At 60.0% G+C, this 84,269-nt stretch carries 75 protein-coding genes and 3 pseudogenes (1 of these 78 only partly in view); 39 read left to right on the forward strand and 39 right to left on the reverse strand.

Annotated elements, in window-relative coordinates; all coding sequences use genetic code 11:
* Positions 1 to 4,112: the 3' portion of a dermonecrotic toxin domain-containing protein gene (locus tag A7K61_RS02130; protein ID WP_069556861.1), read on the forward strand. 499 nt of this gene lie to the left of the window's left edge; only the last 4,112 of its 4,611 coding nucleotides appear in the window; the start codon falls outside the window, past its left edge; it ends in the stop codon at positions 4,110 to 4,112.
* 6 nt (positions 4,113 to 4,118) lie between these two features.
* On the opposite strand, the gene A7K61_RS02135 is transcribed toward A7K61_RS02130, so the two are convergent.
* Entirely contained in the window at positions 4,119 to 5,657 is a 1,539-nt protein-coding gene (locus A7K61_RS02135; RefSeq protein ID WP_069556862.1) for a PLP-dependent aminotransferase family protein, read from the reverse strand.
* Between the two features lie 87 nt (positions 5,658 to 5,744).
* Between A7K61_RS02135 and A7K61_RS02140 the strand changes: the two genes are divergently transcribed.
* The 3 genes from A7K61_RS02140 to A7K61_RS02150 are packed head-to-tail and all read left to right on the forward strand — an operon-like array spanning position 5,745 to position 7,508.
* Positions 5,745 to 6,383, forward strand: coding sequence for an FMN-binding negative transcriptional regulator (locus A7K61_RS02140; protein ID WP_044269972.1), 639 nt, complete (start codon positions 5,745 to 5,747; stop codon positions 6,381 to 6,383).
* Complete coding sequence (locus A7K61_RS02145; protein ID WP_047712112.1) at positions 6,380 to 6,826, forward strand: GNAT family N-acetyltransferase; 447 nt, start codon at positions 6,380 to 6,382, stop codon at positions 6,824 to 6,826. Before A7K61_RS02140 ends, A7K61_RS02145 begins: the two co-directional genes overlap by 4 nt.
* A gap of 10 nt (positions 6,827 to 6,836) precedes the next feature.
* Positions 6,837 to 7,508, forward strand: a complete 672-nt coding sequence (locus A7K61_RS02150; protein WP_047712113.1) for a GNAT family N-acetyltransferase — start codon at positions 6,837 to 6,839, stop codon at positions 7,506 to 7,508.
* A 124-nt stretch (positions 7,509 to 7,632) separates the two neighbouring features.
* Here the strand turns inward: A7K61_RS02150 and A7K61_RS02155 are convergent, their stop codons facing one another.
* The gene (locus tag A7K61_RS02155; RefSeq protein WP_069556863.1) at positions 7,633 to 8,535 is read right to left on the reverse strand and encodes a homocysteine S-methyltransferase family protein; all 903 of its coding nucleotides are present in this window, start codon (positions 8,533 to 8,535) and stop codon (positions 7,633 to 7,635) included.
* A gap of 114 nt (positions 8,536 to 8,649) precedes the next feature.
* Here A7K61_RS02155 and A7K61_RS02160 point away from each other — a divergent pair, with 114 nt between their 5' ends.
* The gene (locus A7K61_RS02160; RefSeq protein ID WP_069556864.1) at positions 8,650 to 9,471 is read left to right on the forward strand and encodes an ABC transporter substrate-binding protein; all 822 of its coding nucleotides are present in this window, start codon (positions 8,650 to 8,652) and stop codon (positions 9,469 to 9,471) included.
* Complete coding sequence (locus tag A7K61_RS02165) at positions 9,468 to 10,238, forward strand: amino acid ABC transporter permease (protein WP_014720547.1); 771 nt, start codon at positions 9,468 to 9,470, stop codon at positions 10,236 to 10,238. Before A7K61_RS02160 ends, A7K61_RS02165 begins: the two co-directional genes overlap by 4 nt.
* 3 nt (positions 10,239 to 10,241) lie before the next feature.
* On the opposite strand, the gene A7K61_RS02170 is transcribed toward A7K61_RS02165, so the two are convergent.
* Positions 10,242 to 10,520, reverse strand: a complete 279-nt coding sequence (locus tag A7K61_RS02170) for a helix-turn-helix domain-containing protein (protein ID WP_044269982.1) — start codon at positions 10,518 to 10,520, stop codon at positions 10,242 to 10,244.
* On the reverse strand, positions 10,517 to 11,857 hold the full coding sequence (locus A7K61_RS02175; RefSeq protein ID WP_069556865.1) for a type II toxin-antitoxin system HipA family toxin: 1,341 nt from the start codon (positions 11,855 to 11,857) through the stop codon (positions 10,517 to 10,519). Before A7K61_RS02175 ends, A7K61_RS02170 begins: the two co-directional genes overlap by 4 nt.
* Positions 11,858 to 12,080: 223 nt before the next feature.
* Between A7K61_RS02175 and A7K61_RS02180 the strand changes: the two genes are divergently transcribed.
* Positions 12,081 to 15,047 carry an autotransporter domain-containing protein gene (locus A7K61_RS02180; protein WP_069556866.1) on the forward strand — a complete coding sequence of 989 codons (2,967 nt, stop codon included), beginning with the start codon at positions 12,081 to 12,083 and terminating at the stop codon, positions 15,045 to 15,047.
* 109 nt (positions 15,048 to 15,156) lie between these two features.
* The gene (locus A7K61_RS02185; RefSeq protein WP_069556867.1) at positions 15,157 to 16,458 is read left to right on the forward strand and encodes an autotransporter domain-containing protein; all 1,302 of its coding nucleotides are present in this window, start codon (positions 15,157 to 15,159) and stop codon (positions 16,456 to 16,458) included.
* A gap of 84 nt (positions 16,459 to 16,542) precedes the next feature.
* Here A7K61_RS02185 and oadA read toward each other — a convergent pair whose 3' ends face one another.
* Positions 16,543 to 18,351, reverse strand: coding sequence for a sodium-extruding oxaloacetate decarboxylase subunit alpha (gene oadA, locus A7K61_RS02190; protein ID WP_003195730.1), 1,809 nt, complete (start codon positions 18,349 to 18,351; stop codon positions 16,543 to 16,545).
* A gap of 11 nt (positions 18,352 to 18,362) precedes the next feature.
* Positions 18,363 to 19,778, reverse strand: a complete 1,416-nt coding sequence (locus tag A7K61_RS02195; RefSeq protein WP_003195732.1) for an acetyl-CoA carboxylase biotin carboxylase subunit — start codon at positions 19,776 to 19,778, stop codon at positions 18,363 to 18,365.
* Between the two features lie 194 nt (positions 19,779 to 19,972).
* On the opposite strand from A7K61_RS02195, the gene A7K61_RS02200 reads away from it, so the two are divergent.
* Positions 19,973 to 20,947, forward strand: a complete 975-nt coding sequence (locus A7K61_RS02200) for a LysR family transcriptional regulator (RefSeq protein ID WP_069556868.1) — start codon at positions 19,973 to 19,975, stop codon at positions 20,945 to 20,947.
* On the opposite strand, the gene A7K61_RS30740 is transcribed toward A7K61_RS02200, so the two are convergent.
* The 3 genes from A7K61_RS30740 to A7K61_RS02215 form a co-directional block, all read right to left on the reverse strand.
* Entirely contained in the window at positions 20,877 to 21,074 is a 198-nt protein-coding gene (locus tag A7K61_RS30740) for a PA3496 family putative envelope integrity protein (protein ID WP_073526287.1), read from the reverse strand. The two genes, A7K61_RS02200 and A7K61_RS30740, sit on opposite strands and share 71 nt — an antisense overlap.
* A gap of 759 nt (positions 21,075 to 21,833) precedes the next feature.
* Entirely contained in the window at positions 21,834 to 22,700 is an 867-nt protein-coding gene (hexR, locus tag A7K61_RS02210; protein ID WP_003177007.1) for a transcriptional regulator HexR, read from the reverse strand.
* Positions 22,701 to 22,862: 162 nt separating this feature from the next.
* Positions 22,863 to 25,736 (reverse strand): EAL domain-containing protein, encoded by a 2,874-nt coding sequence (locus A7K61_RS02215; protein ID WP_069556869.1) that lies wholly within the window; start codon positions 25,734 to 25,736, stop codon positions 22,863 to 22,865.
* 279 nt (positions 25,737 to 26,015) lie between these two features.
* Between A7K61_RS02215 and uvrD the strand changes: the two genes are divergently transcribed.
* From uvrD to A7K61_RS02230, 3 genes are all read left to right on the forward strand, one after another.
* Complete coding sequence (gene uvrD, locus A7K61_RS02220) at positions 26,016 to 28,199, forward strand: DNA helicase II (protein WP_069556870.1); 2,184 nt, start codon at positions 26,016 to 26,018, stop codon at positions 28,197 to 28,199.
* Between the two features lie 284 nt (positions 28,200 to 28,483).
* On the forward strand, positions 28,484 to 29,350 hold the full coding sequence (locus A7K61_RS02225; RefSeq protein WP_069556871.1) for a Tim44 domain-containing protein: 867 nt from the start codon (positions 28,484 to 28,486) through the stop codon (positions 29,348 to 29,350).
* Between the two features lie 135 nt (positions 29,351 to 29,485).
* Positions 29,486 to 29,893: an SMI1/KNR4 family protein gene (locus A7K61_RS02230; RefSeq protein WP_044270070.1), complete on the forward strand. Its 408-nt coding sequence runs from the start codon at positions 29,486 to 29,488 to the stop codon at positions 29,891 to 29,893.
* 102 nt (positions 29,894 to 29,995) lie between these two features.
* Here the strand turns inward: A7K61_RS02230 and A7K61_RS02235 are convergent, their stop codons facing one another.
* Complete coding sequence (locus A7K61_RS02235; RefSeq protein WP_069556872.1) at positions 29,996 to 31,753, reverse strand: cation:proton antiporter; 1,758 nt, start codon at positions 31,751 to 31,753, stop codon at positions 29,996 to 29,998.
* A gap of 283 nt (positions 31,754 to 32,036) precedes the next feature.
* On the opposite strand from A7K61_RS02235, the gene A7K61_RS02240 reads away from it, so the two are divergent.
* Positions 32,037 to 32,522, forward strand: a complete 486-nt coding sequence (locus A7K61_RS02240; protein WP_003195747.1) for an acyl-CoA thioesterase — start codon at positions 32,037 to 32,039, stop codon at positions 32,520 to 32,522.
* A 133-nt stretch (positions 32,523 to 32,655) separates the two neighbouring features.
* Here A7K61_RS02240 and pdxY read toward each other — a convergent pair whose 3' ends face one another.
* Positions 32,656 to 33,528 carry a pyridoxal kinase PdxY gene (gene pdxY / locus A7K61_RS02245; protein ID WP_003195749.1) on the reverse strand — a complete coding sequence of 291 codons (873 nt, stop codon included), beginning with the start codon at positions 33,526 to 33,528 and terminating at the stop codon, positions 32,656 to 32,658.
* 117 nt (positions 33,529 to 33,645) lie between these two features.
* Here pdxY and A7K61_RS02250 point away from each other — a divergent pair, with 117 nt between their 5' ends.
* Positions 33,646 to 34,041: a DUF3301 domain-containing protein gene (locus A7K61_RS02250; RefSeq protein WP_044270074.1), complete on the forward strand. Its 396-nt coding sequence runs from the start codon at positions 33,646 to 33,648 to the stop codon at positions 34,039 to 34,041.
* On the opposite strand, the gene A7K61_RS02255 is transcribed toward A7K61_RS02250, so the two are convergent.
* Genes A7K61_RS02255 through dksA form a run of 4 tightly spaced genes read right to left on the reverse strand, consistent with a single transcriptional unit; the run spans position 34,035 to position 37,323 of the window.
* Positions 34,035 to 34,997, reverse strand: a complete 963-nt coding sequence (locus A7K61_RS02255; RefSeq protein WP_069556873.1) for a GTP-binding protein — start codon at positions 34,995 to 34,997, stop codon at positions 34,035 to 34,037. The genes A7K61_RS02250 and A7K61_RS02255 overlap by 7 nt on opposite strands.
* A 44-nt stretch (positions 34,998 to 35,041) precedes the next feature.
* Entirely contained in the window at positions 35,042 to 35,686 is a 645-nt protein-coding gene (locus A7K61_RS02260; protein WP_044270078.1) for a DUF1826 domain-containing protein, read from the reverse strand.
* Positions 35,686 to 36,891: a zinc metallochaperone GTPase ZigA gene (gene zigA / locus A7K61_RS02265; RefSeq protein WP_044270079.1), complete on the reverse strand. Its 1,206-nt coding sequence runs from the start codon at positions 36,889 to 36,891 to the stop codon at positions 35,686 to 35,688. The genes A7K61_RS02260 and zigA overlap by 1 nt, the downstream gene beginning before the upstream one ends.
* A gap of 27 nt (positions 36,892 to 36,918) precedes the next feature.
* Positions 36,919 to 37,323 carry an RNA polymerase-binding protein DksA gene (dksA, locus tag A7K61_RS02270; protein WP_047712763.1) on the reverse strand — a complete coding sequence of 135 codons (405 nt, stop codon included), beginning with the start codon at positions 37,321 to 37,323 and terminating at the stop codon, positions 36,919 to 36,921.
* A 126-nt stretch (positions 37,324 to 37,449) separates the two neighbouring features.
* On the opposite strand from dksA, the gene A7K61_RS02275 reads away from it, so the two are divergent.
* On the forward strand, positions 37,450 to 37,818 hold the full coding sequence (locus A7K61_RS02275) for a glutamine synthetase (protein ID WP_069556874.1): 369 nt from the start codon (positions 37,450 to 37,452) through the stop codon (positions 37,816 to 37,818).
* Here the strand turns inward: A7K61_RS02275 and A7K61_RS02280 are convergent.
* The gene (locus tag A7K61_RS02280) at positions 37,815 to 39,026 is read right to left on the reverse strand and encodes an N-acetylmuramoyl-L-alanine amidase (protein ID WP_069556875.1); all 1,212 of its coding nucleotides are present in this window, start codon (positions 39,024 to 39,026) and stop codon (positions 37,815 to 37,817) included. The two genes, A7K61_RS02275 and A7K61_RS02280, sit on opposite strands and share 4 nt — an antisense overlap.
* A gap of 128 nt (positions 39,027 to 39,154) precedes the next feature.
* Here A7K61_RS02280 and folE2 point away from each other — a divergent pair, with 128 nt between their 5' ends.
* Genes folE2 through A7K61_RS02310 form a run of 6 tightly spaced genes read left to right on the forward strand, consistent with a single transcriptional unit; the run spans position 39,155 to position 44,365 of the window.
* Entirely contained in the window at positions 39,155 to 40,045 is an 891-nt protein-coding gene (folE2, locus tag A7K61_RS02285) for a GTP cyclohydrolase FolE2 (protein WP_044270085.1), read from the forward strand.
* Positions 40,042 to 40,710, forward strand: coding sequence for a metal ABC transporter ATP-binding protein (locus A7K61_RS02290; RefSeq protein ID WP_069556876.1), 669 nt, complete (start codon positions 40,042 to 40,044; stop codon positions 40,708 to 40,710). Before folE2 ends, A7K61_RS02290 begins: the two co-directional genes overlap by 4 nt.
* Positions 40,711 to 41,577 (forward strand): metal ABC transporter permease, encoded by an 867-nt coding sequence (locus tag A7K61_RS02295; RefSeq protein ID WP_003195772.1) that lies wholly within the window; start codon positions 40,711 to 40,713, stop codon positions 41,575 to 41,577.
* 11 nt (positions 41,578 to 41,588) lie between these two features.
* Positions 41,589 to 42,467 (forward strand): metal ABC transporter substrate-binding protein, encoded by an 879-nt coding sequence (locus tag A7K61_RS02300; protein WP_034134111.1) that lies wholly within the window; start codon positions 41,589 to 41,591, stop codon positions 42,465 to 42,467.
* Positions 42,464 to 43,024 (forward strand): DapH/DapD/GlmU-related protein, encoded by a 561-nt coding sequence (locus A7K61_RS02305; RefSeq protein ID WP_005792581.1) that lies wholly within the window; start codon positions 42,464 to 42,466, stop codon positions 43,022 to 43,024. The genes A7K61_RS02300 and A7K61_RS02305 overlap by 4 nt, the downstream gene beginning before the upstream one ends.
* 3 nt (positions 43,025 to 43,027) lie before the next feature.
* The gene (locus tag A7K61_RS02310; RefSeq protein WP_069556877.1) at positions 43,028 to 44,365 is read left to right on the forward strand and encodes a dihydroorotase; all 1,338 of its coding nucleotides are present in this window, start codon (positions 43,028 to 43,030) and stop codon (positions 44,363 to 44,365) included.
* Here A7K61_RS02310 and A7K61_RS02315 read toward each other — a convergent pair.
* Positions 44,362 to 44,883, reverse strand: coding sequence for a DUF3617 domain-containing protein (locus A7K61_RS02315; RefSeq protein WP_003195781.1), 522 nt, complete (start codon positions 44,881 to 44,883; stop codon positions 44,362 to 44,364). The two genes, A7K61_RS02310 and A7K61_RS02315, sit on opposite strands and share 4 nt — an antisense overlap.
* 130 nt (positions 44,884 to 45,013) lie before the next feature.
* Here A7K61_RS02315 and cls point away from each other — a divergent pair, with 130 nt between their 5' ends.
* Complete coding sequence (cls, locus tag A7K61_RS02320; protein WP_047712769.1) at positions 45,014 to 46,453, forward strand: cardiolipin synthase; 1,440 nt, start codon at positions 45,014 to 45,016, stop codon at positions 46,451 to 46,453.
* 134 nt (positions 46,454 to 46,587) lie between these two features.
* On the opposite strand, the gene cfaB is transcribed toward cls, so the two are convergent.
* From cfaB to hflK (A7K61_RS02360), 8 genes are all read right to left on the reverse strand, one after another.
* A complete protein-coding gene (gene cfaB, locus A7K61_RS02325; protein WP_044270096.1) occupies positions 46,588 to 47,772 on the reverse strand; it encodes a C17 cyclopropane fatty acid synthase CfaB in 1,185 nt (394 codons plus the stop codon).
* Positions 47,773 to 47,859: 87 nt separating this feature from the next.
* On the reverse strand, positions 47,860 to 48,648 hold the full coding sequence (locus A7K61_RS02330) for a DNA-binding domain-containing protein (protein ID WP_069556878.1): 789 nt from the start codon (positions 48,646 to 48,648) through the stop codon (positions 47,860 to 47,862).
* Positions 48,639 to 49,484 (reverse strand): DUF692 domain-containing protein, encoded by an 846-nt coding sequence (locus A7K61_RS02335; RefSeq protein ID WP_034134115.1) that lies wholly within the window; start codon positions 49,482 to 49,484, stop codon positions 48,639 to 48,641. Before A7K61_RS02335 ends, A7K61_RS02330 begins: the two co-directional genes overlap by 10 nt.
* 67 nt (positions 49,485 to 49,551) lie before the next feature.
* Positions 49,552 to 49,803: a membrane protein gene (locus tag A7K61_RS02340; protein ID WP_003195792.1), complete on the reverse strand. Its 252-nt coding sequence runs from the start codon at positions 49,801 to 49,803 to the stop codon at positions 49,552 to 49,554.
* Positions 49,804 to 49,919: 116 nt separating this feature from the next.
* The gene (locus A7K61_RS02345; protein ID WP_069556879.1) at positions 49,920 to 51,806 is read right to left on the reverse strand and encodes a cation-translocating P-type ATPase; all 1,887 of its coding nucleotides are present in this window, start codon (positions 51,804 to 51,806) and stop codon (positions 49,920 to 49,922) included.
* Positions 51,803 to 52,837: a protease modulator HflK gene (gene hflK / locus A7K61_RS02350; protein WP_014720575.1), complete on the reverse strand. Its 1,035-nt coding sequence runs from the start codon at positions 52,835 to 52,837 to the stop codon at positions 51,803 to 51,805. Before hflK (A7K61_RS02350) ends, A7K61_RS02345 begins: the two co-directional genes overlap by 4 nt.
* Positions 52,834 to 53,835 (reverse strand): protease modulator HflC, encoded by a 1,002-nt coding sequence (hflC, locus tag A7K61_RS02355; RefSeq protein WP_161794309.1) that lies wholly within the window; start codon positions 53,833 to 53,835, stop codon positions 52,834 to 52,836. The genes hflK (A7K61_RS02350) and hflC overlap by 4 nt, the downstream gene beginning before the upstream one ends.
* A 9-nt stretch (positions 53,836 to 53,844) precedes the next feature.
* The gene (hflK, locus tag A7K61_RS02360) at positions 53,845 to 55,770 is read right to left on the reverse strand and encodes a protease modulator HflK (protein WP_069556888.1); all 1,926 of its coding nucleotides are present in this window, start codon (positions 55,768 to 55,770) and stop codon (positions 53,845 to 53,847) included.
* Between the two features lie 318 nt (positions 55,771 to 56,088).
* Here hflK (A7K61_RS02360) and A7K61_RS02365 point away from each other — a divergent pair, with 318 nt between their 5' ends.
* From A7K61_RS02365 to A7K61_RS02390, 6 genes are read left to right on the forward strand one after another with little or no spacing between them, the layout of a single operon-like run.
* Positions 56,089 to 56,709, forward strand: a complete 621-nt coding sequence (locus A7K61_RS02365; protein WP_069556880.1) for a CDP-alcohol phosphatidyltransferase family protein — start codon at positions 56,089 to 56,091, stop codon at positions 56,707 to 56,709.
* A 10-nt stretch (positions 56,710 to 56,719) separates the two neighbouring features.
* Positions 56,720 to 58,468, forward strand: coding sequence for a bifunctional alpha/beta hydrolase/class I SAM-dependent methyltransferase (locus A7K61_RS02370; RefSeq protein ID WP_069556881.1), 1,749 nt, complete (start codon positions 56,720 to 56,722; stop codon positions 58,466 to 58,468).
* A 2-nt stretch (positions 58,469 to 58,470) separates the two neighbouring features.
* Positions 58,471 to 59,769, forward strand: coding sequence for a phosphatase PAP2/dual specificity phosphatase family protein (locus A7K61_RS02375; RefSeq protein WP_069556882.1), 1,299 nt, complete (start codon positions 58,471 to 58,473; stop codon positions 59,767 to 59,769).
* Positions 59,759 to 60,202, forward strand: coding sequence for a hypothetical protein (locus tag A7K61_RS02380; RefSeq protein WP_044270111.1), 444 nt, complete (start codon positions 59,759 to 59,761; stop codon positions 60,200 to 60,202). Before A7K61_RS02375 ends, A7K61_RS02380 begins: the two co-directional genes overlap by 11 nt.
* Before the next feature lie 9 nt (positions 60,203 to 60,211).
* A complete protein-coding gene (locus A7K61_RS02385; RefSeq protein ID WP_003195812.1) occupies positions 60,212 to 60,832 on the forward strand; it encodes a 1-acyl-sn-glycerol-3-phosphate acyltransferase in 621 nt (206 codons plus the stop codon).
* 1 nt (position 60,833) lies between these two features.
* Entirely contained in the window at positions 60,834 to 61,766 is a 933-nt protein-coding gene (locus tag A7K61_RS02390) for a phosphatidate cytidylyltransferase (RefSeq protein WP_014720583.1), read from the forward strand.
* 136 nt (positions 61,767 to 61,902) lie between these two features.
* Here A7K61_RS02390 and A7K61_RS02395 read toward each other — a convergent pair whose 3' ends face one another.
* From A7K61_RS02395 to A7K61_RS02400, 3 genes are all read right to left on the reverse strand, one after another.
* The gene (locus A7K61_RS02395; protein WP_069556883.1) at positions 61,903 to 62,277 is read right to left on the reverse strand and encodes a hypothetical protein; all 375 of its coding nucleotides are present in this window, start codon (positions 62,275 to 62,277) and stop codon (positions 61,903 to 61,905) included.
* A gap of 288 nt (positions 62,278 to 62,565) precedes the next feature.
* A complete protein-coding gene (locus A7K61_RS32090) occupies positions 62,566 to 62,958 on the reverse strand; it encodes a hypothetical protein (RefSeq protein ID WP_074059250.1) in 393 nt (130 codons plus the stop codon).
* A gap of 362 nt (positions 62,959 to 63,320) precedes the next feature.
* Complete coding sequence (locus tag A7K61_RS02400) at positions 63,321 to 63,959, reverse strand: antitoxin Xre/MbcA/ParS toxin-binding domain-containing protein (protein ID WP_228758830.1); 639 nt, start codon at positions 63,957 to 63,959, stop codon at positions 63,321 to 63,323.
* A gap of 227 nt (positions 63,960 to 64,186) precedes the next feature.
* On the opposite strand from A7K61_RS02400, the gene A7K61_RS02405 reads away from it, so the two are divergent.
* A complete protein-coding gene (locus A7K61_RS02405) occupies positions 64,187 to 64,735 on the forward strand; it encodes a 3'-5' exonuclease (RefSeq protein WP_017341626.1) in 549 nt (182 codons plus the stop codon).
* A 28-nt stretch (positions 64,736 to 64,763) separates the two neighbouring features.
* Here the strand turns inward: A7K61_RS02405 and A7K61_RS02410 are convergent, their stop codons facing one another.
* The 8 genes and pseudogenes from A7K61_RS02410 to A7K61_RS02445 all read right to left on the reverse strand — a co-directional run bounded on the left by A7K61_RS02410 (position 64,764) and on the right by A7K61_RS02445 (position 72,155).
* Positions 64,764 to 65,246 (reverse strand): Mov34/MPN/PAD-1 family protein, encoded by a 483-nt coding sequence (locus A7K61_RS02410; protein ID WP_017341627.1) that lies wholly within the window; start codon positions 65,244 to 65,246, stop codon positions 64,764 to 64,766.
* Positions 65,243 to 65,989, reverse strand: a pseudogene (locus tag A7K61_RS02415) (ThiF family adenylyltransferase); the annotation flags it as partial. The gene A7K61_RS02410 and the pseudogene A7K61_RS02415, both read right to left, overlap by 4 nt.
* A gap of 168 nt (positions 65,990 to 66,157) precedes the next feature.
* Complete coding sequence (gene istB, locus A7K61_RS02420) at positions 66,158 to 66,961, reverse strand: IS21-like element helper ATPase IstB (RefSeq protein WP_069556884.1); 804 nt, start codon at positions 66,959 to 66,961, stop codon at positions 66,158 to 66,160.
* Complete coding sequence (gene istA, locus A7K61_RS02425; protein ID WP_126589213.1) at positions 66,954 to 68,453, reverse strand: IS21 family transposase; 1,500 nt, start codon at positions 68,451 to 68,453, stop codon at positions 66,954 to 66,956. Before istA ends, istB begins: the two co-directional genes overlap by 8 nt.
* A gap of 92 nt (positions 68,454 to 68,545) precedes the next feature.
* The gene (locus A7K61_RS33050; RefSeq protein WP_069556886.1) at positions 68,546 to 69,187 is read right to left on the reverse strand and encodes a hypothetical protein; all 642 of its coding nucleotides are present in this window, start codon (positions 69,185 to 69,187) and stop codon (positions 68,546 to 68,548) included.
* A gap of 64 nt (positions 69,188 to 69,251) precedes the next feature.
* Positions 69,252 to 69,617, reverse strand: coding sequence for a histone-like nucleoid-structuring protein, MvaT/MvaU family (locus A7K61_RS30760; protein WP_024078231.1), 366 nt, complete (start codon positions 69,615 to 69,617; stop codon positions 69,252 to 69,254).
* Between the two features lie 1,134 nt (positions 69,618 to 70,751).
* Positions 70,752 to 71,405: a hypothetical protein gene (locus A7K61_RS02440; RefSeq protein WP_024078232.1), complete on the reverse strand. Its 654-nt coding sequence runs from the start codon at positions 71,403 to 71,405 to the stop codon at positions 70,752 to 70,754.
* A gap of 12 nt (positions 71,406 to 71,417) precedes the next feature.
* Positions 71,418 to 72,155: a HupE/UreJ family protein gene (locus tag A7K61_RS02445; RefSeq protein ID WP_024078233.1), complete on the reverse strand. Its 738-nt coding sequence runs from the start codon at positions 72,153 to 72,155 to the stop codon at positions 71,418 to 71,420.
* Positions 72,156 to 72,668: 513 nt separating this feature from the next.
* Here A7K61_RS02445 and A7K61_RS02450 point away from each other — a divergent pair.
* From A7K61_RS02450 to A7K61_RS02470, 5 genes are read left to right on the forward strand one after another with little or no spacing between them, the layout of a single operon-like run.
* Positions 72,669 to 72,962, forward strand: a complete 294-nt coding sequence (locus A7K61_RS02450) for a metal-sensing transcriptional repressor (RefSeq protein WP_024078235.1) — start codon at positions 72,669 to 72,671, stop codon at positions 72,960 to 72,962.
* Positions 72,963 to 72,969: 7 nt separating this feature from the next.
* Positions 72,970 to 74,118: a nickel/cobalt efflux protein RcnA gene (locus A7K61_RS02455; RefSeq protein WP_024078236.1), complete on the forward strand. Its 1,149-nt coding sequence runs from the start codon at positions 72,970 to 72,972 to the stop codon at positions 74,116 to 74,118.
* A complete protein-coding gene (locus A7K61_RS02460) occupies positions 74,119 to 74,556 on the forward strand; it encodes a YqaA family protein (protein WP_024078237.1) in 438 nt (145 codons plus the stop codon).
* Complete coding sequence (locus A7K61_RS02465) at positions 74,553 to 75,296, forward strand: TraX family protein (protein ID WP_024078238.1); 744 nt, start codon at positions 74,553 to 74,555, stop codon at positions 75,294 to 75,296. Before A7K61_RS02460 ends, A7K61_RS02465 begins: the two co-directional genes overlap by 4 nt.
* Positions 75,297 to 75,335: 39 nt before the next feature.
* A complete protein-coding gene (locus A7K61_RS02470; protein WP_041161326.1) occupies positions 75,336 to 76,400 on the forward strand; it encodes an N-acetylmuramoyl-L-alanine amidase in 1,065 nt (354 codons plus the stop codon).
* 130 nt (positions 76,401 to 76,530) lie between these two features.
* Here the strand turns inward: A7K61_RS02470 and A7K61_RS02475 are convergent.
* The 3 genes and pseudogenes from A7K61_RS02475 to A7K61_RS02485 form a co-directional block, all read right to left on the reverse strand.
* Positions 76,531 to 77,001 (reverse strand): annotated as a pseudogene (locus A7K61_RS02475) (IS5 family transposase); the annotation flags it as partial.
* A gap of 59 nt (positions 77,002 to 77,060) precedes the next feature.
* On the reverse strand, positions 77,061 to 78,329 hold the full coding sequence (gene ltrA, locus A7K61_RS02480; RefSeq protein ID WP_010466266.1) for a group II intron reverse transcriptase/maturase: 1,269 nt from the start codon (positions 78,327 to 78,329) through the stop codon (positions 77,061 to 77,063).
* A 519-nt stretch (positions 78,330 to 78,848) separates the two neighbouring features.
* Positions 78,849 to 79,361: pseudogene (locus A7K61_RS02485) on the reverse strand (IS5-like element ISPre1 family transposase); the annotation flags it as partial.
* Between the two features lie 461 nt (positions 79,362 to 79,822).
* Between A7K61_RS02485 and phnC the strand changes: the two are divergent.
* The 5 genes from phnC to A7K61_RS02510 are packed head-to-tail and all read left to right on the forward strand — an operon-like array spanning position 79,823 to position 84,228.
* Complete coding sequence (gene phnC, locus A7K61_RS02490) at positions 79,823 to 80,650, forward strand: phosphonate ABC transporter ATP-binding protein (RefSeq protein WP_003118432.1); 828 nt, start codon at positions 79,823 to 79,825, stop codon at positions 80,648 to 80,650.
* The gene (gene phnD, locus A7K61_RS02495; protein ID WP_010466255.1) at positions 80,647 to 81,510 is read left to right on the forward strand and encodes a phosphate/phosphite/phosphonate ABC transporter substrate-binding protein; all 864 of its coding nucleotides are present in this window, start codon (positions 80,647 to 80,649) and stop codon (positions 81,508 to 81,510) included. The genes phnC and phnD overlap by 4 nt, the downstream gene beginning before the upstream one ends.
* An 8-nt stretch (positions 81,511 to 81,518) precedes the next feature.
* Positions 81,519 to 82,346, forward strand: coding sequence for a phosphonate ABC transporter, permease protein PhnE (phnE, locus tag A7K61_RS02500; RefSeq protein WP_010466252.1), 828 nt, complete (start codon positions 81,519 to 81,521; stop codon positions 82,344 to 82,346).
* An 8-nt stretch (positions 82,347 to 82,354) separates the two neighbouring features.
* Positions 82,355 to 83,365, forward strand: a complete 1,011-nt coding sequence (gene ptxD / locus A7K61_RS02505; RefSeq protein ID WP_003118429.1) for a phosphonate dehydrogenase PtxD — start codon at positions 82,355 to 82,357, stop codon at positions 83,363 to 83,365.
* Positions 83,359 to 84,228 carry a LysR family transcriptional regulator gene (locus tag A7K61_RS02510; RefSeq protein ID WP_010466239.1) on the forward strand — a complete coding sequence of 290 codons (870 nt, stop codon included), beginning with the start codon at positions 83,359 to 83,361 and terminating at the stop codon, positions 84,226 to 84,228. Before ptxD ends, A7K61_RS02510 begins: the two co-directional genes overlap by 7 nt.
* Positions 84,229 to 84,269 lie beyond the last annotated feature (41 nt).

An 84,269-nucleotide genomic window follows, 5' to 3' on the forward strand; every position in this document is an offset into this window, starting at 1 on the left:
CCCAAGAGCAAGGCTTGGATGAACACGAGTGCGCCATGGCGCGCACGGTGTTTCAGGAACCCGACCGGGCCAAGCGTTCACGCAAAGACCCTTACAACAGTCATGCCTACCTGGTTGATGTGGATATCCTGGCAGAGGGTCAATCCACCCACGTGAACTTTATGGACATCACCGTGTTAGTGGGCCAGTACCAGAAGCGCCAGATGGTCCTCACTTACTCATTGGTCAGTGGGTATGAAACGTTCGAATCATTGGCCGCGTTCGGTGCCTCGTTGCCCGCCCGGCTGAGAGCTCCAGAACGAGACACCACCTTGCAATGGCGCCTGTATGAACCCGACGGCAACTTCTTCGATGCCCTGGCCTGCATCCTGATTTCGCTGCAAATACAGGTGATTGCCAGTTTCGGCGAGACGGATGTGCGGGAACAACCCCGTGCCCCCGGCGTGGTGAGCATCGTGCCCAGCATTGAAGAGATGAGCGATCATCAACTGTCGAGTATCCGCGACATTCACCAACAACTTCCCAACTGGCTGGCGTCGGCATCAGACTCCGATACCGCCGCCTACAGCCGCTACCTGATCGACCTGGCCCACCTGCACACCCACTACCAAGGCGAGACGTTCCAGGACGGCATTCCAGCCATTCGTGACTATGCGCGAACCCAGTTGCAAAGCCGCATCCGTGCTCCGAAAGAGAACGCGCACCTGAACCTGGACAAGATCGAGATCGTCATCGAGAGCCCGGTCCTGTGGGGCACCTTTATCATCCCCGATACCGTGGACATTACCCATCGCAGCCTGATCGACCTGGCCCTGGAGAACCTCACCGGCCTGCCCACCGGCAATACCACGGTGCACTACAACGGCAAGGACAACGGCGTACCCGACTGGCTGACCTACAGCTACCTGAAAGACGTAATCGAAGACATCGATATTGGCCAGTACTACCCTGCCCTGGTCAAACAGAAACTCCTCGAGGACCCGCAGCAATCCAGCCGACGACAGCAGCTCTACACCAGCCACTTGCAGGTGCAATTGCCGCTGCTGGCCCTGCAGATGAAGATTCGCCAACAGGGCGGTATCGATGAACGCGGTTACCGGTATGTCGCCGCGGTGATGCGTACCCAGGAACATGAGCGCCAGGTGGACGGGCAGCCTATCGTCATCCGCTGCCTGGCGTTCGTGCCCACCCTGCGCCCTGGGCATGAACAAGACGGGGTCGCCAATATGTTCGTGATCGGCCCACGACAGTCCGACGCTGGCCCCTGCGTGCTCTATCGGCCCCTGCTTGAACCGGCGCTGCTGCAATTTGCGTCGCGGCAAAACCTGCTGTACGCCATCAAACATGAACGATCGTTGCGCGAATCGGTTTTGGCCTGGCTGCCCGAGGCACAACGGTTCAATTACGCCCAATACGTGTTTCCCGACACCGTGCCGTCGCCTTGGACGGTGGTGCGTGCGCTGGTCGAGCCTCTGACCGTGCTGTACATGAGCGGCCCGATCACGCTGACCGATGAAGAAGTGGGCAATGACACACTGGCCACGCTGTTCAAGGCCAATGCCAATGCCCTGGTCGAATTGGCAACCCGCCAATCGGTGTCCAACGTGCAAAAGCGCTGGGCGACCTTTCGGCATGCCGGCTGGCAGATATTCAATGCCGCATTGCCGTTCATGGGCCGCACCCTTGGCGTCGCCGCCTGGATCTGGCAAATCATGGACGACCTGCAAGCCGCCGAGGAAGCGGTGAACAAGGACGACTCGCCCGCGTCCTGGACAGCGCTGGTGGACGTATTCCTCAACCTGGGCATGGCGCTGACCCTGCACATCGCTCTGCGCCACCCTAGCGCACTGGAGCATTTCGAGGCGCCCAAGGTCGAGACCGAATCCGAATCAACCGCCCTCCAAACGATAGATAAGCCTGCGGTGCCCGAGGCAACATTCAGCGCAGATCAACAAGCCAATATTCCCGACAGCCAAGTACCCGCCAAGCATCAAGGCCCGGTGCACATCAGCGGGGCCCTGAGTCATAGTCACCTGGGCCTGGCCAGCACACTCGACAGCTTCAGCGTGACCAAACCTGAGGCACTGGGCGAACAGAACAAAACCCCCGGTCGCCACCTGAATCTCTATGCGCTTGCAGACAAGTGGTATGCCCCGGTGGGCAAGCGTTGGTTCGAGGTGATGGTCGACGACAATGACAGCGTCATCGTCATCGACCCGAACACCCCATCGCGCACCGGCCCACCGCTGATCGGCAACCTGGCGGGCCAGTGGTTTGTGGATGTTCGGCTGCGACTGCGCGGCGGGGGCCTTCGAAACCGTCGACGGGCAGTCAAGGTCGATCAGCCTGCGCGCATTTCGGCGCTCAAGACTTCGCTCAACGCTTTCGATGCGGTCGCCGCCAGCAAACAACTGGACGTGCTTGAATCCAAGCCCGCGCTGGACGCCGCTGCCGGCCCTTCCACCGACCAGCAGCGCAGTGCGTTCCTCGGTAAAGTCGATGGCCGGCTGGTCGAATACGACGAAGCGATCAACCAGTTGAAGTCCTTGAGCATCATCGACACGGTGCCCACCTACCAGAGCAACATGAGCGGCTACCTGAAGCAACAAGTGCAATTGACTCAGATTGCCTTGGAACAGCAACTGGTGAGCTACAAGGAGGCGCTGCTGTCGTCGTCGCCCGTCCTTGAAGCCGAGGCAGATATTAACTATCAGGACCAGGCACAAAGCGCACAAAACCTGTCCACTCTGAACAGGGGGATCATCGAGCGCCTGGCGTTCATCAACGAGCGTTTCGGCGATCTCAAAGCCCTGGGAGATGAAGGCGCAGCCGTCATTCGTAAAACCATGGAATCATTGCCCTCGTTCACGCTTATCGAACTCAAGGCGCTGGATATCAGCTTGGGCCGCTACCTGTGTATCGACGAAGCGCAAAGCCAGATCCCAGCCACACTGCGCGAGCGAATGGGCCAGGTCGTCGATACCGCCGAATTCAACGTCGAAAGTTTCGTTGAGATCGTGGAACGCGGTAACGGTACGTCGCTGGATGAACGCATTGACGTCTTGGACAGCCTGGTTGAGCAATTTTCCAGCGCCGATCAGCGCCTGCTGGACCTGCACGCCGATTACCCGCGGTACCTGCTCAAGCCTCGCTTGGAAAGCCTACGCCAGCAGATTGGCGAATTCAGCCAGCGGGCCGTGCGCGACCTGGCTTACCTCCTACGCCAGAAAAAAGCTCTGGAACCCAAGCCCGGCAGCTCAAAGGCAGAGCCCCCGCCACGGCGCAAAGTCATCAAGACACGCCATCACGGCCTGGTGATGGGCGAACCGCGTGAAACCGACAGCAGCCTGGTGGACATCAAGGCCGGCGTCACCGGCAAAGTGATCGCCACGTTCCACGAAAAAGCGCCCGGCGTGTGGGTCAAACGGCAGAAAACCTCGTCACAGCCATCTGCGCCTGCGTCCGTTGATCTGGACACCAGCATCAACGCCGGGCAAACGCTACTGGATGGAGAACAGACTGAAATCCGCAAAAACCAGGGGTTCTCCAGGAAGCCCTGGCACGCACCGCAGGACATTCAAGACATGTTCAATGCCTATGCCAGGAGGCTTGAAAGCGCATCCAACAACATTGAAGAGGCCCTGACTCGCCGCAACCTTACCGAGAGCGATCACACTTCCGCCGCCTCGACCAACCGTAAGCTCAACGAGGCGGCACAACGGTTTTATCGGCTCGGCAAAAAAACCTATCTGGAGATGGTCAAACATCAAGCACCCACTGCCGAGCGCGTGGAGTGGCTGCATAGCCAAGGCTTGATCCGCATCGTCAAGGTCGTGAGCCGCCGCGCACTCAAAGGGCCCAACAAGGGCTATTTGGACGAGTACGAGATTCGCGATAAAGAGAGCGGCAGGGTGTTGTGGTACGCGCACTTTCACTATGGGACGAAGGATGCCGCCCTTGAGGATTTCACCGCAGACCACCTCAAGACTCGCGAACAACAAGGGCTCGGGGGGTCTCATCAACGCACTGGCCCCAATGACTGGGACATCATCGAGATTCACCGCCGCAAGATCGGCAAGCCACTGGCCAAGTCGCTGTTCTTCAACACCTGAACGTCTTTACGGCAACCACGCCTGATGCAAACGTGCCAGCGCTTGTGCGATGTCGGCTTCGGGCACGGCGGCAAACCCCATCACCAGGCCGGCACGCTGGTCCGCAGGTGGGCTGGCGCCTGCCAACCAATAGCTGCTCAGGCCGTTGATTTCGACACCTGCAGCATGGGCCTGGGCGAGCAGTACCTGTTCACGTGCCAGGCTTTCCACCCGCACCGTCATGTGCAGCCCGGCCGCAACGCTGGGCAAGGGCCCGACGCCGGGCAAGCCATCGGGCCAACCGGCCAGCAAAGCATTGCGTCGGCTCAATGCGGCGCGGCGCATGCGGCGAATGTGGCGCTGGAAATGCCCCGCCGCCATAAACTCGGCCATCACCGCCTGGGTGCTGACTTCGGAGTGGCGCACGTCCACGGCACGGCGCCGGGTGAAGGCTTGCACCAGGCCCGGGGGCAACACCAGGTAACCCAGGCGCAACGCCGGGAACGCTACCTTGCCGAAGGTGCCGACGTACAGCACGCGGCCATTGCGATCCAGCGCAGCCAACGGTGACAGCGGCGCGCCGCTGTAGCGGTACTCACCGTCGTAATCGTCCTCCACGATCCAACCGCCTGAACGTTCGGCCCAGGCCAGCAATTCCAGGCGCCGTGCCAGGCTCATCACCACCCCCAGCGGGTACTGATGGGAAGGCGTGACATACGCCACACGGCAGTCATTGAGAGTACCGAGCACTTGGCAATCCATGCCCTCGCCGTCGACCGGCACGCCATGCAGTCGCCCGCCGGCCAACGCGAATGCATGGCCGGCCGCGCGGTAACCGGGGTTTTCCACCGCCACGCCGTCCCCAGGCTCTACCAGCAACTGTGCACAAAGGCTGATGGCCTGCTGTGCGCCACTGGTGATCACAATTTGTTCAGCCGTGCACTGCATGCCGCGCGAGCTGCGCAGGTACGCGGCGATCAAACCGCGCAGACGGCCGTCACCTGCGGGGTCGCCATAGCACAGCTGTTCCAGGTCGGGTTTGCGCCAGAACGCCCCATTAAGCTTGGCCCAAACCTCAAACGGGAACAGATCAAAGGCCGGTACACCCACGCGAAAGGCCCGAGGCGGCCCCAAAGGCGGCTGGGGCAAGTGATGGTCTTTTATCCGCGCCAACCCGGCACTGTGGATAACTTCATCGTCCAAATCTTCGGGTAAATTCGCCCATTTTGTGGATAACCCTGGGGATAAGCCTGTTGACAACCCTGTGGATACTTTTGTGGATAGTTTTTTGGCCATCGGCAATTGGGCAACGTAGGTGCCATCACCTACCCGGCTCTCGATAAACCCTTCGGCATACAGCTGATCGTAGGCGCGCACCACGCTGTTGCGGGAAATCGACAAGGCCGCCGCCAGATCTCGGGTTGCGGGCAACCGCGTGCCACTGACCAGTCGCCCATCGAGCACCCGCTGGCGCAGGGCCTCATAGAGTTGGCGCGTAAGGCCCTGACGGCGGTCCAACTCGATACCGGCGGGGTTGAAGGACAACGGCGGCGAAATGGGCGGCATATTGGACCTATGAAAATAGCGCTAGATGGCTCTTACAACGAACCAATAGCCTGCCTAGGATGCAGGCATTCGCCAAGGAAAATCTCCATGTACACACCCCGCGCCTTTGCTCTCGATGACTTGCCCGAAATCCAGCAACTGATCCAGCACACCCGTCTGGCGCAGTTGGTAACCGTGGGTGAAAACGGCCTGCAAGCCAGCCACTTGCCCTTGCTGCTCAACCCCGATGAAGGGCCCAACGGCACGCTGTACGGTCACTTGGCCAGGGCCAACCCACAATGGCGCGAGCTGCAAAATGGCAGTGAGGCGCTGGTGATCTTCGCCGGTGCCGACGCCTATATCAGCCCGGCGTTTTACCCCGCCAAGGCCGAGCACGGCAAAGTGGTGCCTACCTGGAACTACATCGCCGTGCACGCCTATGGCACGCCTGAGGTGTTCAGTGACGCCGAGCGCTTGCTCAAGGTGGTCACCGCCCTCACCGACCGCCATGAAAGCGGCCGCGCCCAACCCTGGCGTGTCAGCGACGCACCGGCGGACTACATTGACGGCATGCTCAAAGCCATCGTCGGCTTCGCCCTGCCGATCGAGCGCCTGGTGGGCAAACGCAAACTCAGCCAGAACCGCAGCGCGGCCGACATGGCCGGTGTGCGTGACGGCCTGGCCGCCAGTGCCGATGTACGCGACCAGACCCTGGCCCGCTTTATTCCCCAAGGAGTTTCAGAATGAGCTTGATCGACATTCGCCAGGTTACAGCGGCTGACCACGCCGCCTGGTTACCGCTGTGGCAGGCGTACTTGAAGTTCTATAACACCGAACTGCCGGACGCCGTCAGCCAGAGCACCTGGCAACGCCTGATCGACCCCAGCGAGCCGACCCATTCGGCACTGGCCTGGCAGGACGGCAAGGCGGTGGGCATGGTCAACTTCATCTACCATCGCTCCAACTGGAGCATCGAGAACTCCTGCTACCTGCAGGACTTGCTGGTAGACCCGGCTCAACGTGGCACCGGCGTGGGTCGTCAGTTGATTGAATTCGTCTACGCCACCGCCAAGGCCGATGGCTGCTGCAAGGTGCACTGGTTGACCCATGAGACCAACGCCACCGCGATCCAGCTCTACGAGCGCATCGCCGAACGCCCAGGCTTCATTCAATTTCGCAAAGGTCTCTAAGGAGCGCAGCATGACTACTTCCCTCACCGACTGGAAAGGCGCCCCTGCGCCCACCGCGCACCTGCTTGAAGGGCGTTTTATCCACCTGGAAAAGCTCGACCCGGCGCGCCATGCCGACCAACTGTGGCAAGCCCTTGAAGGCCCAGGGGCCGACCCGAAGCTGTGGGATTATTTGCCCTACGGCCCGTTCACCGAGCGCAGTGCCTTCGATGCCTGGCTGAACAACCACGCCGCCCACAACGACCCGTACTTTTTCAGCGTGATCGACCGTGCGACGGGCCAGGTCCAGGGCATCCTCAGCCTGATGTCCATCGTCCCGGCGCAAGGGCGTATCGAAATCGGCCACGTCACCTTCGGCGCACCGATGCAGCGCTCGCCGAAAAGCACCGAAGCGGTGTACCTGCTGGCCAAGTATGCGTTCGAGCAGGGCTACCGTCGGCTGGAGTGGAAGTGCAACAACGGCAACGCACGTTCCAAGTACGCAGCCGAGCGCTTGGGGTTCAGTTTTGAAGGGGTGTTCCGCCAGCACATGGTGGTTAAGGGACAGAACCGCGATACGGCGTGGTATTCGATCCTGGATTCGGAATGGCCGAAGGTCGGTGCCGGGTTTGAGGCGTGGTTGTCGGAGGCGAACCAGAGTGGTTCGGGCCAACTGAAGACACTCACAGAGTGCCGAGGCTGAACCTCACCATAAAACAATGTGGGAGCGGGCTTGCTCGCGAATACGGAGTGCCAGGCAACACTGCTGTGACTGAACCATCGTTTTCGCGAGCAAGCCCGCTCCCACAGTTTTGACCAGCGGTGAATCAGTGGGTCAGGCGCTGGGCCAGCACCGCAATATGCTCCGGTCCGATGCCGCAGCATCCACCCAGATGGCTAGCGCCGCGCGCTTGCCAATCTGCCGCCCAGTGCAGGTAACCCGGCGGGTCGAGGTCGTCGCGCAACGGGTCCAGGCCATCGTTGGCCGTGGCTTCCTTGGGTTGCGGTGGGAAGGCGTTGGCGTAGGCGCCGATCTGAATCGCTACACCCAATCGTTCGAAGGTTGCCCGCGCCGCATCAATGGCCGCGCCGATCACTTCCGGCTGGCTGCAGTTGAACAGCAATACCTGCACGCCCAGTTGCGCCGCCGCCTCGGCTGCGTCCACCACCGGTTCGCCGGAGCGCAGGCGCGGGACCTCGTCGGTGTCTTCATCTTTCAAGGTAAACGACAGCCAGAACGGCTTGCCATCCTTAGGCAGCCCGGCATGGATCGCCCGTGCTTCCGCGATCGAGCTCTGGGTTTCCGCCAGCCACAGGTCTACATGCGGGGCCAGGCCGTTCACCAAGGGGGTGAGCAACTCACTGACGCGCTCGGCCTGGAACAGATCAGGGCGATAAGAGCCAAACAGCGGCGGCAGTGAGCCGGCGACCTGCACGGTTTTACCGGAGGCTTGCACCGCCCGTCGCGCCAACTCACCGGCCAGGGCGGCCAGCGCCTGGCCTTCTTCGGCAAACCGCGCTTCGCCAATGTGGAACGGCACCACCGCGTAACTGTTGCTGGTGATCACATTGGCACCACTGTCGATGTAGGCCGCGTGCACCGCCTCCACCGCTTGCGGCGCTTCGCTCAAGGCCAGTGCCGACCATTCCGGCTGGCGGAACGGCGCGCCACGGCGTTGCAGTTCACGGCCCATGCCGCCATCGAGAATTACTGTGCTTACTGCGCCCATATGCTTTTTACTCATATGCTTATGAAAATAACTCACTATGAGAGTCGTTCTTATAACTATTTAATGCGTACCGTTCGGTTAATAACAACCTCTTTTTTATTCGGGTGTTCGATTTTGAAATTCAGACCGCTGTTGGCCCTGGGCCTGACGATGTTGGCTGCTTCAACCCAAGCCTTTGGCGGTGCCACGCTGGATCGTGTCGAGCAAAAGAAAGAACTGGTCGGCGTGCTGATGGAAAGCTATCCGCCGTTTTCATTTCTCAATGACCAGAACCAGCTCGACGGTTTCGACGTGGACGTGGCCAAGGCCGTGGCACAAAAACTGGGCGTAAAGTTGCGCCTGGAAACCCCGTCCTGGGACGTGATCGCCGCCGGCCGCTGGAGCGGGCGCTACGACATTTGCATCTGCTCCATGACCCCTAGCAAAGCACGCGCCGAGGTGTTCGACTTCCCGGTGGAGTACTACGCTTCGCAGGCCGTGATCGTGGTCAATGCCAAGGACGATCGCATCCACGAAGCCCGGGACCTGAGCGGCAAGAAAGTCGGCCTCACCAGCGCCTCCAGCTACGAAAGCTACTTGAACAAGAACCTGGTGATCGAAGGCGCTGAAGACACGCAATTGCAGTACCCATTCGAGGAGGTGCAGATCGCCCCGTACGACACCGACAACGTGGCGTTCCAGGATCTGGGCTTGGGCGCTGGCGTGCGCCTGGACGCGATCCTCACCAACCTGGTCACCGCGCAGCCGCGCCTGAGCCAGGACAAGCGCTTCAAGCTCGCCGGTGCGCCGCTGTACTCGGAGCCCAACTCGGTGGCCATCGAGAAAGGCGACCCGCAGTGGGACAGCAAAGTGCGTGAGGTCTTCGCCCAGCTCAAGCAGGACGGCACCTTGAGCGCGCTGTCGCAAAAATGGATCGGCGCCGATATCAGCCGATGAGTTTTCGCCTACGGCTTTACCTGACCTGGGCGGCACTGTTCGCCCTGTTTGCGAGTTTCTTCCTGAGCTTTGACCTGAAGTTCTCGATCATCCTCGACAAGCTGCCCAACCTGGTCGGCCTGCACCTTGCGCCCAACGGCTTCCTGCAAGGCGCGGCGCTAACGCTGTTCTTGTGCCTGTGCGCCATCGTCGCCTCATCGGTGCTGGGCTTTATCACCGCATTGGGGCGCCTGTCGAAAAGTGCGGTGGCGTTCGGCATCGCCAGTTTCTACGCCTCGTTCTTTCGCGGCACACCGCTGCTGATCCAGATCCTGTTGATCTACCTGGGCCTGCCGCAACTGGGGCTGGTGCCAGGCGCCATCGTCGCCGGGATCATCGCGCTGTCGCTGAACTACGGCGCCTACCTGAGCGAGATTTTCCGCGCCGGCATCCTCGGCGTGCCCCATGGCCAACGCGAGGCCGCGCTGGCCCTGGGCATGCGCGACAGGGCGATCTTCTGGCACGTGACCCTGCCCCAGGCCATGCGCACCATCATCCCGCCGGCCACCAACCAGTTCATCTCGATGCTCAAGGACTCCTCCCTGATTTCGGTGATGGGCGTGTGGGAAGTGATGTTCCTGGCGCAGTCCTATGGCCGTTCAAGCTACCGCTATATCGAGATGCTCACGACGGCGGCGATCATTTATTGGGTGATGTCCCTGGGGCTGGAATTGATCCAGGCGCGCATGGAGCGGCATTTCGGCAAGGGCTACGTGCGGCGCGGTTGAAGGTCAGGGCCCGTTGCGCCGCACCTTGACCACGCCCATCTGCAAACCGAAGGGCCGAAACACGGCATTCAGCGATTTCAGGGTTGGGTTGCCCTCGCCATGTTCGATATGCACCAGGGTGCGCACCGAGATCTTGCACATTCTGGCGAACTGGCTTTGGTGCAGGCCGGTCACTTCGGTGCGCAGGCGGCGCACGGCGGCGCCCAGCTCGAGCGAGCCATCGGCCAAGCCTTGTTCGACGCTGTCGATCAACAACGCACGGGCGTCCATGCTGGTAGTCATCTCAACCCCCACTGCTTGAGGCGCAGGTCCAGTTTGCCCAATGGGATGCTGGGGTGATTCAAGGTCACAGCGGGCACGCCACTGGTCACCAGAAGATCCGGTAATGCACGCAGGTGCTCGGCTGTTTGTCGCAGGCGTTCAAAGCTTTGCTCGGGGTCGACGAGGTCGGCCAGAGCCTCGCATACCGCTCGCCAATTGATATCCCCGGCGATTTCCAAGGGTTTGGGCCATTTGGTGGTTCGAGTGACGGCTTCAGCGTCCATTACCATGGGTGCCAAATCATAAATGGGGGCCAGGCGCAGCGCCTTGGGCTCGCGGATGATCGATGTATTGCGGCCGTGGTTATCCGAATTACCCAGCACTTTATTCAGCAAATCCCGGCGCAGGTACTCTGCGACCAGATCTGCGATTTGGGCCTCTTGGCCCACTGCTCGCCATTGATCGACCAACAGCCTCACCACCTCCAGATGATCCATGTAGCTGCCAGGGGTGGTTACACCGGCCAAGGAATAGATCGACTCGACGGCCAGCCGTTCAACACCGCCCTCACCCAGCCTGCGATCAAAACGATGCATCCACAGGCTGGGTTTTGTCGCCTCTTCCAGCGCCAGCCCTTGGGTGGCGACCGTTTCGATGCCAAGAGACTCAAGCGCCCGGTAATAGTGGTACTCACTTCGCAGGATATCTTGATCAGTCTGCGTAGCCTGGTTGCGCGCGAACTTGATGAACCAGTGCTGAGCGACGTCAGCGTCATTCAGGATCGCGTCTGGATACAGCAAGCCATCTACGCCTTGGGTCATCAACAATTTCGGTGCCTCGCCCCCTGCTCCGGTAGCACCGCCGATGGCAGCACCTTGTTCATAGGCATATTCCAGGAAGCGGCTATCGCGACTGACGACCTCATGTCGTGCAAATCCCATCGGTGTTTCACCGCTCAGGGCTTGGATGGACTCCTTGATCCGCATGTTGCCAATCGGCGCCGGCGTACTGCGCCCCAGCAAGAACAAGTCGTCATCGATGGCCTGGGGTTTCTCACGACCAAGACGCTGCATCAAAAAGCGCTTGGCTGCGCCGGCTGGCGCAATATCGTGCAAAAAAGCGGGGGCTGACTTGAGCACCGTAACGTCCCAATCCAGCGGGAACCGGGCACTGGCCGCGTAGCAAAAAGGCTGCTGGATCTCTTCGAGGTGATCGGCCAGATAATCCTGGCGGTAATGAAACCTGCAGGGCCCGACAAAACCCCGTTGCGGTTCAGGAAATTCAAGCCGCATAGCATCATGCCAGTGCCCGGCGGTGAAAATCTGCAGCGTCAAAGAGTAAGCGGTGTCTTTCTGCAATTTAGTGCACCTGCTAAGCAGTGATGAGAGCGACACATGCAATATAGTGCATTTCTCACTCATAGAGCGTCTTTATATATGCATTAAAATGCAGATATGGAGGAGAAAGACCGGAAGATATGCAATTTAATGCATACGACTTGACCGTCATCTCTGCGACACATTCCTGCAACGACCTTGCGCTATACCAGTCGACTCGCTTGCCATAACAAGGTCGCCCAGCATGCCCCCGTCTCCACAACGCCTCGCGCTCGCCATCACCCTGTTGGCCGGCGGTGGTTTCATCGAAGCAGCCGCAGCCAAGACCCTGCAGATCGACGCGCCTACCACCCAGGGGCAAACCCTGGGTGGCAGTGATACGTTGACCACGTCGGCGCCTGGCAGCATTACAACCTCCGGGGTAGCAGTGACGCTCAAGGACGGCACCCGCAGTGCGGGGGTGGTGGTGACTAACGCGGGTAAGCTGGTCTCCAGTGGCGGCCGGGGTATCGACAGTTCGGGCAGTGTCAGCGGGGAGCGCAGGTACAGCATTTACAACCTTGCCGGTGGGGTGATCCAAGGCGCCAATGATGCGTTGCGCATCAACAGTAACTTTACCAGCGGCAGCGTGCTGATCGACAACAGCGGCACCCTTCGCTCGGCCACCGGCCAAGGGCTGGACCTGGATGCGCTGCGCAGCAGTAACGTCACCACCACGATCATCAACCGTGCCGGTGGCTTGATTCGCGGGGAGGCCAGCGACGGCATGAAGACCGGCGCCAACGCCTCTATCACTAACTACGGCGAGATTTCCACCGGCGACACCTTCTCCCGCGATGACAAGTTCGATGGCGTGGACATCGACTCCGCCAGCGGCGTGACGGTCACCAATTACGGCCTGATTTCCGGTGGCCGCCATGGCATCACCACGGACGAGGGCGCCACGCTGACCAACTACGGCACGGTGATCGGCCGCAACGGCTCGGGCTTTGGTTCCGATGGCGACGGCACTGTGGTCAACCACGGCACCATCATCGGCGCGTTCTCCGGGCTGCAACCGGATGGCGACGGTGACGGTGTGGACATCGACAAGGTCGCCCATATCGAAAATTACGGTGTTATCCAGGGTGTAGGCGCCGGGGGTGTCGACAAGAACGGCTTCGCCAACGGCAGCGAAGGGATCGCCCTGGGCGGTGGCTCTCTCTACAACGCCAAAGGCGCGCTGATCAGTGGTGCCAACAATGCCATCCTGGTGGACGACGGCAGCGACGGGCCGGGGCTCGCGGCCACCACCCTGGAGAACCACGGCACGATTGAAGGCCTGGATGGCTTTGGCGTGAAGTTCGTCGGCAACTTTGCCGACACGGTCATCAACAGCGGCACCATAAGCGGCAGTAATGGCCTGGCCCTGGATTTGGGCGGCGGCGATGACCAGCTGATCTTGCGCAACGGCAGCCGCTTTATCGGCAGGGTGGACGGCGGCAGCGGTTACGACCGACTGACCCTGGACGACGTCGCCGGTGGCAGTTTTGGCGACAGCCGCAACCTCGAACGGTTGGAGGTCAAGCAAGGCACCTGGACGTTGACCGGCCAGGGTGACTTCAGCGACGGCGGCGAGATTTCCAGCGGTGCCACGCTGGTCAACCAAGGCGGCATTGCCGGTAACGTGACGGTCGACGCAGGCGGTGTGTATGCCGGCGGCGGCTCGGTGGGCAGCCTGCTGGTCAACGGCACGCTGCAGACCAACACCGTATTGGGCACCGCCAGCATCAGCCGTGACTTGCGCATGGGCAGCGGCTCGACCCTCGCCTATGGCGTCAACGCCGACGGCAGTAGCGCACCGATCAAGGTCGGCGGCACCGCTTACCTTAATGGGGCGACCCTGGCGGTCAACCCCGGCGAAGGCACCTACCCGTGGCAAAGCCATTACAGCGTGCTGCAAGCCGGTAGCATCAACGGCACGTTTGGCAAGGTCACCAGCGACTACGCCTTCCTGACCCCAACCCTGGATTACAGCGCCACTCAGGTCGGCCTTACGTACACCCGTAACGACATCGCCTTCAACCAGTTCGCCAACACCGGCAACGGCGCCAGCGCCGCCAACAGCCTGGCGGGCCTGGGCACGACTAATCCGCTGTACAACGCCCTGCTCAATACCACCACCGGCACAGCCGGTGCCGCTATCGAGCAACTGGCGGGCAGCAGCACCGCCAACCTCACCAGCGCCACCCTCAATGCCAGTGCGCAAGTGGGCAACAGCATGCTCGCCGCCATGCACCAGGTGGGCGGCGGTGCGGGACTGCTGGTAGGGCTCAATGACAAAGATACACCGGTACTGGCCGCCACCGGCGTGCCCGCCGAGGTGCGCAACCTCAATGACCCGAATGCCCGCGGCCGACTGTGGCTGCAAGGCATCGGCAGCTACGGCAAGCTTGATGGCGAGCACGGCAGCAACGGCTTGACCCAACGCACCAAAGGCACAGTGCTCGGCGCCGATTGGGCGCTGGACAGCGACTGGCGCCTGGGTGTGCTGGGCGGTTACTCCAAGACCGACCTGGACACCACCGGTGTGGACGGCAGCGTCGACAGCTGGCACGCCGGCGTCTATGCCCTGCGCCAGAGCGGCCCATTGGCGTTGCGCCTGGGTGCGGCCTACAGCGGGCACCAGGGCGACAGTAAACGCACGGTGGCCTTCAACGGTTTTAACGACCGCCCCAAAGGCGACTATGACGCCAACAGCCAGCAGGCTTTTGCGGAACTGGGCTACGCCCTGGGCAGCGGTCGCTTGAGCGCAGAACCGTTCGCCAACCTCGGCTACCAGCGCTACCAGCGCGACGGCTATAACGAAAAAGGCGGCGCCGCTGCGCTGCACGTCGAGGGCCAGACCCAGGACAACTTCAGCAGCACCTTCGGCCTGCGCCTGGCGCACCTGAGCCAGCTGGACAACGGCGTCAGCCTCACACCTCGTGCCAGCGTTGGCTGGAAGCACACCTATGGCGATGTCGACAGCACCACACGCCAGGCTTTCCTGGCCGGTGGCACCGCCTTCAATGTGCAAGGCAGCGCCCTGGACCGCGACAGCCTGTTGCTCGAAGCAGGCCTGGACGTAGGCTTATCCGCCCGTCATCGCCTGGGCCTGGGCTATACCGGCGAAGTGGGCAGCAACAGCCGCAACCATGCGCTGACCGGCCAATGGCAGATGAGTTTTTAATCGCACCGTACTAGAGACAACTCCCGCACATCAGCGGTCGATAGGCTGACAGTTATCCCCCCGCGCCTCGCCTAAATTCCCGGCCTCATTCATCAGAGGTTGGGAATTCATGCCCTTTACACTTCAAAGAATCGCAATCGTCATCAGCTTGGCAGTGGCCGCAAGTTTTCAGCCAGCCCATGCGCGAGGCGATATTGAATACAAGCCCTACGGCAGCTATCCCTATGACGCCGCCGACTATAGCGGAGTATTTATACCCCCGTTCGAAGCGCCGCCCATTCCACCGCCCTTCGACGGGTTCCTCACTCAGCAGGCCACTTCGCACAACGGCCTGCAAGTCGCCAAGGTGCTGGAGCCGGCAGTGATTCAACTGGTGGCCTCCGGCGAGTTGGACGCGGAAGACCTCAAGGACCTGCAAAAATCGCTCGAACAATTGAGCAAACAACCCGGAGGGATCGGTGCAGCCCTTGAGCAACTGGCCGCCAGCCAAAACGCCAACCTGGCCACCGCAACCCAGGCCACCACCCAGCACCTGAGCCGCCAATTGCTGGCCACTCTGCGCACACTGCCTACTGACGACGACGGCCACTTCTGGGTGCAAGGCCTGGGCAACGGCGGCAGCCTAGACGCACAACACGGCAGCGCCGGCTTGAAACACGATACCCAAGGCCTGTTGCTGGGCGCCGACTGGGCGGTCGACCATGCCTGGCGGGTGGGTGTCATGGGCGCCAAGACCTCTAGCCGCTTCGATGCCCCGCGTTATGCCGCCGACCTGGACAGCTGGCACCTGGGCGGCTACGCCGTGCGCCAGGACGGCCCCTTCGCCCTGCGCCTGGGGGCGATCTACAGCAACCATGCCGGGCAGAACAAACGCAGCGTCAGCCTGCTCAATTACCACGACTCGCTCAAAAGCAAATACAACGCCAGCAGCCAGACCCTGTTCTCCGAACTGGGCTATCAATTGGGCAGCGGTGATTCCACTGTCGAACCCTTCGTCGGCCTCGGCTACCAACGCTATCAGCGCGACCGTTTCAAAGAGAGCGGCGGCGTGACCGCATTGAACGTCGGCCCACAAACCCAGCGAAACCTGAACAGCACCTTTGGCCTGCGCCTGGCAACGCTGTATCGCTTCGACAACAACATGAGCCTCACGCCCCACCTCAGCACGAGCTGGAAACACCTCTACGGCGACGTCAACAGCCAGGTCCGCCAAACCTCGCGCTATGCGCCGGGCCTGATCGACGGTTACACCATCACCGGCACCGCCCTGGACCGCGATAGCTTTGACTTGCAAGCGGGCCTGGACCTTGCCTTGTCCACCCAACACAGCGTCGGCCTGACCTATACCAGCCAAGCCGGCAACCATGGCCACGACCAAGGCCTGATGGGCCAGTGGAAAATGAGCTTCTAATCCCGTGAACGCCTGAATTGCACGCGAAAAAAAAGGGGAGCACCTGCCCCCCCGAGGATTAAACGTTAGTTTCGAAGGCTGTGATCAGCCTTCGATCTCAATCAGGATTTCGCCAGGGTTCACCCGGTCGCCCTTGGCCACATGTACAGCGCTCACCTTGCCGGCAATCGCTGCCTGCACTTCGGTTTCCATCTTCATGGCTTCGGTAATCAGCACGGCCTGGCCGGCCTTGACCACGTCGCCGACCTTGACCAGCACATCAACGATATTGCCCGGCATCGCCGTGCTGACATGGCCCGGTTCAGTCGCGTGCTTGCGCTTGCTGCCGCCGCTGCTGACAAACTCGTTGAGCGGTTCGAACACCACTTCTTCCGGCATGCCGTCGATGGACAGGTAGAAGTGGCGCTTGCCTTCGGCCTTCACGCCGACACCGGTGATATCCACGCGGTAGCTTTCGCCGTGCACGTCGATAACGAATTCGGTCGGTACGCCTTCGCCGCCAGCACGGGCCACGCCGCCCGCTTCGGGGATCGGCAACAGCACTTCAGGAGCCAAGGTGCCTGCGTCGCGCTCTTCGAGGAACTTGCGCCCGATGTCCGGGAACATGGCGTAGGTCAGCACGTCTTCTTCGGACTTGGCCAGTGCGCCGATTTCGCCGCGCAGCTTGGTCATTTCCGGCTTGAGCAAATCCGCCGGGCGCACGTCGATCACGTCTTCGCTGCCGATGGCCTGGCGGCGCAGTTTTTCGTTCACCGTTCCCGGCGCCTTGCCGTAACCGCCTTGCAGATAGAGCTTCACTTCGTTGGTGATGGTCTTGTAGCGCTCACCGGCCAGCACGTTGAAGAACGCCTGGGTGCCAACGATCTGCGAGGTCGGCGTTACCAGTGGCGGGAAGCCGAGGTCTTCACGAACCCGCGGGATCTCGGCCAGCACTTCACTCATGCGGTTCAGAGCGCCTTGCTCTTTGAGCTGGTTGGCCAGGTTGGAGATCATCCCGCCCGGCACCTGGTTGACTTGCACACGGGTGTCGACGGCGGTGAATTCACTTTCGAACTGGTGGTACTTCTTGCGCACGGCGTAGAAGTACAGGCCGATCTCTTGCAGCAGTTCCAGGTCGAGGCCGGTGTCGAACTCGCTGCCTTTAAGGGCAGCGACCATCGACTCGGTGCCCGGATGGCTGGTGCCCCAGGCAAAGCTGGAGATGGCCGTGTCGATATGGTCGGCACCGTTTTCGATGGCCTTGAGTTGGCACATCGCGGCCAGGCCGGCGGTGTCGTGGGAGTGGATAAAGATCGGCAGGTTCTGCTCGGCTTTGAGTGCCTTGACCAGCTCGCCAGTGGCGTAGGGCGTGAGCAGGCCAGCCATGTCCTTGATCGCGATGGAGTCGCAGCCCATGGCTTCCAATTGCTTGGCCTGGGCCACGAACGCTTCCACGGTATGCACCGGGCTGGTGGTGTAGGCGATGGTGCCCTGGGCATGCTTGCCAGCGGCCTTGACCGCTTCAATGGCCACGCGCAGGTTACGCACGTCGTTCATTGCATCGAAAATGCGGAACACGTCGATACCGTTGACCGCCGCCTTGGCCACGAAGGCTTTGACCACGTCGTCGCTGTAATGGCGGTAGCCCAGCAGGTTCTGGCCGCGCAGCAGCATTTGCAGGCGTGTGTTAGGCAGCGCGGCGCGCAGTTGGCGCAGGCGCTCCCACGGGTCTTCCTTGAGAAAGCGCACACAGGCGTCGAAGGTTGCGCCGCCCCAGACTTCCAGGGACCAGTAGCCGACTTTGTCGAGCTTGTCGCAGATCGGCAGCATGTCGTCGGTGCGCATGCGGGTGGCCAGCAACGATTGGTGGGCGTCGCGCAGGATGGTGTCGGTTACGAAGATCTTCTTGCTCATTGTTATATTCCTCACAGGCCTGCGTGGGCGGCGATGGCGGCGGCGATGGCCAGGGCCAGCTCTTCGGGTTTGCGCTTGATCGAGTAGTTGGTCAGCTCAGGGTGGCTTTCCACAAAGCTTGTATTGAACTGGCCGCTACGGAATTCCGGGTTGCGCAGGATTTCCTGGTAGTAGGCGGCGGTGGTCTTCACGCCTTGCAGGCGCATGTCGTCCAGGGCACGCAGGCCGCGGTCCATGGCTTCTTCCCAGGTCAACGCCCACACCACCAGTTTCAGGCACATGGAGTCGTAGAACGGCGGGATGGTGTAACCGGTGTAGATCGCCGTGTCGGTACGCACGCCGGGGCCGCCGGGGGCGTAGTAACGGGTGATCTTGCCGAAGCTTGGCAGGAAGTTGTTCTTCGGGTCTTCGGCGTTGATACGAAACTGCAACGCGAAACCCCGGTGCTGGATGTCTTCCTGCTTGACCGACAACGGCAGGCCGGAGGCGATGCGGATTTGCTCACGAACGATATCGATGCCGGTGATTTCTTCGGTGATGGTGTGTTCCACCTGCACCCGCGTGTTCATCTCCATGAAGTACACCTCGCCCTCGGCGAGCAGGAACTCCACGGTGCCGGCGTTCTCGTAGCCCACAGCCTTGGCCGCGCGCACCGACAGGTCGCCGATGTAGGCGCGCTGTTCCGGGGTGAGTTGCGGGCTAGGGGCGATTTCGATCAGCTTCTGGTTGCGACGCTGGATCGAGCAATCACGCTCGAACAGGTGCACCACGTTGCCAAAGCTGTCACCAAGGATCTGCGCCTCGATGTGCTTGGGATTGACGATGCATTTTTCCAGGAACACTTCCGCCGAACCGAAGGCCTTGGTGGCTTCGGAAATCACGCGGGGGAAGGCTTGTTCGAGTTCTTCGCGGCTGTTGCAACGACGAATGCCACGCCCGCCGCCACCGGAGGTGGCCTTGAGCATCACCGGGTAACCGATGCGGTCGCCTTCGGTGAGGGCTTCATGGATGTCGGCGACGTTGCCTTCGGTGCCCGGCGTAACCGGCACACCGGCCTTGATCATGCTGCGGCGCGCTTCGGTCTTGTCGCCCATGCGGCGAATCACTTCTGCCGAGGGGCCGATAAACTTGATGCCGCGCTCGGCACAGATGTCTGCCAACTCGGCGTTTTCCGACAGGAAGCCGTAGCCGGGGTGCAGCGCATCGCAACCGGTTTCCACCGCCAGGTTCACCAGCTTGCGCGGGTTCAGGTAACCGGCCAGTGGCTCGGCACCGATGCTGTGGGCTTCGTCGGCACGCTTGACGTGCAACGCGTGGCGGTCGGCGTCCGAATAAACCGCGACCGAGCGAATGCCCATCTCGGCGCAGGCACGCACGATTCGTACGGCAATTTCACCACGGTTGGCGATCAGGATCTTTTTTATCACTTGGAAATTCCCTTGAGCCGATTTGCGTGCTTCGACCCGTTGCAGCCGGGCCGGTGCGTGACCAAATGTTTCATGACAGTCGCGAGACACACACTATGCGCACAGGAGAATTAACAAAAATCAATAATTATTGGGTTGTGTATAAGTAAAGACTTATAGTTGGCCGGACGACCGGGGAGCTAAGGGCTTATAAAATGCGTAAGTCATTGATGCGTATGACATTGCGTCAATTGCAGATCTTCAATGAAGTGTGTGATTTGCGTTCCTACAGCCGTGCCGCCGAGGAAATGTCCCTCACCCAACCGGCGGTCAGCCTGCAAATTCGTCAGTTGGAAGAGCTGATCGGTCAGCCGCTGTTCGACTATGTTGGCAAAAAGCTCTACATGACCGAGGCTGCCGAAGCCCTGCAACGGGCCAGCCGCGATATTTTCGGGCGCTTGGAAAACCTCGATATGCAGCTGTCGGACATGCAGGGTTCACTGCAAGGCCAACTGAAACTGGCGGTGGAATCCAGCGCCAAGTATTTCGTGCCGCATCTGTTCGCCGCCTTCAAGCGCCAGCATCCGGAAGTGCAATTGCAGCTCACGGTGGTCAACCGTGCCCAGGTGATCCGTAGGCTCTCGGACAACCGCGACGACTTGGTGATCATGTCCATGGTGCCCCAGGACATGGGCCTGGAGTTCTTGCCGTTTCTCAACAACCCGATTGTGGCCGTGGCATTGCCGGATCATCCCTTGAGCCTGCAAGCGCCGCTGCGCCTGCAGGACCTGGAGCCTTACACCCTGCTCATCCGCGAACCGGGCTCTGGCACGCGGCTGGCCTGCGAAGAGTACTTCAAGGAAAAACGCGTGCACTTCACCCAGACGGTGGAAGTGGCCTCGGCGGAGGCACAGCGTGAGTGCGTGGCGGCAGGGTTGGGCGTGGCCCTGCTGACGCGCCACGCCTTGAACCTGGAGCTGGCCACCGGCGGGCTCAAGGAGCTGCCGGTGGAAGAACTGCCGCTGTACCGCAGTTGGTGCCTGGTGCAGGCCAAGGCTAAACGCCTGTCACCGGTGGCCCATGCGTTCCTGGGCTTTATTCGCAGCGAACGGGTGCAGATCAGCGCGCTGGCTGAGCGTTTCGCTGGGCAGCCACGGGTGCCTGCCAATGCAGTTCCGGGTAGTCGCTGATGCTCTGGAGCAACTGGCGCTCCTCGCAACGGTCTTCGATGGCGCGACGGAACGCCATGCGGCGCTGGTCTTCCTGCTGACGACGGGTCTTGACGGTGCTGTTGCTGTCTTCGTAGGGCCGGGTCATTTGGAGTCTCCCAATGCGAGTACGGGGAGTACAGGATGGGCGTGGGGGATGACGGTTTGGCGGCGCGGGGGTTACAGGATGATGAATCTTGCGAAGCTGGCGCAAAACCATGTGGGAGCTGGCTTGCCTGCGATAGCCATAGGTATCTACGCAACTTGTGGGTTGTAACAGCAGACGGTAACCACGATGCGAAGCGAGTCGCTCTTGATCTGCTCTTGATCTGCTTTTGATTTTGATCTCAGGCGCCCCGTTAAACCACGCTGGCCGAACGCAGGCTTGAATTCGTGGGTAACCCGGCAGGACGCCGGGTTAGCCGCCCCGCGCCATGGATGGCGCGTGGCGGCGGCCCACGGATTCAAGTCTGCGTTCGGGCACACCGAGCCCAAGCGAGGTGCCGAGTGGTGGGGCAAGAGCGTTTTGCTTACTTTGCCGCTTTTGCAAAGTGAGCCGCCGTCAGGGCGGAACCCTAAGTGGCCGTTACCGCAGAAATGGATATGTACTCGGTACACCAGCGTCGGCTGTCAGACCGTCTTCGCAGGCAAGCCAGCTCCCACATTTGGATCGTGGCGTGTCAGTTAGATCAGCGTCGGCTGTCAGTCCGTCACGGGAGCAAGCTCCCTCGCCACAGGTCCAGCGTCACACCAAAGATGTGTAGATACCTATGCTGCGATAGCAGCCTGCCAGTCGCCACCTTATCAACTGACCCACCGCTATCGCAGGCAAGCCAGCTCCCACATTTTGACCAAGTATGGCCTGGGCTTAGTCGTCGAGGGCTTTGACGGATTTTGGCGAGAGGCGAAGGCTACGCAAGCTGCGCTTCACGCTCTTGAGGTGGTTGACCAGGCTCGGGCCACGGGCCATGGCCACGCCCATCGCCAGCACGTCGATCACCACCAGGTGGGCAATGCGTGAGGTCAGCGGCGTGTAGATTTCGGTGTCTTCATGCACGTCGATCGCCAGGTTCACCGTGGACAACTCCGCCAATGGCGTCTGGCTCGGGCACAGGGTGATCAGCGAAGCGCCGCTCTCACGCACCAGGTTGGCGGTGATCAGCAGGTCTTTGGAGCGACCCGATTGGGAAATGCAGATGGCCACGTCAGTGGGCTTCAAGGTCACCGCCGACATGGCCTGCATGTGCGGGTCGCTGTAGGCCGCGGCGGTCAGCAGCAGGCGGAAGAACTTGTGCTGAGCATCAGCCGCTACCGCGCCGGACGCGCCAAAGCCGTAGAACTCCACGCGCTGGGCCTGGGACATCGCGGTCACGGCCTTTTGCAGCTCCACCGGGTCGAGCTTCTCACGCACTTCCATCAGGGTGTGCAAGGTAGTGTCGAAGATTTTCAGGCTGTAGTCGGCGACGGAGTCGTCTTCATGGATCGCAAACTGGCCGAAGCTGGCACCGGCAGCCAGGCTTTGCGCCAGCTTGAGTTTCAGATCCTGAAACCCGGAGCAACCAATGGCGCGGCAGAAGCGCACGATGGTCGGCTCACTGATGCCCACGCTGTGGGCCAGGTCGGCCATGGAACTGTGCATCACGGCCGCAGGGTCAAGCAGCACATGATCGGCAACCTTGAGTTCCGATTTGCGTAACAGGTGGCGCGACTGGGCGATATGTTGCAACAGGTTCAAAGGGCAGGACTCTTGTTATTGGCAGACGCCAGGGATGTAGCAAGCTTGTAGTTATACTACAAGAATTGTCGTTTTGCCCGTCCGATGCATCACTAAATCGCCCCGCTCCCCCCTGATTCAGCGGGCAGGCGCTATGTAGCCATAAAGGCGGCCTACGCTGCGTTAAGAAAAATCTGCATTTTTACGTAACAAATCCGCCAGCCCTTCAGCCCGCATGGGCGGGCTGATCAGGTAACCCTGTACCTCGTCACACTGCTCGCCGCGCAGGAAATCCAGCTGCTGCTGATCCTCCACACCTTCGGCCACTACCTTGAGCGCCAACCCGTGCGCCATGGCGATGATCGCACGGGTGATGGCCGCATCCTCGCGTCCCTGGCCAAGCCCGCGAATAAAGGCCTGGTCGATCTTTACGTAGTCCACCGGGATGCGCTTGAGGTAGCTGAGGGATGAGTAACCGGTACCAAAGTCGTCGATGGCCAGCTTCACCCCCAGGTCGCGCAATTGCTGGAAGGTGGCGATGATGTGTTCAACGCTGTCGAGCAACTGGCTTTCGGTCAGTTCCAACTCCAGGTACTGCGGGTCCAGTGCGGTTTCTTCCAGCACTTGGCGCACCAGGCTGACCAGCTTGCCCTGGCGCAACTGATGCACCGACAGGTTGACCGACACGCGAATCGGCGCCAGCCCCTGGCGCTGCCATTCGCAGGCCTGCCAGCAGGCCTGGCGCAGCACAAATTCGCCCAACGGCACAATCAAGCCGGTTTCTTCCGCCAAACCGATAAAGTCACCCGGCGGCACCATGCCCCATTGCGGATGCTCCCAGCGGACCAACGCCTCGGCAGCCTTCAGCTTGCCAGTGGCCAGGCACAGCTTGGGTTGGTAGAACACCGTGAGCTGACGCTCGTCGATGGCTTTGCGCAGGTGGTTTTCCAGCTGCAAACGCTCCAGGGTGCTGGCTTGCAGGCTGTCGGTGAAGAACTGGAAATTATTCCCGCCCAAGTGCTTGGCATGCTGCATCGCCATATTCGCTTGGCTGACCAGCGCAGAAATTTCCCGCGCGTTATCCGGCAATAGGCTGACGCCCATCGAGGCGCTGACCACCAGTTCATGCCCCTCCACATTCACCGGCACGCGCAATTTCGCCAGCAGCCGGGTCGCCACCCGCGCCAGGCTCGATAAGTTGCCATAGGCGTCGAACAGCACGGCGAATTCATCCCCGGACAGGCGCGCGATGGTGTCGGCCTCCGGCAGCGCGTTGATCAAGCGCCGTGCCATTTTCTGCAGCAGTTGGTCAGCCACTTCATGGCCCAGGCTGTCATTGAGCAATTTGAAGCGGTCGAGGTTGATATGCAGCAGCGCGAGGCTGCGACCGCCTTGGCGCACGCGCTGGTGAGCTTCGCGCAGCCGTTCGCGAAACAGCGAACGGTTGGCCAGGCCGGTTAACTCGTCGTAGTGAGTGAGGTAGCGCATACGCTCTTCAGACTCGCGCCGCGCCGACAGATCGGCGAAGAACCCTACGATATGACTGACGTTCCCCCGCACATCGCGCACCACGTTCAGCTGTAGCCACTGCGGGTACAGTTCGCCGTTCTTGCGCGTCTCCACCAATTCGCCCTGCCACGTGCCGTGGCTGAGCAATGCCTGGCGGATCAGCGGGAAGTGCCGCCGCGCATCGCGACTGCTGGGCAGTTCCACGACGTTGCGGCCAAGCATGTCGTCGATGTCAAAACCGGTGACGCGGCTGAACGCCTGGTTCACGGCGATCAACGCATAGTTCGGGTCGAGGATCACAATGCCTTCGCTGGCCGCCTCGAACACCGTCGAGGCCAGGCGCTGCTGCTCTTCCACCGCCTTGGCGGCACTGATGTCACGGCGCGTGCCGAGCATACGGATGACTCGGCCACTGGGCGTGCGCTCCACGGCGCGCCCGCGGTCTTGGATCCACACCCAATGCCCGTCGCCATGACGTATCCGGTATTCCACCTGATAGTCCTCGCTGCGGCCTTTGAGATGCTCGACCAGCGCGTGCTTGAGCAAGGGCAGATCGTCGGGGTGCAGGCGCGGTTTGAGGTGGCTGAGCATCGCCGTGACGTATTCGGGCTCCAGGCCAAACAACTCTTTGAGTTGTGTGTGGTGGACCTCGTCGGTTTGCAGGTTCCAGTCCCACAGGCCCAGTTCACTGGCTTGCAGGGCCATGGCCAGACGCGCTTCGCTTTTACTCAAGGCGAGGCTGGCAGCATCCAATTGCTGGCTGCGTTGCGCCACACGGTCTTGCAGGCCGACCTGGGCTTCACGCAAGTCCTGCTCCACCTCGCGGCGCTGCTCGACTTCGCGCACCAGCTCCAAATTCAACTGCTCACTGCGTTGCTGCGCCTGCTGTAGATGCTCGATCAGGGCCTGGTTCTGGAAACGGCGCAACAGCCCGCGCTGGATCAGGCGGTTGACCTGCCACGCGACCAGGCTCAGGGACGCCAGCAGGATCAGGCCGAGTACGCCCCAGCCTTGTTGCTGCGGGGTGCCATCCCAGAACAGGTAGACGATGGCCGGCACCAGGCACGGCAAGGCAAACGACAGGTAGGCCCACAGGCTCACGGCATAGGCCACGCTGGCCGACAAGGTGGCGGCGCCAATCAGGCCAAACACCCAGGCCTGATGCATGAAGCTGTCCGTGGGCACCCAGGCAATGGCCGCAACGGAGAGGGTCAGGCCACTGACCGCCGAGCCGAGCATGAACATACGCCGCCACACGGGCTGGGCCTGCCGGCTGGGCATGGCCGAGTCAAAGGCCGCCACTTGGATCACGCGCATAGCCACCAGGGCGAGCAGCCAGAGCAGCCAGACGCTGTCCAGCAGGTACTGATCGGGGTTCCACAGCAACCAGGCGCAGACCAGGCCATTGACCAGCATCAGCAGCGTGGGCAGCAACGACCCTTGATAGAGCATGCGCGTGCGCTCAACCGCGATTTCGGTTGCATAGTGTTTACGGATGACCTGTGCGGGGGCCGGCGAAGGGCCAAACAGGTCGGTGCTAAGGGTCATAGGCGGTGTTCTTATAATGGTGAGCCCGAAACGTCGACGGAGCATACACAAGCAAGCGCCCGGGCCAAACTGCTACAAGTCATAAAAAACCTGTTGCGATTGGCCGCAAACCTTTGGCCCAGACCGCTTGGGCAAGACACGGCACGGGCTGCAGCCGATGACCAACCGGTCATCACCCCCGCCAGAATGTTCGCCTCCGGCGCTAACGTGCAGGCGTTTTGCATCGACCATCCGGCATTGGGATTTGCCCAGGCCCCCCAAGGCCCATAGAATGCGTCGATGCGCGATGATCTCTCTCTTTTGCTGAACTCCCTCAACGATGCCCAACGCCAGGCCGTAGCGGCCCCCGTTGGCCGTCAGTTGGTCCTGGCCGGTGCTGGCTCCGGTAAAACCCGAGTGCTGGTGCACCGTATCGCCTGGTTGATCCAGGTCGAGAACGCGTCCCCGCATTCCATCCTGTCGGTGACCTTCACCAACAAGGCCGCTGCCGAGATGCGTCATCGCATCGAGCAGTTGATGGGCATCAGCCCGGCCGGCATGTGGGTGGGCACGTTCCACGGCCTGGCGCACCGCCTGTTGCGGGCGCATTGGCAGGAAGCGGGGCTGAGCCAGACCTTCCAGATTCTCGACAGCGACGACCAGCAACGCCTGGTCAAGCGCGTGATCCGCGAGCTGGGCCTGGACGAACAACGCTGGCCGGCGCGCCAGGCGCAGTGGTTTATCAACGGCCAGAAAGACGAAGGCCTGCGCCCGCAACATATCCAGGCCAGCGGTGACCTGTTCCTGGCCACCATGCGCAGCATTTATGAAGCCTATGAAGCGGCCTGCGTGCGCGCCGGCGTCATCGACTTCTCCGAACTGCTGCTGCGTGCCCTCGACCTGTGGCGCGACAACCCCGGTTTGCTGGCTCATTACCAGAAACGCTTCCGCCACATTCTGGTGGACGAGTTCCAGGACACCAACGCCGTGCAGTACGCCTGGTTGCGCCTGCTGGCCAAGGGCGGCGACAGCCTGATGGTGGTGGGCGATGACGACCAGTCGATCTACGGCTGGCGCGGTGCGAAAATCGAGAACATCTACCAGTATTCCGAAGACTTCCCGGACGCGGTGACCATCCGCCTGGAGCAAAATTACCGCTCCACCGCCGGGATCCTCAAGGCGGCCAACGCCTTGATCGCCAACAACACCGGGCGCCTGGGCAAAGAGCTGTGGACCGACGGCGGCGAAGGCGAAGCGATCAACCTGTACGCAGCGTTCAATGAGCACGATGAAGCGCGCTACGTGGTGGAAACCATCGAAAGCGCACTGAAAACCGGCCTGGCCCGTAGCGATATCGCGATCCTGTACCGTTCCAACGCCCAATCGCGGGTGCTGGAGGAAGCCTTGCTGCGCGAGCGCATTCCGTACCGCATCTACGGCGGCCAGCGCTTCTTTGAACGTGCCGAAATCAAGAACGCCATGGCCTACCTGCGCTTGCTTGAAGGCCGGGGTAACGATGCGGCGCTGGAGCGGGTGATCAATATCCCGGCGCGTGGCATTGGCGAGAAAACCGTCGAAGCGATCCGCGACCATGCGCGCCATGCCGATGTGTCGATGTGGGAAGCCATGCGCTTGCTGATCGCCAACAAAGGCCTGACTGGCCGTGCTGCCGGGGCGTTGGGGGTGTTTGTCGAGCTGATCGAGAACCTGGCGGCCAAGTGCGCAGAGATGCCGCTGCACCTGATGACTCAGACTGTTATCGAGCAGTCCGGGCTGATCGCCTATCACGAAGCGGAAAAAGGCGAGAAAGGCCAGGCTCGGGTAGAAAACCTTGAGGAGCTGGTCAGCGCCGCCCGTGCGTTCGAAAACACCGATGACGACGAAGAGCTGACGCCGCTCGCCGCCTTCCTGGGTCACGCCTCGCTGGAAGCCGGCGATACCCAGGCCGATGAGCATGAAGACAGCATCCAGCTGATGACCTTGCACAGCGCCAAGGGCCTGGAATTCCCTTACGTGTTCCTGGTGGGCATGGAAGAAGGCCTGTTCCCTCACAAGATGAGCCTGGAAGAACCTGGCCGTCTTGAAGAAGAACGCCGCCTGGCCTACGTGGGCATTACCCGGGCGATGCAGAACCTGGTGTTGACCTACGCCGAGACCCGACGCCTGTACGGCAGCGAAACCTACAACAAGGTGTCGCGCTTCGTACGTGAGGTGCCAAAGGGGCTGATCCAGGAAGTGCGCCTGTCCAACAGCGTCAGCCGCCCGTTCGGCGGTGGCCAGCAACAGAACTCCAGCAGCATGTTTGCCGGCTCCGAAATACCGGAAACCCCGTTCAGCCTGGGCCAGCAGGTCAAACATGCGATCTTCGGCGAAGGCGTGATCCTCAACTTCGAAGGCGCCGGCGCCCAGGCCCGGGTGCAGGTGAACTTCGCCGAGGGCAGCAAGTGGCTGATGATGGGTTACGCCAAGCTCGAAGCGGTCTGAACCCCATTCCTGTAGGAGCGAGCTTGCTCGCGAAGAACGCCCAGACAATGCGTGCATCCAGAATGCCCACGTAATCGTTGACGATTTTCGCGAGCAAGCTCGCTCCTACGGGAAGATACGGCCGCGCCCTTGTATTTCACGAGTGCGGGCCAATATCTGTAATTAGTCCTACAGACCCTTCGGATTTGGTCTTACGCAAAAGCCCGAAACATTATGCCGCTAGCCACTGCCACGACACCTGTGCAACATGGCGCGCGTGCAATCCACAAATGGGAATTCCCTATATGAAACGTTTTCTTAGCATCGCCATGGCGTTGTGCATCGGCCTGACGATGAGCCTCGACGCCAACGCCAAACGCTTCGGTGGCGGCAAAAGCTCGGGCGCGGCACCGACTCACCAGACCAGCCAAATGGCTCCATCCGCCGGTGCGGGCGGTGCCGCGGCTACTGCAGGCGCAGCCGGTGCCGCTGGCGCTGCTGCCAAGGCCGGCGGTGCTTCGCGCTGGCTGGGCCCACTGGCCGGCATCGCCGCCGGTGGCCTGCTGGCGTCCATGTTCATGGGCGACGGCTTCCAGGGCATGCAGATCTTCGACATCCTGATCATGGGCGTCATCGCCTTTTTGGTCTTCCGCTTTATCGCCGCCCGTCGCCGCAAGCAGCAGGAGCACCTGGCTCCAGCCGGCGCGCCGATGCAGCGTGAAGCGTTCGAGCAAAAGCCTGCCATGGGTTCGATCTTCGGTGGTTCGCCAGCCCCTGCCGCCCGTCCGGTGATCAACGCACCGGCCTGGTTCAACGAAGAGCGTTTCGTCGAAGCGGCCCGCAGCCACTTCCAGTCCCTGCAACAGCACTGGGACGCCAACGAAATGGACAAGATCTCCGAGTTCGTGACCCCGCAGCTGCTGGAGTTCCTCAAGCGCGAACGTGCCGAGATCGGTGACGCCTTCCAATCGACCTACATCGACGACCTGCGCGTACAGCTCGACGGCGTGGATGATCGCGCCGACAAGACCATCGCCACCCTGACCTTCAGCGGTGTGTCGAAGTCCTCGCGTTTCGACCAGGGCGAAGTGTTCAGCGAAAGCTGGAACATGGAACGCGCCCAGGGCGACGACCAGCCATGGCTGGTCGCCGGTATCCGCCAGAACGGCTAATACCTGCGCGGTTGAGCAAGCGGTAACAAAAACCCCGGACATGTCCGGGGTTTTCTATTTCACGGTTGCACTTATAGCGAGCTACTGTATAAAACGCCCCTATAAACCGCGCCATCTAGCAAGAGGATCCCGGCCGTGGAAGAAATCATCGAACAACTGCGTGAAGCCAACGAACCGGTCCCGGTTCCTTTGGAGCTACCTGACGAAGACCAACTGGTGGAAGTTGAAGAACAGCTGTTCATCAATATTCCGTTCGTCTTCAAGGAATTCCTGCTGACCGTCAGTGATGTGGTGTACGGCAGCTTGGAGCCAGTGACCATTACCGACCCAGGCTCCCATACCTACCTGCCTGAAGTGGCTGCAAACGCCTGGGACTTTGGTGTACCCCGTGAGCTGATCCCAATCTGCCAAGACGGTGACGACTACTACTGCGTCGAAGAAGACGGCACCGTGGTGCTGTGGTCTGGCGAAGAAGAAATCGTCACCGAAGAATCCTGGGAATCGGTGTGGCACTGGGCCCGGGACGTCTGGCTGGAAAGCTGAGTCCCTTGTAGGAGCCGAGCTTGCTCGCGAGAAACCTGAGGGCGCCGCTGGGTGTCAGGTTTGCCGCGTTATCGTTAACGCTCTTCGCGAGCAAGCTCGCTCCTACTGTGTATCTTTGTGGTTATCCAGCGTCTCCAGCAACGCAACCTGCATCCGCGTATGCACACGGATAAACCAGCGCCAGAGCACTGCCGCCACCGCCGCCGTGACCACGGCAATCAGCACCAGCAACTTGTTGGTCGGCAGAATACTGGCCGACAAGGCTGCCAATAGCAGGAAGATCACCAGCAGCGACAAGATGGGGATCAGCTCGGCAATCACCCGGCGCACACGCTGGGTATGCCGCCCGGCCATTTCCGGCTTCACGCTCATCTCCGCCAGCAGCATCGACAACGCCTTGAGCTTGCGATACGCCGCAATCAGAAACGGCAACGACACCAGCAGCGCCCCGCCCCAGATCAACGCTTTCTGCCAACTTTGATCGCTGATCCAGCCCTCCAGGTACCCACCGATGCGGCCCGCGAAAAAACTGCCGGCAAAGAAGATCGCGATTACCAACGCCAGGTTTACCCCGACCTGCAGCATGATCTTGCGGATCATCGCGGCCAACATCGCCCCCTCGCCCTGAGGCTGAATGCTGCGCAGCCATTCGCCATACATGCCGAACACTCGGCTCATACGCTTGGGCATCACCGCCGCGATCTTCAACGACAGTGGGTCCGCGCCACGAATCAGGTAGGGCGTCAGCAGCGTGGTGATCGCCGAAACGGCCACCGCCACGGGGTACAGAAAGTCGCTGGTGACCTGCAGGGTCATCCCCAGCGCTGCGATGATGAAAGAAAACTCGCCAATTTGTGACAGCCCCATACCCACCCGCAGCGAGGTGCGGCCATCGTTGCCGGCGATAAACGCGCCCAGCCCGCAAGACAGCATCTTGCCCAGCACCACGGCGACGGTGATCACCGCAATGGGCCAGGCGTATTGCAGCAGGATCTGAGGGTCGATCATCAAGCCAATCGCTACGAAGAAAATCGCGCTGAACATGTCGCGAACGGGTTCGATCAGGCGTTCAATCTTAATCAACTGGCGGGATTCAGCCATGATTGCGCCGATCAGAAAGGCCCCGAGCACCATGCTGTATTCCAACTTCACCACCAGCAGGCAGAAACCAAAGCACAGCCCCAATACCGTGATCAGCAGCATCTCGTTGCTTTCAAACTTGGCCACATAAGCCAGCAGGCGCGGCACCAGCAAAATACCAATCACCAGCGCGACGATCATGAACAGTGAGAGCTTGCCGACCGTGGAGAACACCTCGCCGGAGCTGACCGTGCCACTCACCGCGATGCTCGACAGCAAGGCAATGATGCCGATACCCAGGATGTCCTCGACAATCAGCACACCGAAAATCAGCTGGGCGAACCGCTGGTCTTTCATCTTCAGGTCGTTGAGGGCCTTGACGATAATGGTGGTCGAGGAGATCGCCAGGATCGCACCGAGGAACAGCGAGTCCATGGTGCTCCAGTCGAACCAGCGACCGATCTCGTAGCCGATCCAGATCATCAGCACGATTTCCAGGAACGCCGCGATAAACGCCGTGGCCCCGACTTTGAATAGCTTGCGCAGGCTGAATTCCAGGCCCAGGCAGAACATCAGGAAGATGACCCCCAGCTCCGCCAGGGTCTTGATCGTGTCTTCATCGTGGATCAGGCCAAAGGGCGGGGTGTGGGGGCCGATAATGAAGCCGGCGACGATGTAGCCCAACACCACCGGCTGCTTGAAGCGGTGAAACAGGATGGTGACCACCCCTGCCACCAGCATGATCACGGCCAAGTCCTGGATAAAGCTGATGGCGTGCATGGCGAGGGGCTCCTTGAGGGTGCCGGCGCTTTTCCCACTTCCGGCCGCGCCTTTGTAGGGTCGGAAAAGTCTGCCTTGATCGTAAGAAAAGCCCTGAGAAGGGCTTTTGAAGGGTAACACCGCGACTTCTGCTGGAAAGCCGGTGCAATATATGGAAACAGATCGCTGCGCGCGTGACGGCAAGCCGCCTGACGGCGTCCCGTTAGGGATGGCGCTGCAAAGACCTTGAGTACCCGCAGAGGTGCCTTCCCCCCAACCAATGCCTACAACCCGTGAGTGTGCTATGGAACCCGGAAACGCCCAGCTGTCGATGACGGTACTGATGACCCCTGACATGGCCAACTTCTCTGGCAATGTGCACGGCGGTACGCTGCTCAAGTACCTCGACGAAGTGGCCTATGCCTGCGCCAGCCGTTATGCCGGTCGTTATGTGGTCACGCTGTCAGTAGACCAGGTGATCTTTCGCGAGCCGATCCATGTCGGTGAACTGGTGACCTTCCTGGCGTCAGTCAACTACACCGGCAATACGTCGATGGAAGTGGGCATCAAGGTGGTGACCGAGAACATCCGTGAACGCTCGGTGCGCCATACCAACAGCTGCTTCTTCACCATGGTGGCCGTGGACGACCAGCGCAAACCTGCCGCTGTACCGCCGTTGCAGCCGCAGAACAGCGAAGACAAGCGCCGCTTTGTGCAGGCCCAGCAGCGTCGGCAGATTCGCCAGGAATTGGAAAAGCGCTACCGGGAAATCAAAGCCGACGCGCCGTAAACTCCAAGCGGTGAATCAACTCAAAAAAGTGTGGGAGCGGGCTTGCCCGCGATAGCAGTGGTTCAGTCGACATCGCTTTGACTGAGATACCGCCATCGCGGGCAAGCCCGCTCCCACATTGGGTTCGGTGTCATTACAGGCTGATCGGTGTGGCTTCGAAGCGCACACGCGGATGGGCAATACGGTCCTGGGCCCGCACCAGTTCCAGTTCATAACTGGCGCAGGCCTGGGTTTCCAGCAGCACTTCATGCACGGCCGCGGCGGTGAATTCAAAGGCAGCCACCAGGCTATCACCCAACAGTACCCGCGCCAGGAACAGCCCCGACGTCAGGTCGCCCACGCCCACTGGCTGACGCGGAAACGCCAGCAGTGGCCGACGTAAGTGCCAACTGCCATCAGCCGTCACCAACAGCATTTCAAAGCCTTCTGGCAGTTTGCCTGGGTAATCCAGGTGCTTGACCAACACCGCCTTGGGCCCGCGCGCCAGCAAGGCCTTGGCCATCGCCAGGCAATCGAACAGCGATTGCGGCTTGCGCCCGGCAAAACTGTCCAGCTCCAGTTGGTTGGGGCACAGGAAGTCCGCCATGGCGGCGGCTTCATCCAAGAGGAAATCGCTGACCTCCTGCGGCACGATGCAACCCTTTTCCGGGTGGCCCATCACCGGGTCGCACAGGTACAGCGCCTTGGGGTTGATCGCCTTGATGCGCGCCACACCGCTGAGGATGGCGCGGCCCTGGTCTGCACTGCCCAGGTATCCGGACAGCACCGCATCACAGTTGCCCAGCTCGCCGATCGCGGCAATGCCCTCCACCAATGCAGGAATTTGCTGCGGCGCCAACACTTCGCCCGCCCACTGTCCATACTGTGTGTGGTTGGAGAACTGCACCGTGTTGAGCGGCCAGACGTTCACCCCGACCCGCTGCATGGGGAACACGGCGGCGCTGTTTCCGGCGTGGCCGAAGACCACATGAGACTGGATCGCAAGCAGGTGAGGTGTACGTTTCATGCGGGAGATTTCCGTAAAACCGTTGAATTTCTGGCCGAGCAGTATGCGACTAAACGCAGCCTGTACGACAGACCGGCGACACAGTTAAGCTGCGCTCACTTTGTTGGAGTTCATGGAATGCTGACCCTGGGAAACATCTTCGTCTTGATGCTGCTGGCGACCGGCGCCGCCTGGGTTTGGCACAACCACGGCCTGCGTGAACGGGCGCTGGCGCGGGTCAAGCAGCATTGCGCCAAGCTCGATATCGAGCTGCTCGACGGTGCCGTGGCACTTAAACGCATCGGTTTCGTCAAGGATGCCAATGGCCGCCGACGCTTGGCGCGTATCTATAATTTCGAGTTCACCGTGACCGGCGAAACCCGGCATGCCGGGGTCATCACCCAATTTGGCGCCCACAGTGCGCAGATCGAACTGGCGCCCTACCCGTTCCAAACCAAGGAGCCGCTGCCCAGTGCCGAGATCATCGAGTTGAGCCAGTGGCGCCAGGATCACGCCAGCAAGAAACATCAGTAACGGCAGGCCGCCAGGGCGCTCTGCAAGGCGGCCACGTCCTGTGGTTCGCTGAAGATCAATTCAACACGCGAATCGCGCCGCCATGCGCTGGGTTGCCAGTCCAGTGGAGTGTTATCCACAGCGTTGGCGGACACCCAACCCTCGACACTGTGGATAACCAGTTTGGCACGGCGCCAGTGAAGACTTGAGAGCCACTGATGCAGACGGCTGACATCGAATCGCTGGCTTGGGTGCCAGCGCCAGCCGATGCTCCAGCCGCCCTCCTGGCTCTGGCTCAGACAAATCGGCAGCCCAGGGTCGCTCCAGATCGCCGGCATTTGCCCCACTGCTTCAGACACCGCGAAGTTATCCACAGCGCCTTGGGCCTGTGCTTTCAAACCGGGCAACCGGTCGAGTGGCAATTGCGCCTGGCGTGTCCAATGGAGCGGGCAATCGGGTAATTGCGCTTCAATCGCCCGACGTTGCACCGCGGTCAGCGTCTCATCCTTGTTCAGCACCAGCAGACCGGCACTGGCCAACGCCTCCTGCTGTGCCTTCGGCAACGGCCTGCCCGCCGCCAACGCTTGGGCATCGAGTACCAGCACACAAGGCTGCACCGCCAGCACGTCTTGCCATGGCGCCTGCCGCAGTTGCTTGAGCAGTTGCGCCGGATGGCCCAGGCCTGAGGGCTCGATAAACAACCGATCCGGCTGGGCCTTACGCAACAAACGGCCCAGCCCTACCTGGAACGGTGCGCCGTTCACACAGCACAAACAGCCGCCCGCCACCTCGCCCAAGGCGATACCGTCATCGTCTTGGGTAAGTAGGGCAGCATCCAGGCCGATCTGGCCGAACTCGTTGATCAGCACCGCCCAACGCTCGTTGGCCGGGCGTTGGGCAAGCAGGTGCTTGATCAGGCTAGTCTTGCCGGCGCCCAATGGCCCGGCAATCACATGGGTAGGAATGTTCTGCAGCATAAGAGGCATGGTTCAGGCCGTTTAGAGCGTTTGATCCTACGCGGTTATGCCAGCCAATCCAGCGTCAGAATCAACCGTCGTTCATCGGCCTTGAGCGCCGGCGAACGATGGATCAGGCCGTGCCCTTCATTGCCGTGCCATTTGGTGCCCTTGAGCAGCGCCACTTCACCGCAGTGGATCTGCTCGATACGCTCAGTGGGCTCGGCATCCGCCTGGCTCAATGTGCGCCGGTCCATGACACCTTCGCGCAACCATTGGCTACCGATACCGGCGTACGTGGTGATCAGCCGAACCGGCACGTGATCGACGTGAAAGCGCGGGCACATGGCCTTGTCCAACAGCCGCAAACGCACGCCGATGCGCTTGGCACCGAGCAGGCAGGCGAAGGCACTGACCAGCCACGACACATCGGCGATAAACCCGTCGTAACCTTCAAGATCACGACAACTGGACGCCAAACCCCGCAAGTTCGGCACCGCGTCTTCGTTGCTCAACTCGATCACCAAGGATTCGGCCAGTGGCTCATCGAGCGCCACCAGCAAAGCACCAAACTCGGCGATATGCAGGGGCAGTTGCCGCTGCCAGATCGCCAGGTTGACGCCATCATTGAGGATGTCGGACAGCGCCAGCGGCGTTTCTCCGAAGCTTTGGCGGATGACTGGGCGCAGGGGAATCACCGGGGCCAGCATCAGGCTACCTGCTCATACCAAGGACCAAAGGGGTCGGGCATCTGGCGCCAACCTTCGACACCCAGGGCCATTTCTTCATCGTTGAGCAAGCAGGCGTCCAGCTCGGCACGCATCTGGGCAAAGTCGATGTTTTGCCCGATAAACACCAGTTCCTGACGGCAGTCGCCGGTGCTCAACTGCCAGTTAGCCATGATTGCCGCCACGCTTTCTTCGTCCTGCGGCCACTGGCTTTTCGGCACAAAGCGCCACCAACGCCCGGCAAACCCATGACGCATCAAGCCACCCGCCTGGGACCAACTGCCCGCATCCTGATGTTTGCTCGCCAACCAGAAGAAACCCTTGGAGCGCAACAGCTTGCCGTTGACCCAGGGGCGGTCGATAAAGTCGAAAAAGCGCTGTGGATGGAAGGGCCGGCGCGCACGGTAAGCGGTAGACGCTATGCCGTATTCTTCGGTTTCCGGCACATGTTCACCGCGCAGCTCCTGCAACCAGCCCGGGGCCTGGGCGGCGCGTTCGAAGTCGAAACGGCCAGTGTTGAGGATCTTGTTCAGCGGCACTTCGCCCATGACCATCGGGATGATTTCCGCCTGGGCGTTGAGGCGCTCGAGGATGGCCATCAGTTCTTCGCGCTCGCGGCTGCTGATCAGGTCGATCTTGCTGATGAGGATGACGTCGGCGAATTCGATCTGTTCGATCAACAGGTCGGTGATGGAGCGCTCATCGTCTTCACCGAGGGTTTCGCCCCGTGAAGCCAGGCTTTCGGCAGCCTGGTAGTCGAGCAGGAAATTCATGCCGTCGACCACAGTGACCATGGTGTCCAGGCGTGCGATGTCGGCCAGGCTCTGCTCGTTTTCATCGCGAAAAGTGAAGGTTTCGGCCACGGGCAAAGGTTCGGAAATACCGGTGGATTCGATCAGCAGGTAATCGAAACGACCTTCCTTGGCGAGTTTTCCCACTTCTTCAAGCAAGTCTTCACGCAAGGTGCAGCAGATGCAGCCGTTGCTCATTTCCACCAGTTTTTCTTCCGAACGATTGAGCGTGACATCACGCTGCACTTCGCTGCCGTCGATGTTGATTTCGCTCATGTCGTTGACGATCACCGCCACCCGCAGGTTGTCGCGGTTGCGCAGGACATAGTTGAGCAGCGTACTTTTACCGGCGCCGAGAAAGCCGGACAACACGGTCACGGGGAGACGATTGGGCATCAGGTATTCCTCATCAAGGTTGGCCGGTCAAACTGCCCGTTTATGGCGTTCGCGCAGCTCTTCACGTTCTTTGGCTTCGATACACAAGGTGGCGGTTGGGCGCAGCAGCAAGCGTTGCAGGCCGATGGGTTCGCCGGTTTCACGGCACCAGCCGTATTCGCCACGGGCCAGCAGCTCCAGGGCGTCGTCAATCTTGTCCAGCAGCTTCTTTTCGCGCTCCAGCAGGCGCAATTGCCACTGGCGTTGTTCTTCGGCACTGCCGATATCCGCCAGGTCGCTGTTGGTTTCCTGCTCGCGCAGCGCCTGGAACTCAGCATCGATACGGGCTTGCAGGTCATCGCGCTGAGCCAGCAACAGTTCGCGGAAAAAGCGCTGCTGGGCCTCATTCATGTAGTCGGCCGCTGGTTGGGCCAACAAATCTTGTTCGGTCATGGGAAACGGTTCGCGGGTCGGGCTGTGCTTTTATGTTATAGTATAACAATACAAATAAGCCAATCCCTCTTGCTCGCCGCGACGAAGGGCGCAATGCTGAGTCACCTTCTTATGCTGAGAAACCCGATGAGATATCTTCTGTGCGCCCTGTTATTGGCAGCGGCCGGGCCTGCCTGCGCCCAGGCACCCAGCCCGTTGGCCAAGTGCACACGCAGCGCCACCCTGCTGGCCTGTGTAGACCCGCTGGGCAATGCCTATAGCGTGGCGACCGTCGGCAGCATCACCTACCTGCGCGGTTTCGAAGTGATCGGCAAACGCTATTGGGCGCAGACCAACAGCCGGTATGGGCAACTGACGTTCTTTACCGGGTTGGTATCGGATGGCGAGGCGTGGGTCGGCTACACACGGCGCGTGGGCTGGACCACTATCAACCGGTTTTCCAGTTCAGGAGGCGCCAGCGCCAAGTTCACCTGCAGCCGAATGACTGGCTGTTAGGCCTGGCTGTTTTTCTGCGCCTGCACCCAGGCCATGTAGCTGTTCATGGGTGGGTTCTTCTGGAAGTAACGTTTGAGGCCTTCGAAAAGGCCATCCGCCACCGCCTGTTGATGGCGCGCCGTCATCAGCCGCTGGGCGTCGCGAGCGTTGGAGATGAAGCCCGTCTCCACCAAAATCGAGGGTACGTCCGGTGACTTGAGCACGGCGAACCCGGCCTGCTCCACACGTTTCTGATGCAAGCTGGTGATGCTTTGCAGGCTGCCCAATACCGAGCTGCCCAGTTGCAAGCTGGAGGCGATGGTCGCGTTCATCGACATGTCGAGAATCACCCCGGCCAACATCGGGTCCTTGTCCTTCAGATTGAGCAAGGTGGTAGCGCCCAGCAAGTCGGCGCCATTTTCGCGCTGGGCCATGAAACGCGCCGTGGCCGAGGTGGCGCCGCCTTCAGACAACGCATACACCGAGGCGCCCGACGCGGTCAGCCGTGGCGCGGCGTCGGCATGCACCGAGATAAACATATCGGCCTTGTGCTGACGGGCGATGTCGACGCGCTTGCGCAGCGGCACGAAGAAGTCGTCGTTGCGCACCAGTTTTACGTCAAAACCCTTTTCGCGTTTCAAGCGTTTAGCCAGCAACTGGGCAATCGACAGCACCACATCTTTTTCGCGCTGGCCCTTGGAGCCGATGGCACCTGGGTCTTTGCCGCCATGGCCGGGGTCGACCACCACGATGATGTCGCGCTTGGGATGCGCCTTGTCTACCGGCGCCACCAAGGGTGCCGGCTCAGCGGCGATTTGCCGGGGCGCACGGGTCGCGTTGGTCAAATCCAGCACCAGGCGATGGCCTTGTCCCTCCTGGGGCGGCAGCACGAAACTGTTGAGCTGCATGGGCTCGACCAGGTCCAGCACGATGCGCGTATCGCTCTTGCCGAAATGCCCGGAACGGATCGAGGTGATCCCACTGTTCTTCAACGCCAATTGGGAAAAGTCGCCGCTGAGCCCGGCGCCACTCAAGTCGATGATCAATCGGTCTGGTGAAGTCAGGGAAAAGGTCTTGTATTGCACCGGGCCGCTGAGGTCGAACACCAGGCGCAGCTTATCGTCCGAGCGCCACAGGCGTGCATTGCGAATCTGCGTGGCGTAAGCCCCCAAAGGCAAGGTGAACAGGGGGCTGACCAGCAGCAGGTTGAGGAGCTGACGTCTGTGCATGACATATTCCGCAGATAAAGGAGCGTCCCTACTCGATATGACTGAACAAAGGCTGGAGCAGAAAATTCATCGTAGCTCGTATTGTTATACTATAACATGTCGAATTATTTCCAACGATGGACCTGCTTATGAATGCGCTGACTCTGCCGGATATCGCCGCGCAGGCTTCACGCCAAGCCTTGCCACTCGACTGGGTGGGGATGTGCGGCATCGCCTTGCCGATCCTGATTGACGGTCAACACCTGGCCGCCACCGCTGACGCGGGTGTAAGCCTGGACGACGGCACGGCCCGTGGCATTCATATGTCACGCCTGTACCTGGCCCTGGAAATGCTTGATCAACAGCCGCTGACATCGGCACTGCTGCGTAATGTACTGCAGCGTTTTCTCGACACACATGAAGGTTTATCTAAGAACGCTTACCTGCGCATCCATACCCAGTTACTGCTTAAACGTCCTGCACTGGTCAGCCCATTAGCCGGCTGGAAGACCTACCCGGTGAGCATCGAAGCACGTCTAGAAAACCAGATGTTCCACGTGGAACTAAAAATTGACGTTACTTACTCTTCAACCTGCCCTTGCTCCGCCGCCCTCGCCAGGCAGTTGATTCAGCAGCAATTTGTCGATGATTTCGCCAACACGCCGTTACAGCATGAAGCGGTGCTGGCCTGGCTCGGCAGCGCCAACGGCATCGTCGCCACACCCCACAGCCAACGCAGCAGCGCGCAGTTGCACGTTCATCTGCAAGGTACTGACCTGCCGATAGTCGACTTGATCAACGCTGCCGAAGCCGCGCTCGGCACCGCCGTACAAACCGCGGTGAAACGCGCAGACGAACAAGCCTTCGCCCTGGCCAACGGGCAGAACCTGATGTTCTGCGAGGACGCCGCTCGCCGCCTGAACCTCGCCTTGAAACGCTCGGATGCCATCAACGCCTTCCACCTCAAAGTGATCCACGCCGAAAGCCTGCACGCGCACGATGCCGTGGCTGAAAGCCGCTGGACGAGAGCTTCTGCATGATCATCTGCAACGCGTTGCGCTGGGGTGCCCCCGGGCAACCGCTCACCCCGGCACTGGATTTGACCCTGCAAAAAGGCAGCCTCACCGGCATCATCGGCGCCAACGGCACGGGCAAGAGCAGCCTGCTCAAAGTCATCGCCGGCCTGCAAAAGCCTTTGGCGGGAAAAGTCATCGTGGATGTTCCACGCCGTGGCGGCCTGGCCTTCTTGCCCCAGCAGCAACACTTGGACCGCCAGTTTCCTATCAGCCTGCAAGAACTGGTGGCTGCAGGTTTTTGGGGCACCCAATACACCGCTCAACAACGCAGCCAACGCCTGCAAGCGGTGCTGGAAGACTGGTGTCTGATTGGCCTGGAACACCGCCCCTTGATGGCATTGTCCGGCGGCGAATTGCAGCGCGCCCTGCTGGCACGCATGAGCCTGGCCGAGGCGCCCGTTCTGCTACTCGACGAACCTCACGCAGCCCTCGACGAGGATGGCCAGGCGCTGTGCTGGAAACACATCCATGCCTGGCACAGCGAAGGCCGCACCCTGGTCATCGTCTGCCATGACCTGGCCTCCGTGCGCCACCACACCCAGCACGTACTGCAGATCAAAAACACCGGCTGCCTATTCGGCCCCAGCAAAGCGCTGATCCGCCCGCAACCGCAGATGCAGGTGGCCTGAATGCACTTCACTGCGCACTTGTGGCTGCCGTTTCATGAATTCGTTTTTATGCGCCGCGCACTCATCGGCGGTTTGGTACTGGCCTGCAGCACGGCGCCGCTGGGGGTGTTTCTGATCCTGCGGCGCATGAGCCTGATCGGTGATGCGGTAGCCCACGGCATCCTGCCCGGCGCCGCCCTGGGCTTCTGGTTCGCGGGGCTGAGCCTGCCCGCGCTGACCCTCGGCGGCCTGGGTGCAGGCCTGAGCATGGCCGGCCTGGCCGCGTGGATCACCCGCCGCACCGGTCTGCGCGAAGACGCCAGCCTCGCGGCCATCTACCCCATCTCTCTTGCCGCCGGCGTACTGATCCTGGGCCTTGCCGGCAAGCGTCTGGACCTGCTGCACCTGTTGTTCGGCTCCGCCCTGGCCGTGGATCAAACCACCCTGACCGGCATGCTCTGGGTTTCGGGTTTCAGCCTGATCGCCATGGCGCTGATCTACAAACCGCTGCTATTGGACACCCTCGACCCGCTGTTCCTGCAAACGGTCAGCCGCCTCGGCCCCCTCGCCCATGGCGTATTCCTGACCCTGGTGGTGCTGAACCTGGTGATCGGTTTCCAGGCCATCGGCGCGCTGATGGTGGTCGGCTTGATGATGTTGCCGGCCATCGCCTCACGCTTCTGGAGCCGACGCTTGCCGGTGTTGATCGCAGTATCGGCGCTGCTGGGCTGCCTGTCGGTGTGGTTGGGTCTGCTGCTGTCGTTCTACTACTCACTGCCCAGCGGCCCGGCGATCGTGCTGGTGGCGGGCGCTGGGTATTTGTTGTCCGTGGTGTTCGGTCCGGTGCACGGTTTGTTGCGCCGCCCGCCTTTGCTCACATCCCAATGAGGTGTTTCCCCATGCGCGCTCTACTCGTGCTGTTCAGTCTGCTGCTACCGCTGTCGATGGCTCACGCGGCAGACAAGCTCCAAGTGGTCACCAGCTTCAGTATTCTCGATGACATCACCCACCAGATCGGTGGCGAGCATATCCAGATCAGCAACATGGTCGGCCCGGACGCCGATGCCCATACCTATGAACCCACGCCGGATGACGCCAAGGCACTGCTCAAGGCCAAGGTGATCATCAAGAACGGCCTGGGTTTCGAGCCGTGGCTGGACCGCCTGGTTACCAGCACCGAAACCAAGGCAACGGTGGTCACCGCCAGCAAAGGCGTGATTTCCCACACCATGGACGAGGATGGGGAAACCATTCCCGACCCGCACGCCTGGCACAACCTGGCCAACGCCGAAATCTATGTGAGCAACATCACCAAGGCCCTGGTGGCCGCCGACCCTGCCAACAAGACCGCCTACCTGCGTAACAGCCAGGCCTACCTCAAGCAAATCCATAGCCTGCTGGACGAGGCCAAGGCCAAGTTCGGCGCCCTGCCACCGGGTAACCGCCGCATCGTCACCTCCCATGACGCTTTCGGTTACCTGGGCCAGGCCTATGGCATCCAGTTCCTCGCGCCCCAGGGTTTGTCCACCGAACGTGACCCTTCGGCCGCTGAAGTCGCCGCGCTGATCACCCAGATTCGCAAGGACAAGGTCAAAGCCGTGTTCATGGAAAACATCAAAGACTCGCGCCTGCTCAAGCAGATCGCTGACGAAAGCGGCGCACAGATCGGCGGCACGCTGTACTCCGACGCCCTCGCAGCAGAAGGCCCGGCCAGCACCTTTATCGGGCTGTTCGAATACAACCTCAACACCCTGTGCGCCGCACTGAGCCAGCCATGATCCGCAAAAATCCTTCCGGCGACCTGCCGGTGATTGCAGAGTCGGCCTACGTCGACAAGACCGCGATCATCTGCGGCAAAGTCATCATCGGCGAGAACGTGTTCGTCGGCCCCTACGCCGTGATCCGCGCCGACGAAGTCGATGCCAGCGGCGCCATGGACCCGATCACCATCGGCGCCAACTCCAACATCCAGGATGGCGTGGTCATCCACTCCAAATCCGGCGCAGCGGTGACCATCGGCGAATTCACCTCCATCGCGCACCGCTCCATCGTCCACGGCCCCTGCACGGTGGGCGACCGTGTGTTTATTGGCTTCAACAGCGTGCTGTTCAACTGCGCCGTGGGCGATGGATGCGTGGTGCGCCACAACTCGGTGGTCGACGGCCGCGATTTGCCCGCTGCTTTCTACGTGCCCTCTACGACGCGTATCGGCCCCAACACCGACTTGTCGCAGTTCCCGCCGGTGAGTGTCAGCGCCTCGGAGTTTTCCGAAGACGTGGCACGCACCAACGTCGACCTGGTACGCGGCTACAAAGCCCTGCAAAACGAGTTCTGAACCATGAGCCGCCTGCTGATCCGCAACGCCCGCCTGGTCAACGAAGGCCAGGTATTCGACGCCGACTTACTGATCGCCAATGGCCGTATCGAGAAGATTGCCACCAGCATTCAAGGCGATAACGAACCGGTGGAAATCGATGCCAACGGCCAGTGGCTACTGCCAGGGATGATCGACGACCAAGTGCATTTTCGCGAACCCGGCGCGCCGGAAAAAGGCAGCTTCTACAGCGAATCCCGCGCGGCGGTGGCCGGTGGCATCACCAGCTTCATGGACATGCCCAACACTCACCCGGCCACTCTGAGCCTGGAAGCCCTGGCCGATAAAAAGCGCCGTGCCGCACTGCACTCAGTGGCCAACTACGGCTTTCACTTTGGCGTGAGCAACGACAACCTCGACACCGTCGCGGCCCTTGCCCCCCGTGAAGTGGCTGGGGTCAAAGTGTTCATGGGTGCCTCCACCGGCAATATGCTGGTGGACGATCCACGCATTCTGGAGCGCCTGTTTGCCGAGGTGCCGACCATCCTGCTCGCTCACTGCGAACACACGCCCAGCATCCTGGCCAACGAGCAGCGCCTGCGCGAACGCTTCGGCGAGCATATTCCCGCCGTGGCTCATCCGCTGATCCGCGATGCCGAGGCCTGTTATCGCTCGTCATCGTTCGCCGTGGAATTGGCCAAACGTCATGGCACGCGCCTGCATGTGTTGCACCTGACCAGCGCGCGCGAACTCGCGCTGTTCGAAGACAAGCCCCTGGCCGACAAGCACATCACTGCCGAAGTCTGCGTGCACCACCTGCTGTTCGATGACCGCGATTACCACCGCCTTGGCCATCAGATCAAATGCAACCCGGCGATCAAGACCCGCGCCGACCGCGACGCGCTGCGCCTGGCATTGTTGAGTGACCGTCTGGATGTGATTGGCACCGACCATGCGCCACATACCTGGGCGCAAAAACAGTTGGCCTATCGGCAAGCACCCTCAGGCTTGCCCCTGGTGCAGCATGCCCTGCCGGCGTTACTGGAGTTGGTGGCCGACGGGCATTTGCCCCTCACCACATTGGTCGCCAAGACCAGCCACCGCGTGGCCGACCTGTTCGCCATTGCTGATCGCGGCTACGTGCGTGAAGGCTATTGGGCCGACCTGGTACTGATCAAACCGGAGCCTGCCGGCAAGCCGGTCAGCAGCCAACCCATCCTCGCCCGCTGCGGCTGGACCCCCTTTGCAGAGCGCAGCTTTCGCCACAGCGTGAGTACAACGTTGGTCAGCGGCCACCTGGCCTGGCACAACGGCCAGGTGGTCAACAGTTGCCAGGGCTTGCCCCTGCAGTTTGGGCGTTAAGCGCGGGGTTTAACGGTACCGCAATCGTTACCCAGCCACTGGGCGTGGCTGTCCAGGCTACCCTTCTGCTGGATACCGGTGGCATTGAAGGTACCGTTGACGCTGGTGGTGAATTCTTTCTGGCTCTGGAACGTTGCCACGCCAGTGCCTTGGGCTTTCGGGCAACTGAAGCGGAATTTCCACTGGTTGCCGCTCTTGTCGGTGACTTCCTGTTTGCAGCCCGATTGAGGGTCGGTCAGCGGGATCGAATCGGAGGCCACCTGAGCCGGGGTCAGGCACACCTGCACGCCCTTACCGGCCATGTTGATGCCTTGCTTTTCGAGCATGGCGCGCTGTTCAGGGGTCATCTGTTGCTTGAGTTGACCGAGGATCAGCGACAAGTCCGGCAGGTCCTGGTTATCGACTTTCATATTGCTGGTGGTCAATTCCCACAAGCCCGGCGCCAGCATCTGCGCCTGCGCCGCCACAGGCAGCGACAAACCAACAACCATGGCCAAACCAAGCAGACGAGCATTCATCGGGTAACTCCTGGGTAATTGTGGGCGTTAGACGTCGCAAAGCAGCCAGTGTTGCATGGCAAATAAAATAGCGACATTCACAGCCGTTCATGGTCTGTTACGCACTGGACTGCCTGGAGTTACGTCGTTCATGGATTTCTTTGGCCCGCACCTGCTCGCCTACGTCATTGCCACGCTGCACTTTCTGGGAACGCTCGCCGCGATCCACGCGGTACTGACTGTGCGCACCGCACAAGGCTCGATCGCCTGGGCGCTGTCACTGATGTTCATGCCCTACCTGACGTTGATCCCCTACCTGATTTTTGGCCGCAGCACCTTCGACGCGTACATCCAGGCCCGTCGCCAGGCCAACCAGGAAATGCACACGGCCATCACCGAGTTGAACTGGCGCCCATGGGTGGAGGAAGCGCTCGCAGCGCGCAACTCCAGCGCCTATGCCTCCTTGCGCGCCATGCCCAAGCTGGGCCGTATGCCGTGCCTGGCCAACAATGAAGTGCGCCTGTTGATCAATGGCGATGCCACCTTCGGCGCGATCTTCGAGGCTATCCGTCACGCAAAGACCGCGGTGCTGTTCCAGTTTTTCATCATTCACGATGACGAACTGGGCCGCCAGTTACAGGCCCTGTTGAAGGAAAAAGCCGCTCAGGGCGTAGCCATTTACGTGCTGTACGACCGCATCGGCAGTCACGCCCTGCCCCATCGTTATGTGCAAGCGCTGCGTGACGCTGGCGTGCAGGTCAAGGCGTTCGCTACCCGCAGTGGCTGGCTCAATCGCTTCCAGGTCAACTTCCGTAACCATCGCAAGATCGTAGTGGTAGACGGCATCACCGGGTTTGTCGGTGGGCACAACGTAGGCGATGAATACCTGGGTAAAAAACCGCCGCTGGCGCCATGGCGCGATACCCATGTGCAAGTCACCGGCCCAGTGGTGGCGTGCCTGCAGGAGTCGTTCGCCGAGGACTGGTTCTGGGCCGCACGGGAACTGCCGCCGCTGATCCTGCCGGACGCCTACCCGGAAGACGGCGTGCTTTGCCAGTTGCTCGCCAGCGGACCGGCGGACCCTTATGAAACCTGCTCGCTGTTTTTCGTCGAGGCCATCCATGCCGCGACCGAGCGCGTATGGATCACCAGCCCCTACTTCATTCCCGACGAGGCGGTGTTTGCCGCCCTGCGCCTGGCGGTGTTGCGCGGGGTCGATGTGCGCCTGCTGCTGCCGTCACGGCCGGACCATCGCATCGTGTATGCCGCATCCAGCCTGTATGCCAACGAAGCGGTGCGAGCGGGCGTGCGGGTGTTTCGCTACACGCCGGGCTTTTTGCATCAGAAGGTGGTGTTGGTGGACAGCGAAATCAGCGCCATTGGCAGTGCCAACATGGACAACCGTTCGTTCCGGCTGAATTTTGAAGTGATGCTGCTGACGGTGGATGAAGCCTTCGCCAGCCAGGTTGAACAGATGCTGCTGGACGACTTCGCCCTGGCCCATGAAGTCAGCCAGGAAGAAAGCCGCGAGACCCGTCGCCTGCAACAACTGGGCATGCGCGTGGCGCGCTTGATCTCACCCATCCTCTAACCGCCAACACAAAACCAATAATGTAGGAGCGAGCTTGCTCGCGAAAAACTCCCAGGCGCCGCGTTCATTCAGCAAGCACGCGTTATCGTTGACGTTTTTCGCGAGCAAGCTCGCTCCTACGGTTTTGAACGTGCTCAGCGGTAGAGATCTTCCCGCGTCCACGGCAGTTCATGCCCGCCATCGGCATGGGGTTTGACTGCCAGAATCTGGTGCAGGTTGATCCAGCCACGGGCAAACGCGTAAGCGCAACCGGCCAGGTACAGCCGCCAGATGCGTAGCGCCTGCTCCGGTACCATCTTCGCTGCCGCTTCCAGGTTGTCTTCCAGGCGTTCGCTCCAATGGTCCAATGTGCGGGCGTAATGCATACGCAGGCTTTCGACATCGACCACTTCCAGCCCCACTTCACTGATTTCGGCCGTCATCATCGCCAGGTGCGGCAGTTCACCGTTGGGGAACACGTAGCGCTCTATAAACTCGCCGGCGCCACGGCCCACGGGGCGACCGTCGGTGTGCTTGGCGGTGATGCCATGGTTCATCACCAGGCCACCTTCACGCACCGCGCCGAACAGGGTGCGGCAGTACTGCGCCAGGTTGGCGTGGCCGACGTGTTCGAACATGCCCACGCTTACCACTTTGTCGAAACGGCCATCCTGGGGCAGGTCGCGGTAGTCGAGCAACTGCAGGTCGACCTGGTCTTCCAGGCCTTCGGCTTTCACCCGCTCCTTGGCCAGCGCCAGTTGTTCCTTGCTCAAGGTGATGCCGAACACCTTGACCCCGAACTCCCGCGCGGCATAGCGCGCCAGCCCGCCCCAGCCGCAGCCCACATCCAGCAGATACTCACCCGGTTGCAGCCGCAACTTGCGGCACAGGTGGCGGAATTTGTCTTGTTGGGCCTGGTCGAGCGACTCGCTGCCGGTTTCGAAATAACCGCAGGAGTACGCCATGTCCTGGTCCAGCCATAGCTGGTAGAACTCGTTGGACAGGTCGTAATGGTAGGAAATAGAAGCGGCGTCCGTGGCCTTGTCGTGAATCGAGCGCACCGGACGACTCTCCTCGTCGTCATCGACCAAAGCGTGACTCAACTCGTCACATACCCTGATCACTTCGGTGATGGAGCCTTCCAGCTCCAGTTTTCCCTCAACGAAGGCTTCGCCCAGCGAGTCGAGCGTTGGATGGGTGAGCCTGGATACAACCGTGGGGTCCTTGACCACGATGGTGACGCTGGGCTCAGGGCCCAAGTTGAATTCATGGCCGTCCCAGAGTCGAAGACGCAGCGGTAGCTGAAGATTCTGTAAGGCCGGTGGAAGTTGCGCGAGCATGAGTAGTCCCCCCTTGTTTCAGACGTCTGCTGTGAGGGTAGACCATGCCAAACAAAGTAGGAAGCTATCGAATCAATAGCCCCCCTTCTATGGCGCTCGGCGCTCGAGCAAACCTTCTTGGACCCACTGTTTCAGCCAAGTGGCCGCTTGCAGCGACGCCCCCTCTGAATAAGTGACCGCCAGCTCAGTACACAGTTCTGAAAAATTCCAACCCGTGGTCACCATGCCCGCCATCGCACAGGCTTCAGCGGCTTCCAGGCTGCGGTAGTGGCAGCGGTTCTCGTGGCGCCACACCAGGCAGATTTGTGCCGGGTCCAGCGCCTGGCTGCCTGGGAAGTCTGATTCATCCTTGCTGGCTCGCCAGATTGCCACTGTGTTGAAACGGCAAAGCAGCTGCTGTACCGAAGGCGCCAGCGCAACCTGCAAGGTGGGCCAATCTTCAGGCGCCAGGTGCGCCATGTCATTCAATGTCAGCGGCTCCCCTTCGGGTGCGTCAAACGCCAAGGTGAACGCCCACTCCAAGCGCGCCAACTCAGCCAAAGGCGCACTTTGCTCAGCCATCAAATGCTCAACGATAAACAACGCAAAGCGCTCGCCCAACCAGCGCACGCTGTAATGGGCCGACGGATAACGGCGGATGTAGGCCTCGGTCAGTGAGCAAAACGCCTCATCTCCCAGCCAATACCAGATGGCACCGAAGTCATGGCGCAGCACCTCCTGCAGGCGTGACAGGTAGGCGTTGTGGTAAATCGCCAGGCCGGTCTCCACATCCAACGTCGGCCCTCCCAGCAAGGTGGCGGCAAAGCCGCTGTTGGCCGCGGGGGCTTCGGATAATAGATGCTGCTCAAACGCCAACTGCCAGTCGATCAGGCGCATAACGCTCTCCGGGCCAAGGCGCTGGCACCCAATTCACGGGCTTTGTTCAACTCGGTGAGCAACTCTTCGAAGGGCGGAAAATGGTCATCGCGTTCCAGCAACGTCGACACCGGGCCCAAATGCTCCAGAGTTTGCTGATACAGCGCCCACACCGGGTCGCACACGGGATGGTCATGGGTATCGACCACATAGTCGCCATAGTCCATATGCCCCGCCAAATGCAGCTGGCGAATGCTTTCGGGTGGCAGGTTGCGAATGAAGGTCCAGGCATCAAAACCATGGTTACGTGCGCTGACGTAGACGTTGTTGACGTCCAGCAGCAACTGGCAGCCGCTCAGGTGGGCCAAGGCGTTGAGGAACTCCCACTCGGTGAACTCATCCGCCTTGGAACGCACATAGCTGGAGACATTTTCCAGCACCAGCGGACGCTGCAACACGTCCTGCACCTGACGTACGCGGCCGGCCACGTGGTAGAGGCTTTCTTCGGTGTAAGGCAGGGGCAGCAAATCGTGTAGCTGATGCGCACTACCGCGGCTCCAGCACAGGTGATCGGAAATCCACGCCGGCTGAATGCGCTCTGCGAGCTGTTTGATGTGGTTCAGGTAATCGGTATCGAGGGCATGCGGCCCGCCGATGGACAACGACACACCGTGCATCACCAAGGGGTAACGCTCGGCTATCGCATCCAGGTAGTACAAGGCCTTGCCGCCCTGTACCAAGTAATTTTCGGAGATCACTTCGAACCAATCCACGGCCGGCGACTGTTCAAGGATCTGGTGGTAGTACTCACTGCGTAAACCCAGGCCGTAACCCAGACTTGGAAGGGACGCGGACATGACTCACTCCAGGGCAAAGTGTCCGCAGCGGTGGCAGGCAGCCGCCGCGGTTGCACTCGTGTGCCGGTTACTCGCCGACTTTACCGCCAGCGGCGTCACAGGCCGACTTGGTCATGGCCTTGAAGCCCATCCCTTTGCACTCGCCCTGGCCCTTGCACGCGTGGTCCTTGGTTTTGCAATCGTTCATGCCTTTGCAGGAGGTCACGCCGTAGCAGTGCACGGTGGCGTCTGCGGCTTGTACCTGGGTGGCCACACCAGCAAAAAGAGAAGCGGCGGCCATTGCGAGGGCGGCACCAGCAGCAGCGGATTTAATGCTCATTGTTGTATTCCTCATGATCAGTAGTGGAGCCGGTCTGAACGGATTGTTCAGTCTCGACACAGCACTAGAGTGAGGTCCCCTATCGGCGTTACAGCCGTAAGCAAATATTTTTGAAATTATTCATCGAGCTTCAACAGCGGCTCCTGGAAGCGCAGCAAACGCCCGGCATTACCCAATACCAGCAAGGTACTGAGGTTGTGCAGCACCGCCGCGATCATCGCGCCCGCCGCCCCCAACCAGCCAAATGCGGCGAACACCACAATGGCCAGCGTCCAGCCCAAGCCAATGATCACGTTGACCTGCAACGTCTGCCGACACTGGCGACTCAAGCGCACGCAAGTGCCCAGGCGGCGCAAGTCGCTGCCGATCAACACCACGTCCGCCGAGGCCAGGGCGATGTCTGCACCGCCCGCGCCCATGGCCACGCCAACCACGCCGGCCTTGAGCGCCAGGGAGTCGTTGATGCCATCGCCCACCACCATTGGCCTGAAGCCACTGCTGATTTCGCCCAGCACGCGATTGAGCTTGTCTTCCGGCAGCGCTTGGGCTTCGACATCACTGATGCCCACGTCCAGCGCCAGGCTGTCGGCCACGCTTTGGCGGTCGCCGGTCAGCAGCAGTTGGCGGCCCAGGCCCAAGTCACGCAGCTCTTGCAGGGCCTGGCGCGCTTCGGGTTTGACGCTGTCGGCCAACAGCAGCCAGGCCAGGAACTCGCCGTTCAACGCTAACCCGGCAATCGGGCCATCGTGGATGGGCACGGCGGTGGTGACGATGCCCAACTGTTCAAATAACTCCGGCCGTCCCAGCGCTGCTTCGCCCTGCTCGGTCTGGGCGACCACGCCCAGGCCCTGACGCTCGCGGATGTCGCTAAGCACCAGCATCTGCTCCTGGCTCGCCAACCCCGCCAACGCTCGGCTGACCGGGTGACTGCTCGCCGAACCGAGGCTGGCCGCCAGGTTCAGCAGCTTTTGGCGATCCGGCGCGCGGGTCTCGATGGACTGCAAGCGCAGGGTGCCAAAGGTCAGGGTGCCGGTCTTGTCGACCACCAGTGATGTCAGGTCGGCCAGCTCTTCCAGGAACGCCGAGCTGCGAATCAGAATGCCATGGCGCGCCGCCACGGCGATCCCGGCAATCGCCGTGGCCGGTGCCGACAGCACCAAGGCACAGGGGCACGCCGCTACCAGCACCGCGAGAATCGCCTGGGCGTCATTGGTGACAAACCAGGTGACGGCCGCCAGCAGCAACACCAGCACCATGTAGCTGCCGGCATAGCGCTCCAGCAGTCGGGTGATCGGCGGCTTGGACCGCTCGGCGTTCTGCATCAGCGCAATGACTTTGCCCAACGTCGATTCGTTACCGGTGCGCGTGACCTCAAGGCGCAGCAGGCCATCGAGGTTGATCGCCCCACCAAAAACCTGCACGCCCACGCTCGCTTCCAACGGCACCGACTCGCCGGTGATCGGCGCCGTGTCCAGGCTCGCCTGGCCGGACAACACCACGCCATCGGCCGGCACGCGGTCACCGGCCCGCACTTCGACGATATCGCCGGTGTTCAAGGTGCCGTTATCCACTTCGGTGATGGTCCCGTCTGCCTGCACCAGGCGGGCGTGGCTGCGGGTGAGTTTGCCCAAGGCATGGATCGCTTCCTGGGAGCCAATCACGCTGCGTTCTTCCAGCACATGGCCGAAGATCATGATGATCGGTAGCAACGCGGCGGTGAGCAGATCGCCCGTGGCCCAAGCGCCGAGCATGGCCAGGGCGATCAATTGGTCGGTGATGCCGTGCAGGCTCGGAAAGCGCAGGCTGTACCAGGCTGAACGCATCACCGGCACCGCCACCAACAGCGAAGCCACGCCCAACAGCAGCTGGCTGACGCCGCTCTGGTCGGGCGCGAGCCAGCGCCACACCAGGCCCAGCACGAGCAAGCCCAGGGCGAGCATCGCCAAGGTCAATTGCCGGGCAGCGCTGCGTTGTTCGGCTGAGGTCAGCATGGGTGCGCTCATTGTTCGGCTCCCTGGATGATCAAGCGGGAGTCGTCTTTGGGATCGACGGTGGTTACCGAACCGGCCTGGCCGAGAATCTTCGGCAGGCGTTCGCGGTACAGGCGCAACAGCAAACCGGGGTCTTTGACCTGGGCCAGGCTGGCAACGGTAGCGGTTTGCGCCTGGGCATTGGCCAAGCGCTCGCTGGCCTGGGCGTGGGCGACTTGCACTTGGCGGTCAGCCTCCTGGTTGGCGGTCTGGGTGAGCTTTTCCGCTTCAGTACGTGCGTTGGCCACGGCTTTATCAGCCTGCTGGCTGGCGGTCAGTACGGCGTTGAACGCATTCACCGCAGGCCCAGGCAGGCTCGATTGCACATCGACGCGGGTGGCTTCGATACCCAGCCCCAAGCCGCTGGCCGCCAACTCCGCCAGGCGTTTATTAATGCCTTGCACCAGGTCGCCGCGCAGCCGCTCACGGCGTTCGGCGGCGCCATTGTCGCTGCCGATCAGTTCCGGGCGCGCTACCAGGATGGTGTCCAGATCCCGCGCAGCGGTAAGAGCCACTGCGCTGCGTGTCACCAGCCGATCCAGGGCCGGCAGCACGTGGTCGCCCTGCAACACAAAGGCGTAGGGCTCGGTCACCTTGTAGAACACCCGCACGTCCAGTTGCACCACCCCGGCATCACCGGTCAGCAGGTAGCCGGAACCGGCCAGGGCATCGCTTAACGGCGTGGCGAAACTGGCCACGCGATCCGCCTGCAACGCCGCGTCGGAACGCAGCAGGTTTTCCACCCGACGTTCGATCACCCGGTCGGCCGCTGGCAGCAGGATGACTTGCTCAAAAGGTTGCGGCCAGGCCAGCAACAACCCGGCGTTCTGAATGCGATCGAGGGCGCCAAAGTGCAAGACCACGGCGCGATTCTGCGGGTCGATCTGGCGCACATTGGAAAAGGCCCAGGCCAACGCCGCTAATACGGTGACCGCGTAGAGTGCCAGGAACGTCAGGCGCCCGGCCTGGATCCACGGGCTGTCCGGGCTTTCAGGCTCGCTCATGGCTGCAGGTCCTTGGGCCCGTCCACCAAGGCGCGAAAAGGCGCGGCGTCGGTGCGCAGGATGATCTTGGTCCCCGGCGTGACCACCGTGCCCAAGGTATCCAGCGAGCGCAGCAGGTTATATAGCTGCGGATTGCCCGCGTAGGCGCGACCATAAATCTGCGCAGCTTCAACCCGCGACTGCGCTTCGATATCAGCGGCTTTCACAGTGGCATCGGCCTGCATGATGCGCGCATCACGTTCGGCAGCGGAGCGGATCTGCGCGGCTTCGCGCTTGCCCACGGCGGTGCGTTCGGTGGCGATGGTTTCACGCTCGGCGCGCATGCGATCAACCGTGGCGGTGAGGGTCACCGACGGCAGCGTCAAGCGCTCGATGCCGACCTGCGCCACACGCACGCCATACGTGGTGAGCAATTGTTGATCAATCTGCTGGCGCAACTGCGCTTCAAAATCGGCGATGCGCACTTGGTTGGCGTCGGTATTGATCAGGCTGGAAAGGTCAAAGCTGGCTGCGGTGGTTTCCAACGCCGAGCCGACGAAGGTACGAATCTGCCGCGCTGCTTCATCCGGCTGGTTCTGCACCGCACGCATAAAGCGCTGCACGTTGTCGGCATCGCCCTGCACCTGCCACGCCACGTAAGCCTGCACGATAATCCGCAGGCCATCGCGGGTGCCCACATCCTGTAAGCCGCTGGACGTGGTGCGCAGGCGCAGGTCCACCGGGATCGCTGCTTCGAACGGTGCCGGCCAGCGCCAACCCAGGCCAGGCTCCAGCAGCACGCGCGCGGGGTTGCCGAAGCGGGTAATCACCGTGGCCTCGCCGGAGCGCACTTGCACCAGGCTCGCCGCTGCCACGGCAAACAGCACCAGCAACACCGCCCACGCCATGCGGCGCCAGGGAAAAGGCCCGGCCGCCTGCTCATCGCCGTGATGGTGATGGTGGTGGCCGTGATGGTGGTGATGACCGTGATCATGATCGTGGGAATGAGCGCTCAACAGACGAACTCCTTATTGAACGGCTTTGCGCGGCGCCGACGGGTCGGCGGGCAAGGTAAAAGAACGCAGATCGATCGTCGGCGCGCTGTCGCCGCCCAAACGATGATCCAGAATAAGCAGCTTGGCCTGGGCCAGGCCCTGGCTCAGTTGGCCCAGGTACTGTTCCAGCACGAAGGCTTGGCCCGCAGCGGCGTAGGCCTTTTGTTCGGCGGCAAAGCGCAGGTTTGCTGCTTGGGCGCCAGCATTCACTTCGCGGGCAGTGGCCTGGGCCTGATCGCGGGCAGTGCTGGCTTGCAGCAGCGCCTGGTTGGTCTGCTCGCTGGCGGCACCGCGTTCACGGGCGATCAGCGCCTGGGCGCCGATCTGCGCGGCTTGCACACCGTGGTAAGCGTTAGCGGCACCGGCCGGCGGATGGATCGCCTCGACCACCGTGGCAAGGATTTCCACACCGCTGTCGAGGGTTTGCAGGTCGGCTTGCACGCTGCGGCCAATCTCGTCGCCGAGGCTGGTGCGCTCTTCCCCGAGCAATTCATCCAGGGTGCGCGAGGCAAAATCGTGCACCAGAATGCGGCTGGCGGTGCTGCGGATCAGGGTCGGGATATCCGCGCTGTTGTAGGTGGCAGCAAGCGCAGCCTGATCGGTGAGGCCGATGCGGTAGACAAAGCGCACGTCCATATTGACGATCTGGAAGCCCTGCTTGTCGCCGCTACTGCTGGCAATCACCTGGGATTTGTCATTCACATGGCTGGCGTCCCACAGGCGGTTGGCGATCAACGGCGCCGGGCCTTCCGCGCCAGCCAACTGCGGTGTGGCGGCGTCACTGACGCTGGTCGCCAGCTCATGCACCACGCCGTTTTCCACGTTGAGTACGCGGCCCAACGGCCAGGGCAAACCCGCATGCAGCCCGGGGCCGAACACCTCGACCGGTTTACCAAAGCGCTCATAAATCCCACGGCCTTGCAGGGGCACTTCATGCACACCGGTCAGCGCCCAACCTACCGCCAGCACCACCAGCAGCACCGGGAAAAACGCCCGGCGCATGTAGGTAAAGGCCCAGATCTGACGCAGGTCGATGCCAAAGCGGTTGTGCAGTTCATGCTGCAACGCCAGCAAGGGTTGCGGCGGCCAACGCAGCAGGCCGGCGATGAAACTCTGCGCCATCAAGCGCGGTTCGAGGCGCGGCTGGCGCGGGCTGAACAACGAGAGCACGCCCCTGAGCAGGAACTCCAACGCCACCAACGCTGGCAACAGCCCGATGAGAGTGGCCAGGCGCAACGGCCAGACCGACTCTGCACTGGCAAACAGCAGGCAGATCGCGCTGATCACCAGGCAGATAATTGCCATCCGGCTCAACTGCGCCAGCTGTGAGGCTTCCGGCCATTGGGCGGCAGTTTCCTGGGCCAAACGGCGTTCGAATACCAACAGGCCAAACGCCAGGGCCAATGCGAGCGCTGCGCCAATACTTGCCGACTGCCCGATGGCGGCAGCGGGCAATCCCAAGTTCCAGAACTGCAGGATGCTGACCAGCGCCAACAGCGACCAGCCGCCCAACCACAGCACCGGCGCGCCAATCTGCGCCAACAGGCCGTTGCCGAACCGGTTGATCAGGCCTTTATGCCAGGGTGTGGGCTCGATGGATTGTTCGACCGCTTCACCGCTCGGCGCTTCCAGCGCCTGGGCACGCCAATCGGCCACCCACCAGGCCGACTGCAACCCGGCCACCAGCAGCAGCAAGGCCGACGCGCAGTTGATCAATACCACCGGCCAGATCGACAGGGGTGCAAACAACGCTACAAACAGCGCCAATATCCAACCGCTGAGGGCCAGGGTCGTCAGGCCGATACCGGCCTGGCGCAATCGACGGGCGTGGAATAGCCCCTGCTGAAAACGCGCGAGGCCTTCAACCGAAGCCCCGTCAGCCTCTAGATCCACTTGCATCTGCTCAACGCCCACTTGTACACAATTCGTTACGATATAACACGAAGCGTGAAATTTTTGTTCGAAACCCCCAATCCAAATGCCACCGTAAATCCCCTGTGGGAGCGGGCTTGCTCGCGAATGCGGTGTGCCAGACAGAATATCTTTTACTGACAAACCGCATTCGCGAGCAAGCCCGCTCCCACATTCGACCTGCGCCGTGCTTAATACAATGACTAAACCCCTATAAACGCAAGCCATCACTAGTGTCGGCAACAATAAGTCGGCACACTTCAAAACAGTTTTTCGCGGGTTCACGGACAAGGAAGCGCCACCCCCATGATTTCCATCTACCAACTCAAACCGCGTTTTCAAAACCTGCTGCGCCCTCTCGTGCAGCGCCTCTATGACAACGGCACCACCGCCAACCAGATCACCGTGCTGGCCGGGGTTGTTTCCCTGCTGGTGGGGCTGTTGATCGCGGGCTTTGCCCAACACCTCTGGCTGTTTGCACTGATCCCGCTGTGGATGATTGTGCGCATGGCCCTCAATGCCATTGACGGCATGCTCGCCCGGGAATTCGGCCAACAGTCGCGCCTCGGTGCTTACCTGAACGAACTGTGCGATGTGATCGCCGACAGCGCGCTGATCCTGCCCTTTGCATTGATCCCCGATGTGAGCCTGGCACCGGTGCTGCTGGTGACGCTGCTGGCGGTATTCAGCGAATACGCCGGGGTGCTGGGGCCGATGGTGGGCGCGTCGCGCCGTTATGACGGGCCCATGGGCAAGAGTGATCGGGCGTTCGTGCTCGGGGTGCTGGCCACTGGCGTGGCGCTAGGCTGGCTCGGCGCCGGTTGGGTGGAGGTGGTGATGTGGCTGGTGGCCGCCCTGCTCGCCTACACCTTGGTCAACCGGGTGCGTCAGGGCCTCAAAGAACAACAATCTCTCCCTTCTGCATAAGGATTTTGCGATGCGCGAACAGCAACAGCACACCTTCAGTACCCATGATGGCGTCGAGCTTTTCTACCGGCACTGGCCGGCCACGGCAGGTGCCGGGCCGCGCAAGGCGATCCTGTTGTTCCATCGCGGCCATGAGCACTCAGGGCGCATTGCCCACCTGGTGGATGAGCTGGGCCTGCCTGAATTCGACTTCTTCGCCTGGGACGCCCGTGGCCACGGCCAATCCCCCGGCGAGCGCGGCGACAGCCCCAGCTTTGCCACCAGCGCCCGCGACGTGCAGACGTTCTGTGACCACATCAATGCCACCTACGGCATCGAAGAGGAAGACCTCGCCGTCATCGCCCAAAGCGTCGGTGCGGTAATCGCGGCCACCTGGGTTCATGACTACGCACCGAAAATCCGCGCCCTGGTGCTCGCCTCGCCAGCCTTCAAGGTCAAGCTGTACGTGCCCTTCGCCCGCCCCGGCCTGGCACTGATGCGCAAGTTTCGCGGCAACTTTTTCGTCAACAGCTACGTCAAGGCCAAGTTTCTCAGCCATGACCCGGAACGCGTGGCGTCCTACGACAACGATCCACTAATCACCAAGGCCATTTCGGTGAATGTGCTGCTGGGTCTGTACGAAGCAGCCGACCGGGTTGTCGCCGACGCCCAGGCGATCCAGGTGCCGACCCAACTGCTTATTTCGGGCTCCGACTTTGTGGTGCACCGTAAACCCCAGCAGCAGTTTTTCGACCGCCTCGGCAGCCTGAAAAAAGAGCTGCATATCCTCCCCGGCTTTTTTCACGACACCCTCGGCGAACGTGATCGCGCCGTGGCGGTGACCAGCGCCAAGCGCTTTATCCTGCAGAACTTCGCCCACCCGCTGGACCGCGCTTCTTTACTGGATGCAGACAAACTTGGCGCGACGTGCGCCGAATCCGAATCCCTCGCCGCACCGCTGCCGCGCAATTCCCTGCGCGACCTGTACTGGCGCATGACCCGCGCCAGCATGGGCCTGGGTAAAAACCTGTCGGACGGGGTGAAGCTGGGCTTCGATACCGGCTTCGACTCCGGCAGCACGCTGGACTACGTGTATCGCAATAAGCCTACCGGCAAGGGCGGGCTGGGGCGGATGATCGACACCAATTACCTCAACTCCATCGGCTGGCGCGGTATTCGCCAGCGCAAGCTGAACGTCGAGGAGCTGCTGCGCCTGGCGATGGCCAAGCTGCGTGACGACCAACGCGAAGTACGCATTGTCGACATCGCCGCCGGCCACGGCCGCTACATCCTGGAAGCCTTGCAAGGCGTATCGCCGCTGCCGGAATCGATCCTGCTGCGCGACTACAGCGACATCAACGTGCGCGACGGTGGCGCGCTGATTCGCGAGAAGGGCCTGGGGGACATCGCCCAGTTCGTCAAAGGCGATGCGTTCGACCGCGCTGACCTGGCTGCCCTGGACCCCAAGCCGACATTGGCCGTGGTGTCCGGCCTGTACGAATTGTTTGCCGATAACGCCATGGTCGGCGGCTCGCTGGCGGGCCTGGCCGAAGCCGTGGAGCCAGGTGGTTACTTGGTCTACACCGGCCAACCGTGGCACCCACAATTGGAGCTGATTGCCCGCGCGCTCACCAGCCACCGCCAGGGCCAGGCCTGGGTGATGCGCCGACGCAGCCAGGCAGAAATGGACCAACTCGTCGAAGCGGCGGGCTTTCGCAAGATCACCCAGCGCGTGGATGAGTGGGGCATTTTCACCGTGTCCCTGGCACAGAAGATCTGAACATGCGCGAACCCGGTTTATTGAAACCTGCGGTGCTTTGGCTGCTGCTGTTGGCACCGCTGTTTTTCAGCACCTATGGCTTTGCCACCTGGGTCACCAGCCAGCGCAGTGACGTCGGCACGCTGGTGTTCGGCTGGGAAAGCCACATGCCGTTCTGGGCCTGGACCATCGTGCCCTATTGGTCCATCGACCTGCTTTACGGCTTCTCCCTGCTGCTGCCCAATACACGCCATGAGCTCAAACAGCATGCGCTGCGCCTGCTGAGTGCGCAGGTGATTGCCGTGAGTTGCTTTCTGATCTGGCCACTGCGCTTCACATTTGAGCGGCCGGAACTGGACGGTGTATTCGGTTGGTTGTTTGCGGTGCTGGCCGGTTTTGACAAACCCTTCAACCAGGCACCTTCGCTGCATATCGCTCTGCTGGTGATCCTGTGGGTGATGTACCAGCGGCACACTCAAGGATTCTGGCGTTGGGTGGTGCATGGCTGGTTCACGCTGATCGGCGTTTCGGTGCTGACCACTTATCAACATCACTTTATCGACTTACCCACAGGTGCCCTCGCGGGATGGCTGTGCGTGTGGTTATGGCCTGTAGCGCATCCCAGCCCATTACTGAGCGCGCGATTGACGCGCGATTCCCAGCGCTGGCGGCTGGGGATGCGCTATGGGTTAGGTGCCTTGGTCCTGACGGCGCTGGCCTGGGTGCTCGGTGGCGGGTGGCTATGGCTGCTATGGCCAGCGGTTTCCTTGGGGTTGATTACGGCCAATTACCTTGCACTCGGTGCGCCGGGCTTTCAAAAACGCGACGATGGCCGCCTGACGCCTGCCGCCCGCTGGTTGTATGCGCCTTATCTGGCGGGCGCCTGGATCAATTCGCGGCTGTGGACACGCAAACATCCACAGCCGGACCTGATTGTGGATAACGTCTGGCTTGGGCGCATTCCTACAACCGGTGAACAGCGTTCATTCGCGAGCATCGTCGACTTATGCGCCGAACTGCCGATGAATCCACAAGGCCGTGCATATGCCTGCGTGTCCGTGCTGGACCTGATCGCCCCAACCCCCAATGAATGCCTGAAAGCCGCCCACGCCATTGAACGCCTGCGAGCGAGCGGCCCGCTGTTGGTGTGTTGTGCCCTCGGTTACTCACGCAGCGCCACCGCCGTCGCCGCCTGGCTGCTGAATACGGGGCGCGCCGCCACGGTTGAGCAAGCGCTGACTATTATTCGTACAGCGCGGGCCGATGTGGTCCTGCACCCCGCACACCGTCAAGCGTTGGAGGGTTTGCCAAATGCCTGCTGATATGGAACTTCAGGTCGTCGCCAGCCTGTTGCGCCGTGGCCGATCATTGGATCAGTTATCCACAGGGCTGACGCTGCTCGGTGTGCTGTTCGGCCTCGCCCAGTTGTTGCTGGCCAGTATTTCCACCATTTGCTTGCTGTTGGCCCTGTGGATGATTGTGCTGGGCCTGTTGCAAAAATATTGGGCGCTGCGGGTGGCCTTTGACGCCGACTTGTTCGCCCTGCTCGCTCGCGACACCACCCGCACGCCAGACCTCGACCAGGCCCTGCAGACCCTTGGCCTGCAACCGCCCAAACGAGCCGGTCGCCCCTGGACTGAACGCCGTCGTGGCGCCCTCAAACTGTTGCGTAAACAAGCCTGGCTACTGGGCGCGCAAGCGCTGCTGACCCTGGGCGTCATCCTCGCCAGCCCTTGGCTACCTTTCGCCGGATAAGGAATTCCCATGTTCGAACCCGTGGTCGCCACGCTGATTACTTCCATGGCCCGCACCGTCACCGGCGCCCGCAGCCTGTGGCTGGGGTGCGCGCCGGTACCGGTGCAGCGTATCTACTTTGCCAACCACAGCAGCCACGGCGACTTCGTGCTGGTATGGGCATCGCTGCCGCAGAACTTGCGCAAGTTCACACGCCCGGTGGCCGGCAGTGATTACTGGAACAAGAGTGCGCTGCGCCGCTACATCATCAATCGAGTGTTTAATGGCGTGCTGATCGACCGTGAGCGCAAGGACCCTGTGGATAACCCTCTGCAGCCCATGCTTGCGGCGTTGGAGGGCGGCGACTCGCTGATCATTTTCCCCGAAGGCACGCGCAATCTGGAGGATGGCTTGCTGCCGTTCAAAAGCGGCTTGTATCACTTGGCAAAGAGTTACCCACAAGCCGAGCTGGTCCCCGTGTGGATAGCCAACCTGAACCGGGTCATGCCCAAGGGTCGCGTGTTGCCACTGCCCTTGTTATGCACCACCAGCTTCGGTGCCCCCCTGCAACTGGAAGAAGGCGAAGACAAAGCCGCCTTCCTTGCCCGCAGCCGCGACGCCCTGCTCGCCCTTGCCCCGGAGCATTCTTGAGATGGATAGCCAAACCCTGATGTTATTTGGCGGCATCGGCGCGATCCTGGTCATCGCCTCGCTGATCGGCCTGATCCTCAAGCTGCGCACCCGTGGCAGCCCCAACGCAGTTATCGACAACCTCAACGCCCGCATCAACGCCTGGTGGGTAATGGTGGTGGTCATCGGCATCGCCTTCTGGCTCGGCACCGGCGCGGTGATCCTGCTGTTCTACGCGGTGTCGTTCTACGCCCTGCGCGAATTTCTCACCCTCACACCCACCCGGCGCAGCGACTACCCGGCCCTGGTGGCCGCGTTTTACCTGGCCCTGCCGCTGCAATACCTGCTGATCTACGCCGACTGGTATGGGCTGTTCTCGATCTTCATCCCGGTGTACGTGTTCCTGCTGCTACCGATCCTCGCCTCCTTAGGCGGCGACAGTACGCACTTCCTGGAGCGTGCGTCGAAAGTGCAATGGGGGCTGATGATCGCCGTGTTCTGCGTGTCCTTCGTCCCAGCGCTGCTGACCTTGGACATACCGGGTTACGAAGGCCGTAACCTACTGCTGATCGCCTACCTGGTGATCGTGGTGCAACTGTCGGACGTGCTGCAGTACGTGTGCGGCAAGCTGTTCGGCAAACACAAAATCGCGCCTAACCTGTCACCGTCGAAAACCGTGGAAGGTTTTGTCGGCGGGATCCTGTTGTCGTCGCTGATCGGCGCAGCGCTGTGGTGGACCACACCGTTCAATCCCTGGCAGTCGTTCCTGATCGCGCTGCTGATCAACTTGCTGGGGTTTGCCGGCGGGATCGTGATGTCGGCGATCAAGCGTGACCGTGGCGTGAAGGATTGGGGGCACATGATCGAAGGGCACGGCGGGATGCTGGATCGGCTGGATTCGGTGTGCTTCGCGGCGCCGATCTTCTTTCATCTCGTGCGCTACTGGTGGACCTGAGCCACCCCCTTTCACAAACCCATGGAGATCCAAATGTGGGAGCTGGCTTGCCTGCGAAGGCGACTGACACGCCGCCTTCGCGGGCAAGCCCGCTCCCACAGGGAATATGCGCTTACCTGTAGGTTTTGTGGTGCTTTCAATACCTCAAGCCAGTGATCTCGACATAGCTAGACTCTCCGCCTCCTGTCGCACCCGATAGCCAGCCCCAAACGAAACTCAGGGTAGTACGCCCGGCGTGATCAACACCTACCGTGCCTCGTGACCACCCTGCAAGCAGCTCCCCATCCAGGGTGACGCACTGATAAAGCAGCTCGATAGCATCTGGGCCGGTCACCCGCCCGACCTGCGTTCCCAGGCGAATTCGGCCACCCTGGTAAGTGCTCGAAATCACCCCGTCTTCGACTTTGTAATGAAACACGGTGCCGGTACCGGACAACCCTTGGGCGTTATTCGCGACCACGAACCGACGATCGTGCAAACGTGCCTGGACAGTCGCAGAAGAGCTTTGCATCAGTACGCATCCTTGAATTAAGCGAATCCAAAACGAAAAAAGGGGCTGTTAAACACAGCCCCTGGTTACCAACAACATAGTTTGACACAGCCCCTCTCGTAAATCGGGGCCTGTAGGATGATCCGGGATCCACACGACAGCAACATAGACTGACACAGACGGGTCGCACTTCAAATACGGGGCTCGATTGGTAACAACATAGATTGACACAACAGCGAGAGCGTTCATTCAGGCCGAAATATTATGTGAGCGCGACCGGTCACTCACCTGTGCGGAAATAGTCTTTTTTCAGCACAGGCTCAGTGCGATGTCTAAATCCGTGTGCAACCTTCGACCAGTCCCCATCAGCACATAAACTGTGTTTTTTGTTCGAAATAAGCAGTCATGGGTGAAGGAAACACCCAGCGTTGTTCGGACCCAATCACCAGGCGGGAAGCGGCCTTTACTGTCTTGGATAACGGTCAAAGCGTAAACGAGAGCAGGAATTAGCTGTCTATCCGTAATGGCTTTTCGCTGACGTGTTGGAATGTCGAGATCCAATATTGCCCAATCAGCAACAAGACAATAGGCATGGGAAGGAAAATGCAGACTGGCGAGGGCCACAGCATCTGAGGTGGTGAGTTGGCACCCATCTATTTTCTCACCCGCAGAAAGCACTGAGACAAAATCTGCCAGATTCATCTGTACCTCCGGCCGATCAAAAAAACGATTCGAACGAGAAGCATCAATCAGCTTAGCTCCCATCGACACACGAGGTTCCGATGCCGAAGACTGGGCCATTTCACAGCTGGTCCGTCTTCTCCCCTCATCCCACTGAACGGGATGATTTCTATCTAGCTGTCACCGGATAAAGTGGGTTTTCGCCAGTACCCAGCTATGCCATTGCCGTGCGTGAACCCTACCTAGCGGTAGGTGCCGATGTGGGTGAAACCTAGTGCTTCATGGATGCCCGTGCATGTCGTATTCGGCAAGGCGACGCCGGTATAGGCGCATGAAATCCATGTTACTCAAGGAGCGGTAGAAGCCGTTTGGCTGCGGCTGAATCAAAATGACATGCCCTCAGACACTTGAATCAGCATTTCTTCGACTAGATGTGTGCCAAAGGTTGTAGTGACCATCGCCGATGGGCTTTCTCCCAAAAAACGGGCTTTGGGTTTGGAAAGCCATTGTTTGGCCTTCCCTTTGTCACCGAAGATCACCTCGGCCATGGCGGTAATATGTGCAAACCGGAACAGGCGATCGCTCTCATGCAACGTTAAAAGCTGATTGGCTGACAGTTTTGTTTTGAGCGTTTTGGGTTGAATGATTCTGTCGCGTTCTTCGTCGCTGAGGGTTCCATCATCACAAAGCATTTTGATCAGGCTGACCGAGAAGCCAGCTACTATCATGTCGTGAATGTCCAGATCCGAAGCATTGACAGAGATATGAAGAAGCGTCTCCAGACGCATGCGGTAAGCATGATAGACATCCTGACGCAGGACGCCAGCAAACATGGGCCGCACTGATGTTGCGTTGCACACGGGCGTCAGGACTAATGTGCCATTCACTACCGTTAGCTCCAGGTCGTCCCCAACACCTAACCTCATTTGGTCAAGCAACTCTTGAGGCAGATCAATGATGATGTCGCCAGTACCGTCCTCAGTTTTCTGGCATTTTACTATCCAGCGCTCAGTTTCACTCATGATCGTCCGGCCCTCATCCGCCATCAGAGAATGACACACATCATTATGCTTGGGCCCAGAGCTGACCAAAGGAACGCGCAATCCGCTGGTAGACAGGCACTGCCGCTGCTCGAACGCCGGATAGCGAGTGAAACAGCAAAAAATGGGGCAATGGCTATACCTGCCTTTCCACCTTCACATGGCTAAGAGCCTGAGCGTGATCAGGTAACTACACGAAAGGATATGACATGCACCCTGATGAGCTTTATGTTTCCGTCGACGTCGAGACTTCTGGGCCTATACCAGGCGAATACAGTCTGCTTTCCATTGGAGCCTGTCTTGTAGCCCAACCTGTAACGTCCATCTATCTTGAACTACGACCTGACAGTCCAAAACACGACCCGGAAGCACTGGCAGTATCGGGGCTGAGTCTGGAGAAGCTGGAGCGCGAGGGCCTCGCTCCGCAACAGGCGATGCTGACATTTGATCAATGGCTGAAATCGTCCTGCCAACCGGGGCAAAAGGTCATTTTCGTAGGACTCAATGCACCGTTTGACTGGTCATTCGTCAATTACTACTTCCACAAATACCTGGAAACCAACCCCTTTGGTTTTACCGCTATCGACATGAAGGCCTACTTTATGGGCGCTGTAGGTTGCAGCTGGCAGGAAACAAAATCATCCAAAATGACCGCTGCGCTGAAGCCACTCAGCGAACCGAACCATAACGCATTGGATGATGCCCGCTTTCAGGCAGAGCTCTTCGCACTAATGCTAGCGGGTAAAGGTAAACGCTGACCTACCTTCCACCGCACTGACTCGAAGCTCATCTGATACAGGTTGCCTCAACATATCTGCCGTCCCTGAACGACCACGCCTTGATACCTTCTGGTTTTTCGGACTTGCCGACAATAACGGCTATTGGGTGCGGCAGATCCTGCGTGTAACGTGCAGCAAATTTGGAGAAACTTCCGATGTCTGCCGGAGAGATCACCGGAACGGATTGGGGATGCGTATGCCAATAGCCCACCAGACGTAACCCTTGTTCGTTGGCAGCCTGGATTTCCTGACGGCACCGCTCCGCATCCAACTCTAGCCAAGACCAGCCTGACCGATCGGCGCGATGAGGCAACGTGGCCAAGGCCAGCAGCAACCCTTTCGGATCAACCGGGTTGACAAATAACTGTCCCCCTCGCTCCACGCCAAAAAGGCCCTGCCGATGACTATCCAAGATGTCCGCGACAGCTTGGGACACCAATAGCTCGGAATTCACCTCCGGCCATCGCCAGCGCCATGCGATATCCGTCATACCGTTTCGTCCTTATCTTCCGGCCATCCGCGCTCGAGTAAGATTTGCTGCGCTCCCTCTGGCAGTTTGGGACCATGGTATTGGCCTCCTAGGCTCAGAACATCTTCAGGCCTGTAGATACTGCTGACCCAAGATGCAGTGGCGATGTTGCCGGTCAATGCGCGTAAGGCCGTGTGCGACACCATAGAGGCGATATTGGTCATTCCCAGCGAGCCGCCTGGGATAAAGCTCTCGCCACACGCGGGCAGTGGAACAACACCGCCTCCCGGCCACTCTGTAAATCTATGCAGAAAATCGCCGACGTCCGTGAACAACTGACGGCCATCAAAGGTGCCGGCTGGTGCGAATAGCGCATGGCCTACCTGGGTATACGGTTCGCTCCAGGCTTGTAAAAGCCCCCAAGGAGCGCCGCTTGATTTGGCTCGCCATACAGTGACCTCCGACTGCCAGTCTGCTGTCGTGATCACCACCAGATCTGCGTTATCAAACACTTCTGGTTTGCTGCTCATCACCACTTCGGCAAAAGTCGCATAAGCGGTGCATTCTGTCGTCGGAAGATCTAACAGAATCTTGTCCCTCAACGCGGAGGCTTTCAGTCTACCTAGGCTATCCGCTCCCAGAACGTGCCTCCCCAGATTGGCTGACACCAAAGTGTCAGGATCGATGAGGGTAAGGTGGCCGACACCGGATCGTGCCAATTGTATTGCCACCGCACTGCCTAACGAGCCAACGCCAACACAAATGTTGGCGCTGATTGAAAACTGACCCACCCTGCCGATTGAAAATTGACCCAGGGCGGATTGCTGATTTTTGTCCCAGCAATTGTGGATAAGCTTAGCAGTAGTGTCCTAGTTGAAGACGCATCTGGCCCCACCGCATGCAGGCATGCGGAAGGGTGTTTACGGTGCAGATCAAAACGGCTCATCGTCCTCAATACCATCTTCGTCCTTGCGCTTTCGTTCACGCGATTTGATCTTTGTCTGAGCGGCCAAGGTGCTGTGTTGCAGGCGGTAGGACTCGTTGCCCGTTTCGACGATATGGCAGTGGTGTGTCAGCCGATCCAGCAACGCTGTGGTCATCTTGGCGTCGCCAAACACACTCGACCATTCCGAGAAGCTGAGGTTGGTGGTGATGACCACGCTGGTGTGCTCGTACAGTTTTGAAAGCAGGTGAAATAACAGCGCGCCACCACTCTGACTGAAGGGCAAATACCCAAGCTCATCGAGTATCACCAGGTCTGTCCGAAGCAGTCCCTGGGCGATTCGGCCTGCCTTACCATCGTACTTTTCACGCTCCAGCAGGTTGACGAGATCGACCGTGGAGAAGAACCGTACTCGTTTGTTATGAGTAGTGATTCCGGACACGGCCAAGGCACTGGCCAGGTGTGTTTTTCCGGTTCCAGGCCCACCGATGAACACGACATTTTGCGCAGTCTCCGTAAACTCAAGGCTGGATAATTCCTTGATTAGACGGGCATCAGCGCTGGAAGCGCTAAAGTCAAAGCCAGCTAAATCACGGTGCATGGGGAGCTTTGCCATGTTCATCTGATGATTCACCGAGCGCACGGCGCGATCTGCCTGCTCCTGTTGGAGCAGATGCTCAAGCAGCCACTTCGAGGATGCCGTCGAAGCTTCTCCCTGGGCCGCCAGTTCTTCCCAAGCCTGCGCCATGCCATGCAGACGCAGTTCTTTAAGTTCTGCCATCAAGTCACGCATTACGGCTCTCCTCATCTGTTGTACGGAGTTGGTCATATCGGGCCGTGTTGGCAACGGGAGCCACCTTGAGTTGCAGGCTGGTTTCTACGGAAGGCGGTGGTGCAGTAGCGGTGAGTCGGGCGAGAACATTTAAGATGTGATCGGCGCTCAGACTTCCCGACTCAAGCACCAGTTCTACCGCTACCAGCACCGGGTCGAGACCGGCGATGGGCACGGCAGCGAGCACCTGCGTCATGATTCGATCACCATTGCTGTGACGTCTCAGGCCCCGTTTGAGAAGCTGCAACGGATTGGGCAGATCGGCAAACGGTGCGCCATTGCGCAGTGCACCCGGCTTGCGTTCGATGAGTGGGATGTAATGCTGCCAGTCAAAACTGACCTGATCTCGATCAAAGAGGCGCTCGTGGCTGGCAATCATTGCGTCATCGGCGATGACCACGATCCGGGATGGGTAAAGACGGCTGCTGACCCACTGGCCGACTCGCTCACAAGGCACCGAATAGCGATTTCGCGCCACGCTGATCAGGCAGGTGCTGGAGACCCGAACGGTGCGCTCGACGTAGCCATCAAAGGCCGTCGGCATCGGCATCATTTCGACCCGTTCCAGCTCCAAAACTTCCGCCACAGTAAGTCCGTTGTACTGCGGATGCAGCAGCTCGCTCCACAGCGCACGACAGCGTTGGCCGAGCCAGGCATTCAGTTCCTCGAAGGTGTGGAACATGCAGTTTTGAGCATCCAGCCAGATGCGCCGTCGGCTGTCTTGGACGTTCTTTTCGACAATACCTTTTTCCCAGCCGGAGGCCACGTTGCAAAAGTCCGGATCGAACAGGTAATGCGCGCACATCACGGCAAACCGGGCATTGACCGTGCGGCCTTTACCCTTGTTGACCTTGTCGACAGCGGTCTTCATGTTGTCGTAGATGCCACGACGCGGCACCCCACCTAACGCGCCAAATGAGCGGGTATGGGCATCGAACAACATCTCGTGGCCTTGGCTGGGATACGCAACCAACCAAAATGCGCGACTGGCGCACAGCTTCATATGAGAGACCTGGATACGCCGGAACAGGCCGCCGATCAGCAGACCTTCTTCGCTCCAGTCGAATTGAAAGGCCTCACCGAGCGCAAACGTCAGCGGTACAAAAGCGCGTAAAGACTTGCCTTGCTCACCTCGCCACGAGCGTACAAACGCCGTGAGCTGGCTATAGCCGCCGTCATAACCCTCGGCCTTGATCTGCTCGAAAAGTGCTTTAGCGCTTCTGCGGTTGTGCTTTGCCCGGAACGAATCGGCTTTCAGCGCCTGTTCCAGCGTGTCGTGGAATGGGCTGAGTTTGTTGAAGGTCGCGCACCGCTGGTACGCCGGCTGAGTGGCTTCGGGCGCTCTGACCCATTTTCGGATGGTGTTTCTCGACAGCCCGGTACGCTTGGCTATCTGGTGCAGCGAGAGCTTGTCGCGGAAGTACATCCGCCGGATTTTTCCCAACATTTCCATGCTGATCACCCTGTGTTCTCCTGCTCGGAAAATGAGCAGAAGCAGTTGAACACCTGGGTCAGTTTTCAGTCGGCAGAACAGCCTTTACTGGGTCAGTTTTCGGTCAGCGGCAACATGTATGACTCAAAATCACGATGCTGGCCATCATCTGCTTCGATATTTGATATTATCTTCAGATGAAAGTCACTGTCCCCTAGTGGGTCTCCAGGATTCTCAGGATGATGTGCACCGGTTAACTCGTACTTGTAACTTACTGAAAGTACGATTGTTAAGAAGCGCGTATGCAGAGAACTGAGGTAGAGCAACAACTGTGGCTTGTAGTGTTTTCTCTCGGCTTTAGAGAGTGCCTTGATGTACCCCTGAAATATCTCACTACTTTGGAGCAGGTAATCCATTTCCTGGAAAGCAAAGAGGTACACACCCCGGAGATTAGCAGGATACTGGCCAATTGGGAGCTCATTAGGAAGTGGCACGCCGCTCATTACCGCGTCATCAATCTCCCAGCTTCGAAGCGCTAGTATCAATAGGTAATGCCTAAAGAAATTCGCCCAGACGATTTCATCACCCGCCCAGTAGATTTCCTTGTACCCCTCTAGAGGATCGTTCAATTGCTCAGGCGGTGCGAAGTAAATCTCAAGCTTCTCAAGCTCACCGGGCACAGCCTCCTTGGTCTCGGTGGCGTCTTTTCCGAGCAGACGATCCGCTGTCCTGAACCTGTAGAGATGTCGATCCATGATTACCCCGCATGTGGCTACGAAAAAGGGCCCCACCGGGCCCTCATTTGTACTCAAACCGATCTTACTGAGTGCGCCAGGACTCAACAATGTCCGCGCCGAATTCAGTTTTCCATTCCTTGAGCTGGCGATGGTTCCCGCCCTTGGTCTCGATCAACTCGCCCGAATTTGGGTTTTGGTAGATCTTGACGTCACGTGCTTTGCGGACACTTTTCGGGGCAGCGGTAGTAGAAGCACGGCTTGCTGCCTGGGGATCGAGGAGAGCGATGACGTTGCGGAGGCTATAACCGTACTCGGCAAGCAAAGCCCGCAGCTTAGTTTCGAATTCAACTTCTTTTTTCAGGCCTTCGTCGCCTTTCATGGCTTCAAGGGCAGCGAGTTGTTCGGCCAAGTGTTTTTCGAGTTGACGGAACTCAGCAAGACGGGACATGAGATGACCTTTATAAAATGATTGAGCAGTATACGAATTGACAAATCTAGCGCAACAACTGAGATCTTAGAAATATCAGGATTAATCGCTATCCCCATGTGATCCGCTTAGCGACCAACCTGGCACGTAAATTATGCTCTTTGAGGCTTTTTCGATTGGTGTAGTGTGTTCGTCGAGAATCACGCTGTCCCTCTCGATTTTCCGTGGCCGGAAGGTGCTTTACTAAGCCAAATCCAATTTGTACAAACATTGGCGTCTTAACTTTCGGCTTTCGGACTTTGGGAGCTTTCGGTTTTTTGATCCGGTGTTCAGATCCTACCGACGTCTGAGGGGGAACATAAGGCGCAAATTGTGGGTATAGATCCTCAAAAAGCTGAACCTGCGCGGATACTGGAGTTACCCTAGTTACCCCGACCTCACCGGACTTGCGCCTAAAGTGATCGTCAGACGAATTCATTCTAGCTACAAAGTCCAGAATCGTCCCCCGAAGAGACCGCCCTGTCACAATGCGACGATGAATTCGTTTCCAGCCATCTTTCAGATTTCCCCTGGTCACGTCCCACTGCTCTGGTGACGAGAACCCCAGCTGTTTCGCGAACTCTATGTAATCTGGTGGTAAATCGTTTGCCATGTCCTTAGCCTCCGATTTTACAAGCATCGATGATGGCATAGAAGAATCAAGGGATGCTATACCAGTTCTGTCGAGAGCCTATCCGTTAGGTAATTGCACAGACTTGCCCAGCCATTTGCATTCGATTTGACCAGTAATTTGCTTCGGATTTGACCTGCAGGCTTCGTGGCCATGACCGGCAGAGGACGACCCAAAGCAGTCATTTGTTTGCGGGATATAGGCTAGAACTTTTCGTCATGCAGAAAAACGAGGCCGCAATCGCGGCCTTGTTTTTTTAGAGTGTTACTCGTGCGAATGTCCGTGCTCAGCGCTCTCGGAGGTTGTGCCTTTCTCACCACCGCCGCATGCCGTCATCAAGCCCAGGAAGCAGAACAGCAGCACAGAACGAATCAGAGTGGTTGGGGATTTCATGGGAATACTCTTCAAAAGTGGATGAAATAAATGGTCTGTGGTCAGGCTGAAGTCCGCGTTTTCGGCAGTAGGACAGCCGTCTCTGTGTCGGATTACTGTTTGACGTTCAGGTAATCACCACTCGTCTTCAACGAAATGGTCACGTCGTTATTGCTGCGATTACGCCAAAACCAACCATGGGTGCCGTCAAAAATGGCGGTGAATTCGCCTTTATTACTTTTGACCTGCTTGCCCTTGTTGTAGCTGTGGAAGTAACCCTTTTCACCGTTGTAGGGCTCGCCATGGGTGTCGTAGTTCACAAGCCCACCAGCCGCTGTCCATTCATAACTCACAGTCTTGTTCTTCAGCACTTCCAGTTTGATCTCTGTCCCTTCACCTGGTTTGAGCGTGACGGTCATTTGATTCGTCTTCATGGCTGGGGTCGGTGCCGACGCTGATTGGGCCACAGGTATTGCAGCAGGTTGGATTTGCGCAATCTGCGGAGCTGGAGCTGGAGCTGAACTAGGAGCTAATGCTTGCGGCGGCGCTGTATCCGCCAACGCCTCTTGGGCAAGGATGATCTTCAATTCGCCCATTTGGGTCAGACCCAGTGCGCGGCCCACACCCGTAGGATCAACGGCGTATTCCGAAGGCATGACAACGGTCATCAGCAGGCCAATAGCAGTCAGCAGTGCAATGACAGTCGAACGAACCAGTTTGCGAGTGCTGGGCAATTCATTAACAGTTGGAAGCGGAGTATTGAACATGGTCAGAATTCCTTAGGCGGAGATAAACAGGCCGGTGATCTGGTAACCCATCAGCAGGAAACCGGCACTCATCATGGCGACGTTGGCGGTATAGGCGTGGCGCCAGAAACTGGCGGTGCGCCGCCAATACCCCATCAGAATGAGAATCGCACTAAGGGCCAGCAACTGGCCGATCTCGACGCCGACGTTGAACGCAAGCAAGTTGGGGATCAGCCCGTCGGGCGAGATCTCGTACTCCTGGATTTTGGTGGCCAGGCCGAAACCATGGAGCAGGCCGAAAATCAGCGTGGCCACTTTGGTATTGGGTTGGAAACCGAACCAGCGCTGGAACGCGCCCAAGTTATCGAGTGCCTTGTACACCACCGAAAAACCGATGATGGCGTCGATGATGTACGAGCTGATGCTGATCTCGGTCAGCACGCCCAGCAGCAACGTCACCGAGTGGCCTACCGCGAACAGTGTGACGTAGAGCCCCACATCCTTCAGGCGGTAAAGGAAGAAGATCACCCCGAACAGAAACAGCAGGTGATCGTAGCCCGTCATCATGTGCTTGGCGCCCATGTAGATGAAGGGCAGCAACATGACGCCGGAACTTTCCTGGATAAAGCCCTTGTCACCTTCCGCGACGGCGTGAGCCATCGCCTCGGGCATCCCGAGGAAAAGTGCAGCGACAAGTAAAAACAACAGCAGTAGCGGGCGGTGCGATGGCGCAGTGAATGCGCCCACGCCGCTCATCGAGTGCGAATGCATGGATAAATCCTACGTTGGAGGGATCAAAGGCCGCTGCGCGGCCATGGTCAGGATGCGAACGAAGGACGGGGTGGACGCTTGATCAAGAATATCGGCGGAGGGGGAACTGCATATTGCGGGGCATCAACCCGCACCGATAGCTTGGGTTGTTCGGCCAAAATCAACAGTGAAGTGAGCTGCGGTGTTTCGTGCTGATGGTCAGGGGTCAGCGGGGAGTGATAGTGATCCGAGCAGCTCGCACACGACATCTCAGTCAGCTCTTCATGAGAGTGATGGGCGTCTTGCGCAACCTCCCAAGCAGGCTGTTTCGACGTCACTGACAACGTATAGGTATGCCCGGCCCAGGCCACAAACATGGCGAGGACAAGCGCGAATACCACCGTTGTTGTCAGTGTTCTGCTGAACATCGTGATCGGGCTTCAACTCGTTTTTCAGGGCTTTGATGCGTTTGACCGCATCCCCTAAGGGGGGATAGGATGCCAGCGTAATTCATTAAGGCCCGAGGCTCAAGTCATGAGTGAAAACGAACACAGCCATCCCCACACTCACCAAAGTCACGAGGCGATCATCAAGCGTCTCAAACGGGCGGACGGCCATTTACGCGGCATCATCACCATGATTGAAGAGGGGCGTCAGTGCGTGGACATCGCTCAGCAGCTGCATGCGGTCGAAAAAGCCGTATGTCAAGCGAAGCGCACGCTCATCCAGGATCACATTGATCACTGTCTGGAGGACACAGTCTCAGCCTTGAACAATGGCGAGCGCGCACCGTTGGAAGCCTTCAAACAAATCACCAAGTACCTCTAGGTCTGACATGCCCAACTTTGCTGAACTGCTGCAACAGGGCGGTACACACGCCTGGCTGTATTTCCCGAGCGCTATCTTGCTCGGTGCCTTGCATGGCCTGGAACCGGGCCATTCAAAAACCATGATGGCCGCTTTCATCGTGGCCATTCGTGGTTCGGTTAAACAGGCCGTTTTGTTGGGTCTGGCCGCGACGCTGTCGCACACCGCCGTGGTGTGGTTGGTCGCCATCGGCGGCATGTACCTGGGCAAAGGTCTGGACGCTCAAACCACTGAGCCGTACTTCCAGCTTGCGTCCTCTGCACTGATCATCGTAGTTGCTCTTTGGATGCTGTGGCGTACCTGGCGCGGTGAGCAGATGTTCAAGTTCGAGCAAGGTGATGACCACCACCACGGTGAGCATGACCATGGCCATCATGATGAAACCCATCGAATCGATACCGGCCACGGGCGCATCGAACTGTCGATTTTTGAAGTAGGTATGCCACCGCATTGGCGCCTGAAAACATTGACCGGACACGCTTGGGCTACATCGGATGTTCGCCTAATGACGACTCGTCCGGACGGCAGCACTCAATCGTTCTCTTTCGTCGAGCGCGAAGGCTTTCTGGAGTCGGCAGTCGATATCCCGGAGCCTCATGAGTTCAGTGCGCGCTTGAGTCTTGGGCATGCGGGCCACTCCCATGATTACGATCTGGCGTTCCAGGAGCATGATCACGGGCACGCGCATTCCGAACTGGAAGGTCTGGAGTTGTCAATTGATGGCTATCAGGATGCGCATGAACGCGCACATGCCAACGATATCCGTAAGCGCTTCACGAATCGTGAGGTGACCACGGGCCAGATCGTCATGTTCGGTTTGACGGGTGGTTTGATTCCTTGTCCGGCTGCCATCACCGTTCTGTTGCTGTGTCTTCAGGTTAAAGAAGTCGCGCTGGGAGGCATACTCGTCCTGTGCTTCAGCATCGGCTTGGCGATCACCTTGGTGGCGGTGGGAGCTGCTGCGGCTATTGGTGCTAAACAGGCTTCCAACCGCTGGCCGTGGCTGGGCACCGTGGCTCGTCGTGCACCGTACCTGTCCAGCGTGTTGATAATCGGTGTTGGTCTGTACGTAGGCTTCCATGGTTGGATCGGCTTGAGCGCCCAAGGCGTCGTTTAAGTGTTCGAACTCGCCAGCTATTTTGGTCTATTTCTGGCGGCATTCGGTGCCGCCACGTTATTGCCCATGCAGTCTGAAGCTGTGTTGGTCGGGATGTTGCTCTCCAACCAATACGTTGCTTCTGCGCTATTGGCGGTCGCCACCTTCGGCAACGTTCTTGGCTCTGCGCTGAACTGGATTCTGGGTCGCTCTATCGAGCGATTTCGCTACAAGCGATGGTTCCCGGTGAGCGAGAGCAAGCTCGAAAAGGCCCAGCAGTCTTACCTGCGCTACGGGCGCTGGTCGTTGCTGCTGAGCTGGGTGCCCATCATTGGCGATCCGCTGACGGTCGTCGCCGGAGTCATGCGCGAGCCATTCTGGAGTTTCCTGCTGATCGTCACCATGGCCAAGGGCGTGCGTTATCTCTTGCTGACCGCCGTCACACTGGGGTGGACATGACGACTGCTCATACAACCCAGCATTCCTCACTCAAGAGCCGAAGCAGTAGCCTGGATCTGATCAAGTGGCTGGCGATGCTGACCATGGTCATCGATCACTTGCGGTTGGTGTGGCCGGAGATGAGCAATCTGTTCATTCTGGGGCGGCTTTCCTTTCCGCTGTTCTGTGTCGCCATTGCTGCCAACGTGGCGCGCTCCAAACCGGGCGAATTACTGACTGCCGCGAATGGACGCTACCTCGCCTTGATGCTGGTGTTCGCCGCCATTTCAGAAGTGCCTTATCGCTATATCAGCACCTCGGGATCATTCAACGTGTTGGTTACCCTGGCATTGGGGCTGGTGATTGCCTGGGGATGGCAACATCGCACCTTGTTGAGCAGCGCTATGGCCTTGATGGCTGCCGCGATTGCCTACGTGCTGGATGACCCGTTGATGTACGGGCTATACGGCGCGCTCGTTCCTGCGGCTGTCTTGTTAGCGATCAAGAGGCCCGGTGCTCTTTGGTTGCTGCCAGCAGTTCTATGCCTGTTGAGCAACACCCGCAGTAGCATCGTGACCAGGGCTATGGATCTTGAAATTCACTCATTGCTGGCCTTGAGCACTGCATTTGCCGCTCCGCTGATCGGACTCTGGCTGCTGCATCAGAAGTTCACCTTCAACGTCTGGCCGGTGCGGCAATGGGGCTACTGGTTTTATCCGGGACACCTTGCCGCTCTGCAAGCTCTACGGTTCTTAATCTGAATGGCAGAGAAAGGACTCTCCCCAAAAACGGTAAACGAGATGCACAGACGTTCATTACTCAATCTATTTTTGGCCGGTTTTGCCTTTGCTTTACCTTTGGGCTTACAAGCCGCACAAGTCCTAAATGTTCGGCTATGGAACACCGACGACAAGCTTCGGCTGGTGCTAGACCTAAGTGGTCCAGCACAGTACAAGACCTTCTCCCTGACGGCGCCGGATCGGTTGATTCTCGATCTGATGGGAACCAGCCTTGCCTTTGATTTGAGCAAACTGCAACTGGGTAACATGCCAATCCGCGCTATACGTTCAGGGCCTCAAGGTACAGGAACGCGGATTGTCCTGGACCTGATAGGTCCCGTGCAGTTGAATACCTTCATGCTGGCACCTGAACAGGCACAGGGGCATCGCTTAGTGCTGGATATTTCCAACTCGGCATCCCCGGCAATACAGCCGGCTGCACCGCAGGTTGTGCTTAATGATTCGGCTCATCCAAAGCGCGACATCATCGTCGTGGTAGACCCAGGGCATGGCGGTAAAGACCCTGGAGCAGTCGGGGCCAATGGCGAGCGGGAAAAAGATGTGGTGCTGTCAATTGCTCGGCAGTTGGCCAAACGGATCGAGCGGGAAAAGGGGTTTACCGTGCGACTCGTACGCGACAGCGATGTTTACGTACCGTTACGCAAGCGGGTGGAGATTGCTCGCCAACACAATGCCGATATCTTCATTTCCATACACGCGGACGCCGCGCCTCGGCGCACGGCCTCCGGAGCGTCGATCTATGCGCTATCGGAAGGTGGAGCCACGTCCACTACTGCGCGCTGGCTCGCGCAGAAGGAGAACGGCGCCGAGTTACTCGGTACGACCAAAAGCCTCGCACTCAAAGATAAGGACCCCATGCTGGCAGGAGTGATTCTCGACATGTCGATGAGCGCTACAGTCGCAACGAGCCTGGAACTGGGCCACTCCGTACTGAGAAGTTTGGCGGGCATCACCACTTTGCACCAGAAGCGTGTGGAGCAGGCGGGCTTTGCCGTACTTAAGTCGCCAGACGTACCGTCAATCCTGGTTGAAACTGGATTCATCTCTAAGGATGGTCTGAAGTAGTTGTGTATTTCTGGCTGACTTCAGCCCCTGCCGATTTTAAAAGCGGCAAATCGATCAAAAACGCTCAGATCACCCGCTTATTTCTGTGTTTTTAGCCGCCGCGAGCACCTCGCGGCAGCCATTTTCCACATTACAGGCGCACCTCTCCTGCATTCGCCAGTAAATGTCGGCGCGCCATCCACAGGTTCGACAGCGCGAACAGCGTCATCAGTTGCGCCGTGTTCTTCGCCAGACCACGGAAGCGCACCTTCACATAACCGAACTGGCGCTTGATCACCCGGAACGGATGCTCGACCTTGGCTCGTACCTGAGCCTTGGCCTTCTCAATCTTGCGCTTGGCTTTGTACAAAGCACTGCGCTTATCAAGCTTCTTGTAAGTACTACGGCGGGCGGCGATCTGCCAGATGACCCCCCGGCCTTCATGTTCAGGGCGTTTCTCGACGCCGGTGTAACCCGCGTCGGCACCGACCATGTTCTCATCGCCGTGCAGCAGCTTATCGACCTGGGTGACATCGGCCACGTTGGCCGCCGTGCCCACCACGCTGTGCACCAAGCCCGACTCATCATCGACACCGATGTGCGCCTTCATGCCGAAGTGGTGAGTCGGCCGCGGGAACTGCCCCCGCAGCCGCTCGCAGAACCGTACGTGACACTCTCGCGTCATACGGCTCCCGTTATCCAACCTTGCTGCCCGGTCACTCGCCAGTGATGAAACAGCCGGGGTACCACAGTCCGCATCTTGTCCAGCCATTGGCTAATGCGCCGCTTGCGCCTATGAAGAGCCTTGTATTTTCGTCGGGCCCAGCGTTCAAGCGCGCGGTCAATGTGCTGGAAGATGCCAAGCATGGCTGTCCGATAGAACGAGCCATAGTATTGCGACCACCCCTGTATCACTGGATTGTAGAGCCGAGCCACGTCGACCAGCGTCACGTGGGTTTGGCGATTGAGTCGCCACCTGCGTACCGCTTGCCGCATCCGCTTTAAGGCATCCGCACTCGCTCCCGGAAGGAAGCTCGTGAAGAGCTGGTCTTGTTTGCTGAGCGCCTTCCTCGGCCTAAAGGTGAAGCCGAGGAAGGTAAAGCTCACATGCGGATAACCTGCGCGACGGTTACTGTCCTTGCAGTACACGACCTTCGATTTCTCGGGGTGCATCGTCAAGCCACAGGCAGCCAGCCGTGAAGCAATGGAGCGCATCACGTACTCCGCTTGCTTTCGACTGCGGCAGTGCACCACCGCATCATCGGCGTAGCGGGCAAACGGGCAGTTGGGGCTGGTACGTTGCATCCAGGTGTCGAAGGCATAGTGCATGAACAGATTCATCAGGAGGGGACTGATCACTCCACCTTGCGGGGTGCCGCGTTCGCGTCGGACGCGCATACCGTGATCCGTTTCGAACGGCGCAACCAGCCACCGCTCGATGTACAGAAGTATCCAGTCCTCCTTGATGTGCAGGCGCACCGCCTTCATCAGCAACCCATGATTGATCTGATCGAAGGCTGCCTTGATATCAAACTCCACCACCCAGTCGTATCGCCAGCAGCGCTCACGCGTGATCGCCACCGCCTGCTTCGCTGATCGTCCCGGCCGGTACCCATAGGAGTCCGAGTGGAAGATCGAGTCCAGCTCCGGCTCGATGAGAAGCTTGACCACGGTTTGCGCGACACGATCACCAACCGTGGGCACTCCCAGCTTGCGCGTGCCTCCCGATGCCTTGGGAATTTCTACTTGCTTGACCGGAGGCGGGAAGTACGACCCCGACGACATCCGATTCCACAGCTTGTAGAGATTCTTAGACAGATCCCGCTCGAAATCGGCGATGGTTTCATCGTCGATGCCGGCAGCACCGCGGTTGGCCCTGACCTGCTGGTAGGCGTCCCATACCGTGCGTTTCGCTATGTCATAAGGTTTCGCCGAGCTCACGCCACTCATCCCCGGAGGTTGGCAACGCTCGTCGGCCGGATAACGCCGCCCCTTCGCTCCACCTCCATTACAGAGGCTTCATCGCTACTACGGGAGGCTCCGCCCCTCGTTCCAGCATCGGTATTCTTCCTCATGGTGTTGGCCATTTGTCATTTTCCTTCGCATCTGGAACAAGGTTCTCACGTTCCGTACCAAAGCCTGTATGAAGATCATGCCGCCTATACACCGGCTGCCATCGGGTCCGTAAGCAGGTAACGCCCCGACTTGTCCTGAAGCCAGTACTCCACCTCAGTTTCGGCAGCACCTTGGGCATAACGATGCGTCATCGGACGGTTTGCTTTCGCTCATCTTCTCCATACTCACCTGCCATCCTCAGGGATGACTTTTCCTCGGTCGCTCACCACCACACCTTTTGGATGCAGCAGCACCGGGTGGTTTGAAGTCCGCTCCTGCAAGCCGACTTCGGAAGGCCTACTTCCATCTTCGGCACAGCAGCACAGGTCATCTGACCTGTGTTCGTGACACACAGTACTGGTTACCCTTCTTGGTCTGATGCATTTCCGGGTCGCGCTTACCGTCCTTGTTCTTGGTCGAACTCGGCGCATTGATCAGCGTGGCATCGACGATCGTGCCTTGGCGCAGCGACAGCCCTCGGTCGCCCAGATAGCCATTGATGACAGCCAAGATGCCGGCGGCTAGTTCGTGCTTCTCCAGCAAACGACGGAAGTTGAGGATGGTGGTTTCATCGGGGATACGCTCCAAGCTCAGCCCCGCGAACTGGCGCAGGATGGTGGTCTCGTACAGCGCCTCTTCCATCGCTGGATCGCTGTAACCGAACCAGTTTTGCATCAGGTGCACGCGCAGCATCGCCATCAGCGGATAGGCCGGACGACCGCCTTCACCCTTGGGATAATGCGGCTCGATCAAGGCAATCAAACCCTTCCACGGCACCACCCGATCCATCTCGATCAGGAACAACTCTTTGCGGGTTTGTTTGCGCTTACCGGCGTACTCGGCGTCGGCGAAGGTCATCTGCTTCATCGGGAAACTCGGTGGGTGGAATCCGGGTATTTTGCCAAAATCTGGAAGTCTTCTTCAGAGTTTCCCTAGCATTAAGCTGGGCGCGACAACAGACGTCTAGTTGGGCGGCACCTGAAGGTTTCGACCAGCCACATAACGGCCTAGGTCAATCGACGGGCAAGAATAGAATGTCTCCTATAGTCCGCTAGTGTGCGCTCTCTTGCTTGGATGGCATTACGTTCTGGCCCAACGTTACTGTAGCGAATCCGCAGCAGTATCAATCAAAGCCTCCTGTATCCCGCGTGAAGAAAGACGCTACGTTGCGCCCGTTCTTCCACGGCTTCGCTTGCCGCCCCGCTACGGCAGATTCGAAGTATTCATCGAAATGTCATCCTTTAGAAGCAGTGCGGTAACAAGGAATTTCTACCCTTTGCATCGCGAACCGCAATTGTGCGGCCAGCAATATTGCGAAAGGTGATCAAATGACGCCCCATCCGATACAGGACGCCGTGCTGCGGGTCGACCGGTTGAGCGTCGTCTATCCAGGCGGCGTGACAGCCCTACGCGATACCTCGATTGCATTTCGGCGTGGTGAGTTCACCGTGCTGCTTGGTCTCTCGGGCGCAGGCAAGTCGACCTTGCTCCGTAGTCTCAATCGACTCGTCACGCCCACTGGCGGCAGTGTCACCAGCGAACTCGGTGAACTCGGCAGCGGCTCGGCCTTGCGTCAGCATCGTCGGCGTACCGCCATGATCTTTCAGCACCACCAGCTAATCGAACGTCAAAGCGCACTGGCTAATGTGCTTACCGGTCGGCTGGCCTTTCACAACACGCTCCGCTCGCTGTTTCCTCTGCCGCGTGCCGATCAGGAGATTGCGCTCAGTTGCCTCGCTCGGGTCGGTCTGGCAGACAAGGCGCTAAGCCGGGTGGACAAACTGTCCGGTGGCCAGCAGCAGCGGGTAGGCATCGCGCGTGCGCTAGCGCAACAGCCGGCGATCATTCTGGCCGATGAGCCGGTAGCCAGTCTCGACCCGGCCACTTCGGTCCGTGTTCTCGGATTGCTGCGCGACATCTGCAAGGAAGACGGCATCACCGCCATCGTTTCGCTGCATCAACTCGAATATGCCCGCCGCTTCGCCGATCGCGTCGTCGGGCTGGCCGATTCTCAGATCGTTTTCGATGCCGCGCCCTCGGAACTCACCGATGCGCAGCTTGAGCGCATCTATGCAGGCCGCTCTACGACTCAGCCAGCGAATGCTCCGGCTGAACCACCTGTCATGCTCGAACCTTCACTGGAGATGTCCCGATGAAACGCTTATCCGCGCTCTTATTGACTTGCTTGCTGTCCGCTGTTTCAAGTTTGTCCGCCCTAGCGGCCGATGCCGATCCGGATGTGCTAAAGGTTGCCCTGCTGCCGGACGAAAACGCCTCCGAGCTGATCAAGCGTAACCAGCCGCTGAAGGATTATCTGGAAGAGCATCTGGACAAGAAGGTGCAGCTGATCGTAACCACCGACTATTCCTCGATGATTGAGGCGATGCGCTTTGGCCGTATCGACCTGGCGTATTTCGGTCCGCTGTCCTACGTCATGGCCAAAAGCAAAAGCGACATCGAGCCCTTCGCTGCCATGGTCATCGACGGCAAGCCGACCTATCGCTCGGTGATTATCGCCAATGTGGCGTCAGGCGTGAATGAGTATGCCGACCTTAAGGGCAAGAAGATGGCCTATGGTGACCGGGCATCGACGTCCAGCCATTTGATTCCCAAAACCGTGCTTCTTGAGACGGCCGATTTGACGGGTGGGCAGGACTACGAACAACATTTTGTGGGCACGCATGACGCCGTTGCCGTCAACGTGGCGAACGGCAACGCCGATGCGGGTGGGCTGTCGGAGGTAATTTTCAATCACGTAGCCGAACGTGGCCTAATCGATCCGAGCAAGGTGAAAGTACTTGGTTACAGCGGCGAATACCCCCAGTACCCCTGGGCGATGCGCTCGAACCTGAGCCCCGAGCTGAAAACCAAGGTGCGGGATGTATTCGTCGGTATCGACGATCCCGAAGTGCTGCGCAACTTCAAGGCCGAGGCCTTCGCGCCAATCACCGACGCCGACTACGATGTGATCCGCAACATGGGATCGCTGCTCGGCCTCGACTTCGCCACGATGTGAGCACCGATATGTCTACTCATTACGACGTGCAGGCGCTGCCTGCAGAGCAACGCGAGCACATCCTTCGAGGCTTCGGCCTCGGTTGGTGGCGCCAGCTGGGGCAGGTGGCGATTGTATTCGGAGTGGTGCTGTTGGCCTGCTGGTACGTGGGGCTGCTCGATGCCACCACGCTGCTGAACGGGCTGCCCTCCATCGCGACCCTGGCAGGCGAGGCCATGCCGCCAGACTTTTCGGGCTATCGAAGCTGGATTCGCCCCTTGATCGACACCTTGGCGATGAGCATCGCCGGTACGGCCATCGCAGTGGTGTTCTCGCTGGTGGTGGCCTTCGTTGCAGCGCGCAATACGGCGCCGCACCCCCTTGTGTTCGGTGTTGCCCGGGTGCTGCTCAATGCCCTGCGGTCGGTGCCGGAGCTGATCATGGGCATCATCTTCGTTGCAGCCGTAGGGTTCGGCGCCTTGCCGGGCGTGCTTGCCCTGGGTCTGCATTCGGTCGGCATGGTCGGCAAGTTCTTCGCCGAGGCCATCGAGCACGTCGACGAAGCGCCGGTGGAAGCCGCTCGGGCGGCGGGGGCTACGCCGATGCAAGTGCTGCTGCACGCGGTTTTGCCACAGGTGACGCCGCAGTTCGCCGACGTGGCGATCTACCGCTGGGAATACAACTTTCGCGCCTCCACCGTGATGGGCATGGTTGGCGCCGGCGGTATCGGCTTCGAACTCATGGGCTCGCTGCGCATCATGCAGTACCAGGAGGTTGCAGCAATCCTGCTGGTCATCCTGGCCATGGTCACGCTAGTAGACGCCTTCAGTGGCGTGCTGCGCAAACGTTTCAAATAGGACAAACCATGCTGCCGAAACTCGTTATAACTCACCGAGTACACGATGAGATCCTGCAACTGCTGGCGCCACATTGCGAGCTGATGACCAACCAGACCGACAGCACGCTGACGCGCGAGGAAATTCTGCGCCGCTGCCGCGATGCTCAGGCGATGATGGCGTTCATGCCCGATCGGGTCGATGCAGACTTTCTTCAAGCCTGCCCTGAGCTGCGTGTAGTCGGCTGCGCGCTCAAGGGCTTCGACAATTTCGATGTGGACGCCTGTACTGCCCGCGGGGTCTGGCTGACCTTCGTGCCTGATCTGTTGACGGTCCCGACTGCCGAGCTGGCGATCGGACTGGCGGTGGGGCTGGGGCGGCATCTGCGGGCAGCAGATGCGTTCGTCCGCTCTGGCGAGTTCCAGGGCTGGCAACCACAGTTCTACGGCACGGGGCTGGATAACGCTACGGTCGGCATCCTTGGCATGGGCGCCATCGGACTGGCCATGGCTGATCGCTTGCAGGGATGGGGCGCGACCCTGCAGTACCACGAGGCGAAGGCTCTGGATACACAAACCGAGCAACGGCTCGGCCTGCGCCAGGTGGCGTGCAGCGAACTCTTCGCCAGCTCGGACTTCATCCTGCTGGCGCTTCCCTTGAATGCCGATACCCAGCATCTGGTCAACGCCGAGCTGCTTGCCCTCGTACGGCCGGGCGCTCTGCTTGTAAACCCCTGTCGTGGTTCGGTAGTGGATGAAGCCGCCGTGCTCGCGGCGCTTGAGCGAGGCCAGCTCGGCGGGTATGCGGCGGATGTATTCGAAATGGAAGACTGGGCTCGCGCGGACCGGCCGCGGCTGATCGATCCTGCGCTGCTCGCGCATCCGAATACGCTGTTCACTCCGCACATAGGGTCGGCAGTGCGCGCGGTGCGCCTGGAGATTGAACGTTGTGCAGCGCAGAACATCATCCAGGTATTGGCAGGTGCGCGCCCAATCAACGCTGCGAACCGTCTGCCCAAGGCCGAGCCTGCCGCATGTTGAATCCGGTCTGGCTGAAGAGCCTGGTAGCGATCGTTCAAACAGGCAGTTTTCAGAGCGCGGCGAGGGCGTTGGGGCTGGCCCAGCCGACGGTGTCGCAGCACTTGCAGAAGCTTGAAGAGCAGGTCGGCGTAACGCTGGTGCAGCGCAGTCGTAGCGGCTGCCAGCCTACCACACGGGCGCTGGCCTTCATGCCGCATGCGACCGCCTTGCTCGACATGCACGCCCGGGCGCTAGAAGCCCTGCATGGCAATCGTGAGCGCGTCGGGGCCAGCTCCAACATCGGCACCTACCTTCTCCAGCCATTCGTGCGCAACTATCTGACGACCGCAAATGAGAGGGGCGAGGTGGATCTGCGCATCGCCGCCAACCCGGATGTGGCCGACCAGCTACTGGCGGGCCAGCTCGACGCCGCGATCATGGAATGGTGGCTACCTCACCCCGACTTCGAACACCGCCTCTGGCGGGTCGAGCCGCTGGTGCTTATCGTCAGCCCCGACCATGCGCTGGCTGAAGCAGGGTGCATAGAACGTGATCGTCTGGTGGACCTGCCGATGCTGGGAGGTGAACCGGGTAGCGGTACCGGACGGCTTCTGACCGAATACTTTGGCGAACTGGGCGTGCCTCGCAGCGGTATGCAGCTAGGCAGCACCGAGGCAGTCAAACAAGCAGTGAGGGCGGGACTCGGCGTGTCGTTGGTGATGGCTTCCGCAGTACAAGACGAAGTTCGCAGTGGCGCGCTGGTAGCTCTTCCCATCCCGGGGCTTGAAAAGCGTCTCCAACTGATCTGGCGCAAACCTCCCGGAAATCTGCACCCGCCGGGATTTGTGCGGCACTTATTGGAGGAGGCAGATCTAGCTGGATAAGGTGATGGATGGTTGCGATCCAGCGCTTGGCTTGTCAGCCT

The organism is Pseudomonas sp. AP42 (assembly GCF_001728935.1).
Taxonomy (GTDB): Bacteria; Pseudomonadota; Gammaproteobacteria; order Pseudomonadales; family Pseudomonadaceae; genus Aquipseudomonas; species Aquipseudomonas lactis.

Bases quoted from the DNA above. Each gene is read 5' to 3' on its own strand.
- A7K61_RS02290 (WP_069556876.1), top strand. From the start codon at position 40,042: ATGATCATCTGCAACGCGTTGCGCTGGGGTGCCCCCGGGCAACCGCTC.
- A7K61_RS02345 (WP_069556879.1), bottom strand. From the start codon at position 51,806: ATGAGCGCACCCATGCTGACCTCAGCCGAACAACGCAGCGCTGCCCGG.
- A7K61_RS02465 (WP_024078238.1), top strand. From the start codon at position 74,553: ATGACGACTGCTCATACAACCCAGCATTCCTCACTCAAGAGCCGAAGC.
- A7K61_RS02135 (WP_069556862.1), bottom strand. From the start codon at position 5,657: ATGCCGCCCATTTCGCCGCCGTTGTCCTTCAACCCCGCCGGTATCGAG.
- A7K61_RS02445 (WP_024078233.1), bottom strand. From the start codon at position 72,155: ATGCATTCGCACTCGATGAGCGGCGTGGGCGCATTCACTGCGCCATCG.
- A7K61_RS02145 (WP_047712112.1), top strand. From the start codon at position 6,380: ATGAGCTTGATCGACATTCGCCAGGTTACAGCGGCTGACCACGCCGCC.
- zigA (WP_044270079.1), bottom strand. From the start codon at position 36,891: ATGCCCAATCGTCTCCCCGTGACCGTGTTGTCCGGCTTTCTCGGCGCC.
- A7K61_RS02170 (WP_044269982.1), bottom strand. From the start codon at position 10,520: ATGACTACCAGCATGGACGCCCGTGCGTTGTTGATCGACAGCGTCGAA.
- cls (WP_047712769.1), top strand. From the start codon at position 45,014: ATGGATTTCTTTGGCCCGCACCTGCTCGCCTACGTCATTGCCACGCTG.
- hflK (WP_069556888.1), bottom strand. From the start codon at position 55,770: ATGCAAGTGGATCTAGAGGCTGACGGGGCTTCGGTTGAAGGCCTCGCG.
- A7K61_RS02395 (WP_069556883.1), bottom strand. From the start codon at position 62,277: ATGCAAAGCTCTTCTGCGACTGTCCAGGCACGTTTGCACGATCGTCGG.
- A7K61_RS02215 (WP_069556869.1), bottom strand. From the start codon at position 25,736: ATGACCCTTAGCACCGACCTGTTTGGCCCTTCGCCGGCCCCCGCACAG.
- istB (WP_069556884.1), bottom strand. From the start codon at position 66,961: ATGCGTGACTTGATGGCAGAACTTAAAGAACTGCGTCTGCATGGCATG.
- A7K61_RS02255 (WP_069556873.1), bottom strand. From the start codon at position 34,997: ATGCTGCAGAACATTCCTACCCATGTGATTGCCGGGCCATTGGGCGCC.
- A7K61_RS02235 (WP_069556872.1), bottom strand. From the start codon at position 31,753: ATGCACGCCATCAGCTTTATCCAGGACTTGGCCGTGATCATGCTGGTG.
- folE2 (WP_044270085.1), top strand. From the start codon at position 39,155: ATGAATGCGCTGACTCTGCCGGATATCGCCGCGCAGGCTTCACGCCAA.
- A7K61_RS02180 (WP_069556866.1), top strand. From the start codon at position 12,081: ATGCCCCCGTCTCCACAACGCCTCGCGCTCGCCATCACCCTGTTGGCC.
- A7K61_RS02390 (WP_014720583.1), top strand. From the start codon at position 60,834: ATGGATAGCCAAACCCTGATGTTATTTGGCGGCATCGGCGCGATCCTG.
- A7K61_RS02455 (WP_024078236.1), top strand. From the start codon at position 72,970: ATGCCCAACTTTGCTGAACTGCTGCAACAGGGCGGTACACACGCCTGG.
- A7K61_RS02335 (WP_034134115.1), bottom strand. From the start codon at position 49,484: ATGTCCGCGTCCCTTCCAAGTCTGGGTTACGGCCTGGGTTTACGCAGT.
- A7K61_RS33050 (WP_069556886.1), bottom strand. From the start codon at position 69,187: ATGGATCGACATCTCTACAGGTTCAGGACAGCGGATCGTCTGCTCGGA.
- A7K61_RS02300 (WP_034134111.1), top strand. From the start codon at position 41,589: ATGCGCGCTCTACTCGTGCTGTTCAGTCTGCTGCTACCGCTGTCGATG.
- A7K61_RS02150 (WP_047712113.1), top strand. From the start codon at position 6,837: ATGACTACTTCCCTCACCGACTGGAAAGGCGCCCCTGCGCCCACCGCG.
- A7K61_RS02400 (WP_228758830.1), bottom strand. From the start codon at position 63,959: ATGAGTGAAACTGAGCGCTGGATAGTAAAATGCCAGAAAACTGAGGAC.
- A7K61_RS02410 (WP_017341627.1), bottom strand. From the start codon at position 65,246: ATGACGGATATCGCATGGCGCTGGCGATGGCCGGAGGTGAATTCCGAG.
- A7K61_RS02310 (WP_069556877.1), top strand. From the start codon at position 43,028: ATGAGCCGCCTGCTGATCCGCAACGCCCGCCTGGTCAACGAAGGCCAG.
- A7K61_RS02225 (WP_069556871.1), top strand. From the start codon at position 28,484: ATGAAACGTTTTCTTAGCATCGCCATGGCGTTGTGCATCGGCCTGACG.
- A7K61_RS02200 (WP_069556868.1), top strand. From the start codon at position 19,973: ATGCGTAAGTCATTGATGCGTATGACATTGCGTCAATTGCAGATCTTC.
- phnE (WP_010466252.1), top strand. From the start codon at position 81,519: ATGTCTACTCATTACGACGTGCAGGCGCTGCCTGCAGAGCAACGCGAG.
- A7K61_RS02295 (WP_003195772.1), top strand. From the start codon at position 40,711: ATGCACTTCACTGCGCACTTGTGGCTGCCGTTTCATGAATTCGTTTTT.
- A7K61_RS02240 (WP_003195747.1), top strand. From the start codon at position 32,037: ATGGAACCCGGAAACGCCCAGCTGTCGATGACGGTACTGATGACCCCT.
- A7K61_RS02375 (WP_069556882.1), top strand. From the start codon at position 58,471: ATGCGCGAACCCGGTTTATTGAAACCTGCGGTGCTTTGGCTGCTGCTG.
- A7K61_RS02380 (WP_044270111.1), top strand. From the start codon at position 59,759: ATGCCTGCTGATATGGAACTTCAGGTCGTCGCCAGCCTGTTGCGCCGT.
- A7K61_RS02305 (WP_005792581.1), top strand. From the start codon at position 42,464: ATGATCCGCAAAAATCCTTCCGGCGACCTGCCGGTGATTGCAGAGTCG.
- dksA (WP_047712763.1), bottom strand. From the start codon at position 37,323: ATGACCGAACAAGATTTGTTGGCCCAACCAGCGGCCGACTACATGAAT.
- A7K61_RS02185 (WP_069556867.1), top strand. From the start codon at position 15,157: ATGCCCTTTACACTTCAAAGAATCGCAATCGTCATCAGCTTGGCAGTG.
- A7K61_RS02250 (WP_044270074.1), top strand. From the start codon at position 33,646: ATGCTGACCCTGGGAAACATCTTCGTCTTGATGCTGCTGGCGACCGGC.
- A7K61_RS02450 (WP_024078235.1), top strand. From the start codon at position 72,669: ATGAGTGAAAACGAACACAGCCATCCCCACACTCACCAAAGTCACGAG.
- cfaB (WP_044270096.1), bottom strand. From the start codon at position 47,772: ATGCTCGCGCAACTTCCACCGGCCTTACAGAATCTTCAGCTACCGCTG.
- A7K61_RS02470 (WP_041161326.1), top strand. From the start codon at position 75,336: ATGCACAGACGTTCATTACTCAATCTATTTTTGGCCGGTTTTGCCTTT.
- A7K61_RS02370 (WP_069556881.1), top strand. From the start codon at position 56,720: ATGCGCGAACAGCAACAGCACACCTTCAGTACCCATGATGGCGTCGAG.
- hflK (WP_014720575.1), bottom strand. From the start codon at position 52,837: ATGAGCGAGCCTGAAAGCCCGGACAGCCCGTGGATCCAGGCCGGGCGC.
- A7K61_RS02260 (WP_044270078.1), bottom strand. From the start codon at position 35,686: ATGCTGGCCCCGGTGATTCCCCTGCGCCCAGTCATCCGCCAAAGCTTC.
- uvrD (WP_069556870.1), top strand. From the start codon at position 26,016: ATGCGCGATGATCTCTCTCTTTTGCTGAACTCCCTCAACGATGCCCAA.
- istA (WP_126589213.1), bottom strand. From the start codon at position 68,453: ATGGAAATGTTGGGAAAAATCCGGCGGATGTACTTCCGCGACAAGCTC.
- A7K61_RS02405 (WP_017341626.1), top strand. From the start codon at position 64,187: ATGCACCCTGATGAGCTTTATGTTTCCGTCGACGTCGAGACTTCTGGG.
- phnC (WP_003118432.1), top strand. From the start codon at position 79,823: ATGACGCCCCATCCGATACAGGACGCCGTGCTGCGGGTCGACCGGTTG.
- pdxY (WP_003195749.1), bottom strand. From the start codon at position 33,528: ATGAAACGTACACCTCACCTGCTTGCGATCCAGTCTCATGTGGTCTTC.
- oadA (WP_003195730.1), bottom strand. From the start codon at position 18,351: ATGAGCAAGAAGATCTTCGTAACCGACACCATCCTGCGCGACGCCCAC.
- A7K61_RS02275 (WP_069556874.1), top strand. From the start codon at position 37,450: ATGAGATATCTTCTGTGCGCCCTGTTATTGGCAGCGGCCGGGCCTGCC.
- A7K61_RS02315 (WP_003195781.1), bottom strand. From the start codon at position 44,883: ATGAATGCTCGTCTGCTTGGTTTGGCCATGGTTGTTGGTTTGTCGCTG.
- phnD (WP_010466255.1), top strand. From the start codon at position 80,647: ATGAAACGCTTATCCGCGCTCTTATTGACTTGCTTGCTGTCCGCTGTT.
- A7K61_RS02510 (WP_010466239.1), top strand. From the start codon at position 83,359: ATGTTGAATCCGGTCTGGCTGAAGAGCCTGGTAGCGATCGTTCAAACA.
- A7K61_RS32090 (WP_074059250.1), bottom strand. From the start codon at position 62,958: ATGAATCTGGCAGATTTTGTCTCAGTGCTTTCTGCGGGTGAGAAAATA.
- A7K61_RS30760 (WP_024078231.1), bottom strand. From the start codon at position 69,617: ATGTCCCGTCTTGCTGAGTTCCGTCAACTCGAAAAACACTTGGCCGAA.
- A7K61_RS02385 (WP_003195812.1), top strand. From the start codon at position 60,212: ATGTTCGAACCCGTGGTCGCCACGCTGATTACTTCCATGGCCCGCACC.
- A7K61_RS02330 (WP_069556878.1), bottom strand. From the start codon at position 48,648: ATGCGCCTGATCGACTGGCAGTTGGCGTTTGAGCAGCATCTATTATCC.
- ltrA (WP_010466266.1), bottom strand. From the start codon at position 78,329: ATGAGTGGCGTGAGCTCGGCGAAACCTTATGACATAGCGAAACGCACG.
- A7K61_RS02140 (WP_044269972.1), top strand. From the start codon at position 5,745: ATGTACACACCCCGCGCCTTTGCTCTCGATGACTTGCCCGAAATCCAG.
- A7K61_RS02165 (WP_014720547.1), top strand. From the start codon at position 9,468: ATGAGTTTTCGCCTACGGCTTTACCTGACCTGGGCGGCACTGTTCGCC.
- A7K61_RS02340 (WP_003195792.1), bottom strand. From the start codon at position 49,803: ATGAGCATTAAATCCGCTGCTGCTGGTGCCGCCCTCGCAATGGCCGCC.
- A7K61_RS02280 (WP_069556875.1), bottom strand. From the start codon at position 39,026: ATGCACAGACGTCAGCTCCTCAACCTGCTGCTGGTCAGCCCCCTGTTC.
- ptxD (WP_003118429.1), top strand. From the start codon at position 82,355: ATGCTGCCGAAACTCGTTATAACTCACCGAGTACACGATGAGATCCTG.
- A7K61_RS02440 (WP_024078232.1), bottom strand. From the start codon at position 71,405: ATGTTCAATACTCCGCTTCCAACTGTTAATGAATTGCCCAGCACTCGC.
- A7K61_RS30740 (WP_073526287.1), bottom strand. From the start codon at position 21,074: ATGACCCGGCCCTACGAAGACAGCAACAGCACCGTCAAGACCCGTCGT.
- A7K61_RS02365 (WP_069556880.1), top strand. From the start codon at position 56,089: ATGATTTCCATCTACCAACTCAAACCGCGTTTTCAAAACCTGCTGCGC.
- A7K61_RS02155 (WP_069556863.1), bottom strand. From the start codon at position 8,535: ATGGGCGCAGTAAGCACAGTAATTCTCGATGGCGGCATGGGCCGTGAA.